The 89,045-nt window shown below is 63.9% G+C and carries 86 protein-coding genes and 1 tRNA gene; 37 read left to right on the plus strand and 50 right to left on the minus strand.

The window, feature by feature from the left end:
* The coding region (locus AUL35_RS22435) for a hypothetical protein (protein ID WP_062010776.1) at nt 1-379 on the plus strand (379 nt) is incomplete at its 5' end.
* 126 nt (nt 380-505) lie between these two features.
* Nucleotides 506-757, plus strand: coding sequence for a helix-turn-helix domain-containing protein (locus AUL35_RS00010; RefSeq protein WP_062010777.1), 252 nt, complete (start codon nt 506-508; stop codon nt 755-757).
* 218 nt (nt 758-975) lie between these two features.
* Here AUL35_RS00010 and AUL35_RS23035 read toward each other — a convergent pair whose 3' ends face one another.
* Together AUL35_RS23035 and AUL35_RS00015 are read right to left on the minus strand one after the other, a co-directional pair.
* Nucleotides 976-1,107 (minus strand): hypothetical protein, encoded by a 132-nt coding sequence (locus tag AUL35_RS23035; RefSeq protein ID WP_280137307.1) that lies wholly within the window; start codon nt 1,105-1,107, stop codon nt 976-978.
* Nucleotides 1,108-1,372: 265 nt separating this feature from the next.
* Nucleotides 1,373-1,741: a response regulator gene (locus AUL35_RS00015; RefSeq protein ID WP_062010779.1), complete on the minus strand. Its 369-nt coding sequence runs from the start codon at nt 1,739-1,741 to the stop codon at nt 1,373-1,375.
* A gap of 144 nt (nt 1,742-1,885) precedes the next feature.
* Between AUL35_RS00015 and AUL35_RS00020 the strand changes: the two genes are divergently transcribed.
* The 3 genes from AUL35_RS00020 (at nt 1,886) to AUL35_RS00030 (ending at nt 4,793) form a co-directional block, all read left to right on the plus strand.
* Nucleotides 1,886-2,272 (plus strand): response regulator, encoded by a 387-nt coding sequence (locus AUL35_RS00020; protein ID WP_062010781.1) that lies wholly within the window; start codon nt 1,886-1,888, stop codon nt 2,270-2,272.
* Nucleotides 2,273-2,845: 573 nt separating this feature from the next.
* The gene (locus tag AUL35_RS21405; RefSeq protein WP_280137310.1) at nt 2,846-3,376 is read left to right on the plus strand and encodes a sigma-70 family RNA polymerase sigma factor; all 531 of its coding nucleotides are present in this window, start codon (nt 2,846-2,848) and stop codon (nt 3,374-3,376) included.
* Nucleotides 3,377-3,674: 298 nt separating this feature from the next.
* Nucleotides 3,675-4,793: a ferritin-like domain-containing protein gene (locus tag AUL35_RS00030; protein ID WP_244493613.1), complete on the plus strand. Its 1,119-nt coding sequence runs from the start codon at nt 3,675-3,677 to the stop codon at nt 4,791-4,793.
* Nucleotides 4,794-4,912: 119 nt separating this feature from the next.
* On the opposite strand, the gene AUL35_RS00035 is transcribed toward AUL35_RS00030, so the two are convergent.
* From AUL35_RS00035 to AUL35_RS00050, 4 genes are all read right to left on the minus strand, one after another.
* Entirely contained in the window at nt 4,913-5,539 is a 627-nt protein-coding gene (locus tag AUL35_RS00035; protein WP_062010786.1) for a hypothetical protein, read from the minus strand.
* Nucleotides 5,536-6,087: a type II secretion system protein GspM gene (gspM, locus tag AUL35_RS00040; protein ID WP_062010788.1), complete on the minus strand. Its 552-nt coding sequence runs from the start codon at nt 6,085-6,087 to the stop codon at nt 5,536-5,538. Before gspM ends, AUL35_RS00035 begins: the two co-directional genes overlap by 4 nt.
* Nucleotides 6,084-7,142 carry a PilN domain-containing protein gene (locus AUL35_RS00045; RefSeq protein ID WP_192847005.1) on the minus strand — a complete coding sequence of 353 codons (1,059 nt, stop codon included), beginning with the start codon at nt 7,140-7,142 and terminating at the stop codon, nt 6,084-6,086. The genes gspM and AUL35_RS00045 overlap by 4 nt, the downstream gene beginning before the upstream one ends.
* 100 nt (nt 7,143-7,242) lie before the next feature.
* Nucleotides 7,243-8,862, minus strand: coding sequence for a GspE/PulE family protein (locus AUL35_RS00050; protein ID WP_062010792.1), 1,620 nt, complete (start codon nt 8,860-8,862; stop codon nt 7,243-7,245).
* Between the two features lie 329 nt (nt 8,863-9,191).
* On the opposite strand from AUL35_RS00050, the gene gspD reads away from it, so the two are divergent.
* From gspD to AUL35_RS00100, 10 genes are all read left to right on the plus strand, one after another.
* Nucleotides 9,192-11,420, plus strand: coding sequence for a type II secretion system secretin GspD (gene gspD, locus AUL35_RS00055; protein ID WP_156417760.1), 2,229 nt, complete (start codon nt 9,192-9,194; stop codon nt 11,418-11,420).
* On the plus strand, nt 11,417-11,992 hold the full coding sequence (locus AUL35_RS00060) for a prepilin peptidase (RefSeq protein WP_062010796.1): 576 nt from the start codon (nt 11,417-11,419) through the stop codon (nt 11,990-11,992). The genes gspD and AUL35_RS00060 overlap by 4 nt, the downstream gene beginning before the upstream one ends.
* Before the next feature lie 55 nt (nt 11,993-12,047).
* Nucleotides 12,048-13,259, plus strand: a complete 1,212-nt coding sequence (locus tag AUL35_RS00065; protein WP_062010931.1) for a type II secretion system F family protein — start codon at nt 12,048-12,050, stop codon at nt 13,257-13,259.
* An 11-nt stretch (nt 13,260-13,270) separates the two neighbouring features.
* A complete protein-coding gene (gene gspG, locus AUL35_RS00070) occupies nt 13,271-13,723 on the plus strand; it encodes a type II secretion system major pseudopilin GspG (RefSeq protein WP_062010933.1) in 453 nt (150 codons plus the stop codon).
* On the plus strand, nt 13,701-14,171 hold the full coding sequence (locus AUL35_RS00075) for a GspH/FimT family pseudopilin (protein WP_280137308.1): 471 nt from the start codon (nt 13,701-13,703) through the stop codon (nt 14,169-14,171). The genes gspG and AUL35_RS00075 overlap by 23 nt, the downstream gene beginning before the upstream one ends.
* 2 nt (nt 14,172-14,173) lie before the next feature.
* On the plus strand, nt 14,174-14,620 hold the full coding sequence (locus AUL35_RS00080) for a prepilin-type N-terminal cleavage/methylation domain-containing protein (RefSeq protein ID WP_062010805.1): 447 nt from the start codon (nt 14,174-14,176) through the stop codon (nt 14,618-14,620).
* Nucleotides 14,620-15,372, plus strand: a complete 753-nt coding sequence (locus AUL35_RS00085; RefSeq protein WP_062010808.1) for a type II secretion system protein J — start codon at nt 14,620-14,622, stop codon at nt 15,370-15,372. Before AUL35_RS00080 ends, AUL35_RS00085 begins: the two co-directional genes overlap by 1 nt.
* Nucleotides 15,373-15,406: 34 nt before the next feature.
* Nucleotides 15,407-16,195, plus strand: coding sequence for a type II secretion system protein GspK (locus tag AUL35_RS00090; protein ID WP_192847007.1), 789 nt, complete (start codon nt 15,407-15,409; stop codon nt 16,193-16,195).
* Nucleotides 16,196-16,322: 127 nt separating this feature from the next.
* Nucleotides 16,323-18,668: a glycosyltransferase gene (locus tag AUL35_RS00095; protein ID WP_062010812.1), complete on the plus strand. Its 2,346-nt coding sequence runs from the start codon at nt 16,323-16,325 to the stop codon at nt 18,666-18,668.
* A 138-nt stretch (nt 18,669-18,806) separates the two neighbouring features.
* Nucleotides 18,807-19,421: a hypothetical protein gene (locus tag AUL35_RS00100; RefSeq protein ID WP_062010814.1), complete on the plus strand. Its 615-nt coding sequence runs from the start codon at nt 18,807-18,809 to the stop codon at nt 19,419-19,421.
* Nucleotides 19,422-20,312: 891 nt separating this feature from the next.
* Here the strand turns inward: AUL35_RS00100 and AUL35_RS00105 are convergent.
* From AUL35_RS00105 to AUL35_RS00125, 6 genes are all read right to left on the minus strand, one after another.
* Nucleotides 20,313-22,757, minus strand: coding sequence for a DUF5906 domain-containing protein (locus tag AUL35_RS00105; protein WP_192847008.1), 2,445 nt, complete (start codon nt 22,755-22,757; stop codon nt 20,313-20,315).
* Between the two features lie 173 nt (nt 22,758-22,930).
* Complete coding sequence (locus AUL35_RS00110) at nt 22,931-23,206, minus strand: hypothetical protein (protein ID WP_062010818.1); 276 nt, start codon at nt 23,204-23,206, stop codon at nt 22,931-22,933.
* Entirely contained in the window at nt 23,203-23,469 is a 267-nt protein-coding gene (locus AUL35_RS00115) for a hypothetical protein (RefSeq protein WP_156417763.1), read from the minus strand. Before AUL35_RS00115 ends, AUL35_RS00110 begins: the two co-directional genes overlap by 4 nt.
* A complete protein-coding gene (locus AUL35_RS21885; RefSeq protein ID WP_156417764.1) occupies nt 23,441-23,656 on the minus strand; it encodes a hypothetical protein in 216 nt (71 codons plus the stop codon). Before AUL35_RS21885 ends, AUL35_RS00115 begins: the two co-directional genes overlap by 29 nt.
* Nucleotides 23,653-23,994, minus strand: a complete 342-nt coding sequence (locus tag AUL35_RS00120) for a hypothetical protein (protein ID WP_062010821.1) — start codon at nt 23,992-23,994, stop codon at nt 23,653-23,655. The genes AUL35_RS21885 and AUL35_RS00120 overlap by 4 nt, the downstream gene beginning before the upstream one ends.
* Nucleotides 23,991-24,230, minus strand: a complete 240-nt coding sequence (locus AUL35_RS00125) for a hypothetical protein (protein WP_062010823.1) — start codon at nt 24,228-24,230, stop codon at nt 23,991-23,993. Before AUL35_RS00125 ends, AUL35_RS00120 begins: the two co-directional genes overlap by 4 nt.
* Nucleotides 24,231-24,332: 102 nt before the next feature.
* Between AUL35_RS00125 and AUL35_RS00130 the strand changes: the two genes are divergently transcribed.
* The 4 genes from AUL35_RS00130 to AUL35_RS00145 all read left to right on the plus strand — a co-directional run bounded on the left by AUL35_RS00130 (nt 24,333) and on the right by AUL35_RS00145 (nt 27,816).
* Entirely contained in the window at nt 24,333-24,860 is a 528-nt protein-coding gene (locus tag AUL35_RS00130) for a hypothetical protein (RefSeq protein ID WP_062010825.1), read from the plus strand.
* Complete coding sequence (gene xerC / locus AUL35_RS00135) at nt 24,857-26,020, plus strand: tyrosine recombinase XerC (RefSeq protein ID WP_062010827.1); 1,164 nt, start codon at nt 24,857-24,859, stop codon at nt 26,018-26,020. Before AUL35_RS00130 ends, xerC begins: the two co-directional genes overlap by 4 nt.
* 80 nt (nt 26,021-26,100) lie before the next feature.
* Nucleotides 26,101-26,190, plus strand: a tRNA-Ser gene (locus tag AUL35_RS00140).
* Nucleotides 26,191-26,766: 576 nt separating this feature from the next.
* The gene (locus AUL35_RS00145; protein WP_192847009.1) at nt 26,767-27,816 is read left to right on the plus strand and encodes a Gfo/Idh/MocA family protein; all 1,050 of its coding nucleotides are present in this window, start codon (nt 26,767-26,769) and stop codon (nt 27,814-27,816) included.
* Here the strand turns inward: AUL35_RS00145 and AUL35_RS00150 are convergent.
* Nucleotides 27,813-28,973, minus strand: a complete 1,161-nt coding sequence (locus tag AUL35_RS00150; protein ID WP_062010832.1) for a Gfo/Idh/MocA family protein — start codon at nt 28,971-28,973, stop codon at nt 27,813-27,815. The genes AUL35_RS00145 and AUL35_RS00150 overlap by 4 nt on opposite strands.
* A gap of 211 nt (nt 28,974-29,184) precedes the next feature.
* Between AUL35_RS00150 and AUL35_RS23040 the strand changes: the two genes are divergently transcribed.
* The 8 genes from AUL35_RS23040 (at nt 29,185) to mazG (ending at nt 37,939) form a co-directional block, all read left to right on the plus strand.
* On the plus strand, nt 29,185-30,447 hold the full coding sequence (locus tag AUL35_RS23040; RefSeq protein ID WP_280137309.1) for a septal ring lytic transglycosylase RlpA family protein: 1,263 nt from the start codon (nt 29,185-29,187) through the stop codon (nt 30,445-30,447).
* An 83-nt stretch (nt 30,448-30,530) separates the two neighbouring features.
* Nucleotides 30,531-31,736, plus strand: a complete 1,206-nt coding sequence (locus AUL35_RS00160; protein ID WP_244493614.1) for a D-alanyl-D-alanine carboxypeptidase family protein — start codon at nt 30,531-30,533, stop codon at nt 31,734-31,736.
* The gene (gene tmk / locus AUL35_RS00165; protein WP_062010838.1) at nt 31,718-32,428 is read left to right on the plus strand and encodes a dTMP kinase; all 711 of its coding nucleotides are present in this window, start codon (nt 31,718-31,720) and stop codon (nt 32,426-32,428) included. Before AUL35_RS00160 ends, tmk begins: the two co-directional genes overlap by 19 nt.
* The gene (locus AUL35_RS00170; RefSeq protein ID WP_062010840.1) at nt 32,425-33,474 is read left to right on the plus strand and encodes a DNA polymerase III subunit delta'; all 1,050 of its coding nucleotides are present in this window, start codon (nt 32,425-32,427) and stop codon (nt 33,472-33,474) included. The genes tmk and AUL35_RS00170 overlap by 4 nt, the downstream gene beginning before the upstream one ends.
* A gap of 80 nt (nt 33,475-33,554) precedes the next feature.
* Nucleotides 33,555-35,099 carry a methionine--tRNA ligase gene (gene metG / locus AUL35_RS00175; RefSeq protein ID WP_062010842.1) on the plus strand — a complete coding sequence of 515 codons (1,545 nt, stop codon included), beginning with the start codon at nt 33,555-33,557 and terminating at the stop codon, nt 35,097-35,099.
* 2 nt (nt 35,100-35,101) lie between these two features.
* A complete protein-coding gene (locus tag AUL35_RS00180) occupies nt 35,102-35,911 on the plus strand; it encodes a TatD family hydrolase (RefSeq protein ID WP_062010844.1) in 810 nt (269 codons plus the stop codon).
* A complete protein-coding gene (locus AUL35_RS00185) occupies nt 35,908-36,720 on the plus strand; it encodes an MBL fold metallo-hydrolase (protein ID WP_062010846.1) in 813 nt (270 codons plus the stop codon). The genes AUL35_RS00180 and AUL35_RS00185 overlap by 4 nt, the downstream gene beginning before the upstream one ends.
* A 325-nt stretch (nt 36,721-37,045) precedes the next feature.
* Complete coding sequence (gene mazG / locus AUL35_RS00190) at nt 37,046-37,939, plus strand: nucleoside triphosphate pyrophosphohydrolase (RefSeq protein WP_062010847.1); 894 nt, start codon at nt 37,046-37,048, stop codon at nt 37,937-37,939.
* Here mazG and hflX read toward each other — a convergent pair.
* The 7 genes from hflX to AUL35_RS00225 all read right to left on the minus strand — a co-directional run bounded on the left by hflX (nt 37,915) and on the right by AUL35_RS00225 (nt 46,903).
* The gene (gene hflX, locus AUL35_RS00195; RefSeq protein ID WP_062010935.1) at nt 37,915-39,249 is read right to left on the minus strand and encodes a GTPase HflX; all 1,335 of its coding nucleotides are present in this window, start codon (nt 39,247-39,249) and stop codon (nt 37,915-37,917) included. The two genes, mazG and hflX, sit on opposite strands and share 25 nt — an antisense overlap.
* A gap of 44 nt (nt 39,250-39,293) precedes the next feature.
* The gene (gene hfq, locus AUL35_RS00200) at nt 39,294-39,539 is read right to left on the minus strand and encodes an RNA chaperone Hfq (RefSeq protein WP_062010849.1); all 246 of its coding nucleotides are present in this window, start codon (nt 39,537-39,539) and stop codon (nt 39,294-39,296) included.
* A 141-nt stretch (nt 39,540-39,680) separates the two neighbouring features.
* The gene (locus AUL35_RS00205; RefSeq protein WP_062010851.1) at nt 39,681-41,042 is read right to left on the minus strand and encodes a sigma-54 dependent transcriptional regulator; all 1,362 of its coding nucleotides are present in this window, start codon (nt 41,040-41,042) and stop codon (nt 39,681-39,683) included.
* Nucleotides 41,042-43,276, minus strand: a complete 2,235-nt coding sequence (locus tag AUL35_RS00210) for a PAS domain-containing sensor histidine kinase (RefSeq protein ID WP_062010937.1) — start codon at nt 43,274-43,276, stop codon at nt 41,042-41,044. Before AUL35_RS00210 ends, AUL35_RS00205 begins: the two co-directional genes overlap by 1 nt.
* A gap of 75 nt (nt 43,277-43,351) precedes the next feature.
* Nucleotides 43,352-44,800, minus strand: a complete 1,449-nt coding sequence (ntrC, locus tag AUL35_RS00215) for a nitrogen regulation protein NR(I) (RefSeq protein WP_062010853.1) — start codon at nt 44,798-44,800, stop codon at nt 43,352-43,354.
* A complete protein-coding gene (locus AUL35_RS00220; RefSeq protein WP_062010854.1) occupies nt 44,800-45,930 on the minus strand; it encodes a nitrogen regulation protein NR(II) in 1,131 nt (376 codons plus the stop codon). Before AUL35_RS00220 ends, ntrC begins: the two co-directional genes overlap by 1 nt.
* A gap of 4 nt (nt 45,931-45,934) precedes the next feature.
* A complete protein-coding gene (locus AUL35_RS00225) occupies nt 45,935-46,903 on the minus strand; it encodes a tRNA-dihydrouridine synthase (RefSeq protein WP_244493616.1) in 969 nt (322 codons plus the stop codon).
* 239 nt (nt 46,904-47,142) lie between these two features.
* Here AUL35_RS00225 and AUL35_RS00230 point away from each other — a divergent pair, with 239 nt between their 5' ends.
* Nucleotides 47,143-48,312 carry a bifunctional 2-C-methyl-D-erythritol 4-phosphate cytidylyltransferase/2-C-methyl-D-erythritol 2,4-cyclodiphosphate synthase gene (locus AUL35_RS00230; protein ID WP_062010856.1) on the plus strand — a complete coding sequence of 390 codons (1,170 nt, stop codon included), beginning with the start codon at nt 47,143-47,145 and terminating at the stop codon, nt 48,310-48,312.
* Nucleotides 48,305-48,835, plus strand: a complete 531-nt coding sequence (locus AUL35_RS00235) for a CinA family protein (RefSeq protein ID WP_062010858.1) — start codon at nt 48,305-48,307, stop codon at nt 48,833-48,835. Before AUL35_RS00230 ends, AUL35_RS00235 begins: the two co-directional genes overlap by 8 nt.
* Here the strand turns inward: AUL35_RS00235 and AUL35_RS00240 are convergent.
* The 15 genes from AUL35_RS00240 to tpiA all read right to left on the minus strand — a co-directional run bounded on the left by AUL35_RS00240 (nt 48,805) and on the right by tpiA (nt 63,242).
* Complete coding sequence (locus AUL35_RS00240) at nt 48,805-49,269, minus strand: type II toxin-antitoxin system RatA family toxin (RefSeq protein WP_062010860.1); 465 nt, start codon at nt 49,267-49,269, stop codon at nt 48,805-48,807. The genes AUL35_RS00235 and AUL35_RS00240 overlap by 31 nt on opposite strands.
* Before the next feature lie 6 nt (nt 49,270-49,275).
* Nucleotides 49,276-50,244: a lipoyl synthase gene (lipA, locus tag AUL35_RS00245; protein WP_062010861.1), complete on the minus strand. Its 969-nt coding sequence runs from the start codon at nt 50,242-50,244 to the stop codon at nt 49,276-49,278.
* A gap of 42 nt (nt 50,245-50,286) precedes the next feature.
* Nucleotides 50,287-50,541, minus strand: coding sequence for a GlsB/YeaQ/YmgE family stress response membrane protein (locus AUL35_RS00250; protein WP_062010863.1), 255 nt, complete (start codon nt 50,539-50,541; stop codon nt 50,287-50,289).
* Nucleotides 50,542-50,661: 120 nt separating this feature from the next.
* On the minus strand, nt 50,662-52,113 hold the full coding sequence (lpdA, locus tag AUL35_RS00255; RefSeq protein WP_062010866.1) for a dihydrolipoyl dehydrogenase: 1,452 nt from the start codon (nt 52,111-52,113) through the stop codon (nt 50,662-50,664).
* 51 nt (nt 52,114-52,164) lie between these two features.
* Nucleotides 52,165-52,803, minus strand: a complete 639-nt coding sequence (locus tag AUL35_RS00260; RefSeq protein ID WP_062010868.1) for an SGNH/GDSL hydrolase family protein — start codon at nt 52,801-52,803, stop codon at nt 52,165-52,167.
* 20 nt (nt 52,804-52,823) lie between these two features.
* On the minus strand, nt 52,824-54,263 hold the full coding sequence (locus AUL35_RS00265; protein ID WP_062010870.1) for a pyruvate dehydrogenase complex dihydrolipoamide acetyltransferase: 1,440 nt from the start codon (nt 54,261-54,263) through the stop codon (nt 52,824-52,826).
* A 14-nt stretch (nt 54,264-54,277) separates the two neighbouring features.
* On the minus strand, nt 54,278-54,760 hold the full coding sequence (locus AUL35_RS00270; protein WP_062010872.1) for an SRPBCC domain-containing protein: 483 nt from the start codon (nt 54,758-54,760) through the stop codon (nt 54,278-54,280).
* On the minus strand, nt 54,760-56,187 hold the full coding sequence (locus tag AUL35_RS00275; RefSeq protein WP_062010874.1) for a pyruvate dehydrogenase complex E1 component subunit beta: 1,428 nt from the start codon (nt 56,185-56,187) through the stop codon (nt 54,760-54,762). Before AUL35_RS00275 ends, AUL35_RS00270 begins: the two co-directional genes overlap by 1 nt.
* A 9-nt stretch (nt 56,188-56,196) precedes the next feature.
* Complete coding sequence (pdhA, locus tag AUL35_RS00280) at nt 56,197-57,288, minus strand: pyruvate dehydrogenase (acetyl-transferring) E1 component subunit alpha (protein ID WP_082665981.1); 1,092 nt, start codon at nt 57,286-57,288, stop codon at nt 56,197-56,199.
* A 143-nt stretch (nt 57,289-57,431) separates the two neighbouring features.
* Complete coding sequence (locus AUL35_RS00285) at nt 57,432-57,764, minus strand: septum formation initiator family protein (RefSeq protein WP_062010876.1); 333 nt, start codon at nt 57,762-57,764, stop codon at nt 57,432-57,434.
* A 129-nt stretch (nt 57,765-57,893) separates the two neighbouring features.
* Entirely contained in the window at nt 57,894-59,171 is a 1,278-nt protein-coding gene (gene eno, locus AUL35_RS00290) for a phosphopyruvate hydratase (protein WP_062010877.1), read from the minus strand.
* 54 nt (nt 59,172-59,225) lie between these two features.
* The gene (gene kdsA, locus AUL35_RS00295; RefSeq protein WP_062010879.1) at nt 59,226-60,059 is read right to left on the minus strand and encodes a 3-deoxy-8-phosphooctulonate synthase; all 834 of its coding nucleotides are present in this window, start codon (nt 60,057-60,059) and stop codon (nt 59,226-59,228) included.
* A gap of 5 nt (nt 60,060-60,064) precedes the next feature.
* Nucleotides 60,065-61,693 carry a CTP synthase gene (locus AUL35_RS00300; protein WP_062010881.1) on the minus strand — a complete coding sequence of 543 codons (1,629 nt, stop codon included), beginning with the start codon at nt 61,691-61,693 and terminating at the stop codon, nt 60,065-60,067.
* 111 nt (nt 61,694-61,804) lie between these two features.
* Nucleotides 61,805-62,398: a preprotein translocase subunit SecG gene (gene secG / locus AUL35_RS00305; RefSeq protein ID WP_062010883.1), complete on the minus strand. Its 594-nt coding sequence runs from the start codon at nt 62,396-62,398 to the stop codon at nt 61,805-61,807.
* A gap of 85 nt (nt 62,399-62,483) precedes the next feature.
* A complete protein-coding gene (gene tpiA / locus AUL35_RS00310) occupies nt 62,484-63,242 on the minus strand; it encodes a triose-phosphate isomerase (RefSeq protein ID WP_374754470.1) in 759 nt (252 codons plus the stop codon).
* 150 nt (nt 63,243-63,392) lie between these two features.
* Here tpiA and AUL35_RS00315 point away from each other — a divergent pair, with 150 nt between their 5' ends.
* The 6 genes from AUL35_RS00315 to lexA all read left to right on the plus strand — a co-directional run bounded on the left by AUL35_RS00315 (nt 63,393) and on the right by lexA (nt 69,557).
* Nucleotides 63,393-65,279: a peptidyl-prolyl cis-trans isomerase gene (locus tag AUL35_RS00315; RefSeq protein WP_062010887.1), complete on the plus strand. Its 1,887-nt coding sequence runs from the start codon at nt 63,393-63,395 to the stop codon at nt 65,277-65,279.
* On the plus strand, nt 65,276-66,307 hold the full coding sequence (gene trpD / locus AUL35_RS00320; protein ID WP_062010889.1) for an anthranilate phosphoribosyltransferase: 1,032 nt from the start codon (nt 65,276-65,278) through the stop codon (nt 66,305-66,307). Before AUL35_RS00315 ends, trpD begins: the two co-directional genes overlap by 4 nt.
* On the plus strand, nt 66,304-67,110 hold the full coding sequence (trpC, locus tag AUL35_RS00325) for an indole-3-glycerol phosphate synthase TrpC (protein WP_062010891.1): 807 nt from the start codon (nt 66,304-66,306) through the stop codon (nt 67,108-67,110). Before trpD ends, trpC begins: the two co-directional genes overlap by 4 nt.
* Nucleotides 67,111-67,115: 5 nt before the next feature.
* A complete protein-coding gene (gene moaC / locus AUL35_RS00330; protein ID WP_082665983.1) occupies nt 67,116-67,586 on the plus strand; it encodes a cyclic pyranopterin monophosphate synthase MoaC in 471 nt (156 codons plus the stop codon).
* Nucleotides 67,586-68,782 (plus strand): gephyrin-like molybdotransferase Glp, encoded by a 1,197-nt coding sequence (gene glp / locus AUL35_RS00335; RefSeq protein ID WP_082665984.1) that lies wholly within the window; start codon nt 67,586-67,588, stop codon nt 68,780-68,782. The genes moaC and glp overlap by 1 nt, the downstream gene beginning before the upstream one ends.
* Before the next feature lie 67 nt (nt 68,783-68,849).
* Nucleotides 68,850-69,557 carry a transcriptional repressor LexA gene (gene lexA, locus AUL35_RS00340; protein ID WP_062010897.1) on the plus strand — a complete coding sequence of 236 codons (708 nt, stop codon included), beginning with the start codon at nt 68,850-68,852 and terminating at the stop codon, nt 69,555-69,557.
* Here the strand turns inward: lexA and AUL35_RS00345 are convergent.
* Entirely contained in the window at nt 69,511-71,592 is a 2,082-nt protein-coding gene (locus AUL35_RS00345; RefSeq protein WP_082665985.1) for a ComEC/Rec2 family competence protein, read from the minus strand. The two genes, lexA and AUL35_RS00345, sit on opposite strands and share 47 nt — an antisense overlap.
* Nucleotides 71,593-71,873: 281 nt before the next feature.
* On the opposite strand from AUL35_RS00345, the gene gltX reads away from it, so the two are divergent.
* Entirely contained in the window at nt 71,874-73,295 is a 1,422-nt protein-coding gene (gene gltX, locus AUL35_RS00350) for a glutamate--tRNA ligase (RefSeq protein ID WP_062010901.1), read from the plus strand.
* A gap of 146 nt (nt 73,296-73,441) precedes the next feature.
* A complete protein-coding gene (gltA, locus tag AUL35_RS00355; protein ID WP_062010903.1) occupies nt 73,442-74,731 on the plus strand; it encodes a citrate synthase in 1,290 nt (429 codons plus the stop codon).
* 49 nt (nt 74,732-74,780) lie between these two features.
* Here gltA and AUL35_RS00360 read toward each other — a convergent pair whose 3' ends face one another.
* The 14 genes from AUL35_RS00360 to AUL35_RS00425 all read right to left on the minus strand — a co-directional run bounded on the left by AUL35_RS00360 (nt 74,781) and on the right by AUL35_RS00425 (nt 88,885).
* Nucleotides 74,781-75,929: a lipid-A-disaccharide synthase gene (locus AUL35_RS00360; protein ID WP_062010905.1), complete on the minus strand. Its 1,149-nt coding sequence runs from the start codon at nt 75,927-75,929 to the stop codon at nt 74,781-74,783.
* On the minus strand, nt 75,926-76,774 hold the full coding sequence (locus AUL35_RS00365; protein ID WP_062010907.1) for an LpxI family protein: 849 nt from the start codon (nt 76,772-76,774) through the stop codon (nt 75,926-75,928). Before AUL35_RS00365 ends, AUL35_RS00360 begins: the two co-directional genes overlap by 4 nt.
* Before the next feature lie 25 nt (nt 76,775-76,799).
* Entirely contained in the window at nt 76,800-77,606 is an 807-nt protein-coding gene (lpxA, locus tag AUL35_RS00370; RefSeq protein ID WP_062010909.1) for an acyl-ACP--UDP-N-acetylglucosamine O-acyltransferase, read from the minus strand.
* Between the two features lie 4 nt (nt 77,607-77,610).
* Nucleotides 77,611-78,069, minus strand: a complete 459-nt coding sequence (gene fabZ, locus AUL35_RS00375) for a 3-hydroxyacyl-ACP dehydratase FabZ (protein WP_062010910.1) — start codon at nt 78,067-78,069, stop codon at nt 77,611-77,613.
* On the minus strand, nt 78,053-79,123 hold the full coding sequence (gene lpxD / locus AUL35_RS00380) for a UDP-3-O-(3-hydroxymyristoyl)glucosamine N-acyltransferase (protein ID WP_062010912.1): 1,071 nt from the start codon (nt 79,121-79,123) through the stop codon (nt 78,053-78,055). The genes fabZ and lpxD overlap by 17 nt, the downstream gene beginning before the upstream one ends.
* Before the next feature lie 26 nt (nt 79,124-79,149).
* Nucleotides 79,150-81,564 carry an outer membrane protein assembly factor BamA gene (bamA, locus tag AUL35_RS00385; protein WP_062010914.1) on the minus strand — a complete coding sequence of 805 codons (2,415 nt, stop codon included), beginning with the start codon at nt 81,562-81,564 and terminating at the stop codon, nt 79,150-79,152.
* A 218-nt stretch (nt 81,565-81,782) separates the two neighbouring features.
* Nucleotides 81,783-82,922: an RIP metalloprotease RseP gene (rseP, locus tag AUL35_RS00390; protein WP_062010916.1), complete on the minus strand. Its 1,140-nt coding sequence runs from the start codon at nt 82,920-82,922 to the stop codon at nt 81,783-81,785.
* Between the two features lie 59 nt (nt 82,923-82,981).
* Nucleotides 82,982-83,833, minus strand: a complete 852-nt coding sequence (locus AUL35_RS00395; RefSeq protein WP_062010918.1) for a phosphatidate cytidylyltransferase — start codon at nt 83,831-83,833, stop codon at nt 82,982-82,984.
* Nucleotides 83,834-83,835: 2 nt separating this feature from the next.
* Complete coding sequence (locus AUL35_RS00400) at nt 83,836-84,612, minus strand: isoprenyl transferase (RefSeq protein ID WP_280137311.1); 777 nt, start codon at nt 84,610-84,612, stop codon at nt 83,836-83,838.
* 2 nt (nt 84,613-84,614) lie between these two features.
* Nucleotides 84,615-85,172, minus strand: a complete 558-nt coding sequence (gene frr, locus AUL35_RS00405) for a ribosome recycling factor (RefSeq protein ID WP_062010920.1) — start codon at nt 85,170-85,172, stop codon at nt 84,615-84,617.
* Between the two features lie 61 nt (nt 85,173-85,233).
* The gene (gene pyrH, locus AUL35_RS00410; RefSeq protein WP_062010923.1) at nt 85,234-85,947 is read right to left on the minus strand and encodes a UMP kinase; all 714 of its coding nucleotides are present in this window, start codon (nt 85,945-85,947) and stop codon (nt 85,234-85,236) included.
* A 104-nt stretch (nt 85,948-86,051) separates the two neighbouring features.
* Nucleotides 86,052-86,978: a translation elongation factor Ts gene (gene tsf / locus AUL35_RS00415; protein ID WP_062010925.1), complete on the minus strand. Its 927-nt coding sequence runs from the start codon at nt 86,976-86,978 to the stop codon at nt 86,052-86,054.
* Between the two features lie 105 nt (nt 86,979-87,083).
* A complete protein-coding gene (rpsB, locus tag AUL35_RS00420; RefSeq protein WP_062010927.1) occupies nt 87,084-87,881 on the minus strand; it encodes a 30S ribosomal protein S2 in 798 nt (265 codons plus the stop codon).
* A gap of 197 nt (nt 87,882-88,078) precedes the next feature.
* A complete protein-coding gene (locus AUL35_RS00425) occupies nt 88,079-88,885 on the minus strand; it encodes an EipB family protein (protein ID WP_062010929.1) in 807 nt (268 codons plus the stop codon).
* Nucleotides 88,886-89,045: the final 160 nt, after the last annotated feature.

The raw sequence follows: 89,045 nt of genomic DNA on the forward strand, positions 1-89,045 counted from the left end.
GGGAACGCTGACGGCCTCGACGGACCTGAAGTCGCTGTCCTCGACCAACGCCGGCGGCCAGGCGGCCCGGGTCAGCGTCACGACGCTCCTGAACGGCGGCGTCCCGCAGTCGACGTGCAGTCTCGCGGTTCAGGTCAACTGCTTCCGCGTGACGTATGTCCCGCCAACGGGCTTTGCGTTCGCTCCGCCGGGCGCCGACGCGAGCGTCCAGTTCGCCGGGCGAATGCAGCCCCAGGGCGGCGCATCGCTGCTCGACCTTCTGTCGGCGGTGGTCCTGCTCGGAACGCAGAACGTCGATCTCAGCTTGAGCGCCACGAAGACGGTGGGCGTCTTCACGGCCGGGACCTACCAGGCCCAACCGACGATCCGCTGCGAGTAGGCGGCGCCGGGAACAGCACGAAGTAGGGCCGGGCAGCACCGCAAGGCGACGACCGCGCCCCGAGCGCGGAAGGCACCCATCCAGCATCATCACCCTTCCGTTCCACCCAAGCCGAGGAGACGAGCCATGCTCTCCCCCGATCCCATCGACGTGCATGTCGGGCACATCATCCGTGCAAAGCGCTTGGCGATAGGCCTCACGCTCGAGGAGCTTGGCCGCTGCCTTGGCGTCTCGTACCAGCAGGTTCAGAAGTACGAGAAGGGCACCAACCGCGTCAGCGTGTCCACGCTGTACAGGATGGCTTGGGTGCTTGGCATCGCGCCGGATGCGTTCTTTCGGGACCTTAGCACTTACGTCCACCTGCCGAACGGCCGATGACGCAGTTGCACCATCGGGTTGTTGTAAGGGGGGTGATGCTCGCGGCCCCAATCGCATCTGTGACCGAGCTCGGGGGTAAAGCGTGGCTTGCGATCGAATTTGGTTGGCGCCCCGATGCAGACCGGTGAGTGAACCACGTACCGGACTGACGGCGATCCGCTGAGACGATCATAGCCCCAAGGGAGCAACCGTCAGCCGCGACCATGGCGGGCATCGGCTCAGTTCAGAAGCTGGATTGCGGTTGCGCCATACCATCCGGCAAAGCCGCTGACCCAGGCCAGCCAGGCGCCGATGGCGCCCAAGATGATCGTGCGCAGGTGGGCGAGCCAGTCGACCTTGCCATCAAACATATCGCTCAATCCGATCTAGAGAGAACGTATGGCACGATATGAGACGAGCGTTGCGCAGTCGTGAATTGACTACGTAGGCAAACGCGTAGGCGTTCGACCTGTCGGGGCAGCTGGCGGGAAAGGTGGATCGCGGATGGACCGCTGCCCGACGTCTTGTTCAGCAACCCTCAGGGGCTCAGTCGGGTGGCAAAGCGCCAGTCAGGTATGGAGCGCGAAGGCTTTAAAGCGGTCGTCAACCGCAGACCGTACAACTTCGGCCTCTCCGCTACCTCACGGGATACGACTGCAAGACGATCTCGATATCTCCTCGCGTGAACGGCTTGTCGACAAAGCCGAGCGGTTGCCACTCGTTGGCGGCAGCCCGTGTGAAGGCGTCCGTACGCGCCGATACGAACAGGCAAGGAACGTCGTACGCAGCGCGCAACCTTCGTGCAGCGTCAAGGCCGCTCTCCTGGCCAGCCAGCGCAACGTCCATGATAGCCAAGTCAACCGGGCCCGACGCTGCCGCAATCTGCAGCGCGTGGTCAACTGTTCCAGCAATGCCGACGACGACGTGGCCAACCCGTTCGACGATATCCTCGAGCTCTATTGCGATCAGAGCCTCGTCTTCGACAATCATGACGCGAAGCGGCATATGGGTCCGTGGGTCTCAACTCATGGCTGGGCGCAATCTCATGGGTTGTATATCGGGTCGAACGGTACGGTTTTGACCGTATGATTGGGTGCCTAACCGTAGAACTTTGGTAGGAGAGACCGAACCGTACCGGCAGGCGCCAGCATGACAACGAACGATGTGCTCAAGAACGCGGCGGACTCCCCCATCGCCGGCAAGCGTGTCCTGATTGCTGAGGACGACTTCTACATTGCCGCCGATCTAGCCTATGCCTTTGAGCGGGAGGGCGCCGTTGTGGTGGGTCCGCTTTCCACTTTGGCCGAGGGTGTCGCGGCTGCCTCTAGCGGCAACCCACTCGACGGGGCAGTCCTCGACATCAACCTCTTCGGCGAAAGGACTTACCCCCTCGTCGATATGCTGCGCGAGCGAGGCGTACCTTGCGTGCTCGCTACCGGTTACGGCCGCTCCGCGATCCCGATCCTCTACCAGCACATTCCCCATCATCAGAAACCGTTCGACAGTCAGGCGGTCATCGCCTCACTCTTCGGGTAAGCGAGACCGGAGGAAACGCAGAAGACTCGTTAGCACGATGTCGGCTTTTGCGGTTGGGCGTGTGCTGGATCGAGCGTCTGCGTTGGGTCGTTTGCTGAACGGCACCTTTCTGCGAAATAAACCTCAGAGCTGCCAGTCGGTTCTCGGCCCGAATCCTCGAAAGGAAGCATTCGGGAGCCGTCCCTAGTTGCGCACTCTCCATCGGCCCTTCTGGCTACGGGAGAACAGCGATGGGACATTCGACAGTCCCACCTCGACGCCATGTGCAGCGGCCGCTCTGCCAGCACGTTTGCATCCGTCCGGTGCCTTGACTCGTAGCTGATCAGGAAACGACAGCGAGGGCATTTGCGGCATGCGACGTGACCATAGTGTCCGAACGGATCAGTTGCCATCACGGTGTGATCAGGACGCTGCCCTTCGCGATGCTCATCTTGTGTACACGCTGGCTGACCGCGTTCGGGTTACCAATCCGCGCGCGGCACGTCATCTCGAACAAGCGGCAGACCTTCTGCTACGTGCTTCGTCCTGACCCGCCCGACAGCAAGCGCAGCCCACGCGCATCTGGTCCTGTGTCTGCAACGGGTTGCAGCCGGCGACGCGGAGGCTCTGCAACAGCTCTACGTTCAGACCGCTCCGAAGCTGCGCCGGGCAGCTCATGACCTTCTGGGCAACCGCGACGAGGCGGACGAACTCGTCCACGACGCTTTTCTCGCGGTTTGGACGCAAGCGCATCGCTTCGATCCGGCTCGTGGCAGCCCCATCACTTGGCTCCTGGCCATCGTTCGGAACCGGGCAATCGATCGCCTTCGGACACGTCGGTTGGCAGGAATCTCTGTACCGCTCGAGGAAGGTTTTGAAATTGCCGACGAACGGCCGGATCCCCTTACCCACGCCACACGCGAGAGCGATGCGGAGCGCCTGCGCCGTTGTCTCGGTGCCCTCGACTTCCGCGCACAGCGCTTCATCACGCGAACCTTCTTCGAAGGACTACGCTACGAGGAGCTGGCGCAGGAGGAGACGGTACCGCTGGGAACCGTGAAGACGGTCATCCGACGCGGCTTGATGAAGTTGCGAACCGAATGGGAGAGTGGCGAAACGGATTGATTGCGGGTTGACTCTCGTCAGAGATAAATCGTCCGATCTAGCTCGTTACAGCTGGGTAGCACAGATGACAGCCGCCGCTGTCGGACTGCGCGTTGCTTGATTGATAGGACGGCAGGTTCGCGATCGCGCGAAATCGAACAGCCTGCTCGTGCGCAGCTTGAGGCTCAGCATAAGCCTGACGGTCGAAGGCGGCCCGACGCGCTCATTCTTGTCGGATCGGGTCAGCTGTCGTCATCATCGTTAGTGGAGCCGATCATTGGGGTGCTTGCCGTCCGTCAGGCCATTCGTGCTTGGCTGCATGGCCAATCTGGAGCGAACCGAACGGCCAGCCCGCTATGACGGAGCGGAAGGGGACAGCTTTAAGCGTCATCCAAAGCAGACGAATTATGACCGGTCGCGAGAACGAAAATTACAATGTGGCGGAGTTGAAACTTTTTTAAGATCGGTACGTAGCTTTATGGCGCGAATCTTCGCGCAGGGGAGAATGACGGCCATGAGCAGCGATTCCTTCGTTTCTGGTAAGTCCAAGACAATCGATATGGAGGCCGGGCGCCGGGCCTTCCTGCGGACCGCCGGCCTTGCGACGGCTGGCGCTGCCGTGCTCAGTCTGACTGGCTTGCCGAGCGAGGCAGAAGCCCAGACCGTCTCGGATACGGCAGTTCTCAACTTCGCCCTCAACCTAGAGTATCTTGAAGCCGAGTTCTATCTTCGGGCGATCCGGGGAACTGGTCTGACGGACGCGCAGATCACCGGCACCGGAACGCAAGGCCCGGTACGCCAAGCGGTCGCGGGGCAGTCCGTACCCTTCACGACGCCGGCGATTCGCGAGTACGCGATGGAAATCGCCTTCGACGAGGAGAACCACGTCAACTTCCTGCGCTCCGCGCTGGGCGGCGCGGCGGCGGCCCGTCCTCCCATCGATCTCGACTCCTCGTTCAGCGCCGCGGCGCTCGCGGCCGGGCTGATCCAGCCGGGCGGAACCTTCAACCCCTTCGAGAGCGAGAGCAACTTCCTGCTCGGCGCCTTCATCTTCGAGGACGTGGGCGTGACCGCCTATAAGGGCGCGGCGCGCTTCATCTCCAACAAGGACGTTCTGGAAGCTGCCGCGGGCATCCTGGCGGTCGAGGCCTATCATGCGGGCATCATCCGCACGATCCTCTTCCAGCGCGGCTTCGTGGATGCGGCCAACCGCATCTCGCAGGCCCGTGACAACGTCGCCGGCACGGCGGTCGATCAGGGTATTACTGTATCCGATCCGGCAAGCCCGATGGCGGGGCAGGCCAACCTGGTTCCCGCCGATCGCAACAGCGTCGCCTTCAGCCGCTCGCCTCAGCAGGTGCTGAACGTCGTGTATCTCGGCGGCGCTCCGAGCCCGGTCAGCTTCTTCCCAATCGGCACCAACGGCGACATTCGCTGACCGTCGAAAGCACCCCGATCGCAGGGCGCTAGACGATTTTCGGCTGCGTTCCCTAGCGAACGCGGCCCGTGAAGTAGGGCGGCGGGCTTTCCATGAGGAGCCCGCCCCCCTTTTATCGTTCAGGGCGCGGCAGGCGCAGGAGGCGGCGCGCCGAAGGTCAGCCGGAAGGGCGACTCCGCGGCGACCTGCGCGGCGGCCGTTCCCGCCACCGTGCCTGGTGGCGCCCCGCCCGGCGACGACGTGACAGGGGTGCGCGGTGCGATTTGGACGGGCGTCGCCAAGGGGGCCGGACGCCCTGGAGCGATGGCGGCGGCCGGGGCCGGGACGCTCGGCCGAAACAACGCCAGGGTCACGTTGCGTTGACCTTGCTCGAGCCGCACGAGCGCCGTCTCGATCGAGGCGATGTGCCAGCCGTTCACGCTCTCGCCTTGTGTCAACGTGCGTGCGGTGCCGCTTGCCGTATCCAGGATCACCGCCGACGCCGCCGAAGGCCCGACCAGCGTTCCCAGGAGACGAAGCTGGTCGGCGCTGGGCTGCGGAACAATCGGCTCCGGCGCGACGAGTGGGCGCGCGGGCGGACTCGGCGGGCGGCGGCTGGGACTGAAGAGCGGACGACCCAGAGCGTCGCGCATCGACTCAACCGGGATCGCCGCCAACGGGTTGCCGACGCCGGCGTCCACGAGCTGCGCATGGGCCGGACCGCCCGCCAGCAACGTCGCAAGAAGGATCGCGGGAACCGGCCTCACGAGACCGTCGCCTTCCAGGGCGCCCGCACCACGAGCTCGATGCGCAAGCGCGGATCCGCGCCCGCTTCCTCGTTCTCGCCGTCCAGCCGCCGCACGTCGAGCCGGGCGAGGGTCATCAGCGGCAGTCCGGTCTCGATGGCGTGAAGAAGCTTCAGAAGGCCCCCGTTGTCGCCGTCCAGCGTGGCGCGAGCCTCCAGGAAGGCAGCCGCCGTCTCGGCGGTCAACGCGCTCGAGGCGCTTTCGACGATCCGAAACGACGACGCCTCGCCCAGGGCGACCAAGCGGCGCTGCAGCTCGGCCTCCGCCAGGCTGCGCGAGGAGCCCTCGATCACCAAGCCGGCCCCGGACTGCGGGGGAGTGGTGCGGGTCTCTCCGGCCAGCCGCTGGCGAAACCGCTCCAGCTGCGCGTCGGCCAACTCGGTTTGCGAGCGGATATCGGCGGTCGAGGCCGCGTTGCCAAGCGCCAGCAGGACGAGCACGGGCGGTACGATGACCAGAAGCGTCAGAGCCGTCCATCGGCGAAGAGGCGTGGGGGCGGCGCGGTTCACGGCGGGTTCTCCGCGGAAGGTGCTCGCGTGGCGGCGATGTCGAAGCGGTCGCCCCCGCGCGCTTCCCGGGTCACCGCGGACTGGAACTGCACGTCGCGCAGGCCCGCAGCCCCTTCCAGCACCGGCACCAGCGCCGGCGCGTCGGCGGACCGCCCCTTGATCGCGACCCGTTCCGGGGTGATCTCGAGGTCCGTCAGGAAGGTGTCGTCGGGCAGCGCAGCGGCCAACCGATCCAGGAACACGAATGTGGCCCCGTCGACGGTCTTGTCGGCCAGAAGCGCGGCGACCGTCGCGTCGTTCCCCGTCGCGGCCCGGGCCTGGATGGCGCTCCGTTGCCGCTCCAGCGCCGTGCTCGCAGCGTCCAGGTCACCCTGCGCCCAAACTTGAGCGATCAGGCTGGCGAGAAAGACGACCAGCGTCAGCGGCAGCGCGAGGAGGCAGAAGCGCCGCAGGCGTCGGTGCCGCCGCGTGCGCATGCGTCCCATCGATCCGCCCGCCAGAAGGTTCACGCCGAGCGGCTCGGCCAGCGGCTCGGCGGCCGAGCCGAGCGCGCTCGGGCGGACGCCCAGCCCATCCAGCCGCCGCAACGCGCCCAGCGCGATCTCGCGCGAGGTGGCGAGGACGTCGATCCCCAGCGTCCCGTCGCGCTCGCCTGGCACAAGCGCCAAGCCGTACACGACGTCACCGACACGCCAGGGTGTCAATCGCTCCAACCGATGCTGGACCACCGCGTCGGCGAACGGGGCGCTCTCAGTGGGGAGGGGCAGCGTCTGACGCACGACCAGGGCCGGTTCGATCCGCAACTCGACCTGGTCGGCGGTGCGCAGATCCCGCAGCCACGGCGCGTCCTGACCTGCCGCGCCGTCCGCGATCCGTCCCATCCGCGCGACATGGCGGCCTCGCACCTTGTGGACCTCGAACCCGTTTCCGGTGTCGCCGAGGACCCAGCGACGTCCCGGCGCGAGACGGTCCAGGGGCGCGGCGAGGATGCGGGCCGCCTCGTCCGCGAGCTGGCTCCAGAACAGCCAAAACCGATGCGGGCGCGCGTCTTCCACGCTCGCGGGACCGCTGGCAAGCAACGCCTCGATGGGAACCGTTCGCGGCGATGGATTCCTGGACGATGCGTGGCGACGCAACGGGTTCATGGCGTTCGCCTCAACCGGTGGCACGCAGGACCTCCTCGAAGGAGGTGAGGCCGGCCGCGCATTTGTCGAGGCCGTCTTCCAGCATGGTGCGCATACCGCTGTTGCGTGCCGCGAGAAGGATCAGGCCCGCGTCGCCGATATCTCTCACTTGCGCGTGGAACGCGGCGTCCATGCGCAGTAGCTCGAAGATGCCGACCCGGCCGCGATAGCCTGTTTGACCGCAGATGTCGCAGCCACCGGGCGCGAAGAAGGTGTCGGCGGCCTCGCAGCGCAGACCCCGGTCCACCATCAGCGAGCGTGCCGCTTCCGCCGTGGCGCCGTCGGGCCGGCGGCAGCGCTCGCACAAACGCCGCACTAGGCGCTGGCCGAGAATGCCGCGCAGGCTGGCTCCGATCAGGTAGCGCTCGACGCCCATATCCAGAAGCCGCACCACGGCGTCCGCAGCCGAGTTGGTGTGAAGGGTGGTCAGGACGAGGTGTCCGGTCAGCGCCGCCTGGATGCCGATGCCCACCGTCTCGCGGTCCCGCATCTCGCCCACCATGATGACGTCGGGATCATGCCGAAGGAAGGAGCGTAGTGCGATCGCGAAGCTGAGGCCGATCTGCGGCTTGATCTGCGTCTGGTGGATGCCGGGGATCTGATACTCGATCGGGTCCTCGACCGTGACGATCTTGCGTGCGGGATCGTTGAGCAGCGAGATCGCGGTGGCGAGCGTCGTGGTCTTGCCGCTGCCGGTCGGTCCGGTCACGATCACGATGCCGTGGGGCTCGGACAGAAGCGTCTCGAAGGCGCGCTGGTCCGGGCTGCTCATGCCGATGCGGCCGAAGTCCAGAAGCCGCGGGTCCTTGACGAGAAGGCGTAGCACCGCCGTCTCGCCGTGGATCGTGGGCATCACCGCGACGCGAAGATCCGCCTCCACGGAGCCCACGCGCAAGTTGGCGCGTCCGTCCTGCGGCAGGCGACGCTCGGCGATGTCGAGGCCCGACAGGATCTTGACGCGCGAAACGATCGCCGGGGCCAGATGAACAGGAACCTTCTGGTCGCGGCGCAGGAAGCCGTCCACGCGATAGCGGACGCTGAGGTGGTCGCGCTCGGTTTCCAGATGGATGTCGGTCGCCCCAAGCTCCACGGCGCGCTCGAGGATCCGGTCGATCAGGCGCACGATCGGCGCTCCGCGCGCCAGGTCCTTGAGGTCCTCCGCCGCTTCGCCACCCGACGGTGGGCCTTCCGGCTCGGCCAAAGCCATCGTCGCCGAGGCGTCCGGCTCCTCGCGCTGCAGCGCCCGTTCGAACAGGAGATCGATCTCCTCGAACGACAGGAGACCCGGTTCGGCGGCTTGGCCGAGCGCGATGTTGAGCGCGCGCAGCGCGTCGCGCCGCGTCGGATCGGCAAGCGCCACCCGGACCGTTCCGTCCGCCCCCTGGAAGGGATAGATGTAGGACTCGCGCAGGAAGCGCCGCGACAGTTCGCCGAAATGCGACGGACAGCCGGCCACCGTCTCGAAATCGAGGCGCGGCAGGCCGTAGTGGGCCGACAGGTTGTTCGCCAAGGCGTCGGCCTGCACTTCGCCGTTGCGCCAGACGGCCTCAGGTCCCGCCTCGCCGAACGGCGAGGAGGGTGTGGCCGGCACCTCCGGTACAGCTTCGGGCGGCTCCGAAACCTCGACCGGGTCGCGCGGTGTCTTCGCGAAGATCGATGTCCAGGACAGAGCTGACTTCCTCGCATGTTGAGGTGGGGAGCGCTTGCCCCATCTTGGGCGGCGCCTTGATTTCCATACCATGTTCGAGCTGGGGCGGCCACGCTTCGGGCACCCGATCGGTGCCGCGCCGCTGGCGAGGTGAGGGCGCCCGACCCGCAAAATTTGACGCATGCCGAAACCGCGATGCGTTGGCTGGCGTAGCTTATCTCGGTGGGTTGTTGCCGATTGGGTATGGTGAAGGCCTCGCCAAGCGCGCAGGAATGACGTCCGGTCAGCTTGACGCAAGCTTTGGGAATGGGACGGGCGTGAGACTGCGATTGCTGCCCCTGATGTTGCTTCTGGCCCTGACGGGTTGCCAGACAAGCGATCCTGCCGGACCGGAGACGAGCTCCATCTTCACCGGCGCCTTCGACGATCTTGAAGCTCGTCCCGAAGGCAACAACCCAGGCTATGGTGACTTGACGGGTACGGCTGGGCGCCGGTCGGGCGGACAAACGCTCGTCCAGAACTACCGTCCCGAGCGCAACGCTCCGCGTGGACTAACGCTGGCATCAACGGGCGGCGCTGGCGGAGGGTCCTACACGCTCAACTTCGAAAACGCCGACATCAAAGACGTAGCGCGTGCCGTCCTCAACGATGCGCTCGGAGTCAACTACGTCATCAGCGGAAACGTGGCAGGCCCCGTCACGCTGTCCTCCTCGCGTCCGGTCAGCCGGGACGAACTCCTGTCGACGCTCGAAACGGCGCTGGATAGTCTTGGCTTCTCGTTGACGCGCGAGGGAAGCGGTGGCTACCGCATCGCGCCTTCCGGTTCGGCCGGGGCGACCGTGGACGTCGGTACGCGAACGCGCCTGGGCTATGGTGTGTCGGTGGTGCCGCTACGCTTCGTGAAGGCGGCCACCATGATGGAGCTTCTGTCGGGCTTCGTGGCCCAGGGCGAGAACCTCAAGATCGACGCTGCCAAGAACACGATCTACGTGCGCGGCAGCGGTCCCGAGCGGCAGGCGGCAGTCAACGCCATCCTGTCCTTCGACGATGATTGGATGGAGAACCAGTCGGTCTCAGTGTTCACCCTGCGCGAGGCCAAACCCGAGGCTGTCATCCCTGAGCTGGAGCGCATCTTTGACGCAAGCGGCGACAACGCCGCTATTCAGTTCCGCCCGATCGAACGTCTGCGAGGCGTCCTGGCCATATCCCAGAATCCGCGCTTGATCGCGCGAGCGGGAACCTGGGTGCAGCGGCTGGACCGGGACAATCCGGGGGTCGGTGAAGGCGTGTTCGTTTACAAGCCGCGCCATCGGAGTGCTGAGGATCTGTCGCGCGTCCTGTCCGGCCTCTTCGGTGGCGCAGGAGCAGGCCAGAACAGCGGGCGGACTCGCTCCAACGCGCTCTTGTCGCAGGCCAGCCAGACAGGGGTCGGGGGCGAGGGTTTCGGCACGGGGGAGGAGCCGTCCAATTCGCGCATCGCGTCGGCCTTTGATACCGCTAACGGCACGGGCTCCCAGTTCGGCGCGGGCGCCGCACCCGGCGTCATAGACCTGACCACCGATCCGCAGGCGTCGGGACGGGGCGCAAACGGATCGGCCATTCGGGTCAGCGCCGACACCGCCAACAACGCGGTGGTGACATATACGGACGCCGATACCTACCGAAAGGTTCTGGTCGCCTTGCGTCAGCTCGACTCGACGCCACAGCAAGTGGCGATCAACGTCACGATCGCCGAGGTTCAGCTGACCGACGCGTTGAAATACGGTGTGCAGTACTACGTCAACAACCATGGCGTCGGCTTCAACAACTCCGATAACCAGTCGATCAGCGTGCGCGATGTCGCCTCCAGCGTGGTTCAGAGCCAGATCCCTGGCTTCAATTTTCTGCTCGGCACCAACTCGGATCCGGACGTTGTGATCTCGGCCCTCAGCGTGATCAGCAATGTCGAAATCCTGTCCTCGCCCTCGCTCGTGGTGGTCGAGAACCACACCGCGACCCTTCAGGTCGGCGATCAGGTCCCGGTCACAACGCGACAGGCGCAAAGCGTCGAGAATGGCCTGGCGCCGCTGGTCAATCAGGTCGAGTTCCGCGACACCGGCATCATCCTCAACGTCACGCCGCGCATCGGTCAGAACGACGCGGTGACCATGAATGTCGAGCAGGAAATCTCTGCCGTGGTGAACGGCAGCAACACGCTGACACCCACCATCTCCAAGCGACGCGTCGCCAGCCAGATCGCCGTGCAGAACGGACAGACCGTTCTCCTGGCGGGGCTGATCTCCGCCCAGGCCCGCAAGGGCAACAGCGGCGTGCCGGGAACGCGCAACGTTCCCGTTCTCGGCAAGCTTCTTGGTCAGACCGACAACAGCGCCAACCGCACCGAGCTGATCATGCTGATCCGCCCCGTCGTCGTGCGGTCCAACCAGGACGCGGCCTCCGTGGCGGCCGGGCTGAAGTCGCAGATGTGGGGCCTCGGCATGCGCAGCTCGCCGCTCAAATGAGCGCGGGCGCGCGCCTTGCGCCGGGCGGCCTTGCGGGTTGGGGCGCAACCACGCTCCTCATCGCCGGCGCGACAGTTCTGAGCGGGCGCACCGGCTGGATGGCGACGCTGGCGCTGCCGGCCGCGCTCGGGTTTGTGTGCGCCTGGATCGCCTGGGAAGACCTCGCCGAGCTGACGATCCCCGACGCCGCGCTGGCCGGCATGGTCGGGCTGGCTGCGGTGGACCTCGCCTCGACCGCGCTCTTCCGGTTCGATCCGGCGTCGGCGACAGGCCTGTTCGCGCTGGACGGGCTCCTGTGCGGGGGTGCCCTTTGGGTGCTGCGCGAGATCTACTTTCGGCGCCGTGGCCATGATGGGATCGGCTTCGGCGACGTGAAGCTGGCCGTTGCGGGTGGCTGCCTGTGCGGCTTTGGCGGCTTCTCGCTGGCGTTGCTGGCGGCAAGCCTTGCAGGATTGGTCGTAGCCGCCTTGGCCGCGCGTCGCGGGGCCGGACGATGGGAAGCGAAGATCGCCTTCGGCGCACTGCTGGCACCCGCCCTTTGTGCGGCTTGGCTCCTGGGTGTCGGACGGTGATGGTGCAGGCTCGGCTGACGCACGCAGCATGCCGCGGCGGCGGGCTGCACTGACCATGGCGCGCTTCCAATACAAGGCGTTGAACACTGCTGGAAAGCCGACCGACGGCGTGATGGAGGCCGCCTCTCCCGCGGAGGTCGCGCGCGCCCTCGGCGAGGCAGGCTTCACGCCGATCTCGGCCAAGCCCCTGGGGTCGGGCGACGGGCGGACGTGGCGCGAACGGTTGACGCCCGATCCCCGGCCTGAGGAGATCACCGCCTTCACGCTCGACCTCGCGATGCTGTTGGATGGCGGCGTCGCGCTCGACGAGGCGCTGGTGATCCTGACGCAGATGGAAACGCGGCGCTGGCTAGTGCGGCTCGTGCGCTCGTTGCACGCCGAGATCTCGGGCGGGCGGTCCTTCTCGGCCGTCCTGGCGGACCACCCCGCGCTGTTCCCGCCCCTCTACGTAAAGATGGTGGAGGTCGCGGAGATGTCGGGACGGCTGGCGAGCGCTCTCGCCAGCATCGCGAACGAGCGCCAGCGGCGCGAGGCCCTGCGCAAGCGTCTCGTCGGGGCTGTCGCCTATCCCATGTTCCTGGCAGTGGCTGCGATCGGCGTTCTGTTCTTCGTACTGCTTTACATCATCCCCCAGTTCGAGGGCGCGATCGAGGGCTTCCGCGACCGGATCGACGGCTCCGCCCTGTTCGTGTTCGAGCTCTCGGAGCGGGTGCGTGCGGTGTCGGGCTTCATCCTGCCGACGCTGATCGGATGTCTTGTGGTCTTCCTCCTCGCCAAGCGGGCGCTTGCCGGGCGCTCGCTCGGCCTAGAGCTTCTATCGCGGCTTCCCTTCACGCGTCCGCTCGTCGGCTACAGCCTGACGCTCACCTTCTGCCGCACGCTGTCGATCCTTCTGGCCAACGGCGTCGACATCTCCACGTCCCTGCGCCTCATTCGCGGCCTGTCGCGCGTGCCCGGTGCCGCGCAGACGATCGACGCCGTGCTCGCCGACGTCCGGCAGGGCCGGCGCCTGTCCGCCGCGCTCGCGCAGCGCCCGCTTCTGCCCGCGCATGTCGTTCAGATGCTGCGGGTGGGCGAGGAGGCTGGATCCCTTCCCGAAAGCGCGGCGCGCGTCTCGGTCTTCTACGAGGCCAAGCTCGATACGGCGCTCGCGCGCTTCACCGCCGTGCTCGGACCCGTCCTGATGATGGGGGTCAGCCTTCTGATCGGCTGGTTGATCATCTCGATCATGAGCGCTCTCATGAGCATCAACGACCTTCTGGTGTGAGTCTGCCGCAGATGCCGCTAATCCGTCCCGCCGACCCGTCCCGCCGCACCCAGCGCTCCGCCAACGCCGGCTTCACGCTCGTCGAGCTTCTGGTTGTTCTGGTGATCCTGGGTCTCGTGATGGGCCTGGTGGGCCCGCGCGTCCTGAACTACCTGACCAGTTCGCGCGAGCGCGCCGCCAGCCTTCAGATCTCCTCGTTCAAGTCGGCGATGGATCTCTTCTTCCTAGACACGGGGCGGTATCCCACAGCCAGCGAGGGGCTGGGCGCCCTGGTGACGCGGCCCGCCTCGCTTCCCGCCTGGAACGGGCCGTACCTGCAGCAGTCCGGCGTCCCGGCCGACCCGTGGGGAAATCCGTACCGCTACGTTCCTTCCAGTCAGGGGGCGCCCTACCGCATCATTTCCAACGGTGCCGATGGGCAGGAGGGCGGTAGCGGATCGGATGCCGATATCACGAGCAACTAGCCGTCCCGGGAACACTCGACCGGCGCGCGACCGGCGTGGCGGCTTCGCGTTGATCGAACTCATGCTGGCGCTCGCGATCATCTCGCTGCTGGCGGCCCTGGCGCTTCCCTACATGCGCTTCGGGACGGGACCGGGTCTCCAGCGCTACGAGGGCCGGCGTGTGGCCGCGCTTCTGCGCGCGGACCGCAACGAGGCGTTGCGCAGCGGCCGCACCGTCGTCACGCTGATCGATCTGTCCGGCCGGCGCGTGGTGTCGGGCTCGAGCGGCGGCACGATCGACGTGTCGGGTGCCCTGCAGCTTTCGAGCCGTCCCGCCGGGCTGAACCGTGTCCTGTTCGCGCCGGACGGTCGCTCGAGCGGGGGCGACATCCTCCTGGGCGCGAAGGGGCGAAGCCTCGCCGTACGCGTCAGCGACCAGACCGCGGCGGTGCGGATCGAGGAGTTCTAGGCGTGCCGCGCGTCGTTCACCCTCCGATCCGCTCCGTCCGCATTCTCGCCCGCCTGCGCGGACGCGACGGGTTCACCCTGATCGAGGCCCTGGTGGCATTTGTCGTGCTGGCGCTCGTCATGGTGGCGATGCAGCGGCTGGCGGTCGGCAATGTCGACGGCGCGCTGCGGGCGGCCGAGCGCGTGGAGGCGACCCGCGTGGCCGAGACGCTCCTGTCGAGCCGTGCGCTCGGCGCACGCGGGGAGCCGGCCGAGGGGCGGCTCGAGAACCACGGCTGGAGCGTGCGCTTCGAGCCCGTTCCGCTGGCGGCCGGCACCAGCGGCGACATCGGCGCACGGGTCTTTGAGCCCATGCGCATGATCGTCACGGTTCAGGCGGGGGAGAGGCGCGGCGGCGTCCTCACGGCCGAGGCGATCCGCCTCGTGCGCATCGACCGGGCCGAGCGGTGATGGGACCGCAGCGTCGCACGCCGTCTCGCCATCGCGGACGGGACGGCTTTCTTCTCGCCGAGGCGCTGGTGACCATGGCGATCGGCGCCTTTCTGCTGGTCGCGATGGTGTCGCTCCTTCACCTCGCGGTGCGGGCCGACGCGCGCACGCAGGATCTGGCCAGCCGGGTCGAGGCGCAGACCCGCGCGTTGGAGGCGATCGGGCGGGACCTGCGTCCGGCCCTGCGTGTGCGCTGGAGCGGTCCGGATGCGCCCTTCGTCTTTGCGGGCGGGCCCGACACCATGTGGTTCGCCGGGCGCGACGAGACGAGCGGCGAGGTCCGCCTGGTGACCCTTCACGCCGAACCGGGGCGCGTCCTACGCACGAGTGCGGCGCTTCCCTCGATCGCGACCAGCCCCGACGATCTCGCGGGGGGAAGCCGCAGTGAGATCGAAACCGGCGGCGACCTTGTTCGCTTCAGCTACTTCCAGGCCCTGCCCGATGGTGAGGACGTCCTGCTCGACACCTGGACCTCGCCGCTCGCGATGCCGAGCGCCGTGCGCATCGCGATCCTCGATATCCGAACCGGGGAACCGCGCGCATCCCTGCGCATCCCGCTCATGATCGACGCTGAGCCCGGATGCGCCGCTCCGAGCCGTGCGGCCTGCTCCTACCGGGAAGCCGGCGATGCCGACGTCGTGGCACCGACCGATCTTCCGCCCGAGGCTGTGGACGCGGCCGATCCGCTGGGCTGGGCACGCTATGCCCGGTGATCCGCGCGCCCGAATGGGGGACCGGAGCGGCTTCGTGCTGGTCGCCGTCCTGTCGGTCACAGCGCTTCTCGCGCTTCTGACGGGCGGCGCCGTGCTTCTGTCGCGGGGGGCAGTGGAAACCGCGAGCGTCGGGGACGAAACGCTGCGGGCGCAGGCGCTGCTTCGCTCGGGCGTCGAGCTTGCCGGGCACCAGCTCTTCGTCCTGCGCGTCGATCCCGCGACACTGAACGGACAGCAGCTGCGCCTCGACACGGGGACGGTGACGATCTTCGCGGCCTCCGAGGCGGGCCGGGTGGACTTGAACGGCGCGGACGCGGTGCTCCTCGCGGCGGCCTATCGCGCCTCCGGGCTGAGCACCCTGTCGCCAACAGACTTCGCGGAGCGGGTCGTCGATCGGCGGGGAGGGGGCGGCGGGACGTCGTTCCGCCTCGTTGCGGACCTCGGCGAGGTTCCCGGCGTTTCGTCCGGCGACGTGGCGGCGCTCGCTCCCTTCCTGACCGTCTACAACCCCGCCGGCCGGATCGACCCGATGTTCGCCCCGATCGCGCTTCTCCAGGCGCTGCCGGGCGTTCCCGAAGGGATCGGCCCGTCCCTGACGGATGCGCGCGGCCGAGGCGGTCTCGACCGGCTGTTTCACCTGCGCGCGATCTTCCGAGGCCTCGAGTCCTATCTCGTTCTGGGCGAGGCGCTGCGCGTGTTCAGGGTACGGGTCGAGGCGCAGGGAGCGGCAGGGGGGCGCGTGACCCGGGTGGAAGCCGTGCTGATCGCCTCGGTCGTCTCCGACCGACCCTTCCAGATCACCGATTGGCGTGCGCTCCCGTGATAGCTGCCGGCCCGTCACGGGTCTTGCCTACCTCCGATTGAGCGTTGACGCGACGGCGCATTCGATGAACAGAAACGATCATGCGGATAGACGTGTGTACGAGCGCGCCGCAATCAGGAAACATGGAATGATGCAGACCCCCCTCCAACTTCGTCCCGTGCGTCCCGGTACGGTGCGCGGGCGCGACGGCGATCGGGTCGTCTACGATGTCGCCTACGAGGATTTGGCCTTCGAACTGGACGGCCTGCCGTCGGATCTTCCCTTCGGGCTCTACCGCCTGTCGGTGATGACGGACGACGCGCTGGCCGGGCAGCTCTCGGCGCAGCTGGAGGTGGAACGCGAGGGGACGCGCGAAGGCGTTCGCGTGACGGCGGAGCCGTTTCCCGACCGGGTGGACCTCTACTTCGTCCTGCTCGGCGACGAGCGCCAGCCTGTGCTGACGATCGCGGTGGATGGTCCCAGTCGCGTGACCCTCGGCACGGCGGACCTTCAGCGCGTGTCCACCACGCGTTGGCGGGGCCGTCGTCTGACGAAATGGCTGCGGGCCCGCACCGTCCGGCCGTCCCTCCTCGCCGAGGGGACGCGCGCCCTCATCCGGGACGTGCGGGAGGGGGGGCTGGTGCGCGAGATGCGCAGGCTCACGGCCGAGGCCGTCAGCCCCTCGATCTGGTCCGAGCGGCGGCGTTTCGACCAGCGCCTGTCGCGGACGCTGCGCCAAGTGTCGGTGGTCAACCGCGATCTCCTGGCGAGCTGGTCGTCGCGCCGCACGCAGGCGCCCGCGAGCCTGACGCTCGTGATCCCCATATTCCGCACGCCTCGCCCTTGGCTCGCGCAACTGGTCGCCAGCCTGCAGCACCAGACCGATCTCGCCTTCGAGGCCGTCTTCGTGCTGGATGGACCGCAGGACGACTTGCAGGCCGAACTCCAGCATCTCCTGGACGACCGGTTCGCCCATCGCATCGTGGCACTGCCGGAAAACCGCGGCGTGTCGGCCGCCACCAACGCGGGCATTCGGGCCGCTTCGGGCGACTTCGTGCTGGTGGTCGATCACGACGACATGCTGGAGCGCCACCTCGTGGAGGCGTTTCGCTGCGTCAGCGCGATCCGGGACGCCGACCTCCTTTTCGCGGACGAGATCGTCGCCGACGACGCGCTGGAGACGGTTCGTTTGATCGCCTCGCGCGGCCGCTTCGACATCCGCCACTACCTGAGCCACCCCTACATCGTGCATCCGATCTTCGTGCGACGCGCCTTGGCCGAGCGGGTTGGCCTTCTCGACGAGACGCTGCGCATCTCGCACGATGTCGAGTTCGTGCTGCGATGCCTGACCGAGGCGCGGATCGTCGGGCACATCCCCCTTTCCCTTTATGTCTGGCGCACGCATGCGACGAGCCTCGGCCACGCCGGTGCCGAGGACGTCTATGCCAACACGGGCGCGGCGGTTCGCGCGTATCTGTCGAGGTCGCCCGCCTGGTCGCGCTTCGAGGTCGGGCCGGGAATCAACTTCAACGAACTGGAGATCCGCCCCCCTCTGCCGGACGGGCTTCGTGTGGCGATCGTGATCCCGACCCGCAATGGCCTCGACGTGCTCAGGCAGTGCCTGTCCTCGATCTACGAACGCCAGCCCGCAAACCGGACGCCGGCCGACATTCTCGTGATCGATCACGAGAGCGACGACCTGGCCACGCTTCGGTATCTGGCGCAGGAGAGCGACGCAGGACGCATCCGACTCGCCTCCCACGTAGGCCCCTGGAACTATTCGGCGATCAACAACGCGGCGATCCAAAACCACGTCAGCGGCGCGAACTACACGCATGTCGTCCTCATGAACAACGACATCGAACTCGTCACCGACGACTGGCTCGACCGGCTGGCGGCGCAGTTCTCCTGGGGTGATGTCGGAGTGGTCGGGTGTTGTCTTCTTTATCCCGATGGCCGCGTCCAGCACGGCGGGGTCGTTGTGGGCCTGACCGGTGCTGCAGACCATAGTCATCGCTTCGAGCCCTTTCTACAGCCTGGGGATGGTCCGCGGTCGCCAGGCCATCTGAGCTCGCTCGTCGCCACTCGCGACTACAGCGCCGTGACGGCGGCTTTGATGATGGTGCCGCTGCCGTTGTTCGAGGAGGTTGGGGGTCTCGATGAGGCGCTGGCGATCGGCTTCAACGATACCGACCTCTGCCTGCGGATCGGCGCTCTCGGCTACCATTCGACCTATGTCGGGAGCGTTGTGGCGATCCACCACGAGTCCGTCACGCGTCGATCCAACGACGGCATCGACCATCCCGACGATACCGCCCTGTTCCTCGAGCGCTACGCAGACCTTGTCCGGAGCGGGGACCCTCACTACGGGGCGGCGCTGGATTGGACGCAGACGAGGCTGCGCTTGTCCGACTATCCGCAGAAGGAATTCGCTCCGAGATACACCGAACTGGCAACCGGTACCGGGCCGACTAGGGCACGACGCGACGACTAGCGTTTCCCCGCAGCTGGATACGCATGTCCTTCGGTTTGCGAACGGTCCCTTCGTCACGAAACCACGTATATCGGCAGTCCTATTCGCGTCCCATGGCCGGGCGCCCCATCCACATGCCCGTTGCGAAAGATCTGATCGATGCGTTTGCCTGCCCGAACCGCCCTCCTGCTTCTCGGATCGCTGGCCCTCTCCACCTCGCTCGCCGCCGCGCAGGACGCGCAGCCGATGCGGGTGCGCGGCACGGTCGCGTCGGTCGACGGCAACACGCTATCGGTCACCTCGCGCGAGGGGCCGGTGGTCCGGATCGCAATGGCGCCCAACGTCGGCCTGCGCGGCGTGAAGGCGGCGTCCGCCAGCGACATCAAGCCGGGCGACTACGTGGGAGCGGCGACGCTGCCCGGCGAGAACGGCACGGCCGGCGCGCTGGAGGTGCTGATCTTCCCGGCCGCGATGAAGGGCGCCAACGAGGGCAGCTTCCCCTGGGACCTCCAGCCGGGCTCGACCATGACCAACGCGACGGTGTCGAACGCGGTGGAAAGCGTGTCGGGCCGCCAGCTGACCCTGACCTATCCGACCGGATCGCAACAGATCACCTTGCCCGACGGCGTGCCGGTCGTGACCTTCGCCGAGGCTTCGGCCGCCGACCTCAAGGCGGGCGCCCCGGTCTTCGTGCCGGCGACGAAGGCGGCCGACGGGTCGCTCACCACGGCCTTCGTGGTGGTCGGCAACCAGGGCATCGTTCCGCCTATGTAACGAAAAATTTTCTTGCTTGTTAAAAGTAAAATCATTCCGAGGACCTCTTGTGTACCCGAAGGGTTGTGGAAAGAACATGATGAAATGAATCAGACACTAAGGCCTAAAGAGACGAGGTAGCGTTCGACGACTGGGGAGTCGCGAGAGCCTACACGTAGGAGTTCGAGGGCTTCGCAGTCGCCGTATCGCTTAGCCTCAAGTGCGGTAGCTGAGATCTCCCATGGTGCTCCAGGTGCGCTCCGTCGTCCGATACCGTCCTGCTTGCACCAACGTCTGATCGTCTTTTCGTTCTTTCCAGTCCGATAGGCCGCCTCTTTCAGGCTGATAATCTCGTCCTGACGCATCAACACTGGTCGTACGGAGGGCGCAGAGCTCATCGGACCAGTCCTTGCATCCCAGTGTTTGCGGGCCAACGAGACGCACAACCAACATTATTCGATATCGCGAGAACTGATTTTTCGATCACGAAATAAAATCTGCGAATGAGACCCCTGTCGGTGTCCACCCCCAAGACTTCGCTGACTTCCGATGCCCCCTCCCGTCGGGGCCGATCGGGATCCGACTTGGCCCCCGAGCGGCAACGACCGCTGGACATGTAGGGGATCGCTGCTTGTGCCACCTGTGACGTCACCTGTGACGCGCGAAGCTCTGCGCCGTAACGGTTTGGAGCAACTGGCACAGGTGGCACAGGTGTCTTTTGAAGTTCAGGGAAGAATGAGATTGCTAGAAGGATGGGCTGCGCAGCATGCGCACTACGGTCGTGTACACTCGTGTATGGGCGATGCAGATTTTGCCTATGCCACCTATGCCACCTGTGCAGCCCTTGCGTCGCAAGGGTTGCAACGAAATTGGCACGTGTGACTGTCACGGGTGCCACCTGTGCCAACCCGGTCATAGGCCGAACGCCTTCCTAAGGTCTGGAAGCGACGGGAGGCGATAGCACCATGCGCGTCCGCCATCGCCCGTGCGATGTTGCGATGCGAGTGCCTTGGCTTCTGTCTTGGCCAAGGTGACGAGACGCTTCCCAACTCGGACGTCGGTGATCGGCGGTTCGCGACGCTCCTTGCTCCAGCGTTCGTAGTCTCTGTAGAGGCGAGCGCGCTCTATGAGTACGGGGCCATCCTCCCACGACACGCCGTTTTCGCCTGCATACTGGCCGCCCGTCGCGAGCAGCTCGAACCAGAAGCGGTCGAAGCCTTCCAGCGACTCGACCTGCACCTCGGCCAAGGCGTCCGTCGCCGGGCAATTGCGCACGTTGAAGCCGGCCAGGTCGACAGCCGCGAGATACTTTCGGAGAGCGGCCGGCCCGACGCCGCATCGTTCACGCTCGATGGCGCCGAAGTAAGCCTCGTCTTTCCGGTGAGCGTCGGACACGTTCAGCACGAAGAAGCGCCGTGCTTCGGCCGATGCGTTCACCGGCTTGACCTCGTTCGATGTGATCCACAAACGCAAGAAGGACTTCTGGCCGGTATCGACGTCGACACCCTTGCCTTCCTCCGTATGGTTCGGGTTCGTGATAAGCGACTTCAGGACGCCTTCTTTGTCCTTAGCCTTCCCGATCCAGCCAAGCTCCTCGACATGCAGGAAGAGCCGGTTCGTCAGGTGCGAGTTGAAAGCACCGGTGATATGCTTGTCCTGCGCCGTGTTCACGTACAGCTTCGGCATCATCGCTTCGACGTAGTAGCCGACCGTGTCCTTGCCGGTGCCTTCGAGACCCTTCAGCACGACCGCAACCCCGGGCTTCTCGCCTGGTCTCTGAATGAGATGCGCGAACCACCGGATGAGATAGGCGAAGTGTTCTTCGTCGCCGCTGCAAACGATATTCCGCATATGCGCTAGGATCAGGGCGCACTCTCGGCCGCTCGCGTCGACATGGTCATCGCCGTCCAGGGGCGGGAAGCCCCGCCAGCGATTGTAGACACCGGGGGGTGTGCCATTCGGATCAAAGTCCCAACCCTTCGGATAGACGCGGCGATCCGGCGAGCGGATCCAAGCGTCGTACCGCGAGAGGACCTGCTTGCCTTCCAGAAGCCGAACCTCTCGGTCAGCGTACCGCAGGATCAGGTCTTCCTTCCCGGTCTTGTAGGTCGAGCCATCGTCTTCCTCAGAGATCGGGAACGCCTTGCCCCGGTGCATGATGATGGCGTGACGTTCGTTCATCTCCGCGACGTAGTAGGGCACGTCTTTCGACGGTTTGCCGAGGGTCGTCACCTCTTCCAGACCATCGAAGATGCCCCCACCATCTACCGGTGAGACGGGCTCGGGATCGGACGCTACGTCCTCAATCAGCCACTGCTGAACGGTCGGAATCACATGCGGAGCGAGCTTTTTGAGTAGCCACATCAGCGTCCCGGCCGACAGGTCCTCGGGCGGGTAAAGTTCGACGTGCTTCCAAGAATCCTCGACCTCAGCGGGGTCGTGCTTGCCGGCCTTTGCAGACCATAGCATGAGCGCCTCGAGGCCATCGTCGCTGTTGTGGGAAGCGTCCCACAGCGTCATCTGAACGTGCCGATAGGCGTCCCACGGAACGAGCCTTTCGTTATTCGGCAGACCTTCGGCGAAGGCGAGCAAGGCTTCCCGTGGCCAAGCACGTTTCGTCTTGAACGGCCGATTGCCCTTGCCCTCGCGTTTGCGTCCGCAGAGGGTCGTCGGGTCCTTTCCGTCTTCAAGACAAGCGGCCAGCAAGCGGTCGCTCACCTCATGCGGAACGATCACAACATCAGGATTGCTCTCGATGATCCGGCACAACCGCGGCGCATTCTTTGTATGGACCGATCCCGGCCAGCGGTAGGGATGGCACAAGGCGGCCCCGCTGCCGTCAGCGCCGACAAGGTCGACGGCGCGCCGACGCAGCTGACGAAGCATGAAGAGTTCCTCAGGGCTGCGCGCTGAGTGCGCCAACCGCCAATGAACGTGCTTCTTCCGCTCATCGTTGGAAGTGACCCCCCCGCTTTCGACAACCATCCACGGATCGCCGAGCACCTCGCGCAATCGGGCAAGCGAAGCGTCGGGGTTCTCGTCCAGATCAACGCTGAGCGCCGAGCAGTAGGCGACGGACTCTTCGGTGGCCCTGAGCTTGCTGCCATCGGCCGGCTTGCGAAACAGTACGAGCGGCGGACTAAAGACGCGCGCCGACAGATCAATTCGGCGGGCCGCGTCCTGCGCATGGGTCGTGAGACGGCGAACAGCAGCATCAATGTCAGCCGGATCATACTCGATCCAATCCGGATCGGAGTACCGGCGAGGATCGTCCGGCGGCAGTTTCTTTGGGTGCTGCGGGAAATGGCGGGAGCCGATGAAGCCCTCATTCGCCCTGGCATCATGGAAGAAGCCCACGACGCATGTTCGGATAAGGGACGAGTCAACCGCCACTTCCGTCTTGGAATTCCTATCCGTCAGCGCTACAACATTGGCAGGCAAGTGCATCTCCTGGACCGGGTGGCGACCCGGCTCTTGATTGGTTGGAGGCGAAGGGGTCGGCGTGGTGGCCGCTCCTTCGCTGACAGCTCTCAGGCATGATCCAGTTCGGGCGTTGGATCGAACGCCTCATCAAACAGCTTCCGAGCCCGCTTGCCGATTGCTTCATTCTGGGTGTTCACGAAGATGAACTCGAGATCGTCGGCTGCCCGACAGATGCGGACGTAATCTCGGACTCGGCGCGCATCCTGCAGGTCGTGATCGACCATGCTGAGCAGAAGCGCCTCGGCGTCGCTTGTCGGTAGGTTCGCGACGACGGCCCGGATGTCCGGTACGGCGTCAGTCGGCCGCACATTGAGCGTGGTCATGCTCCATCCTTTCTCGCGATCCGACCCCGGACCGGCTTGTTGGCTTTGGCGATGCGTCTGATGCGGGGTGTGGCGCCCTCGCGGGCGAGGCGCGCGATGACGTTGCGAACCTGAGCCGGGATCTTCCAGCCGGCTTGCTGGCAGCGGCTGAGTGAGCGCAATTCGCGCCAGAGAATGATCGTGTCCCGTTCGACCCGCTTGGCGGTCTTGGTGCGCAGGTACTTCGCGGAATGCTCATACTGACGGCGCGGTGAGGTCGGCATCGATGCCCCCGTGTCCTTCGACATGACGACGTGCGAGCTCATCGATCCGTGCTTCGTCCTCGTCGTCACGCTTCTGCCTGTCGGCGAGGTAGGCACCGGCGAACCGGTCCCAAGTGCGCCGCTCGGCGGCGAGCCGCCGGTGGTGCATGGCCTGCCGGCGGACGGCTTCGAAGGGACTGTTCCTCATCGCACCGGCTCCTTCTGCAGCAGGTCGAAGAACTTCGGCGTGGCGAGCACCGCACGGGCACCATGCGCAAAGGTCCCGCCGCCGATCTGGTCAGCGCCGACCTCATCGAGAATGGTGTCGAACGTCTCGCCCGGCTTGATCGAGTCAACGACCAGCTGGATCAGCGCCCGACACGTCGCGCCGAGAAGGTCACGGCGCTGGCCGGCATCGAGGTTCGGGACCGGAGCCTCGTTCGGCCAGCCTACGAAGGCGCGGAACGCTTCTTCGAGATCGCGCTGGCAGAAGGTCCAGTCCGCAGCGTAGAGCAGCGGCAAGATGCTCACGGTCTCGGTGCTCAAGCTGCCCGCCCAATGTTGAAAGGCAAGCCAAGCTTTTCGGCGAGCGGCGCGACGGGCACGAGAATGCGGCCGCCGACGCGGATTGTCGGCAGGTCGCCGCGGCGGGCGGCTTCGTACGCCGCGCTGCGACCAAGGCCGAAGAACACGTGCCCTGCAGTGATAATGTCTGTCGTTGCCAAACCGAGAACGGCTTCGACGTCCGCTCGCGTGGCAGCTGGGGTGGACTTCTTCGCCATCGTTGGCTCTTTCGTAAAAAGGTGTTACGAAATGATAGGTAGCCTTCGGGCTTCCATCTGACAAGCGTTTCGTATTACTTTTTTACTAAAACTGGATCCTGGATGATCGGCAGACCTAAATTATCGGACGGTGCGACGAAGCCGATCCAGCTCAAGATTGGTGAAGAGGAGTTCGCCGACCTCGAGGAGTGGCGCTTCGCGAACAGAATGGAGTCGCGCTCTGAGGCGATACGACGTTTGATTCAACTGGGTTTGCGCGCCGATCCGCTAGTTCCACTGACGTTTAGCCGAATACTGGAGGCATTGGAAACAGCTCAAAAACTGCAGGTCCAGATGCAGGGTTTCGACGCAAAAAAGCTGTCTAAAGAACAATACTTTGCAAGCGTCGCTACAGCGGTCGGTGAAATGTATGGCGACGTTTTGGACGCGATACTTTCCGCCGCGGCTCAATCAATGGCTTTGGTCAATGAGGTGGCCGCGATACATCAGAACTCAGATATTAAGGACGCAGTCGCGAAAGCGGACGAGATAAAACAGCATTACCTGAATGAGCTCGAGAAGCTGCGTGGCGATATCGGCGCGGAAAAAGCGCGACGGCGTTTCGTACTCGATCGGGAGGACGAAGAATGAAGGGCTCTATCAAAGAGCGCTCGCCCGGCACGTGGGCGATCATCCTCGACAATCCGGAGCGGGATCCGGTCACCGGTAAGCGCCGGCGCAAGTGGCACACGTTCCACGGCACGAAGCGCGAGGCTCAGGTCGAGTGCGCCCGTCTCGTCACGATGATCAAGCACGGCGGGTACACCGAGCCGACGAAGACGACGGTGGCGCAGTTCCTAGATCGCTGGTTGACGCACGAGAAGGCCAGCGTCGCGCCGAAGACGCACGAGCGCTACACCGAGATCGCCCGCAAGAACATCATGCCGCTGATCGGCTCGACGACGCTGGCGAAGCTGAAGGTCGAGGCGATCGATGCGGCCTGGACGAAGGCACTGGCGAGCGGCCGACGGAACGGGAAGGGCGGTCTCTCGCCCCGCACCGTCCACCATATGCGCCGCGTCCTGATCAAGGCGCTCAACCAGGCCGTGGTCTGGGAGATGATCCCGAAGAACCCGGCAACGCTCTCCAAGCCGCCGAAGGTCGAACGGAAGGCGATGTCGGCCTACGGGTCCGACACGACCGCGCAGCTCCTTGAGGCCGTGCGCGGAACGCGGATCTATGTGCCGGTGCTGCTGGCCGTCATGTGCGGCCTGCGCCGCGGCGAGGTGGTGGCGCTGCGCTGGAAGGACGTCGAGCTGGGCGACAACCAGCGGCGCCTGTCGGTGGTGGCGACGGCCGAGCAGACGAAGACGGGTGTCCGCCAGAAGGAGACGAAGACGGGCAGGGGGCGCGTGGTGGATCTCAGCGCCAGTATGACGGCCGAGCTATTGCGGCATCGGGCCGCGCAAGCGGAGGAGCAGCTGCGCCTCGGCGTGCGCGTGACGCCCGACAGCTTCGTGGTCGCTCAGGTGGACGGCCAGCCGCTCCAGCCGAACTCACTGACGCACGAGTGGGTGCGGATCCTGGCGAAGTCCGATCTGCCCCGCATCCGCTTCCACGACCTTCGGCATAGCCACGCGACGCAGATGCTTGCGGCTGGCGTCCACCCGAAGGTCGCTCAGGAACGGCTCGGCCATTCGACGATCGCGATCACGCTCGACATCTACAGCCACGTCATGCCGGGCATGGGCGCCAGCGCAGCCGAGTTGGTTGACGCTGCGGTCCGGCAGGCGGTAAAGCCGAAGGCGTAGAGCCGTTCGGTAGCAATTCGGTAGCAGCGGACCAAATGAAGAGCGCTGCGAAGCCAGATTTGCCAACGATTACAAGGCTTGGATGGGTGGCCGAGTGGTTTAAGGCAGCGGTCTTGAAAACCGCCGTGCGGGGAACCGTACCGTGAGTTCGAATCTCACCCCATCCGCCAACGCTCCTTCGTTGCCAACAGTGCTCTGTCACCAGGTGATCTCGACAAACTCTCGAGTTCGTGAAGGTTTTGATCGTACGTTGCGGTGAGGGGGGACGCAGGTTGGTATTGGCATTCCGTCTTGACTATACCGGAAGCGAGGGCCGTCCCAGAGCTTGAACACCGCTAACCCAACACCTTTGGCATTTGCGCTACATCAACGCCGCGGCGTTCCGGCGCCTCTTACTGAACGACATGGTGATCGCATTCCTGTCGTGAGGTCAGCGAGGTCGCTATGCGCCGCCGGTTGGTTTTCAGTCTGTTGGTTGCCGTCGTAAATTTGTCCGGATGTGTCACGCCGCACTGTTACCCGCTCAGTCATCGTGCATGCGGACCCGCCGATCCGGTCCGGAAAATGAGCGGGCTATCAGGACCGTCGCTGTGAATTGCGCTCAAGCGTGATTGCATCTGGAGATCTGTCCCGCGCGGGCAAGCGGGCATCGACACAACGCGGTTCATTGCTGCTAGATAGGGCTTCGTCGCGATGCGGCGGTCCGCGTGTCGATGCCGCGGGATAGGCGAGCGCGGAGGCTTCTCTTGGCATCGGGGCGATTGGGGCTGGCCGTCATTGGAACGGGTGTGATCGCACGTCGTTTCGCCGCGGATCTGCGATATTCCCGCTCGGCGGATATCGTCTCGGTCGGCGCTCGCGACCCGTTGAAGGCGAAGGGGTTCGCGGCTGCCATCGGTTCCGGCGTGACGGGCGCAGGGATCGAGGCCGCCATGGCCATGCCGCAGGTCGGCGCTGTCTATATCGCGACCGCAAATGCCGTTCATGTCGAACATGCCATGATGGCGATCAGGCTTGGAAAGTCAGTTCTTGTCGAGAAGCCACTCGCCGTCTCCCTCTCGGACGCCGAACGCCTGGTCGAAGTCGCACGGTCGGCTGGCGTCTTCATGATGGAGGCTATGTGGGCTCGCTTCACGCCCGGTCAGCGCCGGTTGAAGGAAATTGCCGACAGCGCCGATCTGGGTGCGACGCGGCGCCTTCACGCGGATATCGCGTATTTCGATCCGAACCGGAATGCTTCGCACGAGGCTGATGGAGCGTTGCTGGATCTCGGCATTTATCCGATTTCCATAGCGCTGCATCTCCTGGGGCCCGTGTCGGAAGTGCTAGCTGCCGGGCGCCGAAGCGCGAACGGCGTGATCGAGCGAGCCGAACTTGTTCTGCGGCATGGCGACGTCTTCTCCTGCCTTTCGGCCGCATGGGATGCAGACGGCATGAACCGACTTTCCCTGGTGGGAGCGGGCGGGACGGTCGAGGCGGCGGCACCACTCTTCTCACCGCCATTCCTTACGCTTCGTCGGGCAGACCATCCCCGGCCGGCAAGCGAAGCGGCGGAGCCCGGGATTCAAATCGACCGGCAAGATAGGATCTCGCGGCTTCGCGCCGTCCGGGCGGTCGCGCACTGCGCCCGCGCCCGGCGCATCCCGACACTCTTCAAAGGCAGTGGATTGCAGTATCAGGTCGACCATATGGTCGAGTGCCTTCGCGACGGTCTCGCGGAAAGCCCGGTCATGCCATCGGCTGCGAGCCTGGCAGCGCTCGGTATCGTTGAGGCCGCCTCGCGCAAGATCGTCTAGTCTAGCAGCGGCAGGGACGAGAAGCTGCTGCGTGGCTTGTAGGGTGAGGGGAACCGGCCTGCGTCCTGGGCGACCAGTGCGAGCTCGGTAATGTGGAGTGCGAAATCCGCCGGCATCGGAAGGTCGCGCCCCTGTTTCAGAGCTCGCGCTGTTGCCGCGGGACCGCGCGAGAAATCCATCCGCGAAGGGAAGCCTGGCGTGATCGCAGCACTTGGACGCAGCGCAAGCCGCTCGCCCAGCCAATGACGACCAGGAAGATATCGCTCAAGGCGGCCGATCGCTTGCGGAAGCTTCGGGATCCGCGAGCGTGGCCGTCCTTCCGCATCCCGTAGCCAAACGCCGGAACGATAGTTCCATCCATCCGTAACCGTCATCGTACCTTCCGTGCCCACGACATGGAGCGAACGGTCCCGCGGGGCAGCCAAGCCGCAGGTCAGGCGCGCAACGACGCCGCCGCCGAAGCGAAGGCATGTGACGGAAAAGTCGCCGGCCCAACCACCCGGCGGAGAGGGAAGGTTCTTTTCATCGAACAGCCGTGCCGAAAAGGCCGTCACTTCGGTCGCGGGGCCGAAGAAGGCACAAAGCCAAGTGAGGTAGTACCCAGCGTGCTCGAGCGTGCAACCGACGGCGAACTCATCGTGCGCCGGCCAGGGCGCACCCGAGGGAGAATGCCAATCGCGGAAGTGCTCGCGGAAGACCATCGAGTCCTCCATCTCCGCATAGGCGAGGCGTACTTGGCCCAGGCGTCCGTCGCGAATGGCCTGGCCGGCGGCGAGGGCGGCTTCGCCGAGGATCGAGCAAGGTGCAGCCGTGATGGCAAGCCCGCGCGCGTGTGCGATGCGAACGAGATCCTCCCCGTCCTCCACGCTCATCGCCAACGGCTTTTCGGAGTAGACATGTTTGCCGCTTTCCAGCGCGGCTTTCGAGACGTCGTAATGGCTGCCGGGGTTGGTGAGGTTGAGAACCATCTCGACCTCCGGATCTTCCAGAAGGGCCGCCAGGCTAGGATAGACTGGAACCTTGTGGAAAGACGCGAACACTTTCATTCGCTCGGATCGTCGGTCGTACACTCCGGCGAGCGCGAGGTCGGGATGATTGCGCAGGGTCAGCATGTAGTAGTCGGCAACATAACCGCAGCCGACGATGGCGATCTTCATGCTGAGTTCCGTATCTGCAGATATTTCCTGTCATCCTAACGTTCGATGATGAAGGATTGCCGAAGAGCCGCGTATACGCATTGAGTGTCGCCGCTGCGATGTTCTGCGTCGTGACGAGGTCTCCCGGTCTACACGATGCCCGATATGCGAAATTATTTGTGGAAAAACTAGCCGCGCTCTCCGACACGCCGGCAGGACATGCTCGTGTCGCTTGCTTTTGATTCACATGTTGTCAACGATCATGGGCGAGGGATGGGTTTCGACGTTCGCGGCTGCGAACCGTGAAGCCGGGGTAAGACCAATCATGGGGGTACGGATGTGGCTGATCGCGGGATCACGTCGCCGTTGGGTTGCCCGCACGGCACTGATCGCGCTGAGCGCCACGGTTCTGGCGGGATGCCAGTCCCGGTCCCAGTCGTCTTCGACGCATGGCGATTTGGCGCCCGAGGACGATGCACCAATCTTCAGCTCATCCATCTTCGGCGTGAAGGCAAGTCCGCGTGTAACCCGTTTGAAGCGTGTGCCGAAGGGCGGGGGCCGTGATCAGACTGGCCAGCCGTACAAGGTTCGCGGCAAATGGTATTATCCAAAGGAAGAGCCCGGCTACGTCAAGACGGGTGAGGCGTCCTGGTACGGGTCGAACTTCCACGGTCGGCTGACGGCCAACGGTGAAATCTACGACATGTACCACCTGTCGGCGGCGCACCCGACCTTTCCGCTTCCATCCTACGCTCGCGTCACGAACCGCAAGACCGGTGCGTCAGTGATGGTCCGAGTGAACGATCGCGGGCCCTACATGCATGACCGCGTCATGGATGTTTCGTCGAAGGCGGCCGAAATGCTTGGCTTCCAACGTGACGGTATCGCGGATGTGAAGGTTGAGTATGTCGGAAGGGCCCCCCTCGAGGGTGACGACACGAAGCTTCTGATGGCATCGTACCGCCCAGGTGATGCTCGGCCGATCGATGACGGTCTGCCAACCGGCGTGATGATTGCCTCGAATCGTCCCGCAAACCCTGCGCCCTTGCTCACGGCTGCGGCCTTCTCTCCCCCGAAGCCGGCCGTCGCGCGTTCGACGGCACCCCGTCGCGGAGACGCGATGTCGGTCGAAGACCTGATCAAGGCTTACGATGCTCCCGCCGGCGGCGCGATGGCGCCGATACCGACATCTCGCGGGCTGGCTCTGTCCTACGCTCCGCAAACCCCGACCCGAGGGGCGAAGGCCGCGCTCGGCACCCTACTGAACGACACGGTAGCGCTCTCGAATGCCGGTTCGGAGCGCATTGAGGTCGGAGTGATCGACCGCAACCTGCGCGAAAAAATCTCCGTTCTCGCAATGACGGCCGGCCTTGAGTTGTCCGACGAGGGTGATGGTGCTGTCGCGATCGCGCTTCCGCCTGGCTCGAATGGCGACGACCTGCTGGCCCATGTGTGGAAGGCCGGCGCACGCGAAGCCTTCATCCCGCGCGATTGATCTGCATTTCGTTTGGAGCATATGGCGCCGATGCGCGCGATGACCGTTTCTGATAGGCTCGGTCAACGACGATCGGTAAGCACATGGACGCCAGGCGAATGAAGCGGGTTCGAAGACGTCGGTGGATCGGCGCGACGCTTGCCGCCGCTTGCGGAGTGTGTGCACCTACATATTCGCTGGCCCAGGAACCCAAGCCCTTCGCATTCGAGACACCGGCCACCACAGCCTACGTCATCGATGCTGAAACGCGCACGGTCCTCTACGAAAAAGCACCCGACGATCGCTTCGAGCCGGCCTCGCTCGCGAAGATCATGACGGTGGAAACCGTCCTTGATGCGATGCAGAAGGGCGAGGCGACCGCAGAAACGCCCTATCCTGTCTCGGATCATGCCTGGCGCACGGGTGGTGCGCCGTCCCGGACCGCCACCATGTTCGCGGCGGTGCGGTCGTCCATTCCGGTCGAGGCTCTTCTGCGGGGCGTCATGGTCCAGGGCGCCAACGACGCCTCGATCATCCTCGGAGAGGGGCTCGCTGGAACCGAAAGCGCCTTCGCGCTGCGTATGAACCAGCGAGCGGGCGAGTTAGGTCTCCGCAACAGTCACTTTGTGAACCCGACCGGACTACCGGCGGAAGGGCAATACACGACCGCACGCGATATTGGCCTGCTCTCGTCGCATGTGCGGCAAGCTTACCCGTCCTGGTATCTGTTCTATGCCCAGCCTGAATTCGAGTGGAACAAAGTGCGCCAGCGCAACCGCAATCCGCTGCTGCGCGGCAACATCGGCGTGACAGGGCTCGCTACAGGCTTCGCAGAAGGGCAGGGCTATTCGATCTCAGCGCTGATGGAGACCGACGGCCGGGCGACGGTCGCCGTGCTCGGAGGATTCTCAAGCGATTCCGTGCGCACGAAAGAGACGGAACGTCTTCTCGTCTGGGCGCGCGACAATTTCGAGAAGCGCACGCTGTTCGCGCAAGCGGCTGCGGCGGGATACGCCTCGGTCTACGGTGGCCTGGAGACATCCGTTCCGCTCGTCCTGAAGCAGGATCTCGTCGCCTATGTTCCGAAGGGGCGGGCGGATCTCGTCCGGGCGGAGATACGCTACGACGCCCCCTTGCACGCGCCGATCGAGAAGGACGAGCGCATCGGCAGTCTGCAGGTCACGGTAGATGGGAAACCTGTGCTCGATGCTGATCTCTTCGCGGGCGCGGCGGTCCATGAGGGTAGCTTCTCGTCACGTGCGATCGGTGCAGCGCAGGAACTCGCGTTCGGATGGATTCGCCGATTGTGATTAATGAAGAACAGGGTTCGGCCGAGTCCCGCGGTTGGTTCGTTACGTTCGAGGGCGGCGAGGGCGCTGGCAAGACGACGCAGATCGCGCGTCTTGCCAGGACACTGCGTAGTCGAGGGTGCGACGTCGTATCGACCCGGGAGCCGGGCGGTACGCCTGGTGCCGACGCGATCCGTTCGCTCGTCTTGTCGGGTGCCGCGGAGGACCTTGGAACGGAAACCGAGGCCATTCTCTTTGCAGCAGCCCGCCTTGATCACATCGCGCTCGTCATTCGGCCGGCGCTTGAGCGTGGCGCGATCGTGCTGTGCGACCGTTTTCACGACTCGACCCGTGTCTACCAGGGGCTCGCCACCGGGTCGGACCAGGAGTTCCTGAAGATCGTCGAAGACGCCGTGCTGGAAGACATTCGGCCGTCGCTGACGCTCATGCTCGATCTTCCAGCTGAAATCGGTCTCGCGCGTGCCAGCGCGAGGCGCCAGAATGCGGCTCTTCCCGACCGGTTCGAGAAGGAGACCCTTGCGCTGCACGAGGCTCGGCGCCAGGGTTTTCTCACGATAGCCCGCAGCGAACCAGACCGCTGCGTGGTGATCGACGCGTTGCAGGAGGAGGATGCGGTGGCGCGTTCGGTTCTCGATGCTTTCGACCTTCGGTTGCCCGGTTGCGCGAGGAAGGGCGCCGACGCGACGTCATGATCGAGTCCACCCAGCATCATGACGATATCGAGAACGTCCTTCCGCCTGCATCGACGCTACGACTTCTAGGCCGCGGCTCAGAATGGTCGGAGCTGTCCGAAGCTTTCGCCTCTGGACGCATGCATCATGCCTGGTTGCTGCAGGGGCCTGCGGGCATTGGTAAGGCAACGACCGCCTTCGCCTTCGCGCGGCGTATCGCAGGCGACATGCCGTCGGGCGTAGCCGACGACTTGCGCTTCGATCCGGACTCTGCGGTCGTTCGACAGATCGCGCAGGCTGCCCATCCTCGTATCCTGCATCTGACCCGACCGCCTGTCGAACGAGGTGAGGGTTTCAAGACGCAGATCACCGTGGACGAAATCCGTCGGCTCAATCATTTTTTCCAATCGACGAGCGGTGGCGCATGGCGCGTTGCCATCCTCGACCCTGCTGACGATCTGAATCGCAGCGCGGCCAATGCTCTGCTGAAGACGCTGGAGGAACCGCCTCCGCGTTCGCTCTTCCTGATCGTCAACCACGCGGCGGGGCGGATCCTTCCGACGATCCGCTCCCGGTGTCGCGTCCTCCGCTTCGAGACGCTGCCGGAGAACGTCGTCGCCGGCATTCTGGCAGAGGTTGCTGCCGATGATGACGCGAGCGAACGCCGTCAGGCCGCGGCGAGCTCTGGCGGCGCTGTGCGTACGGCACTTGCGACCCTTCGAAATGGCGGGCACGAAATCGTCGAGGCGACCGCTCGGCTCTTGTCATTGACCGCACCGGACTGGACCGCTGTACACGCGATGACGGATAGCCTAGTGCAGAAGGGCCGCGAGGCTGCGTTCGGCCTTGCGCTTGAGGCCTTCGCCGCACGTTTGGCGGCGGAAGCCGAGGAGGCGTTGCAGAACCGCCCCCAGGAGGCAGCGCGATTGGCGGCGCTCTGGCAGAGCGAGACTGCAAGGTGGCGAGAGGCGGCGGCCTACAATCTCGACCGCAAGCAGGTCGTGCTGACCTTCTTTCATAATCTGTACGACCTTCGGCGGCAGCTGAGGGAAGGTGCCGAGGTCTGACCGCGACAACGCTTCGTTGAGGCGACGCCTGCGATGGGCTATGGCCGCAGGCAAGGCACGCCTCCAGCGCAAGAAGACCCATGGCCGAACGTTTCTACCTGACGACCGCGATCTCCTATCCGAACGGCAAACCGCATATCGGCCACGCCTACGAGCTGATCGCGACCGACGCGATCGCGCGCTTCAAGCGTTTGGACGGATACGACGTCCTGTTCCTCACCGGAACCGACGAGCACGGTATCAAGATGCTGCAGACCGCAAAGGCGCAGGGCATCGAGCCGCAGGAACTGGCGGACCGCAACTCTGCCGAATTTCGGGAAATGGGCCGGCGCGTCGGCAGCTCGAACGACGATTTCATCCGGACCACGCAGGAACGCCATCGGCGCGCATGCCAGGAGATCTGGCGCCGAATGGAGGCGGCCGGCGACATCTATAAGGATTCCTACGCGGGATGGTATTCGGTCCGCGACGAGGCCTACTACGGCGAAGACGAGACACGCCTCAACGAGGCGGGCGTGCGCCTTGGCCCGCAAGGGACCCCGGTCGAGTGGGTCGAGGAGGAAAGCTACTTCTTCCGTCTTTCGGCCTACGGTGAGCGGCTGCTGGCGCTCTATGAGGAGGTCCCGGGTTTCATCGCGCCGACCGAGCGTCGAAACGAGGTTCTCAGCTTCGTTCGGTCCGGGCTACGGGATCTTTCGATCTCACGGACGACCTTCGACTGGGGCATTCCCGTCCCGGGCGACGAGCGCCACGTCATGTATGTCTGGGTCGACGCGCTGACGAACTACCTGACCGCAACCGGCTTTCCGGATGAAAGCGACCGCAGCGGCTTCTGGCCGGCGGATCTCCACGTCGTCGGCAAGGATATCGTACGCTTCCATACGGTCTATTGGCCGGCCTTCCTCATGTCGGCTGGCATCGAACTGCCGCGCCGTGTCTTCGTGCATGGCTTCCTGTTCAATCGCGGGGAGAAGATGTCGAAATCGGTCGGCAACGTCATCGACCCACTTTCGCTCATCGATACCTATGGCCTCGACGCCTTTCGCTATTTCCTCCTTCGGGAGGTGCCGTTCGGACAGGACGGCAACTATTCGCACGAGGCAATCGTCGCCCGCATGAACTCGGAACTGGCGAACGACCTCGGCAATCTGGCCCAGCGCTCGCTTTCCATGATCGCGAAGAACCTGGATGGAGTTCTTCCCTCGCCGGGTGAACTGACCGCCGACGACCACGCCATGCTCGAGCTGAGCGGAACCCTCCTCGAGCGGTGCCGGGAAGCTGTCGACCGCCAGGAACTTCACGGAATGCTGGCGTCGATCGTGTCCGTCGTATCGGAGGCCAATCGCTATTTCGCCGCACAGGAGCCGTGGGTCCTTCGCAAGACCGATCCGGCCCGCATGGGAACGGTCCTGTACGTGACGGCTGAGGTGGTGCGCCGTGCGGCTCTGCTCCTCCAGCCGATCATGCCGGACGCGACCGCCAAGCTGCTCGACCTCCTCGCGGTCGGCGATACGGAACGCTCGTTCGTGGAACTTGCGCAGGGACGCGTCCTCGAGCCCGGGCGCGTCCTGCCGACGCCTGTCGGCATCTTCCCGCGCTATGTCGAGGCAGATGCGCAGGCTTGACCATGTCCGAACTGTTTCTCGTCGATAGCCACTGCCATTTGGACTTTGCGGATTTCCAAGCGGAACGCGACGCGATCGTCGCCCGAGCCGGCGATGCGGGCGTCGGGCTTCTCGTGACGATCTCGACGCGTGTCGCCAAGATCGCCGAACTCCTGGAACTGACGCGGCACTACCCGAACGTGTTCGCAAGTGTCGGCACGCATCCGCTCAACGCCGGAGAAGAACCGGACCGCACTGTCGAGGAACTACTCCGACTTTCCGCAGAGCCGAAGGTGGTCGCGATCGGCGAAGCAGGGCTCGACTATCATTACGATCGCGCTCCCCGCGACGTCCAGGCGGCCGTCTTCCGCCGTCAGATCGAAGCCGCTCGCCTGATGCAACTGCCACTCGTCATTCACGCGCGTGCAGCCGACGACGACATGGAGGCGATCTTGGTCGAAGAAAGCGGGAAGGGGACCTTTCCGTTCATCCTGCACTGCTTCTCGTCCGGCCCCCGGCTTGCGGAAGTCGGCGTCGACCTCGGCGGCTATGTGTCCTTTTCGGGAATCTTGGCCTTCCCGAAGTCGAACGAGTTGAGAGAGATCGCGGCACGGGTGCCCCTCGACCGTCTTCTCGTGGAAACCGACGCACCTTACCTTGCGCCGCCGCCCTATCGAGGGAAGCGTAACGAGCCGGCTTACGTTGCTCATACGGCCGCGCGGCTGGCCGAGGTCAGGGGCGTATCGCTGAACGAGATCGGACGGATCACCAGCGACAACTTCTTCCGTCTGTTCGGCAAGGTCCCGGATCCACGTCGTGGTCCAGCGTCGTGACGGACCGACTGCGGCTGACCATTCTCGGGTGCGGATCGTCGCCGGGCGTGCCTCGCATCCTCGGAGATTGGGGAAACTGCGATCCGACCGAGCCGCGCAATCGCCGACTTCGATGCGCGGCGCTCATTCAGCGGATCCGTGCCGACGGCGCGACGACCACGGTGTCCATTGATTGTGGTCCGGACTTTCGCGAACAGATGCTGGCTGCGCGTGTCCGGCGTCTTGACGGCGTCGTGGTTACGCACCCCCATGCGGACCACATCCATGGTTTGGATGACCTCAGAGGCTACGTCCTAGAACAACGCCATCTCATCGACCTCTATGCGGATTTGCCGACCTACGAGCGCATGTTCGAGGCGTTCGCCTACTGCTTCCGGACCCCGGTCGGCAGTTCCTATCCGCCGATCGTTCGTCATCGGCTCATCAACGCAGGCTCTGCATTCGAGATCGATGGTCCCGGCGGGCCGATCCATTGGAAGCCATTCCGCCAGACGCATGGGTCAATTCACTCGCTCGGCTTCCGGATCGGCCCGGTAGCCTATTGCAGCGATGTCAGCGATTTTCCACCCGACGCGCAAAATGCGATACGCGGCGCCGAACTCATCGTCATCGACGCCTTGCAATATCGCCCACATCCCAGCCACTTTTCGCTTGAACAGGCTCTGACTTGGATCGAACGACTAGGGGTTTCTCGAGCCGTCTTGACGCACATGCATACACCGCTCGACTACGCGACGCTCTGCCGCGATCTTCCGGAGCATATCCGGCCAGCGCATGACGGCCTTGCGCTCGAGTTTCCGATCGATTGATCGCAGCTCTGCCAAGCGATCGGGCCGCGAGTTACATTCGTTTATTCCCGCGACCCATTGCCGTGATAGCGTCGCACAACGCGGGGATTCACACGAAACGGCGCCTTCCTACGATAGTTCCATAATGCATATTATGCCACTTGAGCTGATTTGCGTTTGGAGGGATGATGCGATGTTGGTCTCATGTCCTCGCAACATTTTCGCTCCGGTCATAGCGTCCCCTTCCATACCGATCGCCGCCGGTGCTTGCTTGCTGCGTTCGACCTCTGGGACGTAGACACTGATGATCGCCCCAATTTCCGCCTTCAAGCCAAAGGATCGTCCCATGCAGCCATCAGCGGATGTCTCGCGTCTCGTCGACATCATGCGAGCGCTGCGAGCACCGAATACGGGGTGTCCATGGGACCTCGAACAGAATTTCGAGACCATCGCGCCGTATACGATCGAGGAAGCCTACGAAGTCGTGGACGCGATCGAGCGCCGGGATGCCGTCGACCTTTGTGAGGAACTCGGCGACCTGCTGTTGCAGGTCGTCTATCACTCGCAGCTGGCGGCCGAGGCCGGCCTGTTCACCTTCGACGAGGTGGTTCTCGCGATCACGCGGAAGATGATCCGGCGCCACCCGCACGTTTTCGGCGATGCCGAGGCACGTTCAGCTCGCTCGGCCAAGGGACAATGGGAACAAATCAAGGCTGAAGAAAAAGCCGAGCGCGCTGCGGCTCGGCGGCGAAATGAGCCGCTGGACCGGTCCATCGGAGCCGCTGACTGGAACCGTCCGGCGGCAAATTCGGCGCATCTTTTGGAAGACGTCCCCGGCGCCATGCCGTCGCTGATGCTCGCTCAGAAGGTTCAGGACAAGGCCGCTCGGGTCGGCTTTGACTGGACGCAATTGCCTCCGATCCTGGAAAAGCTTCGCGAGGAAACTGACGAGTTGGAGGCGGCGGCCGCTTCAACGGACGACGCTGCCTGCCGTGATGAACTGGGCGATGTCCTTTTCACAGCCGTCAACGTGGCCCGGCGCCTCGGCATAGACGCGGATGCTGCCCTACGCGGAACGATCCGCAAGTTTCGCCGACGCTTCGCCCTCATGGAAGACGAGGCGCGGCGGAACGGAGAGGAACTGGCCGAACTAGATCTCGACCGCCAGGAAAGCCTTTGGCAGTCGGCGAAAGCGCTCGCAGCCCGGCAGCCGGATCAGTTGATCCGGACGCCGGGATAGCGACTGCCTAGCCGCTGCAGGTCACTACGAGCCTGTCTCGTCACGTCGAGCGTCAAGTTGACACCGCCGTCCTCGCGATCTTCGCGATCGCGAACGACCGCATTCTCATAGAGCCACGGCAGAAGCTGCAGGCTGTCAGGCGGAACGTCCAGATGAAGTTCGTCGGCACGCCCCGCTATGCGCTGTTCGACATCAGCGAGAAGCGCGTCGATGCCTTCCCCGGTGATGGCCGAGACGAGATGGACGGCCTGGTCATCCCCATGCGAAGCCGCGGTCGCCTGCAGATGGGCCAACCCAGTCTCGTCGAGTCGATCGATCTTGTTCCAAACCTCGATCACGTGCTCCGAATCCGCGGCATCGATATCGAGATCGGATAGGATCTTCCTGACGTCCGATGCCTGCGCCAGAGCGTCGGGATCGGACATATCGCGGACGTGCAGAACCAGATCCGCCTCGATGACCTCTTCGAGCGTTGCCCGAAAGGCCGCCACCAGATGGGTCGGCAATTCGGAGATGAAGCCCACCGTATCGGAGAAGATGACCTCGGTCCCGTGCGGCAACGTCAAACGCCGAAGCGTCGGGTCCAGCGTCGCAAACAGGAGGTCTTTCGCGAGGACGTTCGCACCAGTGATCCGGTTGAAGAGCGTCGATTTGCCCGCATTGGTGTATCCCACCAGTGCGATGACCGGATGCGGAGCCTTCTTGCGTTTGGATCGATGCAGGGTGCGTGTGCGGCGGACCTGTTCGAGCTCCTTCTCCAGGCGCTTGATCTTGTCCTGAAGCTGCCTGCGGTCGGCCTCGATCTGGGTCTCACCGGGACCGCCGAGGAAGCCGGCACCGCCCCGTTGACGCTCGAGGTGGGTCCAGGATCGCACCAAGCGCCCACGTTGATAGTTCAGGTGCGCAAGTTCGACCTGAAGCCGCCCCTCCTTGGTACGCGCACGGCGCCCGAAGATTTCCAGGATCAGACCTGTGCGGTCCAGAACCTTGGCGTTCAGTTCCTTCTCGAGGTTGCGCTGCTGAACCGGCGTCAGCGGATGATCGATGATGACTAGACCAATCTCCTCGGCCGCGACGAGCCCTTTGAGCTCCTCGACCTTGCCGCTGCCTAGTAACGTCGCTGGCTGCGCTTTCGCAACCGAGATGAGCCCACGCGCCACGATGTCGAGATCGATGGCGGCAGCCAACCCCTCGGCCTCGACAAGGCGATCCTCATCGGCGCGGCGTGGGGCCTCGGGATCGTCCGCCGAGCGCTGCCTGAGGAGGGGTACGAAGACCCCTGCCCGCGTCGCCTGACTCTTGTGCTCGATGGGCGCCCTTGGCTCCCGCTCATTCGTCCAATCGGTCAATCAGTCTACCCGGCCGCTGCCTCGTCGCCGTCGTACATATTGACTGGCTGCGAAGGCATGATGGTTGAAATGGCATGCTTGTAGACAAGTTGGGAATGTCCATCCCGCCGCAGCAGAACGCAAAAATTATCGAAGGACGTCACGACCCCGGTCAGCTTGACGCCGTTCACCAGGAAGATCGTGAGCGATATCTTTTGCTTTCGAACCGTATTGAGGAACAGGTCCTGCAGGTTCTGCCCGCGCTCCGCCATCGACTTCCTTCTTCTTGGCTTGCCGACCGATTCAAGGGGTCGGTCATTGCTTATGATTCGACCCGTCGAGATCGCGGGTTCGATGACCCGAAGATAGGTTGGCGCTGTCTCGGACGCTAGTGCGCTGTAAGGCGCAACGCGTTAGATTCCGAGCGACTTCAGCTTGCGGTGCAGTGCCGATCGTTCCATGCCGACGAATTCGGCCGTGCGCGAGATGTTGCCGCCGAAGCGGTTGATCTGCGCCACGAGATATTCCTTCTCGAAGACCTCGCGGGCATCGCGGAGTGGCAGCGCCAGGATGCGTCCGTCCGACTGACTTGGGGTGCGCGGAAGCATGTCGCTCACCTCGTGCGGCAGCATGTCGGCGGAGATGGCCTCCGAGTCGTCCTGTCGCGACAGGATCATCAGACGCTCGATGTTGTTGCGAAGCTGCCGGATGTTTCCGGGCCAGTCGCTCGACTGCAGAACGGCCAGCGCCTCCGGGCTCAGGGACTTTGCCCGGATGCCGGTCTGGTCGGCGATCTGGCGCATGAAGGCCTCGATCAGCATTGGAATGTCCGAACGCCGGTCAGCCAGAGGCGGCACCGGGATCGGAACAACGGCTAAGCGATGGAAGAGGTCCTCCCGGAACGACCCCTCCGCAATCAACGACTCAAGGTTCTGCGCAGTGGACGAAATGATGCGCACGTCCACCTTGACCCGCTTCGCACCGCCGACCCGCTCGAAGGTCTGCTCTGTGAGGACGCGCAGGATCTTGTTCTGCGTCTCGCGTGGCATGTCGCCGACCTCGTCGAGGTAGAGAACGCCGCCATGCGCTTCCTCGAGGGCGCCCACCTTCCGCTCGACGCCCGGCGGCGTCTCGGTTCCGAAGAGCTCGATCTCCATCCGGTCCGGGGTGATCGCCGCCGCATTCAATGCGACGAAGGGGCCTTTGGCACGGGTCGAGGCGGCATGGATGGCGCGAGCCACCATTTCCTTGCCGGACCCGGAGGGGCCGAGGATCATTACGCGGCTGTTGGTGGGGGCGACGCGCTCGATCGTGGCACGCAGCTGATTCATCGGGTGCGACTTGCCGAGAAGCTCGGGCGAGTCCGACGAGCGGCGCCGCAGCTCGCTGACCTCGCGCTTGAGTTTGGAGATCTCGAGCGCGCGTTCCGCGACATGCACGAGGCGGTCCGCCTTGAAGGGCTTCTCGATATAATCGTAGGCACCGCGCCGGATGGCCGAGACCGCGGTCTCGATGTTGCCGTGGCCCGAGATCATCACGACGGGAACTTCAGGGTGCTGGACCCGGATCGCATCCAACACGTCGAGTCCATCAAGACGGCTGCCTTGAAGCCAGATGTCGAGGAAGATCAGGCGGGGAACGCGGTCCGCGATCGATTGGAGAGCCTGGTCCGAATTGCTCGCCGTGCGTGTCTCGTGTCCCTCATCCTCCAGCAGGCCCGCGACGAGTTCCCGGATGTCGGCTTCGTCATCGACGATCAGGATGTCCGATGCCATCAGTGCTCACCATTCGTGTTCGGTCTGTTTTCGTGCAGCCTTGCGGCAGTCATCGGCGATGCCGGGAGGCGGATGCGCACGAGAGCGCCATGCGGCACGTCCCGCGCGTCGTCCAGCTCGATGCTTCCGCCGTGTTCCTCGACGATCTTGCGAACGATCGCCAAACCCAACCCCGTCCCCTTTTCGCGCGTCGTCATATAGGGTTCGAGAAGGCGATCTCGACCCTCCTGCGGAAATCCTCGACCGTTGTCGCTGATCTCGACGACGTGCTCGCCGCCCTCGCGCCGTGCGGTCATACGGATGTGGCCGGCGTGGCCTTCCAGCGTTTCCATCGCCTCGACAGCGTTCTTCACGACGTTGCCGAAGGCTTGGCTGAGAAGTCGGATATCGAATGAGCCAAGTAAGGGCTCCTCCCCGATCAGGGTCTCGAAGGTGATACCATGGTCTCCCATCTCCCGCATGAAGACGGCCTCGCGCAGCGCTTCCCGCAGGTCGCGGTCCTCGAGGCGCGGCTTGGGCATGCGGGCGAAGGTCGAGAATTCGTCGACCATCCGCCCGATGTCCGACACCTGCCGGATGATCGTGTCGACGCAGCGATCGAAGACCTCGCGGTCGTTTTCGATCAGTTTGCCGTAGCGGCGACGAATTCGCTCGGCCGAAAGCTGGATCGGCGTGAGCGGATTCTTGATCTCGTGCGCGATGCGCCGGGCGACGTCTGCCCAAGCCGACGAGCGCTGGGCGTCCACCAGATCGGTGATATCGTCGATCGTGATGACGCTCGGACGCAGGCCCGTCCCGCTCTCCTCGGAGGTGACGCGGATCGTGAGGGTTCGCTCGCGTTCGCGAACCCTCAGCTTGATCTGCTCCTGGTACTCGGCGTGGCGGGATGAACCCGCGGCGCGGTAGATTTCATCGATCGCTGGGAAGCGTTCCGACAGCGCGTGGCCGACGACATCGGCCGAGCGAACCCCGAGGATGCGTTCGGCCGAAGGGTTGAGCATGCTCACGCGGCCTTCGTGACTGACGCCGATCACACCGGCGGTAACCCCGGACAGGACGGCTTCCGTAAAACGTCGACGTTCGTCGATCAGGTCCTTGGCATGCACCAGTTCATGCCGCTGGCTGCGCAACTGCCCGATCATGTTGTTGAACGTGTTCGAAAGGGAGCCGACGTCCCCATCCGATACACGCACGGGAACCGAGACGTTGAGGTTGCCCTCGCTCACCTCGTCGGCCGCGCCTATGAGCAGGCGGATCGGCCGAACCAGCCGGTCGGCCACGCCGATACCCGTCCAGATGGCGGAAAGCAGGACGATCAGGGTGATCCCGAGATACAGGAGCGCGAAGGCGATCTGCAGGTTGAAGCGGTTGCTCTCAAGGCTGGAGTATTCGGCCGAGCGCTCTTCCATCAGGCGAAGCGCGGAGATGACCTCGGGATCGACCGCCCGAACCGTGTAGAGATAGACGTCGCCGAAGCCGCGAAGGCGCGTCACTGCGCCGACAAGGTTCGTGACCCCGGGCGGAATGAAGACGAGATTGCCCTGGGACGCCTGCTCCAACGCATCGTTGGGCGGGACCGGAAGCGGCCGTTCCACCGGAACATCGGCGCGCAGGAACGGCGTTCCGTCCTCGCGAAGGAGCTGGGCGCCGAGCAGGGAGCGCCCCCTCGCCTGCTCCGTCATGAGTTGTTGGAAACCCATCCGGTCGAGATCGTACAGCTGCCGCTGCGCGCCAAGGTCGTACGCCATCGACATCGTCGAACCCTGCAGGTTGCGCGCGTTCTCGTTGACGTAGGCATGAGCGACGCTGGTCGACGACTCGACGATGGTACGGGTCCGAATCTCGAACCATCGGTCGAGGCCGAGGTCTAAAGTGATACCGGCGACGATGGCGACGAGGAGGGCCGGAAGAGCCGCCACGATGGAGAATAGAATGACGATGCGAACGTGAAGCCGTGACGCCGCCTTGCCCCGGCGGCGCGCGAGCGTCATGCGCGTGACCTCGCGTCCGATCAGCACGCAGAGAAGCATTACGAACGCGCCGTTCACGATCGACGCGATCTTCACGACCATATCGGTCGGCGCAATGGGCGTAAGGCCCATCAGCACCACAAACGAGATCGCGCCAGTCACAAGAGCGCCGACAACCGCAAGGATACCGGGAACGAGCATGAACCGACGCCGCTCACCGAGCGGCGTCAAATCGTCTCCCGATGACAAGGAATGCGCTGTCATGAGCACGCCCACCGTGAATCACGTGGCATGATTGCAACGCAATGTGTCTAAATTGCAACGAAGATTTCGGCGTCGTTATCTTATCGAGCGAACGATCGAGATGTCGAGATCCCGGATCTTCTTGCGAAGGGTATTTCGGTTCACACCGAGGAGGTCGGCTGCCTTGACCTGGTTGCCGCGCGTTGCGGCAAGGGCCGCAGCGATCAGCGGATATTCTACCTCGCGCAGAATGCGACCGTGAAGACCCGGCGGTGGAAGTTCATTGCCGTAGGAGGTGAAGTAGTCGGCGAGGTAGCGTTCGACCGACGCGGACAGGTCGATCGGCTTGTTGCCGTCACCCTCGCTGCCGGTCGGGCGCGCGTGGTCGGCGGCGAGCTCATGCTCAACGAGCTCGGCTGTGATCTCGTCCTGTGGGTAGAGCGCACACAGGCGTCTCACAAGGTTTTCCAGCTCGCGCACGTTGCCAGGCCATGAGTAGCGCCTCATGACATCCAGAGCACCGGACGTCAGCGTCTTGCGAGACAGGCCGTCCTTCTGCACGAGCGAGAAGAAATGATTGGTCAGGTCGCTCAGGTCCTCGATGCGCTCTCGCAACGGCGGAAGGCGTAGAGGGACGACGTTCAGACGATAGAAGAGATCCTCGCGGAACAGCCCGCGCTGAATGAGCTGGCGCAGGTCCTTATTGGTCGCAGACACAATTCGAACGTCGGTCGCGATCGGGGTGCGCCCGCCGACGACCGTGTACTCGCCCTGCTGCAGAACGCGAAGCAAGCGGGTCTGCGCCTCCATCGGCATGTCGCCGATCTCGTCGAGGAAGAGCGTACCACCCTCTGCCTGCTCGAAACGCCCACTCGTGCGGGTCTGCGCGCCGGTGAACGCACCCTTCTCATGACCGAAAAGTTCTGATTCGATCAGGTCGCGCGGAATGGCGGCCATGTTGATCGCGACGAACGGACCCTTCCGCCGGCGGCCGTAGTCGTGCAACGCTCTCGCGACGAGTTCCTTACCTGTTCCGGACTCTCCCGTGATCGTGACGGTCAGGTCGGTCTGCATCATGCGTGCCAGCGCGCGGTAGATATCCTGCATGGCAGGCGAGCGGCCGACTAGGGGGATCGCCTCGCCGCCGTCTTCCGCGCCACCTAGGCGAGCCTGCGCTTTTGGCTCCGCCAGTGCCCGCCTGACGATCGTAACCAGTTCCGCCAAATCGAAGGGCTTCGGAATATAGTCATAGGCCCCCTTCTCCGAGGCCTTGATCGCCGTCATGAACGTGTTCTGCGCGCTCATGACGATAACCGGCATGTCCGGTCGCGTGTTCTTGATCTTCGGCAACGTGTCGAAGACGTTGCCGTCCGGCATCAGAACATCGGTGATGGCAAGGTCACCGTCGCCTGAGCTGATCCATCGCCAAAGCGTTGCGATGTTCGATGTCACGCGCACCTCGAAGCCAGCCCGCATGAGGGCCTGGCTGATCACGGTCCGGATCGCGGCGTCGTCGTCCGCAACGAGAATCTGCGAACTGGCCATCAGCGACTCCGTCGTCCAGAGGTGTTGGAAGCGTCCGAACGCTGTGGTTCGCTCCAGGCAGGCATGAGCACCCGGAACATGGTTTGGCCCGGGTGGGACTCGCATTCTATGACGCCGCCGTGGTCGCCGACGATCTTGGCGACCAGGGCAAGACCCAGACCCGTCCCGCTTGGCTTCGTCGTGACGAAGGGGTCGAAGATGTGTTCGCGGATATCGTCCGGCACGCCGACGCCGTTGTCCTCGACAATGAATTCGAGGGGTAGCGTCACCCGGGACTTCGTACCGGGGACAGACAACCGCACGCCGGGGCGAAAGGCCGTCGAGAGCCGGATCTCGCCGTCTTCCCGGTCTTTCAGCGCTTCGCTGGCATTCTTCAGCAGGTTGAGGAAGACCTGGACCAGTTGATCGCGGTTCGCGAAGACCGGCGGAAGTGACGGATCGTAAACTTCGTGAATGCGAATGCCACGTGCGAAGCCGCTCTTTGAGAGGGTCTTCACATGCTCGAGCACGGAGTGAATGTTGACCGCCGACCGCTCGATCGGCCGTTGGTCCGAAAAGACCTCCATTCGGTCGACGAGTTTGACGATGCGGTCGCTTTCCTCTTGGATGAGGCGCGTGAGGACACGGTCCTCGTCCGTCGCAGCGGTCTCGAGGAGCTGCGCCGCGCCCTTGATGCCCGACAACGGGTTGCGAATTTCATGAGCCAGCATCACTGCGAGACCCGTGACCGTGCGCGCAGCCGAGCGATGCGTGAGCTGGCGGTCCATCTTGTCGGCGATTGAGCGCTGCTGAATCATGATGACGACATGATCGGCTCGATCCGGCAACGCCGAGACGTAGACGTCGACCAACCGCTCGCCCCCGAGGCGCGGCGAGGAGATGTCGACGCGGTACTCACTGATGCGGGATTGGTGATCCCGCACCTGTTCGATCAGACGGAAGATCGGGCTATCGGAAGGAATGAATTGCTGGAGGCTGCGTTTGGCGAGGCTGGCCGCGCTCGACGAGAAGAACTGCTCGGCATCCGAATTGACGAAGACGAAGCGATTTGCCCCGTCGCAGACGAGAACCGGATGAGGAAGCGCATTCAGGACTCCGGCTTCTTGTTGCGAGAGGAGCGTCTCGGGCATGGCGTCAGGCTGCCTTCCGTTGGATGCGTGCAGACTCAAGCTCCGCTGCCGAGACACCAGCGAAGAGGCGGCGAAGGGAGGCGAAAACCTCGTCGGAGCTGCTCTGGCGCAAGAGCACTGCCGTCTCACTCGACAGCTCACCCACGAGCCTTGCAAGGCCCTCCAGATACCAGCCGAGGTGTTTGCGGGCGTGGCGCACCCCGACCGAAGGCCCGTAATGCGTCAGCATGGCGTCGTAATGCTCTGTCGTGATGTCGGCCATATCGCGTTGCGCAAGGTCGACCATGCTCGCTCTTCCGGCAAGGAGCGCCGGTGCCCAAGGGCGACCGCACGCACCGCGGCCGACCATCAGGCCTTGGCAACCGCTTCTTGCCCGCATGAGCGGGACCTGATCCGGATCGGTGAGGTCACCGTTGGCTGTCACCGGCAAGCCTGTCGCTCGTGCGACGTCGGCGATTGCTGACCAATCGGCATGGCCTTCATAGAATTGGTCGCGCGTGCGTCCATGAACTGTCAGACGCACCGCACCCTCTTCCGAGGCGGCTTTTGCGATATCCGCTGCGTTGAGCTGCGATCGATCCCAACCGAGCCGCATCTTGACGGAAACAGGGACGGAGCCGGCGCCACGCTTCGTTGCGGCGACGATGCGCCGAGCAAGATCCAAGTCACGCATGAGCGCCGCGCCGGACGCACCGCCCACAACCTTCTTCGCGGGGCAGCCCATATTGATATCGATGTGGTCGGCGCCACCGCCTGCGAGGTGGCGCGCCGCCTCCTCCATCGCCTTCGGCTCGCGCCCTGCCAACTGCACGGCATGGACGCCATCGCCGGCTCGCTGCGAGCGAAGGAAGCTTTCGGCATCTCCGCGCACCAACTCACCACTCGCGACCATCTCGCTGAAGACGATAGGCGTTCCGAAGGATCGGACCAGTCGCCGAAACGGAACATCTGTGATGCCCGAGAGGGGCGCCATAACGACGTCGAACGGGTCTCGCGCCGAACTCGCTGCTTGAATGCCCGCTGGACATACAGTTGCTCGAGATGGCGCAGGATTCGTCAGCATCCTTGTACCATATCGAGGCATGCTTAAATCGCAAGCACGAAACGGGTGCAGTGCAACACCAGGGCGCTCATGTGCTATGGAGTCGGCTCATTGCGAAATCGCCGGCAATATGATCTTCCGGCCCGTTCAGGTTTTTGGAAGGCTCACCCATGAGAGTTGCGGCCATTCTCGTTGCGGCCGGGCGCGGCGAGCGCGCAGGACCGTCCGCGGATGGACCGAAGCAGTACCGAACAATCGGCGGACGGGCCGTGATCGCCCACACTTTAAACGCCTTCCGCGCCGCAGGCACAGTCACTCAGATCGTAGTCGTCGTTCATCCCGACGATATCGAACGCCTACGGACTGCAAGCGACACGGGCGACTGCCTGATCGTCCCGGGCGGCCCCACACGGCAAGCATCCGTTTTGGAAGGACTACTGGCGCTTCGCTCCCATGTGCCGGACATCGTGCTGATCCATGACGCCGTTCGACCCTTCGTCACGGCCGAACTGATCGATGAAGTCGTGAAGACAGTAGCGGAAAGCGGTGCCGCCCTCCCTGTGCTCCCCATCACGGATACGGTCAAATCAGTCGATCCCGTCGGGAAAGTCATCACCACGGTACCGCGGGCAGGCTTGTTTGGTGCTCAGACGCCGCAGGGCTTCCGCTTTCGTGAGATTCTCGCAGCTCACCACGCCGCGGCGGCCAGCGAGGACGTCGTGTTCACCGACGACACCTCGATCGCGGAATGGCACGGGATCCCGGTGCAGACCATTCTCGGCAGCGTCGACAATGTGAAGCTGACGACAGCACGTGATATCCAGATCGCCGACGAGCGACTGAAGGGATTCCTCACGATGGTGGATGTGCGAACCGGGAATGGATACGACGTTCACCAGCTCGTTGCGGGAGATGGCGTGACGCTCTGCGGGGTGCGTATTCCCCATGACCAGACGTTGCTCGGGCACTCCGATGCGGATGTCGGGCTACACGCGCTTACGGATGCGCTCCTGGCCACATGCGGCGGCGGCGACATCGGTCTTCACTTCCCTCCGAGCGATCCGCAGTGGAAAGGCGCGTCGTCGGATCGTTTCCTGCGGCATGCCGCAGAGATGGTCTCTGCGAAGGGCGGCCGCATCTGCAACGTCGATGTCACGCTGATCTGCGAGGCCCCGAAGATCGCACCCCATCGCGAGCGCATGACACGGGCCATCGGGAATGTGCTCGGTCTGGATGCCGACCGGGTTTCGGTGAAGGCCACGACCAACGAGACCATCGGTTTTGTCGGGCGCCGCGAGGGAATTGCGGCCATCGCGACGGCAAGCGTTGTCTATGCTTGACGCGGAAATCGAAGACACGGCTGCGCGCCTGATCACTCTGCTGTTGAAGAAAGGGCGGAAAGTCTCGACGGCGGAGTCTTGCACGGGCGGACTCCTCGCCGGCGCGATCACCTCCATTTCCGGGTCGTCCGCTGTCTTCGACCAAGGCTTCGTCACCTATTCGAACGCTGCCAAACATGAGCTTCTGGCGGTGCCGCAGAGGCTACTCGATACATTCGGCGCCGTTTCGAGTGAGGTTGCCGAGGCGATGGCAAGAGGCTTGCGCGCGAGGACGCAAGCCGACTACTCGATCTCCGTCACCGGCATCGCCGGTCCCGGCGGCGGCACGGGCGCGAAGCCTGTAGGTCTTGTTTATTTCGGCATCGCGACCGCGGCCAGCGTCGTTACATTCGAGCAACGCTTCAAGACGCTCGATCGTGCGGGCATAAGGCGAGCGAGCGTCCTGTTCGCCCTGGCTGCCGTCACGCGCAGCGTCGAAGCCGACCGCTGCGGTCAGGCGCTTGACGGCGACGCACGGCCGTAGACGACATCCGCCCGCTCTTCGAACGCATTGGCGAAGCGACGAAACGCGTAGTCGAACATCGAGCCCATCAAGAGTCCCAGGGCCCGACTCTTGAACTCGTAGTCGATGAAGAACCGCACCTCACATCCCGAACCCGCAGGCAGGAAGGTCCAACGGTTCTCGAGGTAGCGAAACGGCCCGTCGACATAGGAGACGTCGATCTGCCGTTCGTCGGGCCGCAGGAGAACCTGGGAGGTAAAAGTCTCTCGGACAAGTTTGTAGGCGACCGTCATATCCGCGATGAGCAGCGTCTTGCCGTCCCGCTCACGGCGCGAGCGGACCACGAGGTTCTGACAAAGCGGCAGGAAGCGCGGGTAATGCTCGATATCGGCGACCAAATCGAACATCTGGTCGGGAGTATGGGAAACCGTGCGCGCGTTTTCGAATTTCGGCATCCAGCGTTAGGCCGCCTGACGCGCCACGCGGGCGGCCTTGAGACGGGCAAAATCATCACCCGCGTGGTGCGACGACCGCGTCAGCGGGCTTGAGGCCACAACCAGAAAACCCTTCGTGTACCCGACCGTTTCGTAAGACTTGAACTCCTCCGGCGTCACGTAACGCTTCACCTCATGGTGCTTGCGCGTCGGCTGAAGGTACTGACCGATCGTCATGAAGTCGACGTCGGCTGTCCGAAGGTCGTCCATGAGCTGAAGAACCTCGTTCCGCTCTTCGCCCAGACCGACCATGATGCCGGACTTGGTGAAGATCGTCGGGTCGAGTTCCTTCACGCGCTGCAGCAACCGGATCGAGTGGAAGTATCGAGCACCTGGCCGCACCGTCAGGTAATTGGAGGGCACCGTTTCTAGGTTGTGGTTGAAGACGTCGGGACGTGCATCGACCACAGCCTCAAGCGCCCCCGGCTTGCGAAGGAAGTCCGGGGTGAGGATTTCAATGGTCGTAAGCGGGGCGGCAGCACGTATCGCACGGATGGTGTTGACGAAGTGTTGCGCGCCACCGTCGGCCAGATCATCCCGGTCCACCGAGGTGATGACGACGTGGCTCAGACCCATGCTCGCAACGGCACGTCCGACGCTGGCGGGCTCATCACGATCCAATGCGTGGGGCATTCCGGTGGCGACGTTGCAGAAAGCACAGGCTCTCGTGCAGATGCCGCCCATGATCATGAACGTCGCGTGCTTCTTTTCCCAGCAGCCGCCTATGTTCGGACAGCCAGCCTCCTCACACACGGTAACGAGCTTATTCGATTGGACGATCTCGCGCGTCTCGAAATAGCCCTTCGAAACGGGGGCCTTGACGCGGATCCAGTCAGGCTTGGGGAGAACCGGCGTGTCCGGCCTGCGAGCTTTTTCCGGATGACGCGGCCGAGGCACGGCCTCGGCCGACGAGCGCTTATCGAGAATGGTGACCATGACACTCTAACTAAGCAAGGCCACCAATGAACGCAACGCGACTTATGCGCGACCGCGGATGGCACGCCACAGGAAGATGAGGATGCACGCGCCGATGATTGCGACGATGAACTGAACGTACCAGATCGGCGTCGTGTACACGCCGAGCAGATTCAGAATGAAGTTGAGGAACAGGGCGCCGACGATGCCCAGGATGATATTCGTCAGAAGGCCGATATTGGCCTTCATGATCTTTTCCGCGACCCACCCGGCAAGACCGCCGAGAATGATCGACATAATGATACCCTGTCCGTCCATGCGAAACTCCTGTTCGAGCTGCGGCAAAACTGCACGCCCAGAAGCGTAAATGGGTCGAAATTCGGGCGGTCAAGAAGAGGTGACATCGGAAAGATGTGGTCACCACCCCCTGACGCGAATTCACATGTGGATGACCTTGCCGTAGGCGTCGAGAACGCTCTCGTGCATCATTTCCGACAGGGTCGGATGCGGGAACACCGTGTGCATCAACTCTTCCTCGGTCGTCTCGAGACCCATGGCGATGACGAAGCCTTGGATGAGTTCGGTCACCTCGGCTCCAACCATATGCGCGCCCAGCAGCTCGCCGGTCTTGGCATCGAAGACGGTTTTGACCATGCCTTCGGGTTCACCAAGCGCGATGGCCTTGCCGTTCCCGACGAAGCGGAAGCGTCCGACCTTCACCTCCCGACCGTTCTCCTTGGCACGCGCTTCGGTCAGGCCGACAGATGCGATCTGCGGTTGGCAGTACGTGCAGCCCGGGATCTGCGTGCGCTTCATCGGATGGGTTTCGAGGCCCTTGATGGCCTCGACGCAGATCGTCCCCTCGTGTTCCGCCTTGTGGGCCAGCATGGGCGCTCCAGCGACATCACCGATCGCGTAGATGCCGGGGATGTTGGTTCGACCCGCACCGTCGATCTTGATGATCCCGCGATCTATCGCGACGCCGAGACCCTCTAGATTCAACCCTTCGGTATTGCCCTGCACACCGACGGCGGAAATCAGACGCTCGGCCTGTAGGGTCTGGGTCTTGCCGTCCTGCTCGACGACGACCTCGACGCCGGGGCCGGACTTGGTCACCTTCGCGACCTTGGCGCCCGACAGGATCTTCATGCCCTGCTTCTCGAACTGCTTTCGGGCGACAGCCGCGATCTCGGCATCCTCCACCGGCAGGATCTGGGGCAGCAGTTCGACGACCGTTACCTCAGCGCCCATCGATCGATAGAACGAGGCGAACTCGATGCCGATTGCGCCCGAACCCATGACGATCAACGACTTCGGCATGGACGCCGGCTTCATCGCCTCGAAGTACGTCCAAATTCGATCGCCGTCCGGCTCCATGCCCGGCAGAACGCGAGGGCGCGCGCCCGTCGCTATGATCACGTGCTTCGCCTGATAGGTTCCGTGCGGCAGAACGTTCTTTGGAATAGGGTTCTGCGGCTGAACCGCGGGCTTCGATGGCGCGCCTACCTGTATCTCGGCTGGCCCACCCTTTCCGGCCTTCGTGATCTTCGCTTCGCCCCAGATCACGTCGACCTTGTTCTTCTTCAGAAGCATAGCAACGCCGCCGTTAAGCTGCGCCGAGACACCGCGCGAGCGTTTGACGACGGCGTCGACGTCGAATCCGGGCTGCGCGATCTTCAGACCGTAGCTCTCGCCATGCTGCGCGTAGTGGTAGATCTCGGCCGAACGCAGAAGGGCCTTGGTCGGAATGCATCCCCAGTTCAGGCAGATCCCGCCAAGGTGTTCTCGTTCAACGACCGCGGTGCGGAAGCCCAGCTGCGCGGCGCGAATGGCCGCCACGTAGCCACCGGGGCCGCCGCCGATGATGAGGATGTCGTAGGAGTCAGCCATCGATCAGCGTCCTGAAGGGTTGAGGTGAGAGGGCTGCGCCGGGCGCAGCGTTCATAGAAGCGCTTCGAGGGTCGCCGCGATGGAGACACCGAGCTTTCGGGTGTTCTCGGCATCCAGGTGGATTCCATCGGTGGGCGTGGCCATACAGACTTCCGAGGCGGCGACATGGATGCATCCGAGGCGACGGGCGAGCGCATCGTAAAGCGGCGCGAACTGCGAGGACTCAGCTTGAGCGAACCCGAACATCGCATCGAAGTCCTCGTCCTGGGTTTCCACGAGCGAGGGGGGCGATACGATGATGATCTCGGGGGCATCGAAGTCGAAACCGTAGGGAAAGCTGCGGGCGATCTCGACCAACCGCTCCATGCCCCATGCCGCCTCGCGTGCCCGACCACCGCCCGTGTGGCGCTTGAGGTCGTTCGACCCGAGCGCCAGAACGAGAATGTCGATCGGTGCGTGAGTCGCTAGGATCGTCGGAAGGACGCGGGCGCCGTTGCGATCGCCTGCCGAAAGATAATCGTCATAGGCCGTCGTCCGGCCGTTCAGGCCTTCCGCGATGACGCGCGCACGGGTCCCAAGTGTTTGCTGGACGACGCTCGGCCAACGGTCCTCGAACCGGTGACGTCCCTGCCCATCCGCATCGAACCCCCAGGTCAGCGAGTCGCCATAGCAAACGATCGTCGAAGTCATGACGTCCGCTTCCCTCAAGCTCAGACCAGCATGCTCATCGGGTTCTCGATGAAGCGGCGGAAAGCCGACAACAGTTCGGCCCCCAAGGCTCCGTCGACGGCGCGGTGATCCGTCGACAGCGTCACCGTCATCACGTTGGCGACCGTTACCGCTCCGTTGCGGACGACCGCCCGTTCCTCGCCCGCACCAACCGCCAGGATCGTCGCGTGCGGCGGGTTGATCACGGCCGCGAAGTCGCGGATGCCGAACATGCCGAGATTGGACACAGCCGTCGTTCCGCCCTGGTACTCTTCGGGCTTCAGCTTGCGCGAGCGCGCCCGCTTGGCGAGATCCTTCATCTCGTTGGAAATGGCCGAAAGGGTCTTCTCGTCCGCCCGCCGGACGATCGGGGTGATCAAACCGCCTTCGATCGACACCGCGACACCGACATCGGCATGCTTGTGCTTCAGCATCGCCTGCTCGGTCCACGAGACATTCGCGTCCGGCACGGCTTGGAGAGCACAAGCCATGGCCTTGATGACCATGTCGTTGACCGAAAGCTTGTAGGCCGGCTTGTCGCCCACCTCGGTCCGAATGGTCGGAGCCGCCGCATTCAGTTGCTTGCGTAGCGCCAGCAGGGCGTCGAGCTCGCAGTCCAGGCTAAGATAGAAGTGCGGGACGGTTTGCTTGGACTCGACGAGACGCTTGGCGATCGTCTTGCGCATGCCGTCGTGCGGAATCTTCTCGTAGGAGCCTTCCGCAAAGAGCTTGAGAATTGCGTCGTCCGAGGCAGGCTTCGTCGGAGCAGAAGCGGCCTGAGCGGCGGGAGCGGTTGCAGGGTGCTGAGGCTCGGAAGGTTGCGCTGCCGGCTTGCCAGTGGCTGCGCCCATTGCGGCCGCCTCGACATCGGCCTTCACGACACGGCCGCGCGGACCCGAACCCGAGACGGCGGAGAGATCGACGCCCTGCTCCTTCGCCAGGCGCCTCGCCAACGGGGACGCGATCGTGCGGCCTTCAGACCTGGCTGTGCCGGAGGATGGCGCCAACTCACGCGAGCTCCCGCCGTCCGATGCCGTCTCGGAGGGACGCTGATAGGAACGCTGCGAAAGATCCTTCGCTTCCTCCTGTCCGACGACGACCGCGTTGTCGCCCGTCGCGCCGCCCTTCGGCTTCGCATCGCCCGCTGCATTCGTGGCGGTCGCCTCTTCGGCGCCGGAGGAAGCGGCGCTCGCATCCTCGCCATCAGGAGCGAGGATCGCGATGACGGCGTTGACCTTCACGCCCTCGGTTCCGGCCGGGACGACGATCTTGGCGACTGTGCCCTCGTCGACGGCTTCGACCTCCATGGTCGCCTTGTCGGTCTCGATCTCCGCGATCACGTCGCCGGAGGAGACCTTATCGCCCTCCTTGACCAGCCACTTCGCCAGGTTCCCTTCCTCCATGGTCGGGGAAAGCGCCGGCATCGTCACGTTGATCGGCATGGTGGACGGTCCTCTCACTCGCCCTTCGCGTGGGCATCGGTGTCTTCGGCATGCGCGGCCCAGTTGCTCAGGTGGCGCGTCCAGTCGTCGTGATGGCTTTGCATGTAGGCGAGGCGATCCCTTTCGGGAGCCGCCATCCAGCCCTGATGTTCGATGGTGACAAGCGACCCATCGCCCTCCGACTCGATCCAGATCGACACGATCGTATCGAATCCCCAGTCGTCGTCCGCCCAGACCATCACAAGGCCATTCGGTGGATGGAAGGACGTCACCTGTGCCCGCACGGTCCGCCCGCGCCCCTCGGGATCAACCCAGGGGGCAACGAATTGGCCATCGGCCTTCGCGTCGAAGTCCACATGCGTCCGCCACCATTTGCGGAAGCAGTCGGGGTCCGTCAAGCACGTCCAAGTTCGCTTCGGCGTTGCCGAAACATGCCTGACGATGCGGAGCGTCCCCTCGCCGCCCTCGACGGGCGGCGAGACTTCGAGCTCGTCCATCAATCGCGGTAGCAGACGGCGCGCACCGCCTCGATCACATCCTTGACCGAGGGCAAGGCCAGCTTCTCGAGGTTGGCGGCGTAGGGCATCGGCACATCCTTGCCGCACACCTTCAGCACCGGTGCGTCGAGGTCATCGAAGGCGCGAACCATCAGCTGAGACGCGATCTCGGAGCCGATTGAATTCTGCGGCCAGCCTTCCTCGACCGTCACGCAGCGATTGGTCTTGCGCACCGAGCGCACGATGGCGTCGACGTCCATCGGCCGGATCGTGCGCAGGTCGAGGACCTCGGCGTCGATGCCTTCCTTCTCCAGCTGCTCGGCGGCTGCGACCGCGTAGGTCATGCCGATGCCGAAGGAGACGATCGTCACGTCCTTGCCCTTGCGGTGGACGCGGGCCTTGCCGATCGGCACCGTCCAATCGTCGGTCTGCGGAACGTCGAACGAATGACCGTAGAGGATCTCGTTCTCGAGAAACACGACGGGGTTCGGATCTCGGATCGCCGACTTGAGCAAGCCCTTCGCATCGGCCGCCGTGAAGGGCTGAACGACCTTCAGGCCCGGGATGTGACTGTACCACGCCGCATAGTCCTGACTGTGCTGCGCCGCGACGCGGGCGGCGGCACCGTTGGGACCACGGAAGACGATCGGGCAACCCATCTGGCCACCCGCCATATAAAGCGTCTTGGCCGCTGAGTTGATGATCTGATCGATCGCTTGCATGGCGAAGTTGAACGTCATGAACTCGACGATCGGCTTCAGTCCACCGAAGGCCGCGCCGACGCCCATGCCTGCAAAGCCATGCTCGGTGATCGGCGTGTCCACGACGCGGCGCGCACCGAACTCCTCGAGGAGACCCTGGCTGATCTTATAGGCGCCCTGGTATTCGGCCACCTCTTCGCCCATCAGGAAGACGCGCTCGTCGCGGCGCATCTCCTCGGCCATGGCGTCGCGCAGAGCCTCGCGGACGGTCTGCGTTGCAAGCTTCGCACCCGCCGGCACCTCCTCGGCGTAGTCGCCGTCGGGATCGCCGACTTCGGGATGCGACAGGCCGGAAGCGGGAACGGGCGCGCCCTTGGACTTTTCGCCGTCGCTCGCCTCGGGCTTGGCCTCCCGTGGAGCCTCGGCCTTCGCCGGTTGCGATGAAGCCGCAGCCGGCATGGCATTGGTGTCGCCAACGCTCTCACCGTCGGCAAGGAGAACGGCGATCGGCGTGTTGACCTTCACGTTCTCGGTGCCGGCCTGAACGAGGATCTTGCCAAGCTTCCCCTCGTCGATGGCTTCGACCTCCATGGTCGCCTTATCGGTCTCAATCTCCGCGATCACGTCACCGGGGGCAACGGTATCCCCCTCGTTCTTGACCCACTTGGAAAGGGTGCCCTCTTCCATCGTCGGCGAGAGGGCGGGCATCAGGATTTCGGTCGGCATGGTTCGCCCTTACTCCGCAGCCTGCGGGATGTCGTCGGCATAGATGTCGGTCCACAATTCCGACACGTCGGGCTCGGGATCGTTCTGTGCGAACTCCGCCGCATCGGCCACGATCTCGCGGACCTCCTTGTCGACGGCCTTCAACTCGTCCTCGTTCATGGCGTGGGCGCCAACGAGACGGGCACGGACCTGCTCGATCGGGTCAGATTCCGACCGCATCTTCTGAACCTCGTCGCGCGTGCGATATTTCGCGGGATCCGACATGGAGTGGCCGCGATAGCGATAGGTGAGCATCTCGAGGATGATCGGGCCCTCGCCCGAGCGGCAATGCTCCAACGCCATGTCGCCAGCCGCCTTCACGGCGCGCACGTCCATGCCGTCGACTTGAATGCCTGGAATCTTGAAGGAAATGCCGCGGTGGGCGAAATTCGTCTCGGCCGACGCGCGATTGACGGCCGTTCCCATTGCGTACCGGTTGTTCTCTATCACGTAGATGACCGGGAGCTTCCACAGCGAGGCCATGTTGAAGCTCTCGTAGACTTGGCCCTGGTTTGCGGCCCCATCGCCGAAGTAGGTGATCGAGACGGCGTCGTTGCCCTTGTAGCGGTTGGCGAAGGCGAGCCCGGTACCGAGCGAGACCTGGGCGCCGACAATGCCGTGTCCACCGTAGAAATGCTTCTCCTTCGAGAACATGTGCATAGAGCCGCCCTTGCCCTTCGAGTAGCCGGAGCGGCGACCCGTGAGCTCGGCCATGACGCCGCGCGATTCCATTCCGGTCGCGAGCATGTGACCATGGTCGCGATAACCGGTGATGACCTCGTCACCTTCCTTCATCGCCATTTGCATGCCGATGACCACGGCCTCCTGGCCGATGTAGAGGTGGCAGAAGCCACCGATGAAGCCCATACCGTAAAGTTGGCCAGCCTTTTCCTCGAAGCGACGAATCAGGAGCATGTCGCGATAGGCACGGAGTTCTTCGTCCCGACTGAACTCGACGGGCGGAGGCGGCTCGAGAGCGCGGAGCGTATCGACGATCGCGCCGGCGGCGCGTGCCTTCTCCGTCGCAACTTTGGGACTGGTCTTCGGCTTGCTGGCGGCCATGACGGATCCGTCTTCTCGCGTCCGCAGGGCGGACAGTGAAGACGACACTATCAGGTCACGCACCCAAGCAACAAGCGAATGCTCGGCATGAACCGCTTATCGGTCAAGCCTCGCAAATTGACGCACATATAACCGAAATTCAGTTACTCTTTTTGGCCGAAGAGGATGACGATCTCATCGGTGTTGGCGGTATTAAGCGTGCGACGTGCGCGTTCATCGATCATGTCGCGCTCAAGGGTGCCGTCGCTCAGCAGTTCCACTCGCTTCTCAATGCCCGTGCGCTGGTCGAGAAGGCCGTCCAGTGTCGCCTGTTTCGCCGCAAGTTCCGCACGGAGTTGAACGCCTGCCTCCGTACCATAGCGACCGCTCTCCGAATGCGTGACGAAATAGCCGAGGCAAGGCAGAGTGATGGCCGGAACCACGAGCAGCCGTAAGGGCGAGCGGCGATACTGACGTGTCTGGGTCGGAAGGCTCATGCATCGATCATCCCAAAACATCGTGAGTGAAGCGTTAAGGCCGTAATGGCCTCAGGGCGCTATGTTTGCGCTGCTCGGAACGAAAACGGGGCGCCAGGGCGCCCCGTCGACATCGAGCTCGTGACGACGTCAGCGCCCGCGCAGGATTGAGCGACCCGCGTACACCGCCTGGTCGCCGAGTTCCTCTTCGATGCGCAGCAGCTGATTGTATTTCGCAAGCCGGTCGGAGCGCGCGAGCGACCCGGTCTTGATCTGCCCGCAGTTGGTCGCGACCGCGAGATCGGCGATCGTGGAGTCCTCGGTCTCGCCCGAGCGATGCGACATGACGGCGGTGTAGCCGGCCCGGTTCGCCACGCTCACCGCATCCAGCGTCTCGGTCAAAGTTCCGATCTGGTTGACCTTCACGAGGATCGAGTTCGCGACACCCTTCTGAATGCCCTCGCGCAGGCGCTGCGAGTTAGTGACGAAGAGGTCGTCGCCAACGAGCTGAGTGGTCGAACCGATGCGATCGGTCAGGCTCTTCCAGCCGGCCCAGTCGTCCTCGGCCATGCCGTCCTCGATCGAGATGATCGGGTAGGCGCCGGCGAGCTCGGCGAGATACCCGGCCATCTCGTCGGCCGAAAGCTTCCGCTGCTCGCCTTCGAGATCATAGACGCCGTTCTTGAAGAACTCGGTCGAAGCGCAGTCGAGCGCGAGATAGATGTCTTCGCCAGGCTTGTAACCGGCGCGCTCGATCGAGCGCATGACGAAGTCCAGTCCCTCGCGTGCCGAGCCGAGGTTGGGAGCGAAGCCGCCCTCATCTCCGACATTGGTGTTGAGCCCGGCGTCCTTGAGCGCCTTCTTGAGCGTATGGAAGATTTCGGCACCCATGCGCAGACCTTCGGCAAAGGTCTCCGCGCCGACCGGCATGATCATGAATTCCTGGAAGTCGATCGGATTGTCGGCATGTGCACCGCCATTGATGATGTTCATCATCGGGACCGGGAGGAGGTGCGCGCCCGCGCCGCCGACATAGCGGTAGAGGGGAAGACCAGCCGATTCCGCCGCAGCCTTCGCGACCGCCAGCGATACGCCGAGAATGGCGTTGGCACCAAGACGGCTCTTGTTCGCGGTCCCGTCGAGCGAGCGCATCACCGCGTCGATGCGGATCTGGTTCTCGGCCTCGAAGCCGACCACGGCCTCGAGGATGTCGTTGTTGACGGCCTGGACCGCCTGCTGGACGCCCTTGCCGCCGTAACGCTCGTCCTTGTCGCGCAGCTCGACAGCCTCGTGCGCACCGGTCGACGCGCCGGAGGGAACGGCCGCGCGGCCCATCGATCCGTCTTCGAGTACGACATCGACCTCGACCGTTGGATTACCCCGGCTGTCGAGAATCTCGCGGCCGATGATGTCGATGATCGCTGTCATGGTGTCTCACCCGTTTGGAGGTTTCGCGCGAGGGCCTGACGGCCGCCCGGGCGGTTAGAAGCCCTTGGCCACAGCGTCCAGCGCCTGCAGCCGTTCGAGAAGCGCCGGCATGGCATCGAGCGGTACCATGTTCGGTCCGTCCGACGGCGCGTTGTCCGGATCTTCATGCGTCTCGACGAAGAGGCCGGCCACGCCCACTGCTACGGCGGCGCGTGACAGTGTCTCGACGAAACGGCGCTCGCCGCCCGAGGAGCCGCCCTGCCCGCCCGGTTGCTGGACGGAATGGGTGGCGTCAAAGACGATCGGCGCGCCGGTCTCGGCCATGATCGGAAGCGCTCGGAAGTCGGAGACGAGCGTATTGTAACCGAACGAGGCGCCGCGTTCCGTCAGGAGGATCGTATCGTTGCCCGAGTCGAGCAACTTGCCGAGGACGTTTCGCATGTCCCACGGCGCCAGGAACTGGCCCTTCTTGACATTCACCACCCGTCCGGTCCGTGCCGCCGCGACCAAGAGGTCGGTCTGACGGCAAAGGAAGGCTGGTATCTGCAACACGTCGCAGACCTCCCCCACTTCCGCGCACTGCTCGGCTGTATGAACGTCCGTCAGCACCGCGACGTCGAACTCACGTTGAACCTCGTCGAAAACCGGCAACGCGCTATCGAGGCCGATGCCCCGGCGGCCGTTCATGCTGGTGCGGTTCGCCTTATCGAAACTCGCCTTGAAGACGTAGCCGATGCCGAGATCGCTCGTGATGCGCTTCATGCGTTCGGCGATCATCATGGCATGATCGCGGCTTTCCATCTGGCAGGGGCCGGCGATCAAGGCGAAGGGTCGATCCTGAGCGAAGTCGACGCCGCGCAGGGTGATGCGGGAACGAGGTTCGATCATGGGGCTCAAACCAACCGCGACCGCTCGACGGCGGCGGCGATGAAGGACGCGAAGAGCGGATGCGGCTCGAAGGGCCGCGACTTGAGCTCCGGGTGATATTGAACGCCGATGAACCAGGGATGGTTCGGCAATTCGACCGTCTCCGGAAGGAGACCATCGGGCGACATGCCCGCGAAGCGCATGCCGGCCGCTTCCAGACGGTCGCGATAGGAGCGGTTGACCTCGTAGCGATGGCGATGGCGCTCGCGGATGGCGGTATCGCCGTAAATCTCGGCGATACGCGAACCGCTAGCGAGCTTGGCATCGTAGGAGCCGAGTCGCATCGTGCCGCCAAGGTCGCCCTCGGCCGCGCGCTGCTCGAGTTCGTTACCCTTCATCCACTCCGTCATGATGCCGACCACCGGCTCGTCGGTCGGACCGAATTCGGTCGAGCCGGCGTGTGGAACGCCCGCAAGGGATCGCGCCGCCTCGATGACGGCCATCTGCATACCGAAGCAGATGCCGAAATAAGGAACGTTGTGCTCACGGGCGAAACGCGCCGCCTGGATTTTCCCTTCCGACCCACGCTCGCCGAAGCCGCCTGGAACCAGGATGCCGTTGACGCGCTCCAGATACGGCGTCGGGTCTTCCTTTTCGAAGACTTCGGACTCGATCCAGTCCAGCTTGACGCGCACGCGATTGGCGATGCCGCCATGCTGCAGCGCCTCCATCAAAGACTTGTAGGCGTCCTTGAGGCCCGTGTACTTGCCGACGACGGCGATCGTGACCTCGCCTTCCGGGTTTGCCACCGCATCGACGACCTGATGCCAACGTTCAAGCTTGGGCTTGGGCGCAGGGTCGATGCCGAAGGCGGCCAGAACCTCGGTGTCGAGCCCTTCCTTGTGGTAGGCAATCGGCACGTCGTAGATCGTCGCGACATCCAGCGCCTGAATCACGGCCGTCTCGCGCACGTTGCAGAAGAGGCTCATCTTCCGCCGCTCGCTCTCCGGGATCGGGCGGTCGGCGCGCACCAACAGGATGTCGGGCTGGATGCCGATCGAGCGCAGCTCCTTGACGGAGTGCTGGGTCGGCTTGGTCTTCAGCTCGCCTGCCGACGCGATGTAGGGCATGAGCGTCAGGTGAATATAGACCGCCCCGCCGCGGGGCAGGTCGTTGCCGAGCTGGCGGATCGCCTCCATGAACGGCATCGCCTCGATGTCACCCGCCGTTCCGCCGATCTCGCACAGAACGAAGTCGTAGTCCTCGTTGCCTTCCAGAACGAAGCTCTTGATGGCGTCCGTGACGTGCGGGATGACCTGGACGGTCGCGCCGAGGTAATCGCCGCGACGCTCCTTGGCGATGATCTCCTGATAGATCCGCCCGGTCGTGATGTTGTCCATCCGGTTGGCGGACCGACCGGTGAAGCGCTCGTAGTGGCCCAAGTCGAGGTCGGTCTCAGCGCCGTCGTCGGTCACGAAGACCTCGCCGTGCTGCGTCGGACTCATCGTGCCCGGATCGACGTTCAGGTAGGGGTCGAGCTTGCGCAGGCGGACCCTGTAGCCGCGCGCCTGCAGAAGCGCACCGAGAGCCGCCGAGGCGATGCCTTTTCCAAGAGAGGAAACCACGCCGCCGGTGATGAAGATGTATCGCGCCATGGGCCTTCCCGATACTCGCTTGGGCTGGATTCGGCCAGCCGAAAAAGCGGGCCGCGAACGAAAACGGGGCGCCGAGGCGCCCCGTCGTGGACGTTTGGGTGACGAAAAGGTCTAGGGATTCGTCGGTGCCGGCGTGGTCGTGCCTGCCGCCGGCGCCTCGACCGGAGGAACGGTCGGCGTGACGGTTGCGTTCGGCGCTTCCGGCGCGGGGTTCGCGGGAATGGTCCCGGTGGACGGCGCGCTCAGCGCTGCCGCACCGGTCGGTACCCCGCTGCTCTGTGCGGGTGCGGCCGGAGCGGCAGCCGGTGCAGCAGGAGCCGTCGTCGGCGCGGCGCTTCCCGTGCCCGTCGGAACCTGCGGACTCGTAGGCGCCGCGTCCGGCAGCGGGCCAAGCTGGTCCAGCAGATTACCCTGACTTCCAGCCGGAGCGGCACCACCCTGCTGGGCCGGGATGCGGTCCAGAATGTCGAGCGGATTGTTGCCGCCGTAGCGCGCAAGGATGCCGAGCGCCATCGACGTGATGAAGAACAGTGTCGCCAGGATCGCGGTCGTGCGCGTTAGCACGTTGGCGGCGCCGCGCGCCGTCATCAGGCCGCCACCGCCACCCCCCATGCCGAGGGCGCCGCCTTCCGAGCGTTGCAGGAGGACCACCACGACGAGCGCGAGCACGATCAGGAGGTGGACGACGATCAGAACAGTTTGCATGGAACGGACGCGCAATCGCTGGAAAGGTTGCGCGCCTTCTACATGACAGCTCCGGGAACGCCAACCCGGGGCTTGACGCCCCCGCTCATCGCTCCCGAGCCAGCCTTGCGATGGCGAGAAAATCCTCCGCCTTGAGGCTTGCGCCACCAATCAGCGCACCGTCCACATCATCGACAGCGAAGAACTCTGCGGCATTGGAAGGCTTGACCGACCCACCGTAGAGAATGCGCACGCGCGAGGCAAAGGCGTGGCCGAAGCGTAGCGCCAAGCGGTTGCGCAGAAAACCATGGACTTCCGCCACATCGTCTGCGGTCGGGGTCTTGCCGGTACCTATCGCCCAGATGGGCTCGTACGCGATCACGAGCGCTTCCGGCGTCGCCTCGTCTGGAACGGAGCCGTCGAGTTGGCGGCCCAAGACGGTCAGCGTCTCCTTGGCGTCGCGTTCCGCTTCGCTTTCACCGACGCAAATGATGGGCTGCAGATCCGCCCTGATGGCGGCCTGCGCACACGCTCGCACGTGATCGTCACTCTCCCGGTGATCAGACCGTCGCTCCGAGTGCCCAAGTATCACGTATTCGGCACCCGCCTCGCGAAGCATTTCGGCCGACAGATCGCCGGTATGCGCGCCTTTCGCGTTGTGATGACAGGTCTGCGCGGCGACCCTGACCTCGTTTGGAAGGCGATCCCGCACGGCGGAGAGAAGCGTCGCCGGCGGCGAAACAAGGAGTTCGCCCGGTCCCTCTTCCCCACGTGCGACCGCGGCCGCAATCGCATCGATCTCCGCCAGTTCCGCACGCATGCCGTTCATCTTCCAGTTACCTGCAATCAGGAGACGTCGACCCATTCCCATCCTCCGCTGACGATCGGTGGCTTGGCTAGCAGTCCGATACGCGAAGTCAAATCACGCCCGGCTGCTGTCAGGCTTTCCTTCAGCGGGTGAAATGCCTATTGCCGTCGTTCAAGATCGTTCCACAGACGCGGGAGTACGCGACCGATGATGAAGCAGATGCGCCGTGGCGCCTCCGGCTGGGTGGCCAAGCTCTTTCTGGGTGGCCTCGCCGTCAGCTTCGTCGGCTGGGGAATTGCAGATTTCCTACGTCCGCGCGGGGCCGGCCGCGATGTGCTGACGGCCGGATCGACACATGTCTCGGTCTCCCAATACCAGACCGCCTACCAGCAGGGACTCCAGACGCTGGCGAACCAGATCGGTCGCCGCCCGAGCGCGGAGGAAGCGGAAATCTACGGCGTCGACCAGCAGACGCTAGCGATCCTCTCGTCGACAGCGGTTCTCAGCGAGGAGGCGCGGCGCTTGGGAATGGGCGTCGGCGACGATGGACTCGTTCGCCTGATCCAGGAACAGCCTGCCTTCCAGGATCAGGTCGGCAATTTCTCGCGCCAGCAGATGCGCACGGTCCTTGCGAACGCCGGGTACTCGGAGACGAGCTACCTCGCCGAATTGCGCAACGAGGCCGAGCGGGGCCAACTCCTCGACAGTGTTTCGACCGGCGCATCGGTTCCGGCTGTGTTCGTTGATGCCCTTGGCGCCTATGGCGGCGAGCGGCGAGATGTCTCCTACATGCAGTTGCAACCGCAGGCACCCGAAACGATCCCCGAGCCCAATGCCGATGAGCTCGACGACTACTTCACCGAGCATCTCGAAACCTACCGTGCGCCGGAATACAGGACGATTGCCTTCGTCGATCTATCGACCGACGCGATGGCCGATCCGACGTCAGTCAGCGATGCCGACGTCGCCGCTGACTATGAGAAGGATAAGGCGCGCTTCACGACGCCGGAACGACGCCTCGTGCAGCAGGCCGTGTTTGCTGACCGCGCGGCCGCCGATACCGCTTATGCCGACATCGCAGCGGGCCGGACGTTGACCGAGGCCGCGCAGGCGCGCGGAGCGAACGTCACAGACCTCGGGCTGGTGCCGAAGACGGCGCTTCCCGCCGGCGCGCTGGCCGACGCGGCCTTCGCTGCCGACGTCAACAAGCCGAGTGCGGTCATCGATGGACCGTTCGGTTCGACGATTGTGAGCGTGACGGAGATTCGTCCCGCCGAAACCCGGCCGCTCGCCGATGTCGCCAACGAGATTCGCACGGAGCTCGCTCGACGAGCTGCGAATGAGCGCCTGACCGCCGCCTACGATGCGATCAGCAATTCGCTCGGCAGTGGCGCTCCGCTCGCGGAGGCGGCGAGCCAAGCCGGTCTGACCGTGCGCACGATCGAAGCTATCGACGCGCAGGGACGCGCCACCGACGGTAGCGATGTCTCCGGCATCCCGGACCAGGCGCAGTTCCTCCGTTCTGCGTTTCAGGCCGAGCCGAACACGACAACGACGCCGATCAATTACGGCGGCACGAATTACGTCTTCTACTCGGTTTCCAACGTCACGCCTTCGAGCGATCGCAGCCTCGATGAGGTGCGCGATCGGGTCGTCGCCGCGTGGCGGACCGACGAGGCGCAGCGTCTCCTCGTCGAGCGTGCGGAGGCCTTGGCTGAACGCGTCCGGAAGGGCGAAACGCTCGCGGCAGTGGCGGCGGCCGAGGGGCTGACCGTGCAATCGGCTCCGGCGGTGACGCGTACGAGCGGAACTGCCATTCTTGGAGAGGCCGGTACTCGGGCTGCGTTCTCCGGGCCCCAAGGAACCGTCGCGCAAACTCCGGCACTCGCGTCCGGCGATGCGATCGTCCTCCAAGTCGATGCGGTCGTGCCGGTTGCTGACCCGACGGCTCAGGTTAATGCGCAAACGCGTGACTCGCTTTCGGCGACGTTGCGCAACGATCTGCAGCAGGGCTACGTCGAGACCCTTCGCCGCCAGATCCCGGTTGAGCTTCATCCTGCGACGATCGCGCAGGCTCGGTCGAACGTGCGATGAACCAAGGTCTCAAGCCGCTTCTCTCCAAGGTTGCGGAAGGCAACGCCCTCGACCGCGGCGAGGCGCGTGCAGCGTTCTCGATCCTGATGTCAGGCGAGGCCACCCCGACGCAGATCGGGGGGCTTCTGATGGCGCTGCGGGTGCGTGGCGAGACCGTGCACGAGATCGCGGGCGCGGTCGACGTGATGCGCGCGAACATGATCAAGGTTCACGCTCCCGCGGACGCGATCGACATCGTGGGTACGGGCGGCGACCATGCCGGCACGCTGAACGTATCGACCTGTGCGGCTTTCGTCGTGGCAGGCTGCGGGGTGACGGTCGCGAAGCACGGCAATCGAGCACTCTCTTCCCGATCGGGTTCCGCAGACGTCCTCCAGGCGCTCGGCGTCGAGGTCGATCTGACAGCAGATGCGATTTCACGCGTGATTGCCGAGGCCGGCATCGGCTTCATGTTCGCACCCAATCATCATGCGGCGATGCGCTTCGTCGGCCCAAGCCGCGTCGAGCTCGGCACGCGAACGATCTTCAACATGCTCGGCCCATTGGCCAACCCGGCCTCGGTACGCAGGCTTCTGGTCGGCGTCTACGCCCCCGAATGGGTCCGGCCCGTGGCCGAGGCGCTCCAGGCCCTGGGCGCCGAGAATGCTCTCGTCGCCCATGGAGAAGGTCTCGACGAGATGACTGTCTGCGGATCGACGCGCTTGGCCCATCTCGATCAAGGGGCGATCACGGAACGGTCGATCACGCCGGAAGATTTGGGGTTGGAACGGCATCCTGTCGCTACCATCATCGGCGGCGACGCCACACACAATGCCGCGGCGTTGCGCGCTGTACTCGATGGTGCGCCGGGGGCCTATCGGGACATCGTTCTTCTGAATGCGGCCGGCGCGCTTCTGGTCGCGGGCCGTGCAAGTGGATTGCCAGAGGGTATGCTCATGGCGAGGGACGCGATCGACGACGGCCGAGCGCGGTCCGCGCTCGAGCGGCTGATCGACGTCTCGCGCGCTTTGAAGGAGATGCCGCGATGACCGACATCCTGGCCCATATCGAGACCTATAAGCGGCGAGAGATTGCGGCCGCCCGTGCCCGTATCCCGCAGCGCGAGATCGACGAGCGGGCGCGTCAGGCCGGTCCCGTTCGCGGATTCACGCGCGCATTGCGGGCACAACACGACGCCGGACGTTTTGGTTTGATCGCCGAGATCAAGAAGGCGAGCCCGTCCAAGGGGCTGATTCGCGCCGACTTCGAGCCAGCGAAACTGGCCGAGGCCTATGAGCGCGGCGGTGCGGCATGCCTCAGCGTGCTGACGGACGCACCCTCCTTTCAAGGACAGCCGGATTATCTGGCTGAGGCTCGCGACGCCACGCGGCTTCCCGCGCTGCGCAAGGACTTCCTGTTCGATGTCTATCAGGTGGCGGAGGCTCGCTCCTGGGGTGCGGATGCGATCCTGATCATCATGGCGGCCGTCGATGATGGACTAGCTCACGAACTCGAAGCCGCAGCCGCGGAATGGGAACTCGACGTGCTCGTCGAGGTGCATGACGAGGCAGAGACCGAACGGGCACTCCGGCTGCGGTCACCGCTGATCGGCGTCAACAACCGAAATCTGCGAACATTCGAGACTGACCTCAGCGTCAGCGAACGGCTGGCAAGTCTCATTCCCGCCGATCGTATTCTCGTCGGAGAAAGCGGCGTTGCTACGAACGCGGACTGCCGCCGGCTGGAGCGTTGCGGGATGCGCAGCTTCCTGGTCGGCGAGAGTCTGATGCGACACAACGACGTCGAGTGGGCAACACGCATGCTTCTTTGCGGCGAAGGAGCGTTGGCTTGACCGAAATGCGACTAACCCATCTCGACGCGACCGGAGCGGCCACAATGGTCGACGTTGGCGAGAAGAGCGAGACCGCGCGTTCCGCACGAGCCGAGGCCCTTGTCGTCATGCAGGCCAAGACACTTGATCTGATCCGCGACGGCAATCTCAAGAAGGGTGACGTTTTGGCCGTCGCGCGCGTTGCCGGCATCATGGCTGCAAAGCGCACGTCCGACCTTATCCCTCTTTGCCATCCGCTCATGCTCGAGAAGGTCGCGGTCGATTTCGAATTCGAGCCTGCGCTGCCGGGGATCCGCATCCACTCGGAGGTCCGCCTTTCCGGTAAGACTGGAGTCGAGATGGAGGCGCTGACGGCAGCCATCATCGCGGCGCTGACGATCTATGACATGGCGAAGGCTGTCGATCGGACCATGACGGTCACGGCGGTCCGTGTGGTCGAGAAAAGCGGCGGCCGGTCAGGCGACTGGACGGTCTGATGCTGTCCGTCGACGAGGCGATCGCGGCCGTTCTGTCGGACGTTGAGCCGCTTCGCGAATTCGAAACTGTCGAGTTGCGGAGTCTGGCGGGGCGCATGACGGCGACCGACATCATCGCCCAGCGCACGCAACCGGACTTCGCCTCCTCGGCCATGGATGGATACGCCGTACGCGCGGCCGATGTCACTCCAACGCGCGCGCTGCGGCTCGTTGGAGAATCTGCCGCCGGATGCCGGTTTCACGGAAAGCTATGTGGCGGCGAATGCGTTCGCATCTTCACCGGAGCACCCATACCGGATGGTGCCGACGCGGTTGTCATTCAGGAGGATGTTGACCGCAGCGGCGACGCTGTGCGGTCCTTGATTCATACAATGCCCGGACGACATGTGCGCCCGCGCGGTAACGACTTTCATTTGGGAGACGTGCTTGTGCCGGCGGGCACGCGACTTGGCGCGGCCTCGATCGCACTGGTCGCGAGCGGGGGTCATCCGATGGTCAACGTGCGCCGCCGCCCTCGAGTCGGCATCCTTTCGACGGGCGATGAACTCGTGCTTCCAGGTAGGCCGGTCGGCCCCGATCAGATCGTCGCGTCCAACATCTATGGCATCGCTGTTCTCGCCGAGCAGGCCGGCGCGCAGGTGTTCGACCTCGGCCTTGTTGGCGATCGAATGGATGATTTGACGCGAGCGCTGGACGACGCGCTGGCGACACGGCTCGACATCCTCGTCACCATCGGCGGTGCGTCCGTTGGCGACCGGGATCTGATTGCTCCGGCCCTGCGGGACCGAGGCGTTTCGCTGGATTTCATGAAAGTCGCGATGCGACCCGGCAAGCCGCTGATGGCTGGTCATACAGGCGAGACACGTGTGCTCGGTCTGCCTGGAAATCCCGCGTCCTCCCTTGTAACGGCGACGCTGTTTCTCGCACCTCTGATCCGCGCGATGCATGGCGAAGCCCGAGGGTTACAGCGGCAAACCGGTCGCCTTTCCCAGGATCTGCCGGCAAACGATCACCGAACAGAGTTCATGCGAGCCCGCTTGCATGCTTCGAAGGACGGATGGATCGTCACGCCCCTGCCCCGCCAAGATTCCTCGCTTCTTTCCATCTTCGCCCAGGCTGATGCTCTTCTCGTCCGACCTTCGAATGCGGAAGCGGCGATCGCCGGCGATGTCTGCGAGTTTCTCCCGCTCGCCTGACGTCTTGCGGAACACATGCGGAACAGATACCGTTTGTTCAGGGTTTGTTTTGTTCGGGAATCACGAGATGCTCACGCGAAAGCAGCATGAACTGCTGGTCTTCATCCAGGAGCGTCTTCAGGCCGTTGGTGTGCCGCCTTCCTTCGATGAAATGAAGGATGCGCTCGACCTCAAGTCGAAATCGGGCATACACCGCCTTATCACCGCTCTTGAGGAGCGGGGTTTCATCCGGCGTTTACCGAACCGCGCCCGCGCGCTTGAAGTGATCAAGTCACCGGACTCTGGTCTGAGCCCCAAGCCCGCGCAAGTCGTCGATCTGACGTCCGCCCGCAAGTCTCGGCAGGATGCCTTGGAGATGTCGGAGCGTCGGAGCGTCGTTGCCGAGAACGAGTCGATGTCGATCCCCGTCATGGGTCGTATCGCCGCTGGCGTTCCAATTTCCGCCATTCAGCAGAACACGCATTCCATCGCGCTGCCGGCAGACATGGTTGGGCTCGGTGAGCATTACGCGCTGGAGGTGAAAGGCGATTCGATGATCGAAGCCGGCATCCTGGACGGTGACACGGTTCTCATTCAGCGCACCGACAGCGCTTCGGCTGGAGAAATCGTGGTGGCGCTCGTTGACGACGAAGAGGCGACACTGAAGCGTTTCCGGCGGAAGGGGAACATGATCGCGTTGGAGGCTGCAAACCCGGCCTACGAGACTCGGGAGCTTGGCGCGAGCCGGGTCAAGGTGCAGGGCCGGCTGGTTGGGCTGATCCGACGCTATCACTAGACTGCACGGGTTCAGCGTTCGGCTTCGTGTCTCGGCGCCAGAACTCGGGCCAAGGCGCTTTCCGGTGGACGTTCCATGGTTGCCTCTCGGCGTCGACCGACGGCTGGACGACGACTTGGTCACCCAAGCGGTAGATACCCAAACTGCCGGAGGGACGCGGTGTTCGCAGCGTCGCCAGTATGGCACCATTAGGGCAGGTCGACTGTCGAATGGCGCGGGCGACGATTGCGACATCCGCATCCGTGCATACAGCGGGCCATCGGCGCCAGTCATCCGTCCAACTGATGCGAACTCCCGAACTCGACCGTGCGCGGCAGACCCCGTCCGAGCAGATGAAAGCCTTTTCGGTATCGGCGACGCGCGAATAGACCCGAAGCCACTGCTCGGTCACGAAGCGGTTCGGACGATCCGATAACGAGGTGAGGCGACCATCCATGCTCAGAAGGGCCAACTGCCGGCCGTCTTCGAAGAGAACAGCCTGAGGCTCTGGACCGGGTTGCAGCAGAAGAAGGCCGCCGACGGTCAGCGGCAGGCATAGCCAGCGTAAGCGCGACGCCATGAACGACAGCGTCAGAACGGCGAGGGTGAAACACACGAGGCTTGTTCCGCTGATGCGCCCCGTGGGCTGATCAGGTAGCCACGAAGCCAGATGGCGGGCGACGGCGAAGGAGAGTTCCAGCCCCTGTCCCATGGCCAGGAGCGGCAATCGTTCGAGCCCGAGGGGCATCAGCAGTGCCGCGATGAGCGCAAGCGGCATCACCCAAAAGCTGAAGATCGGCGTTGCGACGACGTTAGCGATCAGCCCGAAGGGCGCGATGCGTTGAAATTGGTAGACGCCGTAAGGCGCCGTCGCCATGCCGGCGATCAGGGACGACAATGCCGCAGCCGTCAGCGCAAGAAGCACGGAGCGAGCAAACGACCGCTCCGCGGCGCCCCGTGCACGGTCCCGCTCCGAACGCCATCGGGTATAGGCGCCGAAAGCGCCGACAAGCGCCGCTGTTGCCGCAAAAGACATCTGGAACGTCGGCGTCAGAACGACATGCGGCGATCTCGCCATCACGATGAGCGCCGCTAGCGCGACGTTGCGCAGTGTAAGCGAGGGACGATCGATGAGCACGGCGCCGAGCATCAACAGGATCATGATGAACGAGCGTTCCGTCGCTGCGTTGTCGCCGCTGAGGAGCATGTAGAATGTCGTCGCAGCCAGAGCGGACAGAGCCGCGATCTTGCGGATAGGCCAGCGAAGGGCGATGCGAGGAAAACAGGCGAGAAGGCTGCGCACGGCCACCATGCAGAAACCTGCGACAAGCGCCATGTGGAAGCCCGATATCGACAGGATATGAGCAAGGCTCGTCGCTCGCAGATCGTTTTCGATGTCCTGCGGGACGCCCGCTCGCTCTCCCGTGATCAACGCCGAAGCGACGGCGCCGGCCGGCCCGGTCAGGACTCCCCGTATGCGTTCGCCCATTGCGAGGCGCAGGGTCGCAATACGGTCCTCGAAATCGAGGTCACCGGCGTTGGTTTCCTCCGGAGAACCCAAGGCGAAGCCATAGGCACCCAGCCCGTCGAAGAAGGGGGCGAAGCTGAAATCGTGGCCGCCAGGGTGAGCCGGCCCAGCCGGCGGTCGCAGCCGGACGAGGCCGCGGTAGAGAGAACCGATCGGCAATGGCCGATGCCTACTCGACACCAGAATGCGCACACGTTCCGGGGGTCGGGATAGGGTTGGCCGTTCCGTCGATAGGACGTCCAGCACGTATCTCTGGCGACCGCGCTCATCGACCTCGCGGCTACGGACTCGCCCAACGAGGCGTGTCGTTGTCTCACCGGAAAGGATCGTCGTCCCGGTATTCCAGACTTCGATTCTCGCGGCGGCCTGCCCTAGAAGAAACCCAGCGGCAACGACGGCGAGAACCGAGGTGGACCCTCGACGTCGATTGACGGCCTGAAAGCTCACAAGGACTGCAAGTGCTATCGCGATGAGCGGCACTGGGAAGGTTGCGGCTCCCGAATAGGTGGAGGCAATGCCGAACCCCATCGCAATGGGCCAGAGCGCGAAGCCAGAGCGCGAGGCACGTTCACGTTCGACGTATCGGTCGACGGTCGAAGCGAGCCGGCTCCAGCCGCTGCGCCATGCACGACGTCTCCCGTTCGACGCTTCCGATCCGATCTCAGTTGCCGACACGCCTTGCTCCGCTTGCCCCCAAGCCCTCCTATGCTACACACCCGCACATCGTACGGGTCGCCTCCCCGCGGCCGAGAATGAAGTCATCCACCGACAAAACCGTCGATGGTGGCCTGCTGCACAACCGAGGCCCTATGGTTGCACCTGTCGTCACGCGCTTCGCGCCATCCCCCACCGGCTATCTGCACATCGGCGGAGCGCGAACCGCGCTATTCAATTGGCTTTATGCCCGCCACACTGGCGGGCGCATGCTGCTGCGCATCGAGGATACCGACCGCGAACGCTCGACCGAGGCGGCCGTCGACGCCATCATCGAAGGGTTGCAGTGGCTTGGGCTCGAGGCGGACGAACCGCCTATCTCGCAGTTCGAGCGTGCCGCACGTCACCGCGAGGTCGCGGAAGAGATGTTGCGTTCAGGGAAAGCGTATCTCTGCTTCGCGACGCCCGAGGAGCTTACGGAGATGCGGGAACGCGCGATCGCGGAGAAGCGTCCCCCACGGTATGACGGCCGCTGGCGCGACCGCGATCCGTCCGAGGCGCCAGCCGGCGTGAAGCCGGTTATCCGTATCCGTAGTCCGCTCGAGGGCGAGACGCTCGTGCGCGATGCAGTCCAGGGTGACGTGCGCTTTCCCAACAAGGATCTCGACGACTTCGTCCTGCTCCGCTCGGACGGTACACCTACCTATATGCATGCCGTCGTCGTGGACGATCACGACATGGGCGTCACGCACATCATTCGCGGCGACGATCACCTGACCAATGCCGGTCGTCAGACGCTCATCTACCAGGCGATGGGTTGGGCCGTGCCGGTTATGGCCCACATTCCGCTCATCCACGGGGCAGACGGCGCAAAGCTTTCGAAGCGGCATGGGGCGCTAGGCGTCGAGGCGTACCGGGCGCTCGGCTACCTTCCGATTGCATTGCGCAACTATCTCGTCCGCCTCGGCTGGAGCCATGGCGACGACGAAATCATGACGACCGACGAGATGATCTCCTGGTTCGAGATTGCGGACATCAACAAGGGTGCCGCCCGGTTCGATTTCGCGAAGCTCGATGCGATCAACGGCCATTGGATTCGCGCCACGCCTGATGCGGACCTCGTGGACATGCTTCTGCGCGACCGCGACCTGTTCGCCAACGGCTCCGTTCTCCGTGCTACCGATGATGATACCACGCGTCGTTTGCTGACAGCGGCCATGCCCGGCCTCAAGGAGCGAGCCAAGACACTCGTCGAACTCATCGATGGCGCCTCCTTCCTGTTCGCGCAGAGACCCATTGTGCTGGATGAGAAGGCTCGGACGATTCTGTCCCCTGACGGTCGAGCCATTCTCGCTGACGTAATGCCCCGCCTGGAAGCAAACACAGCGTTCAATGCGGACGATCTGCAGATTTTGGTGACAGCCTATGCCGAGGAGAAGGGTCTCAAGCTTGGCAAGGTCGCGCAGCCGCTCCGCGCGGCGTTAACGGGGCGTTCGACCTCGCCGGGCGTGTTCGACGTGCTGGCGGTGTTGGGACGCGAAGAGGCTCTGGCCCGTTTGAATGATCAGTTGCGCTGATAGCCCCATTGCTTGGGCATTGCGGTGCAGCATCTTCCGTGATCAAAACTTGCTCGGCGTCCGCCTGCTTCGTGGGCAGGAGCTGGGCACTCTGACTCCCGCCTCCCGGCGGTCAGGTCCACGCATATATCCGGAAAGGGACATCGATGACGGAATCTGCGAAGTTCGTCCTTGGCGACAAGAACGCGGAGCTGCAGCTCCGGCACGGCACGATCGGTCCCGATGTCGTGGATATCGCGGCGCTCTACAAAAACACCGGTCTGTTCACCTACGATCCGGGATTCACGTCGACGGCATCCTGCGAGTCCAAGATCACCTACATCGACGGCGACGAGGGCGTGCTGCTCCATCGCGGCTACTCGATCGACCAGCTGGCCGAGCGCGGCGACTTCCTGGAGACCTGTTATCTCCTGCTCTACGGTGAGCTGCCAACGGCCTCCGAAAAGGAGGACTTCGTCTATCGCGTGACCCGGCATACGATGGTCCACGAGCAGATGTCGCGCTTCTATACGGGGTTCCGCCGCGACGCCCATCCGATGGCGGTCATGGTCGGATCGGTCGGCGCGCTGTCCGCCTTCTATCATGACTCGACGGATATCACCGATCCGCACCAGCGGATGGTGGCGTCGATCCGCATGATCGCCAAGACCCCGACCCTGGCCGCGATGGCCTACAAGTACCACGTCGGCCAGCCGTTCGTTTATCCGCGAAACGACCTGACTTACGCGGAAAACTTCCTGCATATGTGCTTCGCGGTTCCGTGCGAGCCTTATCACATCAACCCGACGCTCGCGAAGGCGATGGACCGGATCTTCATCCTCCATGCCGACCACGAGCAGAACGCTTCGACCTCTACCGTGCGTCTTGCGGGATCGTCGGGCGCCAATCCCTTCGCTTGCATCGCCGCCGGCATCGCCTGCCTTTGGGGCCCAGCCCATGGGGGTGCCAACGAGGCCGCTCTCAACATGCTCGGGGAAATCGGCACGAAGGACCGCATCCCTGAGTTCATTGCTCGGGCGAAAGACAAGAACGATCCCTTCCGCCTCATGGGTTTCGGTCATCGAGTCTACAAGAACTACGACCCGCGCGCCAAGATCATGCAGCAAACCTGTCACGAGGTGCTCGACGAACTCGGCATCAAGGACGATCCGCTGCTCGAAGTCGCGATGGAACTGGAGCATATTGCCCTCCACGACGACTACTTCATCGAGAAGAAGCTTTATCCGAACGTGGACTTCTATTCGGGAATTACACTCAAGGCGCTCGGGTTCCCGACCGAGATGTTCACGGTGCTCTTCGCCGTCGCACGTACGGTCGGCTGGATCGCTCAGTGGAACGAGATGATCGAGGACCCCCAGCAGCGCATCGGCCGTCCCCGCCAGCTTTATACGGGTGCTCCGCGCCGTGACTATCTTGCGATCGACCAACGCGCCTGATGGGCGATGGGATACGCGAATGAACATAAGGGGCGCCTTGCGGCGCCCCTTATGCGTTTGCGACGCGCAGGATGATGTCGACTGCTGCGTCGGCCGGGGGACGCTCTACGATCATGTTGCGGCGGATTTCTGCAAATCCCGCCTGCTGCGCGTGGCGTTCCGGCGTATCCGTGAGAAGCCTGTCGAGGCGCCGAGCGAGAGCCTCCGGGCGGATCAACTCATGGAAGTGCTCGGGAACGAGCGGATGGCCGGCGGCGAAGTTGGGCAGTGCGGCGGTCCAGCCTGTGATGAGATGGCGGAGCAGATAGCTGATGGGATCGAGCCTGTAGGCCAGCACCATCGGGACACCGGCCAAGGCGAGTTCCAGCGACACGGTTCCAGATGCCGCCAGGGCAGCATCAGCCCGAGCGAAAATCTCCCATTTCTCCGTCTCGGTGGTCGTGATCGTTGGCTTGAACGTCCAGCTTGCGAGTTCCCGCTCCAGTACCGATCGAACGCGCGGAACGACCGGCAGTGAAACCTGCAGATCCGGATGAAAGTCGTGCAATCGCTCGACCGTGCGTCCGAAGTCGCCCATGAGGCGCTGAACTTCGCCGCGACGAGAACCCGGCAGGACGACGAGGTGCGGCGGATGCTGCGCTGGTTTCATTCCAACTGCGCCGTCGCGTTGCATGATGCTCTGCAGCCCCGGATGGGAGAGGAGCGGATGGCCGACGTAAGTCGCAGCGGGTCCGCCGTGTTGCGCGAGCACCTCCGGCTCGAACGGGAAGAGGCTGATGCTGTGATCGACGGCCCGTGCGAGAGTTTCGGCTCGATGCGGCCGATACGCCCACACCGCCGGCGGCACGACGTTGATGATGCGTGCCGCGGGCCACGCCTTTCGGACACCGAGTGCCACGCGATTGGTGAAGGTGAAGCTGTCGATTGTCACGATGACGTCCGGCCGCTCCGCCAGAAGAAATCGTATGGTCTGCCGCAACCGAGCGTAGAGTTGAGGAAAGCGCGCGACGATCGCGCCAAGACCGACGATCGAGAGTTCCTCGATTGGGAACAGACTGCGAAGACCCAATTCCGCCATGGCGCGACCGCCCAGGCCGATCGGTTGAAAGTTCGCGCCGAGGCGTTCTCGCAACGCGATTGCAATGTCGGCACCGATGCGATCGGCCGAATCCTCGCCGAGCACGAAAGCGACCTTCAAGGCTGGTTCCCGTCTTCCAGACCCACCAAGAAGAGGCCCTGCTCGTCGAGCGCGAAAAGGACATCCTCTCGCCCGATGATGAGCGACCGTCCTGCGGTCAATCCAATACCGCATAATCCGGCCGCAGCAGCCTCGCGAACTGTTTCCGTACCGATGCTCGGCAGGTCGAAGCGCTCGTCCTGCTGTGGTTTGAAGGCCTTGAAGAGTACGCAAGGTTCTGAGCGACCTATGCGTCCCCGCGAGCGCAGGTCTGCGACGCGTTCGAGCATCTCACGCGTTCCCTCGATCCCTTCGAACGCGATGACCCTGTCGGGAGACGCCACCGCCGCTTGTCCGGCATCCAGTTCGCCGAGCCGGACAGCCGCCTCATGGGCTCGCTGTGTCGCCGCGAGTTCGTCTGCGGTCGGCTTGCGAAGCGAAGCGGGGCCGATCGGCGTGAGAAGTTCGGGGACGATGGATTGAACCGATGCAACTTTGAAGCCGCGACGCTCGAACGCTCCGCCAACCGCTCGAAGCAAACTGTCATCGCCGCCGCGAACGATGCGGAAGATTTCCGGGAGCATGAGCAGTGTGCGGACGCTGGGCAGAAGCGAGCGGAAGTCCGGCCTGATGGAGATCGTGCCGCAAAAAACGACGTGGGACACACCGTTCGCACGAAGAAAACTGAAGACGTCCCCAGTCCGCGCCCAATGGAAGTGACGGTGATCGTAGTCGGCCCAACCTTCGGACATTCCGTCCGCGATCGGTACGACGAGCGGCGAGACTCCTTTAGCCGAAATCTTTTCGGCGACGATCCTTGGAAGCAAGCCACCGCCTGCCAAGATCGCTATGCGACCATCCGCCATCAGAGCGCCATCGTCCTGATTTGCGTCAGCCAGGGCGAACGCTGCGCGGGAAGCAGATCGCCCTGTCGCCCCCTGCCCGAATGAAGCCAAGGAGATCTTGCACAAGCGGATCGCTGGGGAACTCGGTCTCCACCTCTTCGATATTCTCGCGGAAAGTCGAGTCATCGGAAAAGAGCATCCGGTAGGCCTTCCGGACGTTTCGGATCGCCTCGCGGTTGAAGCCTGCACGCTTCATACCGATGACGTTGAGACCGGACAGATAGGCGCGATTGCCCAGCACCATGCCGAATGGGATGACATCGCCTTCGACAGCCGCCAAGCCACCGATATAGGCATGATGGCCTATGCGCGTAAACTGATGGATGCCGGACCCGCCCGCGATCGTCGCGAAGTCTCCGACCGTGCAATGACCCGCCAGCATGACATTGTTGATGAGCGTGACGTTCGACCCGAGGTGGCAATCATGCGCTACATGGGCGCCGGTGAAGAACGAGCAATTGTCTCCGACCGTCGTCTCCGCACGACCCTGCACCGTTCCCGGGTTCATCGTGACGTGCTCGCGGATGAGGCAATTGCGCCCGATGACGAGGCGTGTCTCCTCGCCCTGATATTTCAGGTGCTGCGGATCGTTGCCGATCGCCGCGAAAGGAAAGATACGCACCCCTTCGCCGATCGTCGTATGACCTTGAAGAACAACATGGGACCGGAGAATGGCGTTCGGACCCAGGCGAACCTGAGGTCCTACGATGCAGAAAGGGCCAATCTGCGCCCCGTCCCCGATCTCGGCACCCGCCTCGATGATGGCCGTGGGATGGATACGTGTCCCGCTCATTCGGTCAGCGCGCACCGGCCGCCACGAGCATCGCGCTGATGGTCGCTTCGGCAACCCGCTGACCGTCCACCACGCCGACGCAGTCGAACCTCCAGATGTTGCCCCGCTTTTTGGACTGCTGGACGTGGTACTCGAGATGATCGCCCGGCACGACGGGCTTGCGGAACTTCGCCGCATCGATCGTCATGAAGTAGACGATCGATGTGTTGTCGCCGCCGGTCGCGAGTTGGCAAATGGCGCCTGCCGTCTGGGCCATGCCTTCGATGATGAGAACGCCCGGCATGACCGGATAGTTCGGAAAGTGGCCCTGAAAATGGGGTTCGTTTGCCGTGACGTTCTTATGTCCCACGGCGCTGCGATCCGCATCGATTGCCGTGATGCGATCGACCATCAGAAACGGATAGCGATGCGGCAGCAACTCCAGGATCTTCTGGATGTCGGCGCTCTCAAGCGTCGTTGCCATGTCCGTCGTCACGTCCTGCCCCTTGTCGATCTTTGGCGATGGCCGACAGCGTGGCCATCTCCCGTATCCATTCCCGAACCGGCCGCGCCGGCATACCGCCCCAACGGGCACCCGCCGGAACGTCGCTCGCCACCACGCTGACGGCTGCGATCTGGGCGCCGTCGCCCACGGTGACATGTCCCTTGAAGCCCGTCTGACCGCCGATGGAGACGCCGTTGCCGATCGTCACGCTTCCGGCAATGCCGACCTGTCCTACGATGATGCACGACCGGCCGATGACAACGTTGTGCCCAACCTGGACCTGGTTGTCGATCTTCGTACCCTCGCCGATGACGGTATCGCGCACGGCTCCGCGATCGATCGTCGAATTGGCACCGATTTCCACGTCGTCCTGGATGATGACGCGGCCAACTTGAACAATTTTCGTGAGGCCGGTAGCATCGGCGGCATAGCCGAAACCATCCTGGCCGACGCGCACTCCGGGATGGAGAATCACGCGGTTCCCGATCAGGGCGAATTGCACCGAAACGTTCGGGCCGATCCGGCACTCACGACCGATCTGGCAGCCCGGGCCGATCGCTGAACCGACACCGACGACGGAGCCAGCCCCAATGGCGGCACCGGAGGCGATCATCGCGAACGGCTCAACCGTCACGTCGTCTTCCAACAGGGCGTCGGGCGCCACGTAGGCTTGCGGCGAGATGCCTGATGATGTCATCGGACCCGGCCGCAACGCGGCGGGGAACAGAACCCGGCCGACGGTCGCGAACGCTACCGATGGGTGGCGCACGATCAACAAGGGCGTCGATGAACGGGCATACTTGCGATGCCGCGCGCTGGTGATCACCGCACCTGCGCGCGTGTCAGCGAGTTGATCGACGTAATTTGCATCAGCTAGGAACGCGATGTCGCGTGGTCCCGCCATATCCAGAGCACCGATGCCGTCTATGAGAACGTCGCCAGCACCCGTCACTCCCTCGATCGAGGCGCCGCAGAGCTCCGCAAGCGCCGTCAGGGTTATCGGCTGACCGCGCTGGAAGAAGCCGTCAGGCATCTGCTGTCCCTCGCCTCGTTCTGAGATCAGAAGCGAGACGAGAAGCCGAACGAGAACTGCTGGGTACGATCGAAGCTTTCCTTGGCCAACGGCTGCGCATAGTTGACGCGCAGCGGGCCGAACGGCGACGCCCAGATCAGACCGACACCAGCAGAGGCCCGCAGCGAGAAATCTTCGCCCTGGATGCCGAACTCGTTCTCGATGTTGTCCAGTCCCCAGAGCGAGCCGGCATCGGCGAAGGCCGCACCGCGGAAACCGAAGTCACGGGAAACGAGCGGCAGCGGGAAAGTCACCTCGGCGGACGCGTTCACGTAATTCGTGCCACCGATCGCCACGCCGTTCTGACGGGGGCCGAGACCCTGGTACTTGAAGCCCCGGACGATGTCCTGACCCTTGAAGAAGTTGTCGAACACGCGCAGATCGTCGCCGAGAGCCGTGACGTTGCCGGCACCGCCGCTCAACTGACCGATCAGATCGTACTCTTCCGACAGAAGGCTGAAGTACGACGCGCGCCCGGTCGTGCGGATGAACTTCGCGTCACCACCCAAACCTGCGACTTCCTGCCCAGCCTGCGCGAAGAAGCCGTTGCGGGGGTCCTGCTGGTTGTCCAGTGTATTGTAGGTCAGCGCATACGAAACCGACGAGGTCGAGTACGGGCTGTCGCAGATAGCCTGATTGATGATCGGCGACGCCGTGTAAAGCGGCGCAACCGGATCGGCGCAGGTCGTGAAGATGTAGCCCGTCGGCCCGAGAACGTAGTTGCCGGCTGCGTCGCGCAGGGCGAGACCCTGACTGTCGCCGAAGGTCTCCTGCTTGTAGTTGTAGGCGACCTGCGCCGTAAGGTCTTCCGTGATCGGTGCCGCCAGACGAAGCGCACCGCCGTTGCGCACGATGTCGTATGCCGTCGAGGAGGAGTTTTCCGTGCGGTAGAGATCGAAACCCGCCGCAAGGCGGCGACCGAGGAAGTAGGGTTCGGTGAACGAGAGGTTGTAGGACCGTGTATTCTCTCCGAACCCGGCCGAGACCTTCACGAACTGCCCGCGGCCGAGGAAGTTGCGCTCGGTGACGCCGATCTCGGCCACGGGACCGGAGCTTTCGCCACCAGTCGTGTAGCCACCGCCGATCGAGAACTCGCCGGTCGACTGCTCTTCGACCTGGACGATGACGATGACGCGGTCCGGCTCCGAGCCGGGAGCGGTCGACACGTTGACGCTCTTGAAGAAGCGCAAGCCTTCCAGACGCTTCTTGGCGCGTTGGACGAGAACCTGGTTGAAGGCGTCACCTTCCGAGACGTCGAACTCGCGACGGATCACGTAGTCGCGCGTCTTGGTATTGCCGCGGATCTCCAACCGTTCGACATAGGCGCGAGGGCCCTGATCGATGACGTAGTTGATCGAGATCGTGTGGTTGGTGAAGTCGCGATCACCGCGCGGTGTCACCTGCGCGAAAGCGTAGCCCGAATTGGCGACCGCATTGGTCAGGTTGACGAGCGACTCTTCTACATCCTCGGCACTGTACGTGTCGCCAGACTTGGTCTTGAGTTCGCCGCGCAGCGACTCCCCATCGATGCCCGGGACCGTCGAGTCGATGTTGATGTTGCCGTAGGCGTAGCGCTCGCCCTCCTCAACGGTGATCGTGATGAAGTAGGCGTTCTTCGCCGGGTCCAGCTCCGCCACCGAAGACACGATGCGGAAATCCGCATAGCCACGATTGAAGTAGAAACGCCGAAGCGTCTCCTCGTCCGCGCGCAGGCGGTCTTCGTCGTAGATGTCGTTTTTCTGAAGGAAGGAGAAGAGGCCGGACTCGCGCAGCGAGATGACCTCCTTCAGGCGGCTGTCTCCAAAGGCATTGTTGCCGACGAAATTGATCGTGTCGATCTTCGTCCGGTCACCCTCGTTGATGTCGTAGACGACGTTGACGCGGTTCCCCTCGGCGGGAAGCGTGCGGACTGAGACGGTCGCGTCGGATCGGCCCGTGCGAACGTAGGCGGCCTTGATCGCATCCACGTCCGCCTGGGCGGTCGAGGCATTGTACGGTTGCCGCGAAGCCGTCTGGACGATCGACTGCAGCTGCTCGTTCTTGATCCGCTTGTTGCCCTGGAAGACAACCTCGCTGACGATCTGATTCTCATCGACGTTGACGACCAGCGTGCCGCCACTCTGATTGGCGCGGACGTCGGAGAAGAGGCCGGTTGCGAACAGACGTGTCACTGCCGCGTCGACGTCCGCATCCGTGATGTTCTGGCCGGTGCGGATCTGGGTGAGGTTGCGGACCGTCTCCGAGTCGACGCGCTGATTGCCGCGAACCTCGATGCGGTTCACGACGGCGGCGTCAGCTTCGGACAACGTGGCCAGCTGAATGCTGATCGCGGAAGCTGCGAGCACGGTGGACGAAAGAGCCGCTGCGGACAGCGCGCTCATCAGCTTCGACCCAGCCTTCATACCACCACTACCTTTTCCTATTCCGCCGACCGCCGGCGCGCTCTCTGTGAAGCGCTTTGCGTTTGTATCGGCTTTGCAGTCACGTTCAACCAAACTGGCCGGATTCCGTTTAGGAAACGGAAAACCGTTGCGAAGCCGCCACGCGGCCATCGGCGTATGGTTAACGACCTGCAAATATCCCCTGCCAAAACCCCTGAACGAACCGACGCCCGACTCAATCAGGTCAGGCTGGTCAGATCGTTCCAGAATGCGAATACCATGAGAAGCATGACGAGTGCGAGCCCGATCCGAAAACCAACGTCCTGCACCCGCGCACTCAGCGGGCGTCCTCGCACGGCTTCCGCGGCGTAGAACATTAGATGCCCACCATCCAGCATCGGGATCGGCAGGAGATTGAGCAGTCCGATCGAGATCGAGAGGAGCGCGGCGAGGTTCAACAGCGGCGCAAAGCCGAGGGCCGCGACCTGACTCGACATCTGCGCGATGCGGATGGGGCCACCGATCTGATCGCTGCTTTGACGACCGCCGAAAATGCCCCCGATGAAGGCCACCGTTCGCTCAGTGACGAACCAGGTTTGGGAAACACCGTATGCGAGCGCATCCCCCAGTCCGAGATCGACCGTGCGGAACGCAGCGCTTTCCGTGTTGGCCACGATACCGATCACTGGGACCTTGAAGGCGTTGCCGAAGTTGTCGGTCTGCGTCTCCTCGCGCGGCGTGACCGTCAGCTTGGCGCGGCCGCCCGATCTGTCGACCTCGAGCGCGATCGGGACATCCGCTCGCGACGCCACGTAGCGCTGCAGGTCGGCGAACGTCCCGATCGGGCTTCCGTCAGCCGACACGATTCGATCGCCGGGTGCCACGCCGGCCGTCTGGGCGGGCGAGCCCGGCCGCACCTCGGCTACCACTGGATCACCGACGACGATGCCGCTGACGTAAGCTGTGCCGGCAAAGATCGCGATAGCAAGAATGAAGTTCGCGATGGGTCCTGCCGCGACCGTCGCGGCGCGGCGCGCGACGCTTGCCGCCGGAAACGCGCCCTTACGTTCCTCGGGCGACATCCGCGCCATTGCTGATGCGTCGGGAACGCTCGCCGCGTTCTCATCGCCCCAGAACTTGACGTATCCACCCAGCGGGATCGCGCACAGCTTCCAGCGCGTGCCGTGGCGATCATCGAAGCCGATGAGTTCGGGGCCGAAGCCAACGGAGAACGCGTCCACGCGAATGCCGGACCATCGCCCGACCAGGTAATGACCGAGTTCGTGGAAGAAGACGATCACGGTGAGAACGAAAAGAAAGGGCACGACCTTGATCAGGGCCGAGTCCCACAGCGTGCCGAACCAGCCTGCGATATCCATCGGACTTCATCCCAACATGAGGTCGGCGCCGACCGCGCCACCATACGTCATTCTATCATCTAGAAGGCGAAGATGGCGCGCGCGGGATGATCCAGGCCCGCTACCGCCATGCCGAACACCAGCGCGACGGCCGCTGCCACGATCAGGGCATCAATGCGATCCATCAGTCCGCCGTGACCCGGAATCAGACGACCCGAGTCCTTCACGCCAAAGCGTCGCTTGATCCACGATTCGAAGAGATCGCCCGCTTGTCCAACGGTCGACAGGACCGCCGCCAACACGATGATGAGCCCGGTGACGTGACCGGTCAGCAAGTAGGCAAAACCTGCAGCAAAGGCGGTTCCGGCGACAAGCCCCCCAACTGCGCCGGATACAGTCTTTTTGGGAGAAACGAGCGGCATGAGCTTGGGGCCGCCGAGACTGCGCCCCGTGAAGTAGGCGAAGACGTCGGTGGCCCAAACGGTGCAGATCACGAGTCCGAGCACCGCCAGACCTTCGGGACCGCCGTCCCGCAGGATACCCGGTGCCATACCGGCCAGCGCGGAATAGACCAGCCCACCCATCACCCAGTCTGCTTTGCGTTCTCCGCGATCGACGATCGCGATGAAAGCCGTGGCCAAGGTGACGATCAGAAGCGCGAGGCCATGGTACTGGAAGAGGAAGGCGACCAACGAGACGAAGAGGGTTCGCCGAGCGAAGGCGTAGATGTCGCCTGCCCGCTTTGCGCGGGTCATGCGAGACCATTCGTCGAAGACGATGACGCAGGCGGCACAGCAGAGCAGACGAAACGGCACTCCGCCGATGAACGTCAGGATCAGCACGGCGATGCCGAGCACCACCGCCGAAATCAGCCTTGAGCGCAGATCCGTCCAGGTTGGAGCATTGAGAATGCGCGCGAGGCCAAGACCCATCGCTAGGACGCTATCTCCCGGGACAGGCCGCCGAACCGGCGGTCGCGCTGCCCGAAATTGCGCACCACATCCTCGAACGCGCGACGATCGAAGTCGGGCCAGAAGCATGGCAGAAAGGCGAATTCCGAATAAGCCGCCTGCCACAACAAGAAGTTCGACAGCCGGAGCTCGCCGCTCGTTCGAATGATGAGATCCGGATCGGGAATGCCGGCCGTATCGAGATGGGCATCGAGATAGTCCGGGGTCACGTGCTCGGCGGTGACCTCTCCGGCAACGAGCTTCTCGGCGATGCGGCGCATGGCACGCGCCATCTCGTCGCGCGCTCCGTAGTTGAAGGCGATGATCAGCGTATTGCGATCGTTGCCAGCCGTCAGCTGCTCCGCTTCCTCCAGGAGACCTCGGATCTCGGGTGCCAGATCGCTGCGGGATCCGATGACCTTCACGCGCACGCCTTCACGGTGCAGTTCGGCCAAGTCGCGGCGGATGAAGAACTTGAGGAGGCGCAAAAGCTCGCTCACCTCGTCCGGCGGTCGCTTCCAGTTTTCCGACGAGAAGGCGAACAGCGTGAGATAGCGGATATCCAGTTCGCGGGCCGTGCGCACGGCCTCGCGAACGGCCTCCACGCCGCGCCGATGTCCCATCGTGCGCGGTAGACCGCGGGCTTTCGCCCAGCGGCCATTGCCGTCCATGATGATGGCGACGTGTTGTGGGTGCCGCATCTGTTCCACCACTTGGCTCCGATGTCCCGACCGACGGTTCGCCGCTTCCTGAACGTACAGGTCTAAACCTGCATGATTTCGGCTTCCTTGACGGAAAGCGCCTTATCGATCTCGGCGATGGTCTCGTCGGTCATCTTCTGAACGCGGTCCGCCATCGTGCGGCTGTCGTCCTGGCTGATGTCGCCGTCCTTTTCCGCTTTCTTCAACAGCTCCATGCCGTCGCGACGCACGTGGCGTGCCGCGACGCGAGCGTTCTCGCTGTAGGTATGAGCGACCTTGACGAGCTCCTTGCGGCGCTGTTCGTTCAGTTCGGGCAACGGGATGCGCAGCGTGGTTCCGTCGGTGATCGGGTTGAGCCCAAGACTCGACTCGCGGATCGCACGTTCGACCGCGCCGACCATGGACTTGTCCCAGATCGAGACGGCCACCATGCGGGGTTCGGGAACGGTCACGTTGGCCACCTGATTGAGCGGCATCTGCGAACCATAGGCCTGGACGACGATTGGGTCGAGCAGGTTGGCGGATGCGCGTCCGGTGCGCAGTCCGGCCAGGTCGCTCCGAAACGAGTTCACGGCTCCGTCCATGCGGCGCTTCAGTTCGTTCAGGTCAAGAGCGGCCATTGCGGGTCCTTCGGTCAAGTGTTGTCGGCATACGTGTTGCCGTAGACGGACAGCTGATGCGTCAGTCCGTTACGATGGTCGAGCGACCGCCCCCCGTCAGGATACGCGAGAACTCACCCTTCTCGTGGATCGAGAATACGACGATCGGGATTTTGTTCTCGCGTGCCAGCGCGACCGCCGTCACGTCCATGACGGCGAGGCCACGGTTGAGCACCTCGTCGTGCGTCAGCGCGTCGTAGCGCTCGGCGTTGGGGTAATGCTTCGGGTCGGCGCTGTAGATGCCGTCGACCTGCGTGCCCTTGAAGAGGGCGTTCGCCCCCATCTCGGCCGCGCGCAGGGCGGCGGCTGAATCGGTCGTGAAGAAAGGGTTGCCGGTGCCGCCTGCGAAGATGACGACCCGTCCCGCCGCTGCGTGCGCCAACGCCGCGCGCTGCGAGAAGCTCTCGCAGATCTCCGGCATCGCGATCGCGGACAGCACGATCGCATCGACGCCCATCTTCGTCAGCGAGGTGCGAAGTGCCAGCGCGTTGATGACGGTCGCGAGCATGCCCATGTGGTCGCCGGTCACACGGTCGCCGCCCTTCGAGGCAACGGCGACGCCCCGGAAGATATTACCGCCGCCGATCACGACGGAGATCTCGACGCCAAGCTCCCGTGCGTCCCGGATATCGGTGGCGATGCGGTCGGCCACGGCGACGTCGATGCCGAACCCCTGCCCGCCCATCAACGCCTCGCCCGATACCTTGAGGAGGACGCGGCGGAATCGGACTGTCATATCATGCACCTGTTCGAGCAACCGGGTTCCGATACAGGAAGGCCGCCCGCTTCTCAAGGCGGGCGGCCCAGCGTTTCGTCGGCCGCCTTCGGCCGATCGAGCGTTTACTTCTTGCCGGCGGCCGCAGCGACCTCGGCCGCGAAGTCGCTCTGCTCGCGCTCGACGCCCTCGCCGAGAGCGATGCGCTTGAAGCCGACGATCTTGGCCGGCGCGCCAGCTTCCTTCGCCGCAGCCTCGAGCGCCTTCTCGACCGTCAGATCAGGATTAATGACAAAGTTCTGCTTCAGAAGAACGACCTCCTCGTAGAACTTGCGCAGGCGACCCTCCACCATCTTCTCGATGATGTTCTCCGGCTTGCCCGACTGACGGGCCTGCTCCGAGAAGACGGCCTTTTCGCGCTCGACCACGGAGGCGTCGATCTCGCCGTCCGTCAGCGCAAGCGGGTTGGTGGCCGCGACGTGCATGGCGACCTGGCGACCGAAGGCGTTGAGCGCCACCGGGTCGCCCGCCGATTCGATCGCCACGAGGACGCCGAGCTTGCCGAGGCCGTCGGCGGCCGCGTTGTGGATGTAGGTCGCGACCACGCCCTGCGGAACCTCGAGCATGGCGGCACGGCGCAGGCTCATGTTCTCGCCGATCGTGGCGACGGCGTCCTTGATGGTATCGGTGACCGACTTACCGCTCGTCGGGTTGGTGGCGGCGGCAACGGCATCGACCGAGCCGTCTGTCGTCAGCGCGACTTCGGCGGTCTGACGGACCAACTGCTGGAAGGCGTCATTGCGCGCGACGAAGTCGGTCTCGGAGTTGACCTCGACGACAACGGCCTTGGAACCCTCGGACGCCACGCCGACAAGGCCTTCGGCCGCCGTGCGACCCGACTTCTTGTCGGCCTTGGCGATCCCCTTGGCGCGCAGCCAGTCGATCGCGGCTTCCATGTCGCCGTTGGTTTCGGCGAGCGCCGTCTTGCAGTCCATCATGCCTGCGCCGGTCTTCTCGCGCAGGTCCTTCACCATCAAAGCGGAAATCGTCATCAGTCGGCCTCTATAAAGAAAGGGCGCACCGTTCCCCGGAAGAAATGGTGCGCCGGACAGGTGACGGCGCCATGACGCGCCGTCGGCTGCAAAGGTTTGGGAAGATCAGGCCGCGGCGGGGGCGGACTGCTCCTCGGTCGAGGCGTCGGCTTCTTCCAGCGCAGGCTCCACGGGAGCCTCTTCCATAGCGCCGATGTCGACGCCCATCGAACCCTGCTGACGGCCGATGCCATCAACCGCCGCGCGGGCGATCAGGTCGCAGTAAAGCGAGATGGCGCGAGCCGCGTCGTCGTTGCCCGGGATCGGGTAGTCGATGCGCGAGGGATCGCAGTTCGTGTCGACCACCGCCACGACCGGAATGCCGAGGCGCTTGGCCTCGTCGATCGCGATCGCTTCTTTGTTGGTGTCGATGATGAAGATCATGTCCGGCACGCCGCCCATGTCCTTGATTCCGCCCAGCGCGCGGTCGAGTTTGTCCCGCTCGCGCTGGAGCGTCAGGCGCTCCTTCTTGGAGTAGCCATGCGCCTCGCCGGACAGGATTTCGTCCAGCTTGCGGAGACGCTGGATCGAGTTCGAAATGGTCTTCCAGTTGGTCAGCATGCCGCCGAGCCAGCGGGCGTTGACGTAATACTGAGCCGAACGGTCGGCCGCGTCGGCGATGATCTCCGACGCCTGACGCTTCGTGCCGACGAAGAGGACACGGCCGCCGCGCGACACGGAGTCCGACACCGCCTGCAGCGCGCGGTGCAGAAGCGGAACCGTCTGCGCGAGATCGATGATGTGGATGTTGTTGCGAGCGCCAAAGATGAACGGCTCCATCTTCGGGTTCCAGCGGTGCGTCTGGTGGCCGAAGTGGACGCCAGCCTCGAGGAGCTGACGCATGGAATAGTCGGGCAGTGCCATCGTGTTCGTTCCTTTTGAACCGGTTATCGCCTCCACGGATCAGAGCGACCGACTGGATCGCCACCGGTGGGATCGTGACGGAAGAACCGTCCTGAACCCGACATCCGTGTGTGGAATAGCGGCGCGCATACACCAGGAACGGCGTCCCGGCAATACGCACGACCACGAACCTATATAGGAAGCTTTCTTGCGCCGGTTCAATGTTCTCCCGTCGAAGGCGGGCATTCGGCCGGGTCGAGATATGACAGGCGGCTCAACCGGCCTTCCAACGTGTACGCGCCGAAATTCATCGTCAGCTCGTCGGAAACACCGTTCTCGAAAAGTCGGTAGCGCGTCTCGAAGATCGGCTGGCCGTCGTCGTCGCTATCGGCGTTGAAATAGGATTCGGTTACGAGCCAGGATTTGAGACCACGCACGCTTTCGGCGATGGCGGGCGTCGGCGGTCCGTTGCTCGACGTGATGACCGACGTCGTGGTCAATCCCTTCTCCGCTTCCGCGTCGCCGTCGAAAAGCTTGGCCTCGACGATCCGGTCCCCCGCCCGCGCGCGCGCGATCAGGCGGGCGGTGTGCTGCAGGGGAAAGCTTGCCAATGGTATGGAAGCCTCACGCTGGACCGGCTCCTTGTATTGCACCTTCGTTGCGCCGGCGTCGTTCTTCGCCTCTCCCTCGACCCGCTCCTGAGCGGTTCCGTCGACGAGGGTCTGCGTGTCGAAAGCCAGCACGGAGCCGTCGAGGCGTTCCTGTGTACGCGTTCCCTGATCGGTGACGGTGATCTCGTCTTCTTGGTGGAAACGCGCAACGAAGCGGTAGTCGAGCGCGAACGTGTCGCAATCCTTCCGGGTCAGTTGCAATGCGATGCGGGCATCGACGGCCGAGATCTGGTCAGTCGGTTCCGCCAGCTTGAGTTCGTAGACCGCCTCATGCGCGCGGAGCGGTTCGGCGAGCGAGGGCTGGGCAGCCAGGGCAGCCAAGGCCGTTGCGGCGAGGAGCTGTTGAACGTGCATCTTTACCCCGTATCGAAGCTGTGGTCTGCCACTGCTGCGCACGGTCTCTAGCCGATCACGGCGGGCTCGTCGCGTCCATGTCGACGAGAGTGATGAGGCCAAGCATGACCGCAACGATCGAAAGCCGGCTCGCGGAGAAGGGGATCACCCTGCCCAGTGC

Origin of the sequence: Aureimonas sp. AU4, assembly GCF_001463765.1 — a bacterium.
GTDB lineage: Bacteria > Pseudomonadota > Alphaproteobacteria > Rhizobiales > Rhizobiaceae > Aureimonas.

Bases quoted from the DNA above. Each gene is read 5' to 3' on its own strand.
- frr (WP_062010920.1), bottom strand. From the start codon at position 85,172: ATGGCCGCTCTTGACCTGAACGAACTGAAGCGCCGCATGGACGGAGCC.
- tpiA (WP_374754470.1), bottom strand. From the start codon at position 63,242: ATGGGTCGACGTCTCCTGATTGCAGGTAACTGGAAGATGAACGGCATG.
- kdsA (WP_062010879.1), bottom strand. From the start codon at position 60,059: ATGATCGAACCTCGTTCCCGCATCACCCTGCGCGGCGTCGACTTCGCT.
- AUL35_RS00075 (WP_280137308.1), top strand. From the start codon at position 13,701: ATGCCGATATCACGAGCAACTAGCCGTCCCGGGAACACTCGACCGGCG.
- AUL35_RS00225 (WP_244493616.1), bottom strand. From the start codon at position 46,903: ATGGCGCCCCTCTCGGGCATCACAGATGTTCCGTTTCGGCGACTGGTC.
- lpdA (WP_062010866.1), bottom strand. From the start codon at position 52,113: ATGGCTGACTCCTACGACATCCTCATCATCGGCGGCGGCCCCGGTGGC.
- AUL35_RS00285 (WP_062010876.1), bottom strand. From the start codon at position 57,764: ATGAGCCTTCCGACCCAGACACGTCAGTATCGCCGCTCGCCCTTACGG.
- AUL35_RS00425 (WP_062010929.1), bottom strand. From the start codon at position 88,885: ATGCACGTTCAACAGCTCCTCGCCGCAACGGCCTTGGCTGCCCTGGCT.
- fabZ (WP_062010910.1), bottom strand. From the start codon at position 78,069: ATGGCAACGACGCTTGAGAGCGCCGACATCCAGAAGATCCTGGAGTTG.
- metG (WP_062010842.1), top strand. From the start codon at position 33,555: ATGGCCGAACGTTTCTACCTGACGACCGCGATCTCCTATCCGAACGGC.
- AUL35_RS00240 (WP_062010860.1), bottom strand. From the start codon at position 49,269: ATGCCGAAATTCGAAAACGCGCGCACGGTTTCCCATACTCCCGACCAG.
- xerC (WP_062010827.1), top strand. From the start codon at position 24,857: ATGAAGGGCTCTATCAAAGAGCGCTCGCCCGGCACGTGGGCGATCATC.
- lpxD (WP_062010912.1), bottom strand. From the start codon at position 79,123: ATGCCTGACGGCTTCTTCCAGCGCGGTCAGCCGATAACCCTGACGGCG.
- AUL35_RS00250 (WP_062010863.1), bottom strand. From the start codon at position 50,541: ATGGACGGACAGGGTATCATTATGTCGATCATTCTCGGCGGTCTTGCC.
- gltX (WP_062010901.1), top strand. From the start codon at position 71,874: ATGGTTGCACCTGTCGTCACGCGCTTCGCGCCATCCCCCACCGGCTAT.
- AUL35_RS00160 (WP_244493614.1), top strand. From the start codon at position 30,531: ATGGACGCCAGGCGAATGAAGCGGGTTCGAAGACGTCGGTGGATCGGC.
- gltA (WP_062010903.1), top strand. From the start codon at position 73,442: ATGACGGAATCTGCGAAGTTCGTCCTTGGCGACAAGAACGCGGAGCTG.
- AUL35_RS00015 (WP_062010779.1), bottom strand. From the start codon at position 1,741: ATGCCGCTTCGCGTCATGATTGTCGAAGACGAGGCTCTGATCGCAATA.
- pyrH (WP_062010923.1), bottom strand. From the start codon at position 85,947: ATGACAGTCCGATTCCGCCGCGTCCTCCTCAAGGTATCGGGCGAGGCG.
- glp (WP_082665984.1), top strand. From the start codon at position 67,586: ATGCTGTCCGTCGACGAGGCGATCGCGGCCGTTCTGTCGGACGTTGAG.
- AUL35_RS00085 (WP_062010808.1), top strand. From the start codon at position 14,620: ATGGGACCGCAGCGTCGCACGCCGTCTCGCCATCGCGGACGGGACGGC.
- AUL35_RS00230 (WP_062010856.1), top strand. From the start codon at position 47,143: ATGAGAGTTGCGGCCATTCTCGTTGCGGCCGGGCGCGGCGAGCGCGCA.
- secG (WP_062010883.1), bottom strand. From the start codon at position 62,398: ATGCAAACTGTTCTGATCGTCGTCCACCTCCTGATCGTGCTCGCGCTC.
- AUL35_RS00030 (WP_244493613.1), top strand. From the start codon at position 3,675: ATGGCCAATCTGGAGCGAACCGAACGGCCAGCCCGCTATGACGGAGCG.
- eno (WP_062010877.1), bottom strand. From the start codon at position 59,171: ATGACAGCGATCATCGACATCATCGGCCGCGAGATTCTCGACAGCCGG.
- AUL35_RS00180 (WP_062010844.1), top strand. From the start codon at position 35,102: ATGTCCGAACTGTTTCTCGTCGATAGCCACTGCCATTTGGACTTTGCG.
- AUL35_RS00235 (WP_062010858.1), top strand. From the start codon at position 48,305: ATGCTTGACGCGGAAATCGAAGACACGGCTGCGCGCCTGATCACTCTG.
- AUL35_RS00170 (WP_062010840.1), top strand. From the start codon at position 32,425: ATGATCGAGTCCACCCAGCATCATGACGATATCGAGAACGTCCTTCCG.
- lpxA (WP_062010909.1), bottom strand. From the start codon at position 77,606: ATGAGCGGGACACGTATCCATCCCACGGCCATCATCGAGGCGGGTGCC.
- tsf (WP_062010925.1), bottom strand. From the start codon at position 86,978: ATGACGATTTCCGCTTTGATGGTGAAGGACCTGCGCGAGAAGACCGGC.
- rseP (WP_062010916.1), bottom strand. From the start codon at position 82,922: ATGGATATCGCAGGCTGGTTCGGCACGCTGTGGGACTCGGCCCTGATC.
- moaC (WP_082665983.1), top strand. From the start codon at position 67,116: ATGCGACTAACCCATCTCGACGCGACCGGAGCGGCCACAATGGTCGAC.
- AUL35_RS23035 (WP_280137307.1), bottom strand. From the start codon at position 1,107: ATGTTTGATGGCAAGGTCGACTGGCTCGCCCACCTGCGCACGATCATC.
- AUL35_RS00115 (WP_156417763.1), bottom strand. From the start codon at position 23,469: ATGCCGACCTCACCGCGCCGTCAGTATGAGCATTCCGCGAAGTACCTG.
- AUL35_RS00150 (WP_062010832.1), bottom strand. From the start codon at position 28,973: ATGAAGATCGCCATCGTCGGCTGCGGTTATGTTGCCGACTACTACATG.
- pdhA (WP_082665981.1), bottom strand. From the start codon at position 57,288: ATGGCCGCCAGCAAGCCGAAGACCAGTCCCAAAGTTGCGACGGAGAAG.
- AUL35_RS00095 (WP_062010812.1), top strand. From the start codon at position 16,323: ATGATGCAGACCCCCCTCCAACTTCGTCCCGTGCGTCCCGGTACGGTG.
- lexA (WP_062010897.1), top strand. From the start codon at position 68,850: ATGCTCACGCGAAAGCAGCATGAACTGCTGGTCTTCATCCAGGAGCGT.
- AUL35_RS21885 (WP_156417764.1), bottom strand. From the start codon at position 23,656: ATGAGGAACAGTCCCTTCGAAGCCGTCCGCCGGCAGGCCATGCACCAC.
- AUL35_RS00395 (WP_062010918.1), bottom strand. From the start codon at position 83,833: ATGGGTCTTGGCCTCGCGCGCATTCTCAATGCTCCAACCTGGACGGAT.
- AUL35_RS00270 (WP_062010872.1), bottom strand. From the start codon at position 54,760: ATGGACGAGCTCGAAGTCTCGCCGCCCGTCGAGGGCGGCGAGGGGACG.
- gspD (WP_156417760.1), top strand. From the start codon at position 9,192: ATGACGTCCGGTCAGCTTGACGCAAGCTTTGGGAATGGGACGGGCGTG.
- AUL35_RS00065 (WP_062010931.1), top strand. From the start codon at position 12,048: ATGGCGCGCTTCCAATACAAGGCGTTGAACACTGCTGGAAAGCCGACC.
- trpC (WP_062010891.1), top strand. From the start codon at position 66,304: ATGACCGACATCCTGGCCCATATCGAGACCTATAAGCGGCGAGAGATT.
- lipA (WP_062010861.1), bottom strand. From the start codon at position 50,244: ATGGTCACCATTCTCGATAAGCGCTCGTCGGCCGAGGCCGTGCCTCGG.
- gspG (WP_062010933.1), top strand. From the start codon at position 13,271: ATGCCGCTAATCCGTCCCGCCGACCCGTCCCGCCGCACCCAGCGCTCC.
- AUL35_RS00100 (WP_062010814.1), top strand. From the start codon at position 18,807: ATGCGTTTGCCTGCCCGAACCGCCCTCCTGCTTCTCGGATCGCTGGCC.
- hfq (WP_062010849.1), bottom strand. From the start codon at position 39,539: ATGGCGGAGCGCGGGCAGAACCTGCAGGACCTGTTCCTCAATACGGTT.
- bamA (WP_062010914.1), bottom strand. From the start codon at position 81,564: ATGAAGGCTGGGTCGAAGCTGATGAGCGCGCTGTCCGCAGCGGCTCTT.
- AUL35_RS00260 (WP_062010868.1), bottom strand. From the start codon at position 52,803: ATGACTTCGACGATCGTTTGCTATGGCGACTCGCTGACCTGGGGGTTC.
- tmk (WP_062010838.1), top strand. From the start codon at position 31,718: ATGGATTCGCCGATTGTGATTAATGAAGAACAGGGTTCGGCCGAGTCC.
- AUL35_RS00210 (WP_062010937.1), bottom strand. From the start codon at position 43,276: ATGACAGCGCATTCCTTGTCATCGGGAGACGATTTGACGCCGCTCGGT.
- AUL35_RS00345 (WP_082665985.1), bottom strand. From the start codon at position 71,592: ATGGGGTTCGGCATTGCCTCCACCTATTCGGGAGCCGCAACCTTCCCA.
- AUL35_RS00205 (WP_062010851.1), bottom strand. From the start codon at position 41,042: ATGGCATCGGACATCCTGATCGTCGATGACGAAGCCGACATCCGGGAA.
- ntrC (WP_062010853.1), bottom strand. From the start codon at position 44,800: ATGGCCAGTTCGCAGATTCTCGTTGCGGACGACGACGCCGCGATCCGG.
- AUL35_RS00365 (WP_062010907.1), bottom strand. From the start codon at position 76,774: ATGGCGGATGGTCGCATAGCGATCTTGGCAGGCGGTGGCTTGCTTCCA.
- mazG (WP_062010847.1), top strand. From the start codon at position 37,046: ATGCAGCCATCAGCGGATGTCTCGCGTCTCGTCGACATCATGCGAGCG.
- AUL35_RS00265 (WP_062010870.1), bottom strand. From the start codon at position 54,263: ATGCCGATCAACGTGACGATGCCGGCGCTTTCCCCGACCATGGAGGAA.
- trpD (WP_062010889.1), top strand. From the start codon at position 65,276: ATGAACCAAGGTCTCAAGCCGCTTCTCTCCAAGGTTGCGGAAGGCAAC.
- AUL35_RS00110 (WP_062010818.1), bottom strand. From the start codon at position 23,206: ATGACCACGCTCAATGTGCGGCCGACTGACGCCGTACCGGACATCCGG.
- AUL35_RS00060 (WP_062010796.1), top strand. From the start codon at position 11,417: ATGAGCGCGGGCGCGCGCCTTGCGCCGGGCGGCCTTGCGGGTTGGGGC.
- AUL35_RS00300 (WP_062010881.1), bottom strand. From the start codon at position 61,693: ATGGCGCGATACATCTTCATCACCGGCGGCGTGGTTTCCTCTCTTGGA.
- AUL35_RS00220 (WP_062010854.1), bottom strand. From the start codon at position 45,930: ATGCCCGAGACGCTCCTCTCGCAACAAGAAGCCGGAGTCCTGAATGCG.
- AUL35_RS00125 (WP_062010823.1), bottom strand. From the start codon at position 24,230: ATGGCGAAGAAGTCCACCCCAGCTGCCACGCGAGCGGACGTCGAAGCC.
- AUL35_RS00315 (WP_062010887.1), top strand. From the start codon at position 63,393: ATGATGAAGCAGATGCGCCGTGGCGCCTCCGGCTGGGTGGCCAAGCTC.
- rpsB (WP_062010927.1), bottom strand. From the start codon at position 87,881: ATGGCACTGCCCGACTATTCCATGCGTCAGCTCCTCGAGGCTGGCGTC.
- AUL35_RS00130 (WP_062010825.1), top strand. From the start codon at position 24,333: ATGATCGGCAGACCTAAATTATCGGACGGTGCGACGAAGCCGATCCAG.
- AUL35_RS00275 (WP_062010874.1), bottom strand. From the start codon at position 56,187: ATGCCGACCGAAATCCTGATGCCCGCCCTCTCGCCGACGATGGAAGAG.
- AUL35_RS00010 (WP_062010777.1), top strand. From the start codon at position 506: ATGCTCTCCCCCGATCCCATCGACGTGCATGTCGGGCACATCATCCGT.
- AUL35_RS00020 (WP_062010781.1), top strand. From the start codon at position 1,886: ATGACAACGAACGATGTGCTCAAGAACGCGGCGGACTCCCCCATCGCC.